Consider the following 114528-nt stretch of genomic DNA (forward strand, 5'->3'; position numbering starts at 1 on the left):
CTTGTCCTTCTGCGTCGACTTAGCCTTCGAAGTCTTGGCGGACTTCGACGCGTCCTTCTTCGCCGAACCCTTCTCGGCGGCCTCCACGTCGGTCGACTCTTCGCCGTCCTCGGCCTCCACCGCGCGCACCCGGGACCGCTTTCCCGTGGGCCGCTGTGGCCGCGCCGCCGCCTTGGTCACCACGGCACCGCCGTCGCCTGCGGCGTCGTCGGCAACGTCGCCTTCGTCGCTCACCGCGTGCTCCTTCGTTCGCTAGCTATGTCGCGGGCCGTACCGCTCGAAGTGGCCACCCATCCCAGTGTCCACCATGGCACGCGAGTCAGATGGTCCGCCTCCTCATGCGGCTGACCCTCAGCAGGGGCGACAGGACTTGAACCTGCAACCTGCGGTTTTGGAGACCGCTGCTCTGCCAGTTGAGCTACGCCCCTATTTTCCGGGGCTTACATGACTCGCGCGCCCCCCGTTCGGCAATCGCGAACCGACGGACAGCGCGCTGGTAATGGGAAAACCCCGAGGTCCGAGTGTACATGGACGCGCGAGCCAGATACTAATTACCCGGTTCTGACGACCTGCCCGGATTCTTTGTCCCATTTGAGCTGGATGGAGTTGTCCCCCTCGTGGCCCATCAGGGTCGTGTAGGCCTCCAGGACCAACACGCCGTCCTGGTTGTGACAGAAGTTCTTCGTCATGACGATGTCGGCGCCGAAGCGCTCGTTCACCGACTCGATGCGCAGGCTGCCATAGAGCTTGTCGCCGACGTATATCGGCTCGTGGTACACGAACTTCTGGTCGACCTGCACGATCTGCATGGTCTCGAAGCCGACGTCCACATTGCGGAAGAAATCGTCTTGGATCAGTTTCGCCAGGATCGTCACGAAGGTGAGTGGGGCGACGATGCGGTCGTAGCCGAGTTCGGCGGCCCCGGCCTCGTCGTGGAAAGCCTTATCGTCGGCCTTGATCGACCGGGAAAACTGGCGAACCTGCTCGCGGCCCACCTCGAAGTAATCGGGGTACTGCCAGCTCATACCGCGGATATCTGTTTTGAGGGCCATCCGCTAGGCCAGCTTCGCCGAGGCGACGGCCCGGCCGAAGATCTTCTTGCCGCCGGTGGTCGCCGTCAGCGCAATGGTCACGGACTTCGTCTCCGGGTCCACGGACTTCACCCGACCGCTGAACACCAACTCGGCACCTTTGCCGTCATTGGGCACCGGGACCACCGCGGTGAACCGCACGTTGTACTCGGTGACGGCACCCGGGTCGCCCACCCACGACGTGACGTAGCCGCCGCCGATGCCCATCGTCAGCATGCCGTGGGCGATTGCGGTGTCCAGGCCGACCATCTTGGCGATCTCGTCGTCCCAGTGGATCGGGTTCAGGTCACCCGAGACTCCCGCGTAGTTGACCAGGTCCTGGCGGGTCAAGGGGTAGACCCGCTCCGGCAGCTGATCACCCACCTTGACCGAACTGAACTCACGCAGAGGCATCCGCAAATCCTACTTCCCCGTCGTCACCGGCACGGCCCGCCAGTGTCGTGTATGTCTCTTGGACAATCTCACCGGCATCGTTGGTGATGATGTTCTTGGTCACGATGATCTGGGTGCCGTGCGCTTCCCGCACCGCATCCACGTGGACGTCACAGTAGAGCTTGTCGCCCGCCACGATCGGCTTGAGGAACTTCAGCACCTGGTCGACCTGGACGATCTGCTGGTCGGTGACAGCGATGTTGGCGTCTCTGAAGAATGCCGACTGGGCCTTGTAACCGAATACCGAAATGAAGCACAGCGGGGCCGCCAGGCCGTCGTAACCCAGTTCCGCTGCCGCGTCCTCACCGTAGAAAGCCGGCTCGTCATTCTGGACGGCAGTGGCGTACTCGCGGATCTTTTCCCGTTCCACTACGTAATGGTCGGGGTAGCGATAATGCATCCCGAGGATCTTTTCGGACAGGGCCACAGTTCTCGAACCTACCTAGTCGACGCTCTGTAATTGGGGTGCGCGCATTCAGCGCGTTTCGCGGTGCCCCTGGTGCTTGCCGCAGTTCGGGCAGAACTTTTTCAGCTCAAGGCGGTCCGGGTCGTTGCGGCGGTTCTTCTTGGTGATGTAGTTGCGGTGCTTGCACACCTCGCACGCCAAGGTGATCTTCGGCCGCACGTCGGTACTGGAAGCCATGACGGTTCTCTCTCAAATCTCTCGAAGTCTCAGTATTCGGTTGTCGTACTTGTGGTGTCTCGTCGTACTTGTGGTGTCTCGTCGTACTTGTGGTGTCTGGTAGCGATGGCCGGACTCGAACCGGCGACCTAACGATTATGAGTCGTTCGCTCTAACCAACTGAGCTACACCGCCTCTGGGGCCGCGCACCTGCTCGGCGTCCGCCGAGCCCCCTAACGGAATCGAACCGTTGACCTTTTCCTTACCATGGAAACGCTCTACCGACTGAGCTAAGGGGGCCGTGCACCCGCAACGAGCAGACCTGCCGCGGGCCAAAAAGAGGGTACAGCCTGGCGCACAACGTCTCCAAACCACGTGCGCCTGACCCAGGTCCACCGGGTCAGCCCGTATCGCCCTCACGGTGCAGCGACCAGGCGCTGAGGTCACTGAACTCGTCGAAGTCGTCGTCATGGGATTCGGGGTCGGCGTTATCTGCCTCGTCGAGCATTGCCCGCATTGCCAGATTGACGGCCTCCCGCGCATCGGCCACGTGGTAACGACGAATGATCTCGTCCACCAGGTCGAGGTCAAGCAGGATTTCGACCCTCTTCAACATGGACCGATATTACGACTCCGGCGCAGGTAGGGACAGGTAAGAAGGCCAAGTTGGGCGTTTTTCGGCCTACCCATAGTCTGGTGGCGTGTCGAATTCGGACCGGTTGTATTTCCGGCAGCTGCTTTCTGGCCGCGACTTCGCGGCCAACGACGTGATTGCGGCGCAGATGCGCAATTTCGCCTACCTGATCGGCGACCGGGAAACCGGCGACTGCGTGGTCGTCGATCCCGCCTATGCGGCCGGGGATCTGGTCGACGCGCTCGAGTCCGACGACATGCACCTGTCCGGGGTGCTCGTCACGCATCACCACCCCGACCACGTCGGCGGCTCGATGATGGGATTCGAGCTCAAGGGGCTCGCCGAACTGATGGAACGGGTGAGCGTGCCGGTGCACGTCAACACTCACGAGGCGCTGTGGGTGTCCCGGATCACCGGGATCCCGATGAGCGACCTGACCAGCCATGAGCACCGGGACAAAATCAGTGTCGGCGACATCGAGATCGAACTTCTGCACACGCCCGGTCACACGCCGGGCAGTCAGTGCTTCCTGCTCGACGGACGGCTGGTCGCGGGCGACACCCTGTTCCTGGACGGATGCGGGCGCACCGATTTCCCGGGCGGCGATTCCGACGAGATGTACCGCAGCCTTCAGCAACTCGCGGCACTGCCCGGCGACCCGACGGTGTTCCCCGGTCACTGGTATTCGGCCGACCCGAGCGCCGCACTGTCGGAAGTCAGACGCTCGAATTATGTGTACCGGCCGGCCAATCTCGACCAGTGGCGAATGATGATGGGCGGCTGACGCCCGGCGAACACGGCCGGTCGTCATGTGCTCGCCCGATGACCCATTCAGCAATACACAGGAAGCCCCTTTACGATCAGTGCAGCTAAGTTCCAGGTCCGAGGATTAAGCGGAGGGTGGAATCCATGGGGTGGGTCCGGGGAAGCTGGCCGCAGGGCCGGCCCGAAAGCTGGCCTGAAAGCTGGAGAGGCATCGACACCATCGAGTCCAGCACCTGGTTGGCATGGGCAGCGTGGGCAGCGATCGCCCTCGGCGTCGTCGCCCTGATCTTCACCCATCGCCAGCTGCAGCGAAATCGGGCGCTGGCAGCGGAGAAGACGCGTCCTCACGTCGCGATGCTGATGGAGCCCCACGTCGCGGACTGGCATGTCATCGAGCTGGTGGTGCGCAACTTCGGTCGCACCGCCGCCTACGACATCCGTTTCAATTTCCCCAACCCGCCGACCGTCGCCGAATACGAGAATGCCTCCGACGGCTACGCGGACGTGGTCGAACTGCAACTGCCCCGCGAATTGCCGACGCTGGCTCCCGGTCAGGAATGGCGAATGGTCTGGGACTCCGCACTCGACCGCGCCGAAATAGGGCACGGCGTCGAATCGCGTTTCGAGGGCACCGTCACCTATTACGACCGCCCCGAGCAGCCGCGCGGATGGAAATTCTGGCAACGCGCCCGACGGCCGCTGGAGACCAAGGTGGTGCTGGACTGGGATGCCCTGCCACCCGTCCAGCGCATCGAGCTGATGACGACGCACGACTTGGCGAAACGGGAGAAGCAGAAGCTCGAACTGCTGCGCAACCTCCTGACCTACTTCCACTACGCCAGCAAGGAGACCCGCCCGGAGGTGTTCCGCAGCGAGATCGACCGCATCAACCGCGCTGTGCAGGAAACTCAGGACAGGTGGCGCACCCGGCAGCTCGACGAGCCCACCGACGTGAGCCTGCGCTGGGGTGACGCCGAGAACGAGCTGGGAAAGCATCGCAGCCAGCGGGTGTAAGCCGGGGAGTCGCAATCTGGTTCAATCGACTCGCCGAGCGAAGGAGTAACCCATGAGCGGTCCGGTCGTCTACACCCACGACGAAACCATCGGGGTCATCCGGATGGACGACGGCAAGGTCAACGCACTGGGGCCGACCATGCAGCAGGCTCTCAACGACGCGCTGGACCAGGCCGACGCCGATAACGTCGGGGCGCTGGTGATCACCGGGAACCAGCGGGTGTTCAGCGGCGGCTTCGATCTGAAGATTCTGACCTCGGGCGAGGTACAGCCCGCCATCGACATGCTGCGCGGCGGATTCGAGCTGTCCTACCGGCTGCTGTCCTACCCCAAGCCGGTGGTGATCGCCTGCACCGGGCCCGCGATCGCGATGGGCTCATTCCTGCTGTGCTCGGGTGATCACCGAATCGCGGCCCATGCGTACAACATTCAGGCCAACGAGGTTGCGATCGGGATGGTGATTCCGTGGGCGGCTCTGGAGGTCCTGAAACTCCGGCTGACCCAGTCGGCCTATCAACAGGCCACCGGCCTGGCCAAGACCTTCTTCGGCGAGACGGCTCTCGCCGCCGGCTTCATCGACGAGATGGCGCTGCCCGACCGGGTGGTCGCCCGCGCCGAGGAGGCAGCTCACGAGTTCGCCGGGTTGAACCAGTCGGCCCACGCCGCCACCAAGTTGCGGGCTCGTGCCGATGCACTCAAGGCGATTCGCGCCGGGATCGACAACATCGAGAAGGAGTTCGGCCTGCAGGGAGCTGTCGCCTCAGGTTCTGATCAATTGATGAGCCAGGTGGTGCGGCCGCCCGAACAACCGCTGCAACACCGGCGCCTCCTCCGTGTTCAAGTCTGACACTGAATGCACCGCCGCGTCATTGGAACTGGCGGAACCGCTCGAGATAGTCCACCCAGTTCCACGTCGAGAGAAACCTCTGCGCCGATTCGTAGCCCTTGTTGTAGAGCGCTTCCGCGTCCTTGCGCGAGATGCTGAAATCCAGGAAATTCACCGCGGTCGAGTCGACCCGGATGGCGCGGGCGCTCACCCATGGCTGGTTGAGGTAGGTCTGGTCATGCCCGACGAACATGGTCGTGATCAGCTGCTCGAGCAGCACCGACGGCGGACCGAGCAGTCGCAACGCACCGACCCCGGGAATCAGCTGCTCGTTCCCCTGGGGTAACTCCGGCACCACCGTGATGCCGAAGGTGGGCCAGCGCGGCGATTTGCAGTCCGGCCGGTCGAAGGAGTCGATAGGAAAATTGGACAGGACACCGCCGTCCACCAGGGTGGAGGTGCGCCCGGCCGCACTGGTCAACGTGACCGGCCGGAAGAAGAACGGGATCGACATCGATGCGCGCACCGCGTCGGCCACCGATTGTTCGTCGGGATCGAGTCCGTACAGCCGGCGGTAATCCCACGGCAGCCGCACCAGCTGACCGGTCGTCAGGTCGGCGACGGTGACCACCAGCCGGTAGCGCCGCTCGGCGGGCATCTGCCGGTCGCTCAATGCCAGATCGCCGAACGTCTGCACGCCCAGGTTCTTCAGCTCGCCACGGATCCATTCGTGTGCGAAATCGCCTCTGTACATGCCATTTTCGCGCAGCAGGCCCCACGCTGGGCCGACGACGGGCAGGTGCCCGACCGGGCCGGTATCGCGAAACTTCTCGTACGGCAGCGTCAGGGCGAGCTCTCTGATCTGACCGGCGCTCAGCTGGTCACCGTTGGACGCGGCTGCCAGGATCGATCCGACCAGCGACCCCGCTGAGACGCCGGAGACACGTTTGAGTGCGTACCCGGCCTCCATGACGGCGACCACGGCGCCGACCAATCCGACACCCTTGACGCCGCCGCCCGAGAGAACCATGTCGACGGGTTTGCGCCGTGCGGTGCCGCTCCGCTGCTGCGCCATCAGCGTCCTTTCACTCCTGCGCCGAAGTCCATTGGTAGGGAAGGAATTTCCCGTCGAAGGTCACCACCACCCGGTCGCCCGACTCATGCGACTTCTTCTGCAGGTCGAGGCTGAAGTTGATGGCGCTCATGATGCCGTCGCCGAACTGCTCGTGGATCACTTCCTTGAGCGCACCGCCGTAGACCTGGAGTGCCTCGTAGAACCGGTAGATGGTGGGATCGGTGGGCACCGCAGTGGGCAGGCCGCCCCGCATCGGCGGTGCCGCCAGGACGGGAATAACGGACTCTGCCAACCCGAGCATTTCGGCCAGGACTTTGCCCTCGTCCACAGGGATCGGGTGCTGGCCCAGTAGCGCCGACGTCGTCCACAGCAGCGGCCTGCCGATGGCGTCGGCCAGTTGCTGCCAACTGAGGCCCTTAGACAGCCGGGCGATGACGATCTGCTCGGTAATCTCGTTTCTGTTCATCAACCCAGCATGCACGCTTGAGGTGACAGCGCATGACTCGGCTCGTGCACGCATCACTCGACAAGTCGCCGAAGGTTTTTCAGGCTTTCAGCCAGTGAACGCCCCACCCAGCGCGATGCGACGCGGTCGGCGATCAGGCCGAGCAGGCCGCCTTCGGAGTTGTATGCCAGGCGGAACGTGACCGCGGTTCGCCCCGGCCCCGCATCGCGCAGCCGGAAGCGGCCGCGCTGGGTCACACCGGTGATGTTGATCCAGGCCAGATCGCGCGCGGTATCGAGCTCCACCACTTCGGCGATACCTCCCACCGGGATCGAGCCGATCTTCCACAACACCGTGTACCGGGCGCCGACCCGTACCGGGCCCTCGGTCAGCGTCTCCCAGCGCTCCAGATGAGCCAGGAAGGACGGATAGCGATCCGGATCGCTGAGCACCTTCCACACGGTGTCCCGATCGGCGTTGACGACGATCCGGCGTTCGACGCGCATCAGCCGATCACCGGAAATCGCCGCTCGGCGGCCAGCCGATCGACACCGGCCTGCAGGCTGGCGATCACTTCGTCGTACACGGCCTGGTCGTCATCGTGGACCTCGATCGGCCCTTGCACCTCGATGACGATCTTCGCGGGCAACGGGATGTGCCCCAGCAGGTCACTGACGTTCAGCCCCCAGGGGATCGCCAGCGAGACGGGCACACTCTTGAGCCGGATCAACTTGTCCAGCATCAGCAGTCTGGCCAGCCACTGCGCGCGTCCGAGGAACAACGCCGTCTCCTGGCCGCCCACGCTGGCCACCGGCACGATAGGCACGCCGGTTTCGCGGGCGAGCCGCACAAAACCCTTGCGGCCACCGAAGTCGACGACGTGCCGTTGCCACGACGGGCGAAAGACTTCGTAATCGCCACCGGGATACACCAATACGGCCGCGCCCGATTCCAGTGCCAGACGGGCATTTTCAGGGCTGGCGGCTACGGTGCCGAATTTGCGGAGCCAGCGCAACGGCGGATAGAGGGTGACCAGATTGTGCGCTAGTTGATAGAAGGGGCGCTCCACCCCGAAGTACGAGCAGAAGGCCAACGTGAAGACGAACGTGTCGGGCGGCACGTTGCCGCCGCTGTGATTGCCGACCAGCAGCACGGGCCCGGTCGCAGGTATGTGATCGAGACCGCGCACGTCGGCGCGGAAATACAACGAGGCCAGCAACCAGGTTCCGGGCAGCTGATCCCGGATGAAGTCCGGGTCGCGCTGGTCCAAATCCGCTTTGGGGACCCGGCCCATGATCTGCTTGCCGGCCCATTCAAGGGCATCACTGACGCCGCCCATCGCTCAAGCCTGGCACACGGTGAGCCGAGCAGCGTCACCAGCGGCCACGATGAATCACTTCGGCAAACGGCCGCCGGTTCGGTTTGCGGATCGGCGTCAACGGTCGGTCAGCGGGGTAGCCGACACCGAGCAGGTAGGCGACCAGGTGGTCGTCGGGAATACCGAGGATGGCGCGCGCCTTCTCCTGGTCTCCCACCGACGAATGACCGGTGCCGATGCCGAGGTCGGTGGCCGCGAGCATCATCGCCATCGTCGCTTGACCGACGTCATATTGATCGACGACTTTTCTGCGCTCATCCGGTGGAACGGGGATCACCAGAACGATCGCCGCCGCGGCGCCGGCGATATGGCCGGCACCCATCCACACAGTTGAGAGTTCTTGCAGCTGAGCGTGATCGGTGACGACTACGAAGTCCCAGGGCTGGCGGTTCTTCGCCGAGGGCGCCCGCCAGCCTGCCTCGACGATGCGCTCCAGGTCGGCGTCGGCGACCGGCTGCGCCGTGTACTGCCGCACGTTGCGCCGGGCGCAAATCGCATCCCAGGTCTCCATGACGTCCTCCCGTTTCCCACGATCAGCCCGCTCCCGCGCCCCCTTTGTACACCCGGAGCGCCGCCGGTGTCGGAGGGGCGGTCTAGGGTGGCCCGCAATGGCGCTTCATCTCCACCGTGCCGAACGGACCGATCTGCTTGCCGACGGTCTCGGCGCCCTCCTGGCCCGGCCGCTGCCCGACCCTTTTGCGCAAGAGCTTGTTCTGGTGCCGGCGCGCGGGGTGGAACGCTGGCTCAGCCAACGGCTGTCGCACCGGCTGGGCGTTACCCCGGATCGTGGTGACGGCGTCTGTGCGGGCGTGTCGTTCCGCAGCCCGGCCTCGCTGATCGCCGAGATATCCGGCACCGTCGAGGAAGACCCGTGGTCTCCGGATGCCATGACCTGGCCGCTATTGCAGGTGATCGACTCTTCGATGGCCGAGCCATGGTGCCACACCTTGGCAAAGCACTTGGGACACTTCGATATTGGCGACGAAGCCGACCTGCGCCGGGGACGGCGGTATGCGGTCGCGCGCCGGCTGGCCGGGCTTTTCGCCTCGTACGCCCGGCAACGGCCCGGACTGCTGATCGATTGGCTGGACGGCGACATCGACGACCTCGACGCCGACCTGCACTGGCAGCCGGAATTGTGGCGGGCGCTGGTCGCGGCCATCCCTGCAGATCCGCCGCACGTCCGGCACGGCAAGACACTTGCCCGGCTGCGCGAGGGGCCGGCCGCGCTACCGTCCCGCTTGTCTCTGTTCGGCCATACCCGGCTGGCGCACACCGATGTGGAGCTGCTGGAAGCGGTGGCCGTCCACCACGACTTGCATCTGTGGTTGCCGCACCCCAGCGACACGTTGTGGCAGGCGCTGAACGGGGTGCGCGGCACCGTGGCGCGGCGCGAGGACACCAGCCATCGGGAAGTCGGACATCCGCTGCTGGCGACGCTGGGACGGGATCTACGTGAGCTGCAGCGGAGCCTGCCGGCCGATCCCGCGACCGACGAGGCCCTCGGTGAGCCCGATCGCCGGGACACCTTGCTCGGCTGGCTCCAGGCCGACCTCGCCGCCAACGCTGCCCGGCCGCAGGGCCGCAGGCTGGCGGACGACGACCGGTCCGTACAGGTGCACAGCTGCCACGGGCCGGCCCGGCAGATCGACGTCCTACGGGAGGTACTGCTCGGCCTGCTCGCCGACGATCCGACGCTCGAGCCGCGCGACATCTTGGTGATGTGTCCCGACATCGAGACCTACGCACCGCTGATCGTCGCGGATTTCGGTCTGGGCGACGTGGTGGGCGGAGCACATCCCGGACACCGCCTGCGGGTTCGGCTCGCCGACCGCTCACTGCTACAGACCAATCCGTTACTGGGCGTGGCGTCGCAGGTGCTGGCCCTGGCCGGCGGCCGGGTCACCTCGAGTGAAGTGCTCAACCTCGCGCAGTCCGCCCCAGTGCGCGCCCGGTTCGGATTCAGCGACGACGATCTGGAGAACATCACCCGCTGGGTACGGCAGTCGAACATCCGGTGGGGCTTCGATCAGGAACACCGGATGCCGTTCGGGGTCGACTTCGTGCACAACACCTGGCGGTTCGGTCTCGACCGGGTGCTGGCCGGGGTCACCATGTCGGAAATGGCACACACCTGGATCGACTCGACGCTGCCCCTGGATGATGTCGGCAGCAACCGGGTCGAACTGGTCGGCCAGTTCGCCGAATACATCGACCGGCTGCAGCGGGTGGTCGACGCGCTGACCGGGGCGCGGCCCCTGCGCCAGTGGCTGACAGCCCTGGCCGACGGTATCGGGCTGCTGACCCACACCGGCGACGACGACGCCTGGCAGACCAACCAGCTGCAGCGCGAATTCGCCGACGTGCTGCGCACCGCCGGTGCCCGCGATCAGACACTGATGCGCCTGCCCGACATCCGCGCCCTGTTGCAGAGGCACCTTGCCGGTCGCCCCACCCGCGCCAATTTCCGCACCGGCACCCTGACGGTGTGCACGATGGTGCCGATGCGCTCCGTCCCGCACCGGGTGGTCTGCCTGGTGGGCCTCGACGACGGCGTCTTCCCGCGCCTCGGCGTCGTCGACGGCGACGACGCACTGGCCCGGCAACCGCGGACCGGTGAGCGCGACATCCGGTCGGAGGACCGCCAGTTGCTGCTCGACGCCATCGGGGCGGCAACCGGCAATCTGGTCATCACCTACACCGGCGCCAACGAATACTCGGGCCAGCGCCGGCCCCCGGCAGTCCCGCTGGCAGAGCTGCTCGACGCCCTGGACACGACCACCGTCGAGCCGGTGCGTTCCCGGATCCTGGTCGAACATCCGTTGCAGCCCTTCGATGTTCGCAATGTGGAACGCGGTGCGCTGGTGCCCGGCGCGCCCTTCAGCTTCGACCCGACAGTGCTGCGCGCGGCTCGCTCCGCAACCGGCGAACGATCCGAGCAGCCGAGACTGATCAGCGGTCTGCTGCCGGCGCCACCGCCGGACGATGTCGCCCTCGCCGATCTCGTCGCGTTCTTCCGAGATCCGGTGAAGGGCTTCTTCCGGGCCCTCGAATACACGCTGCCGTGGGACGTCGACGGCGTCGAGGACGCCATGCCGGTCGACATCAACGCGCTGCAAGAGTGGACGGTCGGCGACCGGATGCTCAGCGACATCCTGGGCGGGCTGGCACCGGACGCCGCGCGGCAGGCCGAGTGGCGGCGCGGGACGCTGCCACCGGGTCAGCTGGGCTGGCGGAAAGTGACCGAGATCCGGGAGCAGGCCGCACTCCTGGCATCGGCGGCGCTGCGCCACCGCCGAACCGACAGCGCGACCTACGATGTCGACATCGATCTGGGCGGACGGCGCGTGACCGGCACCGTCTCACACGTGTTCGATGACCGCCTGGTGTCGGTGACGTATTCCAAACTCGATGGCAAGCACCTACTCCAGTCGTGGATTCCGTTGTTGGCGTTGCACGCTCACCAACCCGACCGCGACTGGTCGGCTTTCTGCATCGGCCGGCCGAAGCGGGGCACGACACCGCGCGAGGAACGTCTGGGACGCCCGGAGCAGGCCGCCCTCGAGGTGCTGCGAGATCTGGTGTCGATCTACGATGCCGGACGCCGCGAGCCAATCCCGTTGCCCATCAAGACGTCCTACGCCTGGGCAGTGGCGCGGCACAGCGGCGACGACCCGGTCCGGCAAGCGGATTACCGGTGGCGCAGCGGTCTTTATCCTGGGGAGGATCAAGATCCCGCGCAGGTACGGGCCTGGGGCCGCCACGCGAGGCTCAGCGATCTGATGCAACCGCTGCGCCCCGGTGAGCAACCCGCCGGAGAAGAGCACCGCCTGGGCGCCTTCGCCGTCCGGCTGTGGCTGCCGCTGTTGCAGGCCGAGATGCGCGCCGGACGGGGGCCGTCGTGATTCCACCGTTCGACCTCCTGGGTCCGCTGCCCACCGACCGGTCCACCACCGTGCTGGAGGCCAGCGCGGGCACCGGCAAGACGTTTGCGTTGGCCGGTCTGGTGACCCGCTACCTCGCCGACGGCCACGCGACGCTCGACGAGATGCTGCTCATCACCTTCGGCCGTGCGGCAAGTCAGGAGCTTCGCGAGCGGGTGCGCTGCCAGATCGTCGACGCGGTAGCCGCTTTCGCCGACCCGGCGATCGCCGACGGCAACGGTCTGGTGCAGCATCTGATCGACGGCACGGAGGAGCAACGCGACGCACGCAAGCAACGCCTGCGTGACGCTTTGGCGGGCTTCGACGCGGCCACTATCGCCACCACCCACCAGTTCTGCCAACTGGTACTCAAATCCCTTGGTGCCGCCGGTGATACGGATACCGGAGTCACGTTGCTCGAGGACCTCAACGACCTCGTCACCGAAATCGTCGACGATCTGTACCTGGTCCACTTCGGGCGGGACCGCGACGATCCCGCCCTGACTTACAGCGAGGCGCTGCGCATCGCGCGCACCGTCGTCGCCAACCCGTCGACCCAGCTGCGCCCGCGCGACCCGGAACCGGGATCGCGGCCCGCGGCCTGTTTGCACTTCGCGAAAGACGTTCTCGCCGAACTGGAAAAGCGCAAGCGACGTCGCGGGGTGTTGGGATACGACGACCTGCTCATCCGGCTGGCCGCAGCACTGGACACCGACGACTCGCCGGCCCGGGCCCGGATGCACCAACGCTGGCCCATCGTCATGGTGGACGAGTTTCAGGACACCGATCCGGTCCAATGGCAGGTGATCGACCGGGCGTTCAGCGGGCGGTCCACGCTCATCCTCATCGGCGACCCGAAGCAGGCGATCTACGCGTTCCGCGGCGGCGACATCGTCACCTACCTCAATGCCGCCAAGACCGCCGGGGACAAGCGCACCCTGGTGACGAACTGGCGCAGCGACAGCGCGCTCGTCGAGCGGTTGCAGGCCGTACTGCGCGGAGCCGAACTCGGTGACCCCGAGATCGTGGTGCACGACGTCGCGGCCTCGCACCGCGGTCATCGCCTCGCCGGCGCTCCGCACAACGAGCCGTTCCGGCTTCGGGTAGTGCGCCGAGCGACGCTGGGCCGCAAAGGTACCCAGAACCTGCCGATCGACGAACTGCGCGAACACATCGGCCGCGATCTCGCCGCCGACATCGGCGGGCTGCTGGCGAGCGAGGCGACGTTCGCCGGCCAGCCGCTGGAAGCCCGCGACGTCGCCGTCATCGTCGAGAGCCACAAAGACGCCCGCGCCTGCCACCGCGCACTGTCGGAGGCCGGTATCGCCGCCGTCTACACCGGAGACTCCGACGTATTCAGCTCCGAAGCCGCCGACGACTGGCTGTCGCTGCTGGAGGCGTTCGATCAGCCGCACCGCCCGGGCGTGGTGCGGGCGGCCGCGACCACCATGTTCTTCGGCAAGACGGCCGAAGACCTGACGGCCGGCGGTGACGCGCTCACCGACGAGGTCGCCGATACCTTGCGGGAGTGGGCCGACCACGCTCGCGAACGGGGCGTCGCCGCCATTTTCGAAGCGGCGCAGATGAGCGGCATGGCGGACCGCGTGCTGTCGTGGCACGGCGGAGAGCGGCACATGACCGACCTGGCGCACGTGACCCAGCTACTGCAGGAGGTGGCGCACCGCGAGCGCTATTCTCTGCCGGCGCTGCGTGATTGGCTGCGCGGTCAACGGGAGGAGCGGGCCGGCGCCACCGAACGCAATCGCAGGATCGACAGCGACGCCGCGGCGGTCCAGATCATGACGGTCTGGGTGAGCAAGGGCCTGCAGTATCCGGTGGTGTACCTGCCGTTTGCGTTCAATCGCAACGTGGGCGACCGCGACCTGGTGCTGTTCCACGACCGGGGCGAGCGCTGTTTACACATCGGCGGCAAGGACAGTCCCGACTTCGCCGCCGTGGAGAACCTGGGCCGCAAGGAAACGGCCAACGACGACAGCCGGCTGACCTACGTCGCGCTGACCCGGGCCCAGTCCCAGGTGGTGGCCTGGTGGTCACCGGCGCACGGCGAACCCAACGGCGGACTCTCCCGGCTGTTGCGTGGCCGGCGCCCCGGGGAGTCGACGGTTCCCGATCGCTGTGAACCGTTGAAGATCACCGACGACGAGGCCTGGGAGCGACTGCGGCAGTGGCAGGACGCCGGCGGGCCGGTCGTGGAAGAGTCCGTGATCGCGGCGGCACCAGCCGTGTCCGGCCACCCCACGCCGTCCGACCTCGGCACCCGGCACTTCCACCGCCCCATCGACACGGCGTGGCGGCGCACCTCCTACTCGGGCCTGATCCGCGTCGCGGAGCAGACCGTCGGCGTGTCCAGCGAGCCGGAGCTCACCGAGCTCGACGACGAAGTCCACGACATCCCGCTGATCGCCGCGGCATCCGCAGCTGCTGTGCCTTCACCCATGGCCGAACTCCCCACCGGTGCGCAGTTCGGCACCCTGGTGCATGCGGTGCTGGAGACCAGCGATCCGTTCGCGGGCGACCTCGCCGCGGAACTCGAGGCACAGATCGGTGTTCACTCGACCTGGTGGCCGGTCGATGTGCCCACACCGCAACTCGCCGCCGCGCTGGTCCCGATGCACGACACTCCCCTGGGTCCACTGGCCGCCGGGCTGACGCTGCGGCAGATCGGCCTGCCGGACCGGTTGCGCGAGTTGGACTTCGAGTTTCCACTGGCCGGTGGGGACGTTCGCGGCGCTAAGGTGGAGGTGCGGCTCTCCGACGTCGGGCGGTTGCTGCGCTCCCATCTCCCGGTCGACGACCCGCTGGCGTCCTACCCGGACCGGTTGATCGGCGACGCGCTGGGCGCACAGTCGCTGCGCGGTTACCTCAGCGGTTCGGTCGACGCGGTGCTTCGGGTTCCGCACGGTTCGGGTCACCGCTTTCTGGTCGTCGACTACAAGACCAACTGGCTCGGTGAGCCGGACCGGCAACTGTCCGCCGCCGACTACACCCCACATCGGATGGCCGAGGCCATGCTGCATTCGGACTACCCGCTGCAGGCGCTGTTGTACAGCGTTGTCCTGCATCGCTTTCTGCGCTGGCGGCAACCAGGCTACGAGCCGGCCCGACATCTGGGCGGTGTGTTGTATCTGTTCCTGCGCGGAATGTGCGGACCCGATACCCCGGTGATCGACGGCCATCCGGCCGGGGTGTTCAGCTGGGCCCCACCCGCGGAGTTGGTGACCGAGCTGTCCGATCTACTCGACGCCCGCAGGGCGGCGGCATGACGGCCGAGACGATCGATCCCGCCGACCGCCGGCTGGCCGTCAGTGCCACCGGACTGTTGCGCACCTTCAACGAGGCGGGCGTGCTCGAGTCCGCCGATGTGCATGTCGCACAGCGCCTTACGGCGATGGCACGAGAGTCTGACCCGTCGGTCGCGCTGGCACTGGCGCTGGTGGTGCGGGCACTGCGCGCCGGATCGGTCTGTGTGGACCTGCGGTCGGTCCAGACGCAGGTCGGCATCGCAGACCTGCCCTGGCCGTCGGCGCCGGAATGGCTCGCGGCGGTGCAGGCAAGTCCGCTGGCCGGCCAACCGCCGGTACTGCGTGTGTACGACGGCAATCTGCTTTATCTGGACCGGTATTGGCGCGAGGAGCAGCAGGTTGCCGACGACTTCTCGGCGCTGCTGTCCACTGCCGGGCGGTCGAGGGTACCCGACATCGACCGGTTGTTCCCGGCGGGCTACGAGGAACAACGGGAGGCCGCCGGCATCGCCCTGCAGCAGGGCCTGACGGTACTGACCGGCGGGCCGGGCACGGGCAAGACCACCACGGTGGCGCGGCTGTTGGCGCTGTTCGCCGAGCAGGCGGAGCTGGACGGCAAGCCACCGCTGCGCATCGCACTGGCGGCGCCGACCGGCAAGGCGGCCGCACGGTTGCACGAGGCGGTCCAGCTACAGGTGAACGAGCTGGACCCGGTTGACCGACAACGGATCTCGGGGCTTAGAGCGACGACACTGCACCGGCTGTTGGGCCCGCGTCCGGATACAGCGACGCGGTTTCGTCATCACCGGGGCAATAGATTGCCGCACGATGTGATCGTCGTCGACGAGACGTCGATGGTGTCGTTGACGATGATGGCGCGGTTGCTGGAGTCGGTGCGGACGCAGACCCGGCTGCTGCTCGTCGGCGACCCCGATCAGCTGGCGTCCGTGGAGGCGGGGGCGGTGCTCGCTGACCTGGTGGACGGGCTGGGGTCGCGGGCCGGCGCGCGGGTCGCGGCGTTGCTGACATCGCATCGATTCGGGGAGTCGATCGGTCAGTTGGCATCGGCGATCCGCGCCGGCGATGCTGATCTCGCGATCGACCTGCTGCGGGCGGGCGGCGACCACATCGAGTGGATCGACACCGAAGACCCGACCGACCAGCTCCGGAAAGTGCTTGTGCCACATGCCCTGGCACTGCGGCAGGCGGCATTGCTCGGTGACGCGAACGCCGCTCTGTCGACGCTCGATGAGCACCGGTTGCTGTGTGCGCATCGCCGTGGGCGCTTCGGCATCGGACATTGGAACCGACAGGTGGAGCGGTGGCTGGTCGAAGCGACCGGCGACCCGATCTGGTCTTCCTGGTACGCCGGAAGACCGGTGCTCGTAACCAACAACGACTACGGATTAGGTGTCTACAACGGTGACACCGGGGTCGCCTTTGTCGCTGGCGCGGGTCAGCAGGGCGCGCTTCGAGCGGTGATCGCCGGGGCTGACGAACTCCTCGAATTCGCGACCAGCCGGCTGTCCGATGTCGAAACGATGCACGCGATGACCATTCACAAGAGCCAGGGCAGTCAGATCGACGAGGTGACTGTGCTGATGCCGCCGGAAGATTCGCGGTTGCTGACGCGGGAGTTGTTCTACACCGCTGTCACGCGGGCGAAACGGAAGGTGCGGGTGATCGGTCCGGAGGACGCCGTGCGGGCTGCGATCCTGCGGCGGGCGGTGCGCGCCAGCGGTCTGGCGCGCCGTCTCCGCACCGCCGGAGTGGATTGAATCGAGCGACGGGCCACCTATCCGGCGCGTGGGACGAGCGAGACGCGAGCGATCGCGGCGAATACGCCGCAGGCCAGCGTTCCCAGGGCGACGATCAGGGTCGCGGCGCGGAACGACAGTTCTTGGACGAGGGCGCCGGCAAGCGGTGCGCCCGCCATCGCGCCCGCGCTGAAGCTCAGGTTGTAGGCAGCTGCGCTCATCCCTGGTTGCTGGAAACCTTGCGCCTCGAAAGCATCTGCCAGGGCCGGCAGGATTGTGGCTACCATCGCGCCGAGACCTGCCCCGAGTAGCAACAGTGCAAGCGCTTGGCCCATCAGCTGGGCCGATTGACCCAGGAGCACCAAACCGACGCAGACGCCACCCCAGCCCGCCGCCAGCGTCCGCGCGCGGCGCCGGCAATCCGACACTCGTCCCGCGCCCTGCGAACTTGCGACGAAGCCCGCCGTCGTGAGCGCGAACAGCAGGCCGATGGTGGTGCCCGGCAGACGAAGCCGAGAGCTGAGGTCGATCGGCAGTGTCGCTTCCACACCGCCCAGCGCAAGCCCGGCCGCGAGGCTGGCCACCAGCCACGGCACGGCGAGCAGCGGTAGCCCGCGCAGACCGAACCGAATGCGGCAGTCAGTCGGTGGCAGGCGGTGCGCCGTGGACGGCAGCACCAGGATCAGCAACCCCCCCGCCGCGCCGGCCAGCAATGCGCCGAGAACGAATGGCGCACGGGGACCGTGCATCTCGAGCAGCAGCCCGCCAACCACGGGACCGATCAACAGGCCGAGCGCTGTCCCGATGCTCGCGGTCGCGACCGCGCGGCCGCGCTGCTCGCGTGCGAACGTCTCGACGAGCGTGGCGTAACCGGCCACCCAGATTGCTGCCGCCCCTGCGCCCTGCAGCATCCGGCACATCACCAGGGCGGCCAGGTCGCCGGCCAATCCGAACAGGAATGTCGCCAGAGTCAGGACAACAGCGCCGGTGAGGAACACCCCACGCGTGCCACGCCGGTCGACGAGCCGGCCCGCGATCGGCGTCGCGATGAAGTAGGCCAGCCCGTAGCAAGCGAAGACCGTCCCCACCTCAAAGGATTTCAGCCCGGCGGGCGCAGCCAGAGTCGGCAGCACGGGCACGACGATGCCGTAGATCAACATGTCGACGAAGAACATGCTCGCGACCACGCCGAGCAGCAATCGCGAATTCACCCGGCGGCGGTGCCGGTTGCGTCCGCCGGGACCTTGATGAGGAATCCACGCCCTCACCCGGGCTTCCCGCAGGCTCATGAGCGGCCCGCGGTGGCTGCTACCAGCGCGGCGGCTTCGTGTCCGCTAGCCACCGCCAGCATGTCGCGCACAGCTCTGTCGACGGCGTCGCGAAACCGCTGTGCGGACGTGTCCGGGCAGGCCGCCGATGCACTCACCAGCAAGTAAGTCCGCTCGTCTCCGACGAAGGCGTAGGACACTCCGTAGCCGGTTTGCGACAGCGGCAGGAATCCCACCCCCCGCGACGATGTCTCAGGCCGCCAGGCTGCTGTTTGACGCACCGGCGACTGCGATGTCGAGAGCTCGAAAGGCAGGTTCCATGCCGTGGTGCGGAACAGCTCGACGTCCGCACCGCTCAGCATCGCCTCCACGAGAAGCCCGAAAAGGTGGCGGTCGCAGCCGCGGCCCCGCATCGCAGACATCCGGTACGCGCGGTGGGCGTCCAGCGCTGCACGCAACAGTCGTCGACGCCGCTCGCCGCAAGCTTCCGGATCCGCCATGGACTCGACGAATGCAATGCTTTCCGCGGAGGCCGAACGAAGGCACTCGGTCCTGCCCGCCGCGAACAGCCGCGTGGTGGCCGTCTGGTAGGCGAGGCATGGCTTTCGTTCAGGATGCAAACGCGCGTAAGCGAGCTGAAAAGCCAGCTGCAGAAAAGAGTCGGGCGAGCAATGCTGCGCCTTGATGGCCCCCGCACCGATAGCAAGCTCGCCCGCAGATACTTCGACGTCGGCGATAAGCCTTTTCGCCGTCGCCGCCGCCGACTGCAGGGCAGCACCGAGCGGTGACCCGGGAGCCACCTCGAAATCGAGATGGCGCAGCGGAACTGCCGCGGGAAGTGGCGATTCCGCAAACAGGCTCACGTGACTTCCCTCGTGCAGCAACATCTCCTCGAGCAAGAGTGTGACCGCCTCGCCGTCCCCCCGGCTGTGCTCCATCAGCCCGCCCATGCGCCCGTTACGGAACACGACCACCTCCATGCCCTTGTCGAGCCAGCGGTTCGCTCCGTTGCCACACAGCATCGCGCGCCCCAACGCACTCATGCCCTCGGGCGCCTCGTCGTCAAGCACAAGAATGAACAACGCCCTCTCAATGCGGTCGAGATTGTCCGCGTTGCGCCCGCCGCCCTCGACAATTTCCGCCCTCACCCGCGCCCAGACGTCGCGTTGTTGCAGGGTGAGCGCGGCGATCGGCGGGGCAGGTTCTCGTGCGGCTGCCAGCCGGCGGATCTCGGTCAGGACCGCGAGCAGTTCTGCGTACGAGATGTCGCGCGTGCCGTCGTCGAACAGCACCTCGACCTCGAAAAGGTGCCCGTCAACCAGCACGATGATGCAACGCTGATCATCGAAGCGCCGGATCGTGTCGACGTCATCGCCCGGCAGGCGGACGGTTGCGAAACAGCTGCGGAGCTGCTTCATGCACAACGGGACGACGCCGCGCACACGCTGCGGACGGATGCCACCATCGGCGATCCTGCGGCGCAACGCCAGCAACGCAGTGCCCATCATGGCGGCGCGCTGCAACTGGGAAACACCGGTTCGGGGCAACGTCGCCGCATCGAGCGCGTAGCCGACGCTATGAATCAGTGAACGGCGGTCGATGAGGTAGGCATAGCGTTCCCAATAGTCCGCCAGCCAATTCTCCTGTGTGGCATGGCGTTCCTGGAGCCGAGCCTGCAACCGTGCGACCACATCGCTGGCCCGAAAGTTGTCAACGGCCGCCCGGAGTTCGGCGCGGCCGGCGGCATCGAGGAGCGGATCCACGGAGGCCGTGAAGATGCGAAGCGTGTCATCGATCTTCGGAACCGGAAGGCGTGGCAACACCGGCTGAAACTGCTCGACCGAACCGGGTCCGTGCCGCTCGGCGCTCAGCGCGGTCACGGCAGCACCCCACATCCGTGCCCGGCGCGATTCGGGCGCGTCCATCCACCCCTGCCAGGTAAGCAGTTTGCCTAGCAACCATCGGCGCGTGCTGCCGTTCATGAGGCCAGCTCCGCTCTGGGCATATCACGTTGCGCGAGCCGACGTTTCAAGTAACTGTATTGATTCGAGACGTCGTCGGCGGTGAGGTAACAACCCTCCAAGACTCGTCGTGCAACACCGTCGTGCTGCCCGTAGGCCCGGCGCGCGTGCAACACGCGACGGTTGTTGAAGATGACGATCTCACCGGGGCTCAGCCGCAGCGCCAACCGTGGGCAGTCGTCAACGGCCGCCGCAAAGGTCCGGTAGGCCTGCCGGTAGCGCAGCTCGTCCTCGGGAGCGCCAGCGAAAGGCCCTTCGAATGGCGGCGCCCAGTTCAGGGCGACCAGATTGGCGTGATCGTCCAGCGCGAGATGGGTTTTCCGGACCACCATGAGTTGGTCGCGGTTGATCGTCGCGAATGTCGCCCACACACTGCAGAGGGTGGCGAAGTCCTCGGGCGCCTCGGCCCGCACGCGTTCGGCGGCCGCCAGCCCATCGCAGAACAGCGTCTCCCCGCCGTGGACCTCGGCGGCGAACTCGACGCAGTGCAGAAGTTGCAGCCCAGGCGGGGTCTCGTACGCACACAAGTCCTGATGGAAGGGAAGAACGTCCGAGGTGTACGCGATGTTGGTCGGCCTGTCCTCAACACGCACCAGCCAGGTGTCGCCATAGATCGTCGGCATCACCGGCGCGATCTGTGCGGCGGTCGGCCCGACGACGCCGATCCGGGCAGGAGCACCTTCGAGCACCAGAATCCGGTTGTCCGCCAAGGCGGCAAGCCATTCGAAGACTTCAGCGGGCTCGGGGTTCGGGCGCCACCGTCTGCGTTCGACCGAAAGCGTTGCCCGGCTGCCGAATCCGAAAGGGAGGGGTCGACTCCGCCATCTCACGAACTCCACCAGATCGTCCTCGGTGAAGACACTGCGATGCCCGTCCTCGAAGAGGATCTCCACGACACCGTCCCGGTCACGCCGGCGGATGTCGAACTGCTCGCAGTCACTCACCGGCATACCGGTGCGCTGCCCGCTCTCCGTTCGACAGAGCGCGCACGGGCAGTGATTCCGCAGCCACCATGAGCTCACCTCGGCCGATATCCCGTTGACACTCAACTGAACGGAACCCACGGAAGTACCTGCCAGGTAGACCTCACTGCCCATCACTATGGCCCTTCAATGCTCAGCGGCTCGGTATCGAGCAAGAGATCAGGCTGGATCGGGACATCGCCGTGCACGCTTCGTACTCGGTAGCTGAGACCGTCCTCCTGTTGCTGAAGGATCTGCTCGAACAACGCTTGGGGATGATTGTCCGCATCGGCGAGCAGCACGCGCGCCACATGCGGCCCGCGGCGAAGTTCAGCGCCCGCGATCAGGGCGTAGCTGAAAATGATCAGGCGATCGCGGGGCTCGCACAGCATTGCCCCGCCCCCGTTGGGGCACACCCGCAGTGACCCGCGGGCCGCGGGGAGGACGTACGTCGACCACCGGTTGCCGTTCTCCAGGTTTACGACGTCAACTTCTTCCAGCGGCAGCATCCCGACCTGCTCCATCAGATCCATGTCTACCGCGATGCTCCCGACATAGTCGCGCTCGCAATGCGTTACGCGAACCTGGTGCAGCTTCGCGCGCAACAGCCTGACGCTGCCCATCAGACGACGTCCCACGTATCGCCGGGCTTTTGGTAGGCAATGACGTTCATCGGCTCGTCACCGAAGATCTCGTAGGAGTCGCGCGCAACGGCCTGATATCCGAGTTCGGCGAGTGTGTCGCCAAGCGCCAGATTCGCGAGCAGGTAATCGACGCGGACGGCGATGACGATCAGACCCCCCGGTTGAAGTACCCGGTCCAGTGCTGCCAGGTCGGCCGGGTCGGCGTGGGCGAAGGTGAATACCCCGACTGCCACGATCGCGGCGAAATGCCGCTCGGGAAAAAGTCGCGGCGCCTCGTCCAGTGTCCCGTGCACCAGCCACCGGTACACCCGCTTGGCCTGTGCCAGGGCGAGCATCCCGCGCGAACGGTCGAGTGCCGTGAGGTCGAGGTATCCGAGCCTGCGCAGTTCCTCGCCCACCAGACCGGTGCCGGCGCCCGCATCGAGCACTGGGCCCGAGCCGGCGGGCAGACATGCGGCCAGCAAAGCCGCGGCGCGGCGCGGATTCTCCGGATATCCGTCGCGGAGGTCGGCGTCATAGCTTGGGGCCCACGCATCGTATTTCTGCTCGAGGGTCACCCGTCGGTCCGGCTGGTAGATCCACGCCAGTTTGTCGACGACCTTCTCGCAGAGAAAGAAACCCCAACCGACGTGCGCGCTGTCCACCACCTCCGGAACTCTGCGATAGACCCTCGACAGGCTCGGGCAGGACGCCTGCGCAAGGTCCGCAAGCAACTCGTAGCTCCGGGCGAGATGCGGGCTCAGATCCCGGGTTTCGTACACGACGAAGCCGTGGCGGGTGAGGGCGTCAACATAGTCGTCGGCCGAGAAGGTGGGCTCGAACAACAACCGGTCGTAAATCACCTCGCGCGCAAGTTCGCTTACCGGCGTTCGCGGTGTCACCAGATCGTCGAATGCGAATATGCCGCCGGGCTCGAGTACTCGCATCACCTCGGCGAGCGCCGTCTCCCGCGCATGCACGTGGTACAGCACGGCCTGGCTGAAGACGTGAGTGAACGCGCCGTCGTCGAATGGCAGCGCCGAGGCCGAGCCGACAGTGAACTCGAGCCGCAAATCGGGATTCGCCGCCGCCAGGCTGCGGGCGCCGGCGATCCGGACCGCACTCAGGTCGATGCCGGTGACGGTCGCACCGGTCTGCCGTGCAAGCCAGGTGGCGACGGCCCCGTTGCCACAACCCAGGTCAAGGACACGCGATGTGGAGCAGATTCCGGCGGCCTTCAGCATCTCCTCGTTCCACCGCTGGCAGCCGGTCAGGAAGTCGGTGCGGTCGTCCTGAAAAATGCCCCAGTGCAGGCTGCCGCCTGGATCCCAGAATCCGCGGTACTTCGCGTCCTCCGAATCGTAGAAGTCCCGCGTCATGCCCTCCGTGAAGCCGCATGCCAATCCCGCAGGCGTGCGATCAGTGACCAGACGCGCAGTTGTCGATTTCACAAGTCAGACCTACTTTCAGCCACCACGATCCCTGCTCGACAGGTTCGGTTTTAGGCGGTCATATTCAGGGCACGGCAATAACGAGCGTCAGGCTTCACATGAGGCGAAGTATTCGGAACAAAGAATCGCCTATCACTCCTCCGAGCCGAGCTGCATCTCCGGCCTATCCATTACCCCCAGCGCTTCACATAGCGATATCGACGGCACCAACACTCCACGTGATCCAGCCGGATATCGGAATAGCGAGGAATTGCTATGTCGAAGTCGATGCCACTGCCGCAAAACAACGCGGAGCGCACCGTAACGCAGCGCCACTGAACCGAGTAGTCCCGGATCGAAAAAGCAGCGCATGAACTCACCTATCGCGGTCCCGGAAGGCGAATCTGACGGCATCCCGGCACCTTGTCTGTTCTGGCAGGTTGCAATATCGATACCACCAACATTCACCAGGTACAACGGTTTTCGACGCCCTGCATGCGACCCGTCTTAACGGAGCGACAAACGTCGACCATGCGACATAAGCGTCTTGGGGGCGTCATAGGCGTCTCAATCGGTGGCGCATCATGGACGTTTAACTCGTCTTGCTTTATCCAAATAGGAGCTCATCGAAAATTCTGATAAATAAGGTGCCCATGTGTATAGCTATCCGACCATCGAATGTGGTTTTCTGGACACCGGTTTGCACCCTGCGGCTATAGCGCTCAGCGAGCGCCCAGAGCTTCATGCGAGGCTGCCTGGAAGCAGGACATGAGAAGTTGATCGAGACCAGGTCGAATTTCGGGTGAGTGCAGTGGTCGATTTTGCGTTGTTACCGCCGGAGATCAACTCCCTGCGCATTTACACCGGTGCGGGGTCCGCGCCGCTGCTGGCGGCTGCCGCAGCGTGGGACGCGGTGGCGGCAGAACTCAATTCCACGGCATCGGCCTATCGTTCGGTGCTTTCCACCCTGACTGGCGGACCCTGGTTAGGCCCCTCGGCAAGTTCGATGATGGCGGCCACGGCACCGTACGTGTCGTGGCTGGACGTCACTGCCGCGCAGGTCGAGCAGACCGCCGGCCAGCTGTACGCGGCGGCGGCAGCCTATGACGCGGCCTTTTCGGCGACGGTGCCGCCGGTGGCGATCGAGGTCAACCGAGTCTTGATGGCGGCGTTGGTGGCGACCAACGTCTTTGGGCAGAACACTCCGGCGATCGCGGCCACCGAGGCGCAATACGCCGAAATGTGGGCTCAGGATGCGTCGGCGATGTACGGATATGCCGAGGCGTCCGCCGCCGCGACAAGGCTGACACCGTTCGGCTCGCCACCGCAGATCACCCAGGCGTCGACAGGTCTCACGGTCACCGAAGCGACCGCTGCCGCGACCGGCTCGAGCACTTACCCGGCGCTGTCGGAGCTGCTTGCCGCCGTTCCAGGTGCCCTGCAGAATCTCGCGACGGCGGGAGCGTTCAATCCCGTCACATGGCTGGAAAGCGTGCTGGGCAGCCCCACCGGGACGGCGCTCAACGTACTCGCCGCGAATGCCGGAAACCTCAATCTCGTGTTCAGCGGATTCCTCTATTCATTCTCTGCCGGCTTGACCCTCGCGGGTACCTTGGGCGGGCTGGCAGCTTCGGCGGACGCGACCGCTGCAGTGCCGCTCGATGCCGGGTCAACGTCCGTCCCAGCCACCTACACATCAACCGTCGGCGAATCAGTCGCGCTCGGGCGCAACGAGATTGGGGCTTCGGCGAGCTTCGGGAACTCAGCGACGGTCGGAACGTTGTCGGTGCCGCCGTCCTGGGTTTCCGCTCCCGCGATTCGGCTGGCCGCCACGGCATTGCCGAGCACTGCCTTGACACCAACCGGTGCCGCCGGACCGGAGTGGCTTGCCGGCGGCATTCCCCCGGTTGGCAGCGTGGTCAACGCTCCGCGTGGCGAGCAGTCTCGTCTGCGATCCACGCCCGCCGCCAAAGTGGTCGCCGCGATGCCCGGGGAGCGCACCGCCGACGCGCGGAACGCGGTTCCGGCGGCACAGTCACAGCGCAGCATCGGCCATGCCGTCAGCACGCTCAGTGAGCACGAACGAGCAGAGCTGGCCAGGTTGCGTGAACAGATCACCGAAGTAGCGACCGAGCGAGACGCGGCTGCCCGCTTGATCAAAGAGGCGATGTTGTGAACGCGCTTCTGGACTTTGCGGCACTACCGCCGGAGATCAATTCCGCCCGGATGTATGCGGGCCCGGGCGCCGGACCGTTGGTGACGGCCGCGGCGGCATGGGCTGCACTGGGGGCGGAAATGGGTTCGACCGCCACCTCCTACCGCGCGGTGCTGGCTACGTTGACAAGCGGTCTATGGGCGGGCCCGTCGTCGACTTCGATGGCCGCAGCGGCGATTCCATACGTGTCCTGGCTGACAGCCACTGCCGCACAGGCACTGCAGACCGCGGGTCAGCTTGAATCGGCAGTGGCGGCGTACGAAGCGGCTTTCGCGGCGACCGTACCCCCGGTGGCCATCGAGGTGAACCGAGCATTACTGACATCACTGGTTGCGACAAACCTATTGGGACAGAACAGCGCAGCGATCGCGGCAACCGAGGCGCGGTACACCGAAATGTGGGCCCAGGATGCGACGGCAATGTACAGCTACGCCAGAGCATCGGCGGCCGCGACGAACTTGGCGCCGTTCGGTGCACCACCTCAGATCGCCGATCCTGCCGGAACAACCCGTCAGGGCGCCGCGATCTCCAAGGCCACTGCGGCCGCGACCGGCTCAAGCGCTCAGTCGGCAATGTCGAGCGTGCCCGAGTTGCTGAATAGCCTGTCCTCGGGATCGGTCGGCGCATCGAACTGGCTGTTGGCTTTGTTGAACAGCTACCCGATCCAGTCGTTCAACTCGCTGAGCGAGTTGACGCTGGGCTATCAGCTCCTCTCAGAGGGCATCAATTTCAACGCTTCTGGGGTCATCTTCACCCTTACACCGGCGTTGGCCCTGGGCGCGAGTCCGTTGATGTCCGCTCTGACGGCGCCGGCGGCCGCCGAGTCCGACGGGTTGGCGATGCACGACGAAATTGCCGAATTCGGAATCGGTTTGACCGGGGACGCGCCGGAGTCGGCGGGCACCGGCATAGCCCCTGTATCGGCCGGCCTGGGCGAAGCCGCGTCGGTCGGCAGGATGTCGGTACCACCGTCGTGGGGTGAATCCCCGGCGGTCCGACTGGCAGCGTCCGCTTTGCCGCTCGTCAGCGCTGACGGGTTGCCGCAGCTCGGCGATACCGGGGCCGCCTATTCCGGTGCGGCGGCCCCGTTGGGACCGGTTGTCAGCGCCGTCAACGCACCACGAGGTGATCAGACCCGCTTCCGCTCCGGGGTTCGCCACAAGGTGATACCGGCGTTAGGCGTCGAGCCCACCATGCGCGAGGACCCGGCCGCCCCATGGGTACAACCGACACCTCGCGGCGGCGACGACGACGACAGAATGAGCGAACGGGATGAACTGAACCAGTTGCGCAAAGCGTTTGCCGAAGTAACGAGGCAGCGGGATGTGCTCAAGCGCACGGCGGCAACAATTATTGCGGACGCGACGCAAAAATAGCTAATGGTGGGAGGCCTTCATGAGTGACATCAACCCGGATCTCCTGCTCGATAACCTCTGCATTTCAGCCAAACACCCGTGGAGCATTATCGAGTTATCGACGACAAACGCACAACTTGCCGGTCTCTTTGCGGGATTCATGATCATCGCCCTGACTACGATAATCAGCAAGGAATGGGGCGCACCCGCGCCGGTTGAGAATGACGCGGGCACATCGCCGCCGAGGCCCCAGGGAACCCAGCAGCACGTGACACACATACTTGTTTTCTTGTCGATGGGCGTCATCATCCTGGTGCTTGACGCATACCTTTTCGGCTCCGTCCGTGCCACGAAACCACCTGCTGCCGAACGATTCCGGCCGATGGCGGCCACGGCGTCGAATTACGGGGGGAACCTTGACGGCGCACAGTCGGCGCAGCAGGTCTGCGCGTACTCCTGGGTGAAGTTCATGCCGGCGGCCGGGTTGCTGGCGTTGGGTGCGGCCATTCTCGGCGCCGGCCTGGCCTGGATGCTGGCTCGATATGCCGCGGATAGCGATGCCGAAGCGCAGAAATGGCTGACCGCACTGGGGAATATCATCGTGGGCATGATCCTCGGCGGCACCACGGCGCTACTGGTCTATGATTCCACGGTGTTCACCGAGGAAATGTATTATGAATTTTCTCAGATCGACCATGAAACAATGGTCACCGCGCTGGTATTCATATGGATTTTCGGCACCGTATTACTGATCGCTACAGTGTGCGCGGTTACCGCTCGAATAGTCGACCTGACACGCGAACGCGCCGATTGGCACGCTGTGCTGAATTTTCAGCTCAGATCCCTGCGAGTTCCCGCGGGGCTGACGGCCGCATACCTGTTCAGCGCGGTCGGCATCTCCGGCCTGTCGTCCATGTCTTCGACGCTCGCGGTCAATGCATGGACATCGCCCCACGCCAGGCTGTGGATTTCGATCATTCTCTGCCTGGTATTTCCAGGGGCGATCTATTTCTTCATCATGCGACTGATGCCCGGCGCACAGCGGCGTCGGCAGGCCCCGAGCCTGATTGCACCACCAACGCCCGTAGCAGGGAGCGTCCGCGACGACGCATGACGGCATCGGCCCACCGGATTCTCCGGTGGGCCCTCTCGCGTCTCCGGGTCGGTTCCCGACCGCGTTAAGCGACACTGAATCCGATGACTACCGCCAGCTCCGCAATTCGCGCGTCCACCACTTCGGGCACGGGCCGACCGGGCACGCTTCGGGCTCGGGCCGGCGACCATGGTTGACGACGACGGCACCGCAGGCACCTCCCGCCGACGCCACATCATCCGGCTCGTCGTCTTCGTAGCTTTCCTGCTCACCATGTTCTATCTGGTGGCTGTCGCGCGAGTCGTCGACATCGACGCGGTGCGGCGTACCGTTGCCGCGAGCGGACCGATGGCGCCGCTTGTCTACGTCGTCATGTCGGCCTTCCTCGGCGCCATCTTCCTGCCCGGTTCGATCCTCGCCGCGGGCAGCGGCCTGCTGTTCGGCCCGGGTTTGGGAATCGTCGTGACGCTCGGTGCGGCGATGGGCACGGCGATCGTCGCGAGCAGTGTCGGTCGTCGGGCCGGCCGGGACAGCGCACGAGTGCTCATCGGGCCCAAGCGGGCCGAACGCGTCGACTCGATCATCGAACGAGGCGGGTTGTGGGCGGTCGTGGGGCAGCGCTTCGTCCCCGGAATCTCGGACGCGCTTGCTTCCTACACATTCGGCGCCTTCGGAATTCCCCTGTGGCAGATCGCGATCGGATCGTTCATCGGTTCGGCGCCGCGAGCGTTCGTCTACACCGCGCTGGGCGCTTCGATTCGCGATCGCTCGTCGCCGCTGGCGTACGCGGCGATAGCGGTGTGGTGCGCCACCGCGATAATCGGCGTGTTCGCCGCGCGACACCTATACCGGCACTGGCGCAGCCACCCCGGCCCCGACGACGAAGATCGGGTGGCCGAGGATGCCGAAGACGAGTAGCGCCCGCACACCTACCGCCCCGGCCCGCAGATTCGCACTAGGCGACACTGAACGGGATGACTATCGACGAGCTCCGCATTTCCAACGTCAACATCTTCGACAGCGTCCAGGGCCGGGTCACCGGTCCGCACGACGTCACGGTTCGCGGCAGGCTCATCGCCTCGATCACGGCACCCACCGCCGCGCCTCCGGACGGCGACCCGGGCCCGACGATCGACGGCACCGGCAAGACCCTGATGCCGGGACTGATCGATGCGCACTGGCACGCGATGTTCACCACCATCTCCGCGTTGATGGCTCAGGTCAGCGAACTCGGTTACGTCTTCGCCCGGGCGGTCGTCAGCGCCGAAGAGACCCTGTTGCGCGGCTTCACCACCGTTCGTGATCTCGGTGGCCCGGTCTTCGGCATCAAGCAGGCGATCGACGACGGCACGATTCCCGGTCCGCGCATCTACCCTGCCGGTGGCTTCATCTCTCAGACCGGTGGCCACGGCGATTTCCGGATGCCGCATGAGGTGCCCCGCGGTGTCTGCGGCCACCTCAGCTACATCGAGATCATCGGCGCCGCCGTCATCGCCGACGGCGAAGCCGAGGTGCTGCGCGGCGCGCGGGAAATGCTGCGCCGCGGCGCCTCGCAACTGAAGCTGATGGCCGGCGGCGGCGTTGCCTCGGCTTACGATCCGCTCGATGTCTCCCAGTTCACCGAGGCGGAGATGCACGCCGCGGTGGAAGCCGCCGAGAACTGGGGCACGTACGTCACGGTGCACGCCTACACGCCCCGGGCGATCCGCACCGCGGTCGCCGCGGGTGTCCGTTGCGTCGAACACGGCCATCTCATCGATGACGAGACGGCCGCGCTGCTGGCAGAGAAGGACGTCTGGTGGTGTCTGCAGCCGTTTCTCGACGACGAAGACGCCGTCACGGTTCCACCCGCGAACGTGCCCAAATTTCAGCAGATGGTCAGCGGCACCGACACCGCCTACGAACTGGCGATCAAACACAACGTCAAGATCGCCTTCGGCACCGACACGCTGTTCGATGCGGGGCTCGCCAAACGCCAAGGCGCCCAACTGGCTAAGCTCACCCGCTGGTTCACTCCCGCAGAAGTGTTGCAGCAGGCCACTATTCGCAACGCCGAACTGCTCGCCATGTCCGGGCCCCGCAATCCCTACCCGGGGCGCCTCGGTGTCGTGGCCGAGGGCGCCCTGGCCGACCTCATCCTCGTCGACGGCGACCCGGTGGCCGACATCTCGCTGATCGCCCGGCCCGGCGAGGCATTCACCGCGATCATCAAGGACGGCCGGCTGGTCAAAGGGGCAGTCAGGTAGCCGAACGCACCGCTGACACGAACTGGGTGCGCGGCGAAGTGTCCTCGACCCCCTCAGGCACACCGCGCCCGTAGTCGGCCATCAGCTGCGGGGACTGCGTCACCGTCGCGTCCCAGCCGTGCCTGCGCAACCATTCGCCCACGTCCTCGCGCTCCTCGAAGTACCACAGCTCGTCGGTCCGGGGCATCTCGCGTCCGGGATCGAGCTTCGCCATCACCGCGCGCATCCGGTCGATCCGCTCACGCCGCTTCGCGCGCACGTCCTCATCCAGCCAATCCGGCCCGGGCGCCTCGACCGCGATCCTGCTGCCGGGCGCGGCGAGCCCCTGAATCCGCTCGAACAGCAACTCGTGGGCGGCAGCCGGCAGGTAGGGCAACAACCCCTCGACAGACCAGGCACTGGGCGCGGACGGGTCGAACCCGGCCTGTTGCAACACCGCCGGCCAGTCGTGGCGCAGATCCACCGCAACCGGGACGCGGTGGCACGTCGGCTGCGCCCCGTGCTCCGCCAACGTCGACGCTTTGAACTCCAGCACCTTGGTCTGGTCGAGTTCGTACACCGTCGTGCCATCCGGCCACGGCAACCGCCAGGCCCGCGCATCCAGGCCCGCCGCCAGAATCACCACCTGGGTGACGCCGGCCCGCGTCGCATCCAGGAAGAAGCTGTCGAAGAAGGCCGTGCGAGACGCCATGTAGTTCACCATCGACTGCATCTGGTCGGGCAGTTGCGGTTCCGCTTCCACCAACTCGTCCGGCAGGTCCGGTGCGGCGAACCAATTCCAGATCCCGTCGCCGACCACATTCAGGAAGACCCTCGCGAAAGGGTCTCTGATCAGCGGGTTTTGACTCTCGGTCTCCGCTGCGCGAGCCGCAGCCACGCCCAGCGCCGTCGCTCCCACGCTTTCGGTGATCTCCCAGGTGTCGTTCTCGGTGCGCACCACGCCCAGTCCTCCTACTCCCAACACACGCCAGTGCCGAGAGTACGTGAGCAGGATGTGAACCTGCTGGCACGTTAAGTTGTCGTAGAACAGCCGACAGAGGTAACCCGGAAGACGGATCCAAGGATCTCGAAGGACCCCGCACATGCGAGTTGACGGCCGCGACATCACCGTGTCCGGCAGCTTGCTGCAACCACTGACCCGACGCACCAACGACATCATCCGGCTGGCATTGGCCGCACTCTTCCTGGTTGCGGTGGTCACCAGCTCCCTGATCACCCGCCCTCGATGGGTGGCACTGGAGAAGTCGATCTCCGAAATCGTCGGAGTCCTGACTCCCACCCAGTCCGACCTGGTGTACCTGGTGTACGGCATCGCGATCCTGGCGCTGCCGTTCGTGATCCTGATCGGCCTGATTCTGTCCCGGCAATGGAAGCTGCTGGGCGCCTACGGCGCTGCCGCGCTGATGGCCGTCCTCCCTTTGTCGATCAGCAGCAACCGCATCGCCGCGCCACGCTGGCACTTCGACCTGAACGACAAGCTCACCACGGTGCCGGCCCAGTTCCTCGACGACCCGCGCTGGATCGCCATGCTGGCCGCGGTACTGACGGTTTCGGGTCCCTGGCTGCCGGCCCGCTGGCGGCACTGGTGGTGGGCGTTGCTGCTCGCCTTCGTACCCATCCACCTGGTGGTGAGCGCCATCGTGCCGGCCCGCGCGGTGGTGGGTCTCTCGGTGGGCTGGTTCGTCGGGGCGTTCGTGGTTCTGGTCGTCGGCACTCCCGCTCTCGAGGTGCCGTTGGAGGGTGCCGTGCGCGCGATGGCCCGGCGCGGATTCCTGGTATCGCGGCTCGTGGTGGTCCGCCCGGGCGGGCCCGGGCCGCTGGTGTTGTCGGCCGAGTCCACCGAACCGTCCTCGCGCGCGGCGGTCGAGTTGTACGGCCCGCATCAGCGCAGCGGCGGCGCGCTACGCCAGCTGTGGTGGAAACTGCGGCTGCGCGGGTCGGAAACCGCGCCCCTGCAAACCTCCCTGCGGCGCGCGGTCGAGCACCGCGCGCTGATGGCCATCGCCATCGCGGACACCGGTGTCGCCAACACCTCGACGATCGCGCTTGCCGCCCTGGACCGCGGCTGGACGATGTATGCCCACCAGCCCGTGCAGGGAGTGCCGATCGACGAATGCGCCGGCGAGACACCGGTCGCCAGCGTCTGGGAATCCCTGCACGTCCTCTACGACCATCAGATCTCGCACGGCGACCTGCGCTGCAACGAGATCACGGTTGCCGACGGCAAGGTCCTCTTCGGCGGGTTCGGCGCCGCCGAGTACGGCGCCACCGATGCCCAGTTGCAATCCGACATCGCCCAGCTGCTGGTCACGACGTCGGCGCTGTACGACGCGGAGTCCGCGGTGAGCGCCGCGATCGCGGCCTTCGGCAAGGACAGCATCCTGACTGCATCGCGCCGCCTCACCAAATCCGCTGTGCCCAAACGAATTCGGCAATCGGTAGCCAACCCGAAGGCCGTGATGGCCGACGCGCGAGCGGAGGTGAAGCGCCAGACCGGGGCCGACCAGATTGAAACCGAGACGATCACCCGGTTCAGCCGCAGCCAGTTCATCCAGCTGGTGCTGATCGGCGCCCTGGTCTATGTCGCGTACCCCTTCATCAGCACCGTCCCCACGTTCTTCCACGAACTGCGGACCGCGAACTGGTGGTGGGCGTTGCTGGGCCTGTCGGTGTCGGCGCTGACCTACGTCGGTGCGGCGGGAGCGCTGTGGGCCTGCGCCGACGGTGCGGTGAGCTTCTGGAAACTGTCGATCATGCAGGTGGCCAACACCTTTGCCGCAACGACCACCCCGGCCGGGGTCGGCGGCCTGGCGCTGAGCACCCGGTTTCTGCAAAAGGGCGGCCTGACCGCACTGCGGGCCACCGCGGCCGTGGCCCTGCAGCAATCGGTACAGGTGATCGTGCACCTGACGCTGCTGATCTTGTTCAGCGCGGTGGCCGGAACGTCGACCGACCTGTCCCACTTCGTACCCAACGCCACGGTGCTGTACCTGATCGCCGGTGTGGCTCTGGGCATCATCGGCACCTTTCTGCTGGTGCCCAACCTGAGACGCTGGCTGGCAACCGAACTGCGCCCCAAGGTCGGGGAGGTCACCCGCGACCTCGCCGATCTGGCGCGCGAACCCAAACGTCTCGGCCTCATCGTATTGGGAGCTGCCGGAACCACTTTGGGCGCGGCGCTGGCGCTGTGGGCGAGCGTCGAGGCGTTCGGCGGTGGGACGACGTTCGTCACCGTCACGGTGGTGACGATGGTCGGCGGGACACTGGCTTCCGCAGCGCCCACCCCGGGCGGCGTCGGGGCCGTGGAAGCCGCACTGATCGGTGGGCTCGCCGCGTTCGGCGTGCCGGCGGCCATCGGCGTGCCGTCGGTGCTGCTCTACCGGGTACTCACCTGCTGGCTGCCGGTTTTCGTGGGCTGGCCGGTCATGCGCTGGCTCACCAAGAACGAGATGGTCTGAGCCTGAATACTATTCGCCTGAATCCGCTGTCGCGGCGTCGACCATGACGGTCAGATATCTGCTGCTTCCTCCCGCCGTCGCGGTCAGGAAGACCTGGTAATAGCCCTGGGGCACCGTCTTCGCCACGGTGATCGCAACATCCACCTTCGCGGCCCCGTCGCGCCCGAATCGTCCATTCGCCGGGGCAACTGTGATTCCCGGCGCGTAAGAAATACCGGTAACGGTGTATTCGTCGACTCCGTCGATCATCCGCTGCGCGTCGAGCTGCAGCGTGCCCGTCGTCCCCGGCGCGATCGTGGCGACCGGACTTGGCGCGTTGACCGCGAAAGTCGAACTGCCGGCACCGAAGGACGGTGGCGCCGACGATTCGGCGGTGCCCCAGCTGTCGGGTCGGGCAGCGAGCGAGAACGCTACGTCACCCCCCGTGGTGATCAAAGATTCAGGGAGATAGGTCCGATCGCTCGGTTCACCGTTGAGGCGCAGACCTCTGATGTACTTCAGGCGGTTGAGACCCGATGCGCCCGGCGCGGTGATGCGGATGGATTGCCCTGTGGGCAGAGCGATTACAGCGCGATCGAACAATGGCGTGTTGACGGCGAGGACCGGGGTGCCCGGGATGATCGGATACATGCCCAGGGCGGCCCAGACGTACCAACTGGACATCGCGCCGAGATCGTCGTTGCCGGGTGCGCCGTCGGGCGTCGGGCCGAACAGCCCACGGACCCGGTCGACGGTGCGTTGCGTCTGCCAAGGCTCGCCGACGTAGTTGTATAACCACGGGACACCGAAACACGGCTCGTTACCGGCCCACAGGTAGGGCTCGTTCGGACCTTCGTTGAGGCGCTTGGTGAATCGATCGAGGCGCGCGGCGAACGCCTTTCGGCCACCCAGCGCGGTGACCAGGCCGCCGATATTCTGTGGCACCAGCCACAGGTACTGCTCTGCGTTGCCCTCGTCATAACCGGGCTGGCCGAACGCCGACCCGGACTCCCGAAAACCCGGACCCTCGCGGAAGAGCCCGCTCGGGCTGCGCGGCGAAATGTATCCGGTCGTCGGATTGAACAGGTTCTGCCAGTACTGTGCCCGGTCCTGGAACGCGGCGGCGGTCCGGTCGTCCCCCAGTGCGGCGGCGAATCGGGCGATGGCGAAATCATCGATCGACCACTCCAGAGTGATCGAGGCGCCGGGGCCGAACGCGGTGAGCTGTGGGAGGTAGCCAAGCTGCAGGTAGGCGCCGATCCCCGGACGCTCGACGTACCCGTCTACACCGGCACCACCGAGGGTCGCGCCACTGACCATGAAACGCAGGGCGGCCGCCGTGTCAAAGTCTCTGGCCCCGAACATGTACAGGTTCACGATCAGCGGGACCACGCTGTCGCCGGTCATCTGGCTTGTCGCGGCATTGGCCAGGGCCCACCGGGGCAGGGCGCCGCTCTGCTCGGCATCGGTCACCAGCGACTGGGCCATGTCACTGGCCTCCTTCGGGAACAACAGACCTTGCAGCGCGGCCAGGCTGCGGTAGGTGTCCCAGTCGGAGAAATTGGCGTACTGCGTACGGCCCGGCGCGACGGTGTGGATCGCGTTGTCGAACCCGATGTATCGGCCGTCGACGTCGTTGAAGGTGTTGGGATGCAGCAACGACCGGTACAGACAGCTGTAGAAGGTCGTCACGTCGGCGGGGCTGCGACTCGACACCGTGATCCGCGACAGCGCACCGTTCCAGGCACTGGTCGCGGCCGCGCGAACGCCGTCGAAGGTGCCGCGCTCGGCAGCCAGGTTCGCGCGGGCGCCCTCGATGCTCACATAGGAGATGGCGGTCCGAACCTCGAGCACGGCACCGGCCGGAAACAGCACGTAGCCTCCGCTGTACGGCGAATTAGCCTGACGGGCACCGTCATACACCGAATAACCGTCCCAGGTTCCGTAGGACAGGAACGGCTGGTTGAACTCCATCGCGAAGTACACCGTGTAGGTGTTCTGCTTGTCGCAGAACGAGCCGCTGGTCGCCCACCCGGTGATCGTGGTGTTGTCCTCGCCGAGCTGAATTGCCGCGCGCGAGTTGCCCGCCAGCGACGCACCCGAACGCACGTGCAGCAGCGCGGGCCGGTTGTCGCGCGGGAAGCTGAACCGTCCGAGGCCGGTCCGGGTGGTCGCGGTGAGTTCTGCCTTGACTCCGGTATCTGGAAAGCGGACCGTGTAGTAGCCCGGCACACCGGACTCCGTGTCGTCGTGGGCGATTCGATCCCACGCCGCCCACGGCCGGGAACCGACGGAGCTGGTGGTCGGCAGCATGGAGATGTCGCCGAAGGCGGGGCAGCCCACCGAGGCGTGGGTCATGCTGAATCCGGTGGCGCGGTCGTTGGCATGGTCATAACCGGCGTAGTTGTCGACGGTGTCAGGCGAGTACTGCACCATGCCGAAAGGCACAGTGGCGCCAGGAAAGTTGTTGATTTCCCCGACGATGTCGCCGCCGGTACCGGTGCCGACAAGAGTGTCGACGTGCTGCACCAGATTCGTCACCGCTGCGGGCTCGCCGTCGTAGGCAGTCGGTGCCAGCAGGAAAAACGGCACGAAGAGAGCCAGCACCGCGAGGGTGGCGGCGGTGGCCCTGAGGCCCGTTCGCGACCTTGAAGACCGCATAAATGTCTCTTACTGCACGCCGGCGGTTCCAGTGGCATTTTCGGCGAACGACTCACCCAGCGTATTCGGCAGATAATGACGACGAACTGCGCGCTTCGGCTACTCTCTTCTCCTACGTCACCGGCACAGATGCCGGTGCCACAACTTTGGAGATGCGAGAGATGAAGGACCTGACGGCAGTAGTCGCAACGGTGGCACTGAGCCTGACGCTGGTGGGGTGCCACTCCGAAACCAAGACCGAAGTCAAGACATCGACTTCGACGAGCACGTCCACCTCGACGTCGACGTCCACCTCCACGACGACGACCAGCGCAACGTCGGGCGCGCAGGCCAATAAGACCATTGCCGACTACATCCGGGAAGCCAACCTCAAAGAGGTGCCGGTGCACCACGGCGATCCCGGCTCCCCCACCATCAACCTTCCGGTGCCCAACGGCTGGCACACGGTTCCCGAAGGACAGGGCGCGCCCTACGGCGGCATCGTCTTCGACGCGCCGGCTGACCCCAATGACGCACCGACGATCGTGGCGATCGTGTCCAAACTGGAAGGCAACGCCGACCCCAAGAAGATCCTCGAATACGCGCCCGGTGAGTTGAAGAACCTGCCCGAATTCGAGGCTGGCAGCCCGAACGGGAAAGAGTCCACTCTCGGCGGCTTCCCGGCGTGGCAGTTCGGCGGGTCCTACACCAAGAACGGCAAGAAGCGCGCTGTCGCGCAGAAGACCGTCGTGATCACCGGCCCCAACGGCTTGTTCGTGCTCCAGCTCGACGCCGACGCGCTGGACTCCGAGGCCGGCCCGTTGATGGACGCCACCGCGGTGATCGACGACCAGACCACCATCACTCCCTAGTTCGAGAACGCAACGCGCCGCGGAGCCCGCACGCTCCGCGGCGTTTTGCTGGGCGGCCGCCGGGCCGCGTCGCCGAGCGTGAGCTGACGGCGAGATCCGGGCCCGATCGCCATCCTGTCTTCACGCTCGGCGACGTCGAGGCGTCTCCCGCAGCACCGCGCGATTGTCTACGGTGAAACGCATGACAGAACAGTCGTATGCGGTTGACGTCGGCCACCCCCCCTCAGCGTTGCTCAAAGCCGTCAACCCGGCGCTGGGCTTCCTGTTGGGGACCCCGCTCGGCGGGTCGCTGCGCACACAGTTCATGGTGCTGAATTTCTCCGGTCGCAAGTCGGGCAAGCAGTTCAAGCTCCCGGTGAGCGCGCACGTCATCGACGGCGACCTCTACGCGCTGGCCAGTGCCGCCTGGAAGTTCAACTTCCGCGGCGGCGGCCCCGCGCAGGTGGTCTACAACGGCACGACGACCGCAATGCGCGGCGAGCTCGTCGAGGACCGTGCCGTCACCCGCGATCTCTACGTGCGCGCCGCGCACTCCTACGACGTCAAGCGCGCGCAGCGTCAGATGGGGCTGAAGTTCCGCGATAACCGGATGCCGACGCCGGAGGAGTTCGGCGAGGCGATCGAACGGCTCAAGCTGTCCGCCATCAAGTTCATCCCGGCCGGCTGAGCAGCGACCTTTGCCCTTCTCACTACGTGCCGGGTGCCGGGCACCGGCTTACCTGGCAGCCGTGGTCCTTATCGCAGGTGTGCTCGGATGCTCCCACGGGTCAACCAGCCGAATCTCGTATGCGCCCGCGCCCTGCCCCCAACCGAACTTCCCGGGAGTGGCCCAGGCCGACCTGGGCGCCAACTACAGCTGCGGTTACCTCAGCGTGCCGGAGAACCGGGACGAGCCGCAGAGTCGAACGATCCGGATTCTCGTCGCGCGGGTGAAAGCCGCCAACAACGCACCCAAGGCCGACCCCATCGTGTTCTTGGCCGGCGGCCCCGGCGGGGCGGGGACGTTGAGCGCGCCGGCCGTGGTGGCCGGCGGGATGAACGCCGACCGAGACGTCATTTTCGTCAACCAACGCGGCACGTTACACAGCGACCCGCACCTGAGTTGCCCGGAAATGGACGACTTCACCACCCGCGCAGTGCAATTGGTGTTCCAGGCACCAGCGACCGCGGATCTGGACGCCGCCGCCGTTGCCGACTGCCGCAAGCGGCTGGCGTCTTCCGGTGCCGACTTCGCGGCGTATGACACGCGGGAGAACGCCGCCGATATCGCCGACCTGCGGGAGCAACTGGGCATCGAGCAGTGGAACGTCTACGGCGTCTCCTACGGCACCGACCTGGCTCAGCAGCTCCTGCGCGACCACCCCAAGGGCATCCGGTCGATGGTCCTGGATTCGGTGGTGGCACCGCAGGTGAACATCGTCGACCACTGGTGGGATGCGCCCGCCAGTGGCCTGGCCGCGATCTTCGTGGCATGTGCCAACCAGCCCGCCTGTGCGGCCGCGTACCCGAACCTGCCGACGGTGTTCCTCGACACCGTGAATGCGTTGAGCCGCAACCCGATCGAGGTGACCACCACGAACCCGGCGGGCCAGGCGACGCGGGTCACCATCGACGGGTCCAAGGTCGTGCCCCTGGTACTGGACTGGAGTGCCGATCCCGCCAAGGTCGTCGATATCCCACGGATGATCTACCAACTGTCCCGCGGCGACGGAGCCCTGGCCGGCACCGGGATAGCCGCCGCCGCGCCGTCGGGACCCGACCGCGGCCTCCTGGGCGCGGGGCTGGCGCTGGGCACCTACTGCCAGGAGATGGCCGCGTGGACCAACCCGGATCAGGCCCTGTCCCAGGCGCGACTGGCGATGCCCGGGCTGCCTGACTCGGTATTGCGGATCACGCCCACCGGCAGCTGGATCTTTCGCGAGTGCCAGGCGTGGGGCCTGGGCCGGTCCGACACGGCGGACACTATTCCCGCCCTGAGCAAGATACCGACCCTGATCCTGTCGGGTTCCTTCGATTCCAGCACCGCGCCGCAATGGGTGAAGGAGGTGACGCCCGGCCTGCCCAACTCCGTCGCATTGCGTTTTCCGGGCGTCGGCCACGGCGTCATCCCGAAATCGCCGTGCGCCCAACAGATCATGACGGCATTCCTGGACAACCCGCGCACCGATGTCGAGCAGTCCTGCATCGGCCAGATCACCATCCCGACATTCAGCCTGCCGCAGGGATGAAGACCGCCATCCTTCCCGCGTCGATGACCGAGCGCTACCAGTGGGCACGGACGTGGACCATCGGCTCCGACCCGGGCCTGTTGCGGCTACGACTGGCCACCCGCACCACAATCGCGCTGGCCTGCTCCCTGCTGGTGATGTCGGTGCTGACCCGCGCGGCCCACCAGCCGTTGACCGTCGCCCTGCTGGGCGCCGTGATCACCATGATCGCGGCACGATCGGTCAACGAGCCCGACCCGCGCCAACAGCGGATCACGATGGCGTTGTTACCGGTGCCGGCGGCGCTGTCCATCACTGCCGCGGCCCTGCTGACCCCCTATCAATGGGTCAGCGACGTCGTCTTCGTGATCGTCGTGTTCGTCGCGGTGTACGTCCGGCGATTCGGGGCCCGCGGCCGGGCTCTCGGAATGGTCGCGTTCATGGCCTACTTTTTCAATCTCTTCCTGCGGGCGGGTGTGCACGAGTTGCCGTGGATGATCCTGGCCGTTCTGGTGGGTACCCTGTGCACCTTCGTCATGACCACCTACGTACTGCCCGACCGTCCAGAACGCGTGCTGCGGGCCACTATTCGCTCGCTACGGGCACGGATGGCGATCGTGGTCGACACCACGGCCGACGTCGTGCGTAACGGGCGCCTCGAGGAGCGGCGCCACCGGCGACTGCGCGTGCGCATCGCCCGACTCAACGAGACGGCCCTGATGGTGCAGGACCAGATCGAGGACAAGGCCAACCCTGCCGCGTTATGGCTCGGACACAACGGTGATCAGTTGGCTCCGTGGCTGTATGACGCCGAACTCGCTGTCGAATAGGTCGCGATCGCCGGTATCCGCGCGGCGTCGGAGGAAGCGGCAATCCCGGCAGCGATCCGAGGCGAACTGGCCGTCGCACTCAACCAGCTCGCCCTGGCCATCGGGGCATCCGATCCCACCGGCCTGGCCCGGGCGGCGAACCAGGCGCAAGACATCCTGGATCGCCAGCCCGAACCACCCTGCGACTTCCCGCACGCCGCGGTACGCCGCCTTGCCCTGGCGATTGTCTCCGCGGCGACAGCGACCGCCGAGGTGCGGGATCAGATGGCGCACGCGGGTGCCGACGACGACACGACGCGGGAACCCGAGGAGGCCGCTGCCGAAACCGAGACCGACCCCGATTCCGAAGAGTCCCCGCATGAATTGCTTCCGACGACCAGGCAGGCCATCCAGGCCTCCGTCGCGGCGGCGCTGGCAATCATCACCGGCGACCTGGTGTCACCGGCGCGTTGGTACTGGGCGGTGATCGCCGCGTTCGTGGTGTTCGCCGGGACCACTACCTGGGGAGATACCCTCACCAAAGGCTGGCAGCGACTGCTGGGCACCGTGTTGGGCGTGCCGTGCGGCATCCTGGTGGCCACGCTCGTCTCCGGTGACCGCACCGCCTCGCTGGTCATGATCTTTGTCTGTTTGTTCTGTGCCTTCTATTTCACGCAGCTGACTCAGAGCCTGATGGCCTTCTGGATCACCACGATGCTCGCGCTGTTGTACGGGCTGCTCGGCCAGTTCAGCTTCGGCGTGCTGCTGGTGCGGATCGAGGAGACCGCCATCGGCGCCGTGATCGGTTGTGCTGTCGCAATTCTGGTGTTGCCCACCAACATCGGGACGGTGCTGCGCAAGGACACCCGCGACTTCCTGGCCGAACTGTCCGCTTTGATCGCGACCTCCATTGCGACCATGTTCGATCACGACCTACCGGAAAGTCCGACCGAGCAGGCGCGCCAACTCGACCGTAAGCTGCAACAGGTCCGGGCCACTGCCAAGCCGTTGCTGGCCGGCGTCGCGGGGTTCGCCGGCCGGCGCAGCATCCAGCGCCGGCTCCGGTTGTTCCGCGCTTGCGACCGCTACGCCCGCATTCTGGCCCGGCGCAGCGAGCAGTACCGCAACCCGGACTGTCCGCAGGAACTGGCCGGCGCGGTCACGGCGGCCGCCGATCAGATCAGGCACAACATCGACTCGCTGGTCGCGACGCTGGACGGCGCACACGCCGAGTCCGTCGTCTCAGCGGCCGACGCCCTGGACGCCGCCGAGGCGCTGGCCCGCCAACATGACAGCACCTTCAACCCGGCGGCGCCCGCGCCCGACACGCAACGACACCCCTCGGTGCTTCATCCGCTGCGTCAAATCGATCGCGCCATCGTCGCCGCCGCAACCCACCTCGACAACGATGCGGGGCTCAAGATGCCTGCGCCACAACGTAACTGATCTCAGTACGGCCACACCTTGCGCAGGATGTCGGCCAGCTCAAAGGTCACCTGTGTGAGCCTGGCCTGTATCTCGGGCCGTTGCTCCGGGGGCAGATTGTCCACCTCGCCCTGCACGATGGTCGCCTGCCGCTGCAGCTGCGCCAACTGCTGACTGCGCTGCGCCTGGGACAGGTTGTCCCAGTTCGCGTGCAGTTCAGAGGTCTGCCGTTGCAGCTCCTGCACGTCGGACTGCGCGTCCGCCTGCGCGGGACTCGCCGTCAGCAACGCACAGGCGGCCAGCCCCGCAATCACTATCGCCGGAATCTTCATGCCGCTCAGACTGCCGCGGCCGGCTTGTCCGATGTTCGCGGATTTCTTGCGAAACTCTTGCGCCGGGCGACGACAGCGTCGATACCATCGCAGTACCCCTCCTCCGAGGAGCTGTGAAGGAGCCACGCGATGGCCGCCCCAAACCTGCCGCCGGGATTCGATTTCACCGACCCCGACATCTACGCGCACCGATTGCCGGTTGAGGAATTCGCGGAGCTGCGCGCCACAGCACCGATCTGGTGGAATGAGCAGCCGATCGATCAGGGCGGCTTCGGCGACGGCGGCTACTGGGTGGTGAGCAAGCACCGCGACGTTCGCGAAGTCTCGCTGCGCAGCGATATCTTCTCGTCGGCCGAGAAGTCCGTGGTGCCGCGCTACCCGCCAGAGGTGGCGCAAGCGCAGATCGAACTCGGCCGGACATCGATGATCATGATGGACGACCCCGAGCACAGCCGGCTGCGCAAGATCATCGCGCGCGGGTTCACGCCGCGCGCTGTCGAACGGTTGCGGGCCGACCTGGCCGAGCGTGCCCGTCAGATCGCGACTCGGGCCGCCGCCGAGCGATCGGGTGATTTCGTGCGGCAGGTGGCCTGCGAGCTGCCGCTGCAGGCGATCGCCGGATTACTCGGGGTGCCGGCCGAGGACCGCGACAAGCTCTTCGACTGGTCGAATCAGATGATCGGCGCCGACGATCCGGAGTTCGCCGACCATGATTCACTGACCTCGGCAGCCGAAATGATGTGGTACGCCATGCAATTGGCCGAACGCAGGGCGTCAGAGCCCGCTGACGACATCGTCACGACGCTGATCCGGGCCGACGCCGACGGCCACCGGCTCACCGAGGCCGAATTCGGAATGTTCGTGGTCACCCTCGCCATCGCCGGAAACGAGACGACGCGAAATTCGATCACCCAGGGCATGATGGCGTTCACCGACTTCCCGGAGCAGTGGGAGCTGTTCAAAGCCCAACGCCCCGCCACCACCGCCGACGAGATCATCCGCTGGGCCACTCCCATCACCGCGTTTCAGCGAACTGCCCTGGCGGACACCGAACTTGGTGGAGTCGCCATCAAGAAGGGCCAGCGACTGGTGATGTTCTACCGGTCAGCCAACTTCGACGAAGACGTCTTCGACGACCCCTTCACGTTCAACATCCTGCGCAGCCCGAACCCACACGTCGGTTTCGGTGGCACCGGAGCGCACTACTGCATCGGCGCCAACCTCGCACGCATGACGATCGACCTGATGTTCAACGCGATCGCCGATACGATGCCCGACCTGGCCCCCGCCGGAGATCCCGAGCGCCTGCGCTCACCGTTCATCACCGGCATCAAGCATTGGCCGGTCGACTATCAGGGCGGGGACGGCGGGCGGCCGAAATGCGAAAAGTGAGCCGCAGGCAGAAATCCTCTCCGCGAAAAGCGTCCGGGGACCGGCTGACCGGCCTCGTGCACGAAAAGCTCGGTGTGACAACGTTTCCGTGCTGATCCGGGGTCTCGCATGGCGTCACCCGCAGGGGGCACGCGGCTTGTCGGGCCGATTGGTGGGCTGGGATAGTCAACCCGGATGCAGCCACCGAGCTCTGGAGGGGATCGTGAGGGGCCACGACGTCGGCTCGCGGTTATCGGAACAACCTGAACAGACTCTGTCGACCGAACGTCAGAGCATCTACGCGGTGCTCCGGAAAGTCGACGAGTTGCAGCGCAGCCGCGAGGTGGATTTCGGGAGGGTGCTGCGCGACATCATCGCGATCACGGTCGCGGCGGTGCCGGGTGCTCGGTACCTCGGGGTCACTGCCTTCGACGGCTGCGGGGCGGTTCGCACGTTGATCGCCAGTCATCGCGATGCCGCGTTGTCGGACACCGTGCAGCGTGAGGTCGGCGAGGGTCCGTGCCTGTCGGCGGCTTGGGGGCGCCGCACCATCTGCATCGACGACCTGGCCGCTGATCAGCGCTGGCCGCGCTATCGCGACGTGGCACTGGAACGCACCGGTATCCGCTCGATGATCTCGTTCCCGCTGTTCACCGAGGAAGCCGCACCGGCCGCGTTCAGCGTGTACGCCGAATCTCGCTACGCCTTCACCGAGGAATCCGTCCAGCTGGGACTGATCTATGGGGCGCACACCAGCGTGGCGTGGAACGCGATCCGCAGTCAGCAGCACTTTCGCGCGGCGCTGGCCAGCCGGGACGTGATCGGTCAGGCCAAGGGCATCCTCATGGAGCGCTTCGATATCAACGCCGTGGGCGCCTTCGCGATGCTGCGCCGGTTGTCTCAGGAGTCCAACACCAAACTCGTGCACATCGCCGAGAAACTGATTCGGCTCGGGCGCGCCGGTGACGGGCCGGGTGACCGTCAGTGGCGCAACGTGTCGTGTGGCGAGCGTCCGTAGATCTCCCGGTAGTAGGCGGCGAACCGGCCGATGTGGGCGAAACCCCACCGATTGGCGATCTGCGTCACGGTGGTCGACTCGCGGGTGGCGCGCAGCAAGTCGTGGTGAGCACGGTGCAACCGCACCTTGCGCAGGTAGTCCATGGGCGTGCAGTCCAGGCGTTGCCGGAACATGTATTGCAGGGTCCGCGGCGTCACGTAGACATGTTCGGCGATATCGCTCAGCATGATCTCCCTGTGCGCGTTCTCCTCCATGAACGCGATGGCCCGTCGCAGCAGCACCGTGTCCAGCGGGTCAGCGTCGTAGCGCATGTCATAACTGAACGACAGCTCGTCGAAGGTGACCGGGCCCGACCATCGCCGCTGAATGCGGGCGCGGCGGTTGTCGCCGGTGGCCCCGATGCGCATTTCGGTGTAGTTGCGCACCAGGAAGTCTTCCGTTTCGCCCAGGTCGCAGCTGTCAAAGTCAAGAGAATCCATTACCTACGCCACCTTCACGGGTCACCCCCATCTTGCCCAGTACCAGCAAGTACCTCAACCTGCCGCCGGTTCACCGGCCCGGGTCACTCGGGTGCAACGCGATAATCCCGCCCTCTGTCCGCCCGCGCCCACAGCACACCATCCCCTGCCCGGGGGCCCTCGGCGATGAGTTCCCGCTTGAGGACCTTGTTGGTGGCGGTCCGCGGAAGTGCCGCGGTGATCCGCACGTACCTGGGCCATGCTTTCGGCGACAAGTCGGCCTGCGACGCGAGGAAATCGCGGAACTGCCCTGGGGTCACCGTCGCCCCGTCGTTCAGCACGACCGCCGCCATCACCTGGTCGCCGACACGCTCGTCCGGCACCGCATACACGGCGACGTGGTTGATCTCCGGCAACCGTTGCAGCACCCGCTCGATGGGGCCCGCCGCCATGTTCTCGCCGTCGACCCGCATCCAGTCCGCAGTGCGCCCCGCCAGATAGATCCAGCCATCGGCATCGCGGTAGGCCAGATCGCCCGACCAGTACATGCCGTGGCGCATCCGCTCATCGGTGGCTTCGGGATCGTTGTAGTAGCCGGTGAATCCACCGGCACCGAAGGTGTTCACGAGTTCACCAACGGCCTCGTCAAAGTTGACGAGCGCACCGTGCCGATCGAAAACGGCTGGCGCGCATTCGGTCACGGTGTCCGAGTGGTACACGCTGACCCCGGGATATCCCCTGCCGATCGAGCCCGCAGGCGTGCCGTCCTCGCGCATCACGACGACGGCGAACTCGCTGGAGCCGAAGCTGTCCACCACCCGGCAGCCGAAACGTCGGGCGAACCTGTCCAGATCGTGTTCGGTGGCCTCGTTCCCGAACGCCGCGCGCAAGGGGTTGTCGGCATCGTCGGGCTGCTCGGGGGTGGCCAGTATCAAGGCCAACGGTTTGCCGACGTAATTCATGTACGTCACTCCGTGTCGGCGGATGTCAGCGAGAAACCGTGACGGCGAGAATTTGGCCGGCACCATCGTCGCGCCGCAGGAGATGGCCACCGCCCACCCCGCCGCGACCCCGTTGGAGTGGAACAGCGGCATCGCCAGGTAGCACACATCTGCCGCGGAAAGCTCGAACCGCTCGACCAGGCTCGCACCGCACATGACCCCCATGGCGTGCGCGAACCGGACGGCCTTGGGATCACCGCTGGTGCCGGAGGTGAAGATGATCACCACCGGATCGGCACCGCTCACCTCAACGGGCGTCAGAGGGTGCGCCGCTGCCACACCATCCGCATAACTGGCGCTGTCGACATCGATCACTGGCAGTCCGGTGAGCTTGAGACCGTCGAGCAGACCGCGGTGTTCGGAGTCGACGAGCAGAAGTTGGCAGTCGGCCCTGCCGACGTCGGTGGCCAGGCCCGCTCCGCGCCGGGTGGTGTTGACGCCGCACAACACATAGCCGCCCAGTGCCGCCGCCGCCATGGACCGCAGCATCGCCGGAGAGTTGCCGAGCAGCGCACCGACATGCAGGGGACGGTCGGTTGCCATCACGCCGAGCAGAAAGGACGCCTCCGCGGATGCCTCGGCAAGGTGCTCACGCCAGGTCCAGCGCCGGTCGCCATACGCGACCGCGACGCTGTCATCGTCGGTGCGGGAACGCAGCAGTTGCTGGATGGTTTCGAACGGCATTACCTGTCAGCCTCTTTGGTGTAGTACAGCAACGTCACCGGCTGACCGGGTACATCGTGGAACACCGGCGCCACCCGCATCCCGACCCGGATCTGCCCGGGCTCGACATCGACCAGCTCGGTACTGACGCGCGGTCCGGCATCCCACTGCACCACCGCGAGCAACTGCGGCAGACGATCCGCCCACGGCGGGCCGGTCGGCCGGCGCGCCACGGTGTAGGTGTACAGCGTTCCGGCGCCGTCGATGTCGCGCCACTCCAGATCGTCGGCGAGGGTACCGGGCGCCAGCGTGCGCGGGTAGAAGACGTATCTGTCCGACGACGGTGAATATTGGATGCGAATACGGTGTTCGCGCAATGCATCCCAGAACGGCTGGGAAACCGGTGTCGCCTCGGGCAGCGGGCGCGGCTCGGTCATGTCAGTCACCCCCCAGCACCAGCGCCACCTGTTCACTCATGATCCCGCCATTGCCGGTCACGAAGGCGGCGTTGCAGTCGTGCACTTGCGCCGCAGCGGCCCTGCCCATGATCTGGCGGGCCCCGTCGACCACATGGTGCATACCGCCGGCCATGCCGGCCTGACCGTAGGACAGTTGCCCGCCGGCGGTATTGAGCGGGAAGTCGCCGCCGAAGGTGAGGTCATGCTCGGTCAACCACCTCATGCCCTCCCCTTTGCCGCAGAATCCGGCGTCCTCGAGTGTCATCAGCACGGTGATCGTGTAACAGTCGTAGATCGATGCGACGTCGACGTCGCCGCGTCCGAGACCGGCCATCGCAAAGGCCTTTTCGGCCGCGCGGGCGATCGGTGTGCGCAGTAGGTCGTCGGCGTAGGTGGGCGTTTTGAATCGGATGTGCTCCCCGAAACCCTTGATCCAGACGGGCCGGTGGCGGGCCGTGCGGGCGATGTCGGCATTGGCGATGAGCACCCCGGCGCCGCCCTGAACCCGCATCACGGTTTCCAGCATGTGGATCGGATCGGCGATCACCGGACTGTTCAGCACGTCGTCGACGGTGATCGGTTTACCGTGGAACACCGCCGACGGATGGGCACAGGCGTTGGTCCGCTGATCGACCGCAATTTTCGCCAACGCGGATGCGCCGTAACCGTATTCGGCGGCGTAACGCTGCGCGATCTGCGCATACGGTGCGTTCTGGCCGACGTTGCCGTAGGGGATCTCGAACTCGGCCTGCGGTGAGCCGTAGTTGTTGCTGGACGCCCCGTACCAGCCCAGGGTGCGGGCAGCCCGGGTGTGGGACCGCGGAATCTCCTGTGACCCCGGTACCACCGCCAGAACCGCGTCACAGATGCCGATTTCGACCGCTGCAGCGGAGCGCCACACCATGCCTGCGGCGGTGGCGCCGCCCAGATCGACGCGATCGCCGAAATCCAGTGGAATGCCGAGATATTCCGACAGCGTGGCCGGTGCGAACATGTCGGACTCCGCAATCCCGTGGCACGACAAACCATTCACCACGTCGGGTTTCACACCGGCGTCCTCGATCACCAGCTTTGCCAGTCGTGCGTACTGATCGAGGGTGAACGAGGGCGGTCCGCTCTGCCGCTTCTCGGCCGGCAGCTCGGCGATGCCGATGATGGCGGCCTCGCCGCGCAGTCCGGTCACGGGGTGGGCCTGTACGGCAGCGACACCGTCGCGGTGCCCGGCATCAACACGTCGTCGCCGCGCCGGCAGAAGATGTCCAGATCCACCAGCTGATCCCGCTTCCCGGTGACCACACCGCCGAAACGCAGTTCCTGGCCGGGATAGGCGATCGCGCGATTCTGCACCGAGAACGACACCAGCCGCCCTGCTCCGCCGATCCAGTCGGTGAGTGCCCGTGACAACAGCGCCGCCTGCAAGGGACCTTGCACAAGCACATTGTCGTAGCCTTCAACGTCGCGGGCCCAATCCTTGTCGTAGTGGATGCGATGTCCGTTGTATGTCGCGGCGCTGAAGAAGAACATCTGCGTCTCGGTGACGGTGACGGCCAGCACCGGTATTGCAAAACCGGTTTCGACATCGTCGACGTACACCTGCCCGGTCATGCGGGCCTGGCGATCATCGACATGGTGGACTCGGCGATGAGTTCCCGGTGCTGGTTGTGGTATTCGCCGCGCCAGGTCACCAACACGAATCTCCCTGAGCGCCCCTCCTTCTCCACCATCGAATCGATGGTGCGGACCATCTCGATCTCGTCGCGGTGGTAGGCCGGCCCGTGGAAGGTGGTGCTTTCGCCGCCTGCCATCCGCCGGGGTGCCCGCGGAAACGCCAGGCTGCCGGTCACCGCGCCGGACGACCCGTCCGGGCGCAATTCACCGAGCGCGCTCACGCCAAGGATGGCGTATTGCAGAAACAACGGCGGACAGACTATGTCGCGGTACCCGTGCGCGCGCGCGTAGTCGGTGTCGAACCACAGGGGGTTGTGATCGTCAACCGCGGCGGCCCAGCGTTGCCAGTCCCGCCTGTTCACCTCGCCGGTCGCGGTCGCCACTACGGCGCCGACTCGCGCGGCGGACTCCGGGTCAATCAGACTGTCCATCGTCCCCTTCCCGATTCATTTCACCCTCAAGCCATTTGGCGGCCACGTCGGCCCCACCACCCCAGGTCGACAGGACCCTGGCCCGCTCGGAGAACAGGTGCAGGTCGGTGTCGACGACATATCCCATCCCACCGTGCAGCTGATGCGCGTCGAGGGTGATCTGCCTGACCGCGGCGGCGTGCATTCTGGCGATCGCGGTTTCCCGGGTGCCGGTGCGACCGCGACCGATCCAGAACACCGCAGACTGCGCACTCAGCCTGGCCGCCGAGAGCGCGATGCGCATATCGGCCACCAGGTGTTGCGCCGCCTGGAACGACGCAATCGGCCGGCAGAATTGCTCGCGCATCGTGGTGTAGTCGACGGTGCGCTGCACCACCGCCTCACCCACCCCGACTAGATCCAGGGATAGCAGTGCCACAGCGGCATTGGCGACCCGACGCAATGCGGTGCGGCAGATATCGACGCCCAGAACACGGTTGTCGTCGTCGACCGGCACCTCGTCGAACGTGACCGTCCCGGCTCGGTGGCCTCCTGCCATCGGCAGCGCTTCGACAGCGACCCCGGTCGTCGTCAGGTCCATCACGAAAACACCGGTCGCGGAATCGGTTTCCGCCGCAACGATGATCAGGTCGGCCTGGTCGGCGGCGGCGACGAAGTCGGCCATCCCGGACAACCGCCACCGGCCGGCCGCATCGGCGGCGGCGCGCAACGGCGAACCCAGTATGGACGCGTCGCGCGGGTTCCACAGCGCGGTCGTGGCGCGCGAGCTTCCTCGGGTCAGGCGCGGCAGCCAGGCCGCCCGCGCACCCGGCCCACCCAGCCAGTCGATGGCCAACGCGGCTCGCAACGTGCTGTGAATAACGTCAGGGCACAACGCACGGCCCGCCTCGAGGCAGAAGATGCCCAGATCGCTCAGCGTCCCGCCCGAGCCGCCGTACTGCTCGCCGATCGCCAGCCCGAGCAGCCCGGCCCGGGCAAGATCGTCCCACAGCTTCGGCGGAACATGCCCGCCGTCGAGTTTCTGTGCGGCCAACAGGCTCCGGCACATCGCGGCCAGATCGCGTTCATCCTGATCGGGGAGTAGTCGCACCTGATCACCGCCCGTAGGACGGCATGCCGTAACCGCGCTGGGCGATCACATCCCGCAATACCTCGTTGGTGCCGCCGCCGAAGCGCATCAATGGCGATACCCGATAGAGACGCTCGAAGAATCCGCCGAGCGGCGCCTGGACACTACGGTGTGCCAGCAGCCCGTCCGGGCCCAGCAGATCAAGCGCCAGATCCGCGATGCGCTGCCGCAATTCGCTGGTGAAGATCTTCTCCACGCTCACCTCGACCGAGGGGATGCGTCCGCTGTCGAGCAGGGACGCCGCCTCGTATCCCATCAGCTTGGCGGCTTCGACATCTGCCTCCGCCTGCGCCAGGCGGCGACGGATACCGGCTTGGCGCGCCGGCACCGAGCCGTCGCGACACGGCTGGTGTGCCAGCTTCACCAGGTCGTCCAGGGCTCGGCGCAGATCACCCGCGTTGGTCAAGGCGCCCCATTCGAGATCCAGCGCCCCGGTGATGTAGGTCCAGCCCTTGTTCACCTCTCCGATCAGGTTGCCGAGGGGGACCCGCACGTCGCGGAAGAACGTCTCGTTGGTGCGGTAGCCCGACCAGGCGTACAGCGGTCGGACATCGACACCCGGGCTGTCGATCGGAACCATGATCACCGAGATCCCGCGGTGCCGCTTTGCGTCGGGATCGGTTCGTACGCATAGCCATTCGTGGGTACAGCGCTGCGCTCCGCTGTTCCATATCTTGGAACCCGTGATAACCCATTCGTCACCGTCGCGAACGGCCCGGGTGCGCAGGCTGGCCAGGTCGGTGCCGGCGTTCGGCTCGGAATAGCCGACGGCGCAGACCAATTCGCCCCGGGCGATGGGCGGCAGGAACTCCTGCTTGTTCTGCTCGGTGCCGTGCCGCATGATCATCGGCGCTACCGAGGTGACCGTGAGATCAGGTCCCGGCACACCCCAGTACTCGAACTCGCTCATCAACAGGTGCTGGTGCATCGCGGTCAGGCCCAGCCCGCCGTACTCGCGCGGCCAGCTCAGTCCGAACCAGCCGCGCTCGCCGATCTTGCGGCGGAATGCCGTCAGCTCGCCACCCTGAAATTCGAGGTCATGCTCAGCCATCTCGGCACGCAGCGCCGGGGTGACGTTGTCCTGCAGGAACTGCCGCACGTCGGCCAGCCACGCCCGCTGCTCGTCGTCGAGCTCGAACTCCACCATCGCGACATTAGTCCGCCTGCGCTATTTCGCTACCCCCGGTTGCGGAAAGCGCGGATTTCGCGCCCGCGACCTGGGCGCGCGACGATTTCGAGCTGCCCGACTACGAGATGGGCCGGACCTGCCGAGGATCGGTTCCGCGCAATTGCGCCCGTGGACCGTTCGTGTGCAGATAAAGCGCCGGCCCATCGGGTAGTCGACCGCAGGCACGCAAGTCCAGCAGGGCCGCCATCGCTTTCGCGGTATAGACGGGGTCGAGGTCAAGGTGTTCTGCGTCGTGCGCAAGCCGCAGTGCCCGGGCGCCCTCGGCCGTCGGGTGGCCATAGCCCCGGCCGAGCCAGTCGCGCAGCAGCAGAAGGCGATCTCCCGGAGTATCAGCAACGTGCGCCCCGCGGCGCCGCAGCAGGCGTGCGGCGCGACCAGCGAGCGAGGTGATCGATCGGCGGTCCAGGCGCAGCGTGTCGTTGACGACGACGCCGATCACCGTCGTGCCAAGACCGGCCAGCGCCAATCCGAGATGCAGACCGGCGACCGTGCCGCCGGATCCCACGGCCACCACGACGGACGCCGGCTCCGGCAACGCGCCCGCGTCGACCTGCGCGGCGATTTCCAGTGCGGTCTCGACGTATCCGAGGACACCCAGTGGGGAAGATCCGCCGGCGGGCAGCAAATAGGGCCGGCGGTGGCGCAGATACAGGTAGGGCACCGCCGCCGCTGTCCGGAGCTTGTTGTGCGTGAGGTAGATGTCCGCGCCGCAGGCACGCAAGCGTTTCAGCTGAGCCGTGACATGCTCGTCGACCGGCTGATCGATCAGCGCAAGCGCGGTGCGCAGGCCGAACTCGCGGCCGTATAGTGCGGTCGCCAGGCCCCAGTTGGTACCGAGTCCACCGAAGGTCAGAATCGTTTTGCGCCCAAGCCTTTTCGCTTCAGGTAGCAGCCACTCCAGTTTGCGCACTTTGTTGCCGCCCCAGCCTCCGTTACCGTAGGCGCCGTCATCCTTGATCCAGAGCGGCGAACCGGCGCCGCCCAGGCCGGACAGCATGCGCACCGGCGTGGGGCCGTCGCCGAGGTGGGCGCGGTGCAGGGTGTCGCGCAGTCCGGGGAAGCGCTCGTACAGGTAGGTAGTCACGGGAAAATTGTGCGGACCGAGGGAATCGGTGAGTCGACCGGCCCGACGCCGCACTATCGCGGTGACCGATCAGGCGCTTCGGCGCCGACGGCGCTCTCGTGGATTCTTGCCGCAGCAAGACTGGCCTAACTTTCACGATGCCAGGCGGCGCAGAAGTAGCGTGGCGTGACTCCAAAAAGTGGCGAATTGCATTTCCTTGCAATGCTATTCGGCACAAAAGCGGATCCTGATGTACCGAGATCTTCGAGGAGACGATCAAAACTGCACGAAGGGCAATGTCACCCAGTCAGCCGTGCTAGTGTCATACGGGATGTTTTTCGGCATCCATCCAGAATGAGAGAGTAGAAAAAGTATGGCACAGGGGACTGTGAAATGGTTCAACAGCGATAAAGGTTTCGGATTCATCGCTCCCGACGGCGACACCGGAGATGTGTTCGTTCACTACTCCGAGATCAACGGGAATGGCTACCGATCGCTCGAAGAGAACCAGCGAGTCCAATTCGACATCGGGCAAGGCGCCAAGGGGCCGCAGGCCACGGGAGTGACCGTCATATAACCCGACATTCTTCAAGTAAGGGCCGGCAGGCGACGTCCTGCCGGCCCTTACTCTATTCCGGGCGGATTTCGACCATACGCGATCCACCAGCCCGTATGGCGGAGCTGCTTTCACTCGGGTAAAGCGAGTCGATAAACCCGGTACATCGGGTCAAATTCGTTGACAAGCGTCATACTGCGGCCATACATTATCTGACAGTTGTCCGGGCGGCCTGTGGACCCTGGGCTGCACTTCAGTGGCAGGTGGCGAGCGATGAAAAATTCCGCACCAGATCCGGGTCGCGCCAACTCGCCGGGCACACCGCCGGGGCGATCATGACTGTCGGGACCACTCCCCCAAGCGTTTTCGAGGCAGATCTGCCGACGCTGTCGTATAAACCCACCGAGACTCCGGCGGCCGTCTACCCGCGAATCCGGGAAGCGCAACGGCAGGCCCCCATCGCTCTGGGGCCGTTCGGACCCGAGGTGCTGTCATATCACCTGGTTCGTTCCGTGCTGCGCGACGGTCGTTTTCAGATCCCGCCGGGCCTGAACCTTGTTGTGCAAGGCATCACGTCTGGACCGCTGTGGGACAAGGTGATGAACAGCCTGCTGTGCCTGGAAGGTGACGCCCATCATCGGCTGCGCAGCCTGACGTCGAAGGCGTTCACACCCCGCGCCACCCTGCGCCTGCACGACACCATGGTGGCCGTGATGAACGATCTGATCGATCAGGTCGCGGACACGCGGCACTGCGACGTGGTCAACGACCTGGCCCGGCCCTACCCGGTGCCGATCATCTGCGCCCTGCTCGGCGCACCCCGCGAAGACTGGCAACGGTTTTCGCTGTGGGCCGACCAGATATTCAAGGCCTTCAGCTTCATCGCAGGCGTCAGTGAAATCGAGCCCGATGTCATGCGCGCCTGGGGCGAACTCGACGACTACGTCGACGAGATGGTCGCCCGGCGCCGGCACAGCCTCACCGAGGACCTGCTGTCGGAGCTTATCCGCGCCGAGGATGACGGTGACCGGCTCAATCCCGCCGAGTTGCGGATGCTCGCGGGAGGACTGCTGCTGGCGGGTACCGACACCACCAGGAATCAGCTGGCGGCGTCGGTGCACGTGCTGTGCGAGCACCCGGATCAGTGGGATTTGCTCGCGGAACGCCCCGAATTGGCGATGCGCGCCGTGGAGGAGACGATGCGCCACTCCCCCATCGCGTGCGGAACCCTTCGTCTGGTGACCGAGGATGCCGAGATCGACGGCTACCTCTTCCCGGCGGGCACCATGGTTCTGGTCAATACCGCTGCGGCCAACCGGGATCCGTCCGTCTACGACGACCCCGAACACGTCGACATCACCCGCGAAGGGGCGCCGGCGATACTGACATTCGGTGGCGGCATTCATTACTGCCTCGGCGCCAACCTCGCCAGGCGCGAACTCGCCGAGGCGCTGACGGTGCTCACCGGCCGGATCCAGAACCCCCGCATCGTCGGCCCCGCTCCGTGGAAGCCGATGGTGAGCTTGAGCGGGCCGCTGAGCCTGCCTATCGCGTTCGATCCCTAGTCGCGGCCGCCAGCACCTCGTCGAGCTCAGCCAGCGGCCGCGCTTCTCCGCCGTCGACCGACGCGGTGAGTTGCCCGCAGTCCACAGTGACCTCATAACTCGCCAGGCCATCCGGGAAATGCCGCAGCCGCAAGGTCACCACCGCTGCGCTGCGCCAGTCCGCAGAGTCTAGGTGCCAGCACGGATCGGTCAGCTCCAGCACCGTCAAATCTGTTGCACGATCCACCAATTGAGGAGTATCGACCCAATGAAAGGCACGCACCTCAAGCTGTTCCACCCGGACGATGTAGCGACCGTCGGGCGAGGCGCTCCGGTCTTCGCGCGTCACGGAACCGCCGGGCGGTGAGACGACCACGGGTGAGCCGACTCCAGTTGGGAGGCAATCCGGATCAGCACGTCCTCACGTCCGTACGCGGCAGCGAGCTGAACACCGACCGGCAGTCCATCGGCGTTGCGGTACAACGGCAGGCTGATCGCCGGCTGGCCGCTCATGTTGAATGGCGGTGTGAATGCGGCGAACTCGCCGCCGCGGCGCATCGGCGCCGTCGGATGGTCCGGACTGTTCTCGAATTCGGCGAGCGGCAACGGCGGCTCGGCCACCGTCGGGGTCAGCAGCAGGTCCCAGCCGTCGGCCCACCATTGCTGCAGTGCACGGCGGAACGCATACACCGCGTTCTCTGCCGCGGCGTAATCCACCGCAGTCACGTGCTTTGCCCGTTCGATCAGCACCCAGTTGACCGGCTCGATGTCCTCGGCTGTGACCTCGCGGCCGAGGGTTTCGCTGAACCCGCGCGCGGCCATCGCCATCTGGGTGGCCCACAGCGCCATGAACTTCTGCTGCAAACTCGGATCCGCCAGCGCCGACGGCCATGCGGGTTCGACGATGTGGCCGAGGCCCTCGAGCATCGATCCTGCAGCGCGCACCGCGGAGACGCAATCTTCGTGCACGAATCCGCCGCGCGGGTGGATATCGAGCAGCCCGATGCGCAACCTCCCAGGGTCGGCACCCAACTCCTGCAGATACGGACGTTCCGGTGCCGGCGCGATCACCGTGTCGCCGACTCCGGGCCCCCGCACCGCGTCGAGCAAGCCCGCGGTATCCCGGACGGTGCGGCTGACGCACAACTCGACACCGAGCCCCGCTTCGGCCCGCTTCGGGCCCACGGTGATGCGGCCCTGGCTCGGCTTGAGGCCCACCAGCCCGCAGCACGACGCCGGGATGCGGATGCTGCCGCCACCGTCTGAGGCGTTGGCGAATGGCACCATCCCGACCGCGACCGCCGCGGCCGCCCCGCCACTCGAGCCGCCCGAGGTCCGGTCCAGCGCCCAGGGGTTACGCGTCGGCCCCCAGGCCAGCGGCTGGGTGGTCGGCAGGCTGCCCATTTCGGGACTGTTCGTCCGGCCGGCGATGACGAGCCCGGCCGCCTTGAACCGGGACACCAGAGTGGTGTCCGCGGCGTCGACCTTGCCGGCCTCTTTGAGCGCCACGTTGCCGTTGGACAGGGTCTGTCCGGCGAAGCTGGTGTAGAGGTCCTTGAGCAGAAACGGCACACCGCGGAACGGGCCGTCTGGAAGACCGGGGTCGGCAGCCACCGAGCGGGCGTGCTCGAACCACTCGATGACCACGGCATTCAGGGCCGCATTGGACTGCTCGATGCGTGTGATTGCCGCGTCCAGCAGCTCCCCCGGACTCACTTCTCCCCGGGCGACCAGCGCCGCCTGGTCCGTGGCGTCCATCCAGCGTGTTTCTTCGGCAAGAGCACTCATGATGTCGGGTCTATCACGGCGGGCGATTTCTTCCGCAAAGCGCTCGATTCGCCGTGCACAAAAAACGCCTTTAGGCTCACAGCACACATGACTTAGCGGGGGGAACGCTGATGAGGGTGCTGAACAGCCTGTTCGCGTCCGGCTACATACGTGCGCTGGTCGCGTTGCCGGCATGCCTCGGGATCGCCGCCTGCTCCACGTCAGCGACCGTCACACCGCCCGCAGCACAGACCACGCACACCACGGTCAAGCCGCCGCCCAACACCGTCGCGCCGCAGCCGCCGCACGTCAGCCCACTGGCGAAAGATTGGAAAACCTACGGCGACACGGTGTACTTCGGCTGCCCCACGGAATTCTCGACCAGCAAATCCGCTCTGGAAGATATCCGGCCCAAAGTCCTCGACCCGAAAACTGCCGACCTGATCATGCCGGCGGTGCCGATGGTTGCTGCCGGCGAGACTGTCACCGGCGCGATGTGCGCGCTGTCGAACAACGTCGGCGACATGAAGGTCGTCTACGTCGTCGCGACCGCCGTGCCCGGCCAGAAACCGGAGGCGGTCAAGGCCACCGCCTACCTGTTCGATCTCAAATCGAGTCAGCCGCTGGCAACCCGCGAGGTGCTCCCGCCCGGACCCGGGCTGAAGCTCACCGCGGCCAAGGATTGGCGGCTGGCCCCGACCACCACCGGAGTGGCGTGGATCAACGCCTTCGACGATGCGCGGGGGACGCCGTCGCCTCCGAAAACCACGATCCTGTCCAATACCGATCTGGCCACCCGCTGGGAGGACCCCGAGCAGGCCCGGGTGTGGCAGGACGTGCTGTCATTCCAGCGCACTCCGGTGCCCGGTGGCCCGCTCGGCGCTGAATTGCGTTTGCCCACAGGGGAACCCGTCTACCAGGACAATGACGTGGCCACCGTGGACACCGAATTATCGGACGGGCCGGACAGACTCGTGCAAACCACGCACTGGGACTCGCACAATCCGCCGGTCATGTCGACCACCTTCTACGACCTGACCGCCCGGGCTCTTGTGAAATTCGGTGATGCCGAGCGCATTTCGGGGGGTGGGCTGGCCGCCACCCTGTCGGACGGCAAACTCTTCGTCGACGGGCGCGGCTCGGCCGGTTCCCAGTTCGGCTACGGCGTCTGGAATCTGCGCACCCAGCACTGGGACCTGCTCACCGCACGCGACGAGGCCAAGAAGCAACCGATTTCGAAATTGGCGTTCTTCGGCGACCATCTGTACGTCACCAACACCGGCGGCACCTATTCCGTGCTCGCGCTGCCGGCGACCAACCCGGTCGCTACCAACTGGACCGAGCGACCGTTCGGACGCATTTCCGGCTGGACCCTGGTGTGCAGCGGCGAGACCGCACCCCAGCAGAAGGGGGACTGCCGGGAGATCTTGTTGGTGCGCGACACCGACGGCCACTACCCGGGCCCCTGGTTCTGAGTCAGGAAAGCGTCCACTGCCGCGAGGTCGTAGGACCCCGCATCGGTGCCGACGCCGCGCGCGACCTGCGCCGCGGTGGCGCATCCCAGACGGGCCGACTGCGCCAGGTCACGCCCCAGCGCGCGCCCGAGAATGAACCCCGCCGAGAACGCGTCGCCGCACCCGGTGGTGTCCACGACGTCGACCGGATGCGCGGGCACCGCAATCGTCTCCCCGGGTGTAACGACCAGCGCGCCCTGGGCGCCCCGGGTCACCGCGACACAGCCGGCACCGGCTTCCAGCAGGGCCCTGGCACCTGTCTCGAGATCGGTAGCGCCGGTAAAGCCGAGCACCTGCTCGTCGTTGGGTAGCAGGTAATCGGTGTGCGGCAGCGCCTCGACTATCCACGCCAGCAGGCCCGGGTTGCCACCGGCCAGGATGTCGACCGACGTCGACAGCCCGTTGCCCTTGGCGCGTGTGAGCAGTGTTGCGGCGGCGGCTCCGCCCAGGAACTCCGGTCCGCCGAGATGCAGGTGCGCGCCGCGGGCGATGTCGTCGAGATCGAGAGCGTCCAGGGTGAGCGTGGCGTTGGCACCCGGACAGTGCCAGGCGGGCCGGTCGCCGTTGGGACGTACCGGGATGACCGAGGCCGAGGTCTGGGTGGACGTGGTGCGCGCGATGCCGGCGGTGTCGACTCCGTTGGCCGCGAGCAGCCCGAGCAGGGTGTCACCGAGCGCGTCGGTGCCGACGGCTCCGTAGGAGCGGACCCGGGCTCCCAGCCGGCTCAGCACCACGGCCGTGCCGCCCGCGGTGCCCGCCGGGGAGATCTTGATGGCCTCGACCAGCTGGCCCTCGGAGCCGTCCGGAATGGCGGTGACCCCCAGGACGTGAGTATCGAGAACGTGGACGCCGACGACGGCGATGTCGATCTGAGGCATCGCGCGATTGTCCTCCTTTGCGCTCACCCCTCGCGCGCCCGGCGCGCTCGGGCGCGTCGCTTCCCTTCGTGCATCGCGGCGACCCGCGCGACCGGGATGGAACGGCCTTGCTCGATGAGGTCGCTGGGCAGCCGTTGCGCCGCCGGCATCGACGCGCGCCACGGGTCGCGCCCGGCAAGGGCTGCGATCGCCGTGTGCACCGTGAACTCGGCGGGGTTCACCCGGTCGAGGTCCGACCAGTCCAGCGGAAACGACACCGGTGTACCGGCGCGCAACCGGGGACTGTAGGCGGCGGCGACCGTGGCGCCCCCGGCGCGCGTCGCATCGACGAAGACCTTGCCCGCGCGGTCCTCCATGATGAAAGCCGTTGTCGCCGAATCAGGATCGAGCGCTTCGGTGCGAGCGGCCAGCGCGCGGGTGGCCGCCGCGACGTCGGCGACGGGCGCCTGGTCGTCGACCGGCACGAACACGTGTACGCCTTTGGCGCCACTGGTTTTGACCGCGCCGGCCAGGCCGCAGTCCCGCAGCGCCCGACGCACCAGGTGAGCCACCCTGACCACTGCGGCGAAGTCGCCCTCGGCGGGCGGGTCGAGATCGAGCACCAGGTGCGTCGGCCGATAAATGTTGTCGGCCAAGCCCAGCGCGGGGTGGTATTCCACCGCACGCTGATTGGCGAGCCACAGCAGGGTTCGACGGTCGTCGCACACCGGGTAGTGCACCTGGCGGTGCGATGCCTCGGCCCAGATGGCAACCGTGCGCACCCAGTCCGGTGTGTATTTCGGCACGTTCTTCTGCATGAACGGCGCCCGCCCACGCAGCACCCGCAGGACGGTGAGCGGCCGCCCGGCCAGCCCGGGCACCATTCGGTCGGCTACCGCGTCCAGGTAGTCGACCAGGTCGCGCTTGCTTGCGCCGGCATCGGGACTCAGCGGCTGGTCGAGGTTGGTGAGATCGATCCCCGCGCGCTGCTCCCCGGCGCTCATATGCAAAGCCTATGCGCTCGTTGCCGACCGGGTCCGAACCGCCTGACGCGCGTTATCGTTGACCTTGCATGCAGTTCGTTCGAGGACAGAGTCAGATGATCGCAGCCAAGATGTTGATTGCAGCAGCGCTGACCGCGGGTTCGTTGATGGCCGCACCGTTGGCCCAGGCGAACTCTGGCCCCGGCGATCCGCCCTGTCCCCCCGCTGGATGCCAGTCGCCGCCGAAAGCCACCCCGCCACCAGTGCGGGGCGTGCTGGGATGCGTGCGCGGCGTCTGCATTCCGAACCCCCATCCGCCCTGGCAACGCCACTGATCTGAAGAGCGCCCGCCGCAATCGCTTTCGCGCGCAGGGGATAACGTCTGGGCCATGGGTGCTTTGGATGGCCGGGTCGCGCTGATCACCGGAGGGGCCCGCGGGCAGGGCCGCGCACATGCGGTGGCGCTGGCGGCCGAAGGCGCGGACATCGCCGCCGCCGACGCGCCGGGGCCGATGGCCGGTCTCACCTATCCGCTGGGTACCGAGGAGGATCTGCGCGAGACCGCCAGGTTGGTCGAGAACCTCGGACGCCGTTGTCTGCCGCTGGCCGTGGACGTCCGTGACTCCGCGCAGGTCGCCGCGGCCGTCGACCAGACGCTGCACGAGCTGGGCAGCCTGGACATCGCCGTGGCCAATGCCGGCATCGTCAGCACCGGACCGCTGGACGAGGTCAGCGACCAGGTGTGGCAACAGCTCGTCGACACCAACCTGACCGGCGTTTTCCATACCCTGCGAGCCGTCATTCCCGTGATGCGCCGGCAGCGCTTCGGCAGGATCGTGGTGACTTCATCGATGGGTGGCCGGATGGGGATCCCGGATCTCGCCGCGTACAACGCCACCAAGTGGGGCATCATCGGACTCGCCAAATCCGTCGCCCTCGAGGTCGCCAAAGAGGGCATCACCGTCAACGTCATCTGCCCGACCACCACCCAGACGCCGATGGTGCAGCCTGCCGGCGGCGACGATGTTCCCGACGATCTGGTGCGGCGCATGATGCGGGCCAACCCCATACCTCAACCGTGGCTGCAGCCCGAAGACGTCAGCCGCGGCGTCGTGTATCTGGTCACCGACCCGGGGGTCATCACGGGCAGCGTCCTGGAGGTCGGACTGGGCGGCAGCGCCCGCATACACTGATGTGCCTCCGCAAAGGGATGATGTGCTTACCAGTAGGCACCGGACGTGGAAGGCTCTTGACATGCCTGACCTAGCAGACCCCCGTTTTCTGGATGACCGCCTCGCGCACTGGGCCGCCACCAAGCCCGACGACGAGGCGATCGACTACCTGGACCGCAACTGGACCTGGGCGCAGTGGAACGACCGCGTGCGCCGTCTGGCCGGCGCGCTGAAGGCCTTCGGGATCAAGCGCGGCGATGTGGTGGCCTTCCTGGACAAGAACCATCCGGCGTGTGTCGAGTTGACCTTTGCCGCCGCATCATTGGGCGCGGCCAACGCGATCATCAACTTCCGGCTCGCGGCCGACGAACTCGACTACGTGCTCAACGACTCCGGGGCCAAGGTATTGATCGTCGGGGCGGAGTTGAAGCCGAGCATCGACAAGATCCGCGGCGACCTCACCCACGTCGAGCACGTCATCACGGTGACACCCGAAGGCGGCGACGCCGACGAGTATGAGGCACTGCTGGCCGGGGCGGCGCCGGCCAACCGCGCCGACGATGTCGAACCCGACGACGTGAGCATCATCATGTACTCCTCGGGTACCACCGGGCGCCCCAAGGGGGTGCAGCTGACGCAGGCCAACATGATCGCGCACACGGTCAACGCCCACGAAGGTTTCGAATTCGACCCCGGCGACAAGAGCATGGTGTCGATGCCGCTGTTCCACGTCGGCGGCTCGTCCTACGTGCAGTTCGGCATTCACGACGGGGTGCCGAGCGTGATGACGCGCGATGTCGACGGGATGACGCTGGCCGGGGCAATCCTCAAGGGCGCCAACCGAACATTCCTGGTGCCCGCGGTGCTGGCGAAGGTTCTGGAGTCCGGTGAGGACGCGGTGAAGCTGTTCGGCGCGCTCAAGACCTACTCGTACGGCGCCTCACCGATGCCGCTGCCGTTGTTGCGTGCGGCGCTGGAAGCCTGGCCCAACACCGACTTCATCCAGGCCTACGGGCTGACCGAATTGTGCGGTGTGATCAGCCATCTACTGCCCGACGCCCACCGCGCCACCGACCACCCGGAGCGGCTCAGCAGTGCGGGAACGCTGGTGCCGGGCGCGGAGGTGCGTGTCGTGGACCCCTACACGCTCAAGGACGTGGCGGCCGGCGAGCAGGGCGAATTGTGGTTCCGCTCAGCGCAGTTGATGAAGGGCTACCACAACAAACCGGAGGCGACGGCCGAGGCCATCACCGAGGACGGCTGGTTCCGCACCGGAGACATCGGCCGGGTCGACGACGGTGGCTACGTCTTCGTCGAGGACCGGCTCAAGGACATGATCATCTCGGGCGGCGAGAACATCTATTCGATCGAGGTCGAGCAGGTGCTGGCCGAACATCCGGCGGTGACGGAGGTCGCGGTGATCGGAGTGCCCGACGAGAAGTGGGGCGAGGTGGTCAAAGCCGTTGTCGCAGTGGAGGGTGAAGCCACCGAGGAAGAGATCATCGCGTTCGCCCGGGAACGGCTGGCCGCCTACAAATGCCCGAAAACGATCGACTTCGCCGATGAACTGCCGCGCAACCCGACCGGCAAGATCCTCAAGAAGGAGCTGCGCAAGCCGTACTGGGAGGGCCGCGACCGCGCGACCGTGTGAGGTCAGCGCGCCGGCGCGACCTCGGATGCCATCACGTCGACCGCCCGCTCCCACACCCGGTGCAGCCCAACCGCTTTGGTCAACACCGCGGTGAACTTGCGGTCGAGCTTGTCGGTAACCAGCACGCCGGGACCGTCCAGCGGGATGCCCGCGGCCGTCAGCGCCGCCGTCCCGTCGCCCCATGCTCCGATCGGCTTGCAGTGCCGGTATGCCTCCTGCAGCAACAGAACCAGCTTCAGGTCGTTGGCCGGCTTCGTTCCGGCGGCCACCACCACCGCGTCGAACTCGATGGACCTCGCGGTCAGCAATGTCCGCTCGACGATCACACTGCGCCGACCGGCTTTCAGGACACCGCCGATCGGTGCGGTCACCAGTGGCGTGGCGTTGAGGCCCAGGACCGCGTCGACGAGTTTCGACACGCCACCGAGGTCGGAGTCGGCGCCGGCGATGATGCCGATCTTGCGGCCATCGATCGGGCCGGGGGTTTCCACCACCTGAGACAGGGCGGGCGAGAGCACAACATCCTTGGGCGGGTTGCCTTTCGGCACCGGCAGTCCCAGCCCGACGGCCACCTGTTTGCACAGGTCCGCGTCGACATTGGCCAGGACTTGCAGCTGCCGTTCCTTGATCGCCTGCTCGTAGCACTTGCCGAGTTCGAAGGTGAACGCCTCGACGATGTGCGCCTGCTCGACGGTGGACAGGCTGCGGTAGAACATCGCCGGCTGGGTGAAGTGATCCTCGAACGACGACGGGTTCTCCCGCACCGTCGGCCCCTGCACCTGGCGCGGCGTCTGCACGTATCCGCCCTCGTCGGCACCGGCGACCAGCGGCTCGCCGTCGTCGATGCTGTTGGGACGGTACGGTGCCTGCCCCGTGTGAATCGCCGTCTGGTGCATGCCGTCTCGCAGCATGTCGTTCACCGGGCAGTGTGGCCGGTTGATCGGTAGCTGGGTGAAGTTCGGGCCGCCGAGGCGGGTCAGTTGGGTGTCCAGATAGGAGAACAACCGGGCCTGCAGCAGCGGGTCGTTGGTCGGCTCGATGCCGGGTACCAGGTTGCCCAGGTGGAAGGCCACCTGCTCGGTCTCGGCGAAATAGTTGGCCGGATTGCCGTTGAGGGTCAGCTTGCCGATCAGCTGCACCGGCACCGTCTCCTCGGGCACGATCTTCGTCGGGTCCAGCAGATCGATGCCGTCGAAACTGTCGGTGCCGTCGTCCGGCATGACCTGGATGCCGAGCTCGTATTCGAGCGGGGCACCCGCCTCGATGCCGTCGGCCATGTCGCGGCGGTGGAAGTCGGGATCGACACCGGCCGCGATCTGTGCCTCTTCCCAGACCTGGGAATGCACACCGGCCACCGGCTTCCAGTGGAATTTGACCAGGCTGGTTTTGCCCTTCTTGTTCACCAGCCGGAAGGTGTGGACACCGAATCCCTCCATGGTGCGATACGACCGCGGAATGCCCCGGTCGCTCATGTTCCAGAGCACGTGGTGGGTGGCCTCGGTGTGTAGCGAGACGAAATCCCAGAACGTGTCGTGCGCCGACTGAGCCTGCGGGATCTCCCGGTCGGGATGAGGCTTGGCGGCGTGCACCACGTCGGGGAACTTGATGCCGTCCTGGATGAAGAACACCGGAATGTTGTTGCCCACCAGGTCGAAATTGCCTTCGTCGGTGTAGAACTTGACCGCGAATCCTCTCGTATCGCGGACGGTGTCGGCCGACCCGCGTGAGCCCAGCACCGTCGAGAAGCGGCAGAACACCGGCGTCTTCTTGCCTTTGCGCGCCAGGAAGCCGGCCCTGGTCACCGACGCGGCGGTGCCGTAGGACTCGAACACGCCGTGCGCCGCGGCGCCGCGGGCGTGCACGACCCGTTCCGGGATGCGTTCGTGGTCGAAGTGGGTGATCTTCTCGCGAAGGTGGAAGTCCTCGAGCAGGCTCGGGCCGCGGTTACCGGCTTTCAGGGAGTGGTCGGTGTCGGGAAGACGCAGTCCCTGCGCGGTAGTCAGGTACCTGCCGCCCTGGGCCCGTGCGTCGTGGTCACCGACCTCTCCGTTGGTGTTGCCCGTGGCGCTGGTTCGCTTGGGGGCGGTCTGGTCGGGCTGGCGGCGCGGTGGCATGGCTGCTCCAAAGCTGGATCGTCGATTACGGGCGCTCGGGTACCCCGAACTTTCCGCCTTAAGCGGGAACGATTGACCGTTTGCGCGTGCGGGTACTTCCAGCGGCAGCCCTTGTTCCGGGCCCTGGCAGATTGAAGTGAGCGGCGATGGTCGGCTGGCTGGACAGATTGCAGCAGCGCAATCGCACCGTGGGCGTTGCCATCGCGGTGGTCTACAAGTACCTCGACGATCAGGGCGGCTATCTGGCCGCGCTGATCACCTACTACACCTTTGTGTCGCTGTTTCCGCTGCTGTTGTTGCTGACCACCGGCCTTGGGGTGCTGCTGGCCGGCAGACCCGACCTGCAGTCGCAGGTGCTGCAGAGCACGTTGAGCCAGTTCCCCGTCATCGGCAGTCAGCTGCACCAGCCTGAAGGTCTCAGCGGGGGCGCCGGCGCGGTCGCGGTGGGTATTGTCGGCGCCCTCTACGGCGGTTTGGGTGTCGGGCAGGCGCTGCAGAACGCCATGGATTCGGTGTGGGCGGTGCCGCGCCACGAGCGTCCCGATCCGATCCGGTCCCGCGTCCGCAGTTTCATTCTGCTGCTGGTGCTCGGTTCGGCGGCCCTCGTGACCACCTTGCTGTCCGCGATCGCGCACGTAACGGACGCACTCGGGCCATTCGGAAGAATCGGGGTCGCGCTGGCGGCGGTGGGCATCAACGCCGTGATCTGTCTGGTGGCCTTCCGGGTGACCACCGCACGGGAGCTGACCTACCGGCAGGTGCTCCCGGGAGCGCTTGCGGCGGCCGTCGTGTGGCAGATCCTGCAGTGGTTCGGCGCCGGTTACATCGGCCACGTGGTGAAAACCTCGAGTGCAACCAACAGCGTGTTCGCACTGGTCCTGGGAATGTTGGCGTTCCTGTTCCTGGTGTCTTCGACTCTGGTGCTATGTGCCGAGATCAACATGGTGCTGGTCGAAGGATTGCACCCCCGTTCCCTGCTCACTCCGTTCACCGACGACGCGGACCTCACCCCCGCGGACCGCAAGACCTACACCAGGAAAGCCAAAGCCGAACGGGTCAAAGGCTTTCAGCGCGTCAGTGTCCGGTTCAACGATTCCAACCGTAAACCCACTGGCGTATCCTGAACCGACCGTGCCGCTATCACGTTGCGGTGCAAGCAGATACCGAAGGAACTCATGGACTTCCGCGCTTTCGTCGAGCCGCAGCAGGGTGCCACCTACGCCGACCAGCTGGCCGTTGCCCGGTCCGCCGAGGATCTCGGCTTCGACGCGTTCTTCCGCTCCGATCATTACCTGGCCATGAGCGGTGACGGCGGGCCGGGACCCACCGACTCGTGGGTGACGCTCGGTGCGATCGCCCGGGAGACGTCGCGCATCCGGTTGGGCACGCTGGTGACGTCGGCAACCTTCCGCTATCCGGGGCCGCTGGCCATCGCGGTGGCGCAGGTGGACGAAATGAGCGGTGGTCGTGTGGAATTCGGACTCGGCAGCGGCTGGTTCGAAGCAGAGCATCAGGCGTACGGGATACCGTTTCCGTCGGTAGGGGAACGGTTCGACCGGCTCACCGAACAGCTCGCCGTCATCACCGGGTTGTGGACGACACCGAAGGGAGAGACCTTCGGTTACGCGGGCGAGCACTACACGATCGCCGACTCGCCGGCACTGCCCAAGCCGGTGCAGGACCCGCATCCGCCGATCGTGATCGGCGGTACCGGCGCCAAACGGACCCCAGCGCTGGCCGCCCGGTACGCGGCCGAGTTCAACGTGCCGTTCGCGACGATCGACGTGGTCGGCAAACAGTTCCAGCGAGTAGCGGACGCCGTCGCGGCGGCAGGCCGCGCGCCCGATTCCATCGTCTACTCGAGCGCTTTCGTCTTGTGTGCCGGCCGCGACGAGGCTGAGGTGGCGCGGCGCGCTGCGGTGATCGGCCGGGAGGTCGACGAGATGCGCTCCAACAGCCCGCTGGTTGGCACGCCGTCCGAGATCGTCGACAAGCTGGGACCGTGGAGCGAACTGGGCGTGCAACGTGTGTATGCGCAGGTGCTCGACATGTCGGATCTGGCGCATCTGGAGCTGTTGGCCAGTGACGTGATGCCGCAGGTGCGGTAGCCGCCGGCGCCGCTCTCAGGCGTTTCGGCCGAGTCTTCGCAGCGCGGCCCGGGCGGCGAGGTGGCCGCACATGCCGTGCACGCCGCCACCCGGTGGCGTCGACGCCGAGCAGAGATAGTAGGAGTCGACGCCGAGCCAATAGGGGTCGACCGCCAGTCGTGGCCGCGCAAAGAAGGCCCTGATATCCATGGACCCACCGTTGATGTCGCCGCCCACATTGTTCGGGTTCACCCGTTGCAGGTCGCGGGGCTGGTGTTCGGCGACGGCCGCGATGCGGTCCCGGAAACCGGGCGCGAATCGCTCGACCTGCCGCAGTATCGCCGGGGTGGCATCGCCGGTGAAACCGTGTGGCACGTGCGCATAGGCGTAGATGGGTACCAGCCCGCCGGTGGCCCTGCCCGGGTCCATCAGCGCCTGCTGCGCGACGATGACAAAGGGGCGCTCCGGCAGCTGCCCTCTGGCGGTGGCACGTTCGGCAGCGACGACGTCCCGCTCGCTGCCACACACGTGCACGGTGCCGGCCCGGCGGGCTTCGGGGTTGGCCCATGGAACCCCTTCGTGCACAGCCAAATCCAGCTTGTAAGCCGCCGGCCCGTAGCGTTGCCTGCCCAACGCCCGACGCACCCGCACCGGCAGACGTGCACCAAGTAGCTTCGACGGGAGGCCGGGACCGGTGTCGAAAAACACCATGTCGTATCCCGTCAGCTGGCTCAATTCGCAAACGTCGACGCCGATTTCGATCCGGCCGCCGAGTGAACGCAGGATTCCGGCGAGCCCGTCCGCGAGTCGGGCGGTTCCACCGACGACACAAGGCCAGCCGTACCGGTGGGCAATCGCGCCGAACATCATCGCGAAGGCCGCGGTCGGCGGTCGGCTCAGCGGTACCCAGGCGTGCGCCGCGTTGCCGGCGAACAGGGCCCGCGCCTGCCGGGTACGAAACCAGCGGGCCATCGCCGTTGCCGGCATCATCGCTGGTAAACCGAACATTGCCAGGCGAACTGGTCGGTGCGGGACCTTGAGCACGGGCGACAACAGATCGTTGGCGAGTTCGTCATAGTTGCGGGCCAACGGACCGAACAGAGCCGACCAACGCCGGCCGTCAGCGCCGAGCCCCTCAGCCGTCTGCGGCAGGGAGCGGTACAGAACGCCGGCCGCGCCCCCATCGAGCGGATGCGCCAGATCGATGTCCGGCCACGCCCACCGCACACCATGCGATTCCAGGTCCAGCGATTTCATGAATGGCGATGACACCGCCGTCGGAACAATGGCCGCGCAGTGATCGTGCAGCAGACCCGGCAGCGTCTGCTCGCCGGATCGCAGACCACCGCCAACTGTCGTCGCCGATTCGACGACAGTGACGGTGATCCCTGCCCTGGCGAGGGTGATCGCCGCGGACAATCCATTAGGGCCTGAACCCACCACCAGGGCCGTGGTCATCGCGGACCCACCGACCGGTGGGCTTTCTTGGCGGCGACACCGTCGTGTTCATCGACAGCCAGCGGTACGCACACTGTCGGCATGGTCCACCCCCGGGCGCCGGATGTTGAACAGCGTACCGCTCACCACCCCGGCCGGCGTCGGTGAGCGATGCTCAGTGCGAAGTCAGTTGTCGTTGTTCACTTTTCATGCATACCGAGATTAGTGATTGCCAACCACTAACCCATCTGAGCGGAGGACGACCCGATCGCTTCTTGGTCACGCAGCAATTGCTGGCAGAGCGCGTGGTGCTCGCGAGCTGGCGGCAGGCATGCCGACTGTTCTTGGGGGCTTGAGTATCTGAAGTGACATGCCAATTCTGCCCGGTAGGCTTGGGCGACTTTCACTGAGTTCGTCGCGAGGAAATTGATGTGACGGGACAAGTCCTGCGAGCAGATCTGGAGGCGTTGGCGCGGTTGAAGCCGGACATCGACCGGTTGGCCGCCGAGGTAAGCCAGGGCGTGCCCGGGCTGATCATGATGGACGGAGTGGTCGACGCTGGAGCGGTGCCGTCTTTGGCTGCGGCCCAACAGATGTCGACGCGAACCTTGCCGGTGATCAGGGCTGCGGTGGCCGGTCGATTCACGAGGATCGCGGAGTTGATCGATCTGGCACGCCAAGGTTTCATTGCCAGCGAGGATGAGCTCCTGAACGTGGTTCATACGATGCCTACCCTGCTGCGGACGGCAGCAGGGTAGCGCTTTGCGTCATGTCGACCAAATCGCAGATCCTGCAGACCGACCCGCAGCGGGTACTCGACCTGATCGACGGTTGGATAACCAGCGTCGCGATGTTGGAGCAGCACGCGGAAGACTACCTTGGCCACGTGCAGCGTCCAGGGGGTTCCTACTGGGAAGGCGCAACCGCCGAAGCGGCCAAAGAGCTTTCCCGACAAGACTTTCAAGCTGTGGCGAAGCTCCGCGACACCATAGATCTTGCCGCCCGACAGATCAGCAACACGGTCAGTTCGTCATTAATGCCACCGCTGGCCAACGCCAAACAGATCATCGCCAACGCCGAGTCCAATCGCGGGGTTCACGTCAACGACGATCGGACCATCACCTACGACCCGCCGGAGGGCACCAACACGGTAGCTGCCGAGGCGAATGCCAGGATCGTGGCCGAAGCGGAGGCCGAGCTAAAGTCTGAAGCCGCAAAATGGTGGGCTGCGGAGAACGCCGTCGCAGACCAGATCGGGAAGGCAGAAACCGCTGCCGGCGACATCATCAACCTCGCCGCGGCGCTGCCCCGCAAATCACCCTCAACCGCCGCGACGGGCAAGCCTCGCATACAGCTCGTCGATCGGCACACTCCCCTGCCCGAGGATCCAGCGCCCATGCCGCCGACCGATCCGCGGATGACGACTGAGCAGGCCCGGGCTGCCTATGGCCAGCTGCAGGGAGAAATCAGTCACCACAATTCGAATCCGCCCCCGGCAAGCGACGCCGGCGCGGTGAATACCTACAACAACAATGCTGATGCGCTGAACGCCCGAAAGGCTGCGCTCGAAGCCGAACTGGGCAAATCGGAGACTGTGCCGGCGCAGAGATCGCACTTCGTGCCCGACTGGGCACACCCGGCACCTGAACACTTGCCGGTGCCAGCTAGCCATCGGTTCGACCTGAGCACCCCTCACGCGCAAGAGCTGGGGACCGATCCTGGCATCGGAGGAAGGTTCCGCCCTGGTGAAGCCGAGACGGGATTACGTGTGGAGGCCGAGCGCGGTATACAGCTGGTACGGAGTCCGCATGAGGGCGTCGACTGGATTGACCCTACGACTGGGAAAACTTACGATGCAATGGGCAATTTTGATCAGAGACATCTCAAAATGAACATATTCCTTCCTGAAATCGAGCGCCACGCCGCCAAGTCCGATTATGTTCCCGTGGATGTTTCTCAATTCAGCGCCGAGCAACGATCTATTATCAGACGATTCATTGTCGAACTTCGCAATCCGAAGGGTTTTCATAGTGGGAGACTACGGCAGTGTCGGGTGACATCTTCTTTCTTCAACATAACTGGTCGGGCTCAGGCGCGTCGGTCGAGTTTGTAATGGAGTTTTTGGCCAGCCGGGTGCGCGATCCCTCGGTAAGCGAAGAACTATCCGACATGATCCGGGACAACGTAGTCTTGCTGGACCTCAGCGATCCAGCATCTTCAGAACTGGTCGACCTTATCATCGACGAGTTACCAAACCATATCGCCACCTTGGAAGACACCCGGTTGCGAGATCATCTAACAAAAATATTCGCGAATCTACTTTGCTATGCCAGGGAGCAACGCAGCTATAACCGCGATCCAAGCCAAGACACATGTTTCACGATGGGCCCATACCCGGCGCGGTATTTTCGTTTGGACAATCTGATGTCATCAGCGCTGCGCCAGTTGACTAAGACGGACTTTGTCCGCATCGACGTGTCGGACTACACGACCGAGCAACGCGCTCTGGTGCGAGATTACGTCGACAAACTTGGCAATCCGCGGGTACTTGTCGTCGGGGATGATCGACCGACAACGCAGTAGCGACTCAAGTGGCAAAGATGAGGCGGATCTTTGAGTTCTGTTCGCAGCAAAACGCAACAGGTCCGACAGTTGTCAACAGCCGCGCGGTCGAGTCGCAACCTCTGCCACAGGTGACAAGCACTTTGGGCGGCACATGCAGGGAGTTTTGACCTGAGTGAAGCTGAGACAGGTTTGCGGGTGGAAGCCGAGCGAGGAGTCCAGCTTGCGCGAAGCCCGCACGAAGGTATGGACTGGATCGACATAAGGACCGGCAAAGCCTACGACGCGATCGGTAACTTCGACGGAAAATATTTGGATACGGATCAATTCCTCTCCAAATTAACCAACCATCTCGACAAAGCCGATTATGTACCTGTGGATGTGTCGCAATTCAGCGCTGAGCAGCGTTCGGACATCAGAAGGTTTATCGACACGCTCGGCAACCCGAACGTATTAATAGTGGGAGATTACGGCAGTCGCAGGTGACATATTATTTCTGCAACACCATTGGTCGAGTTCACGGGGTGCAGTCCTGTTCGTAATGGAATTTTTGGCCAGTCGTGTGCGTGACCCCTCGATAGGCAGGCACCTTGCCGACATGGCTCGAGCCAACGTCGACCTTCTAGACCTCAGCGATCCGTCGTCTGTCGAACTTGTCGACCTGATTGTCGAAGAATTGCCTGGCTATGTGGCACGTTTGCACAACGCCGAGCAACGTGAATACCTTTCGAGGGTTTTCGCTGACCGGTATAAATACGCCCGAGAGCAGCAGAATTACAACCAAGACCCATTACAAGATACTTACTTCACGATCGGGCCAAACCCAGCCAGGTATTTCCGCCTAGATAACCTCGAGCGGCGCATTGTCTCGCAATTGAGTAAAACGGACTACGTCCGTATCGACGTGTCGGAATACACTCCGGAACAACGCGCGCTGGTGCGCGAATACGTAAAGCACCTGGGAAACCAACGGGTGCTTGTCGTGGGCGATGACGACGCAAGACCAATTGATTGGTAACGGATCGATACCCGCGGCTTTTCACACGTAGAACCCGTCGATAACCTGCTTGTTGTTCTGCTCGACCACCGCCCGCTTCAACTTGAGCGACGGCGTGAGTTCCCCTGTGTCGACTGACAATTCGTGATCGATCAGTTCCCACTTCTTGATGGTCTCCCATCGGTTGAGTTCGCTGTTGAGCTGTTGCACGTAGCCGTCGACCATCTCGCGCACCTTGGCGTTGCGGGTCAGCTCGGCGAACGACATCTCCGAAAGCCCTTGCTCCTGAGCCCATTTGGTCAGCGCGTCACCATCCAGGGCGATCAGCGCGACACAGTAATTGCGCGCTTCCCCGAACACGATGAACTGGCTGGCATACGGGCAGAGCGCCATGAACTTCGCTTCGATGGCCGGCGGTGCGACGTACTTGCCGCCGGATGTTTTGAACAGCTCCTTGATGCGGCCGGTAATGGTGAGGAACCCGTCGGAATCGAGGCTGCCGCGGTCGCCGGTGCGAAGCCATCCGTCCTTCGTCATCGCCTCTTCGGTCTTGTCGGGCAAATGGTGATAGCCGGTCATCACCAACGGACCGTGCAGCTGTATTTCCCCGTTGTCGCCGATGCGCACGTCCGTGCCGTCGAAGGGCAGGCCAACCGTGCCGAGCTTGTAGTTGTCGGGCCGGTTGATGAAGCCGGCGCCGGCGGATTCGGTGAGCCCGTAGCCTTCCAGGACGAGCACTCCGGCGGCGAGGAACCACTCGGCGATCTCCCGGTTGAGGGGCGCGGACCCGGAGACGAAGAATCGCAGCCGGCCACCGAAGACGTCGCGGACCTTGCTGAACACCAGACGGTCGAACAGCTGAACCTGAAGCTTGAGTGGCAGCGGCACCGACCTGCCGTCACGGCGCCGACGCGATACCTCAAGACCGACGCGGAACGCCTGGTCGAACAGCCGGGCCTTGATGCCACCGGCGCCCTGGCTCGTCATGACGATCCGGGCGTGCGCCTTTTCGAAGATGCGCGGCACCGCGGCCATGAACGTCGGTTTCACTGCGCCCATGTTCTCGACGATCTTGTCGACGCGACCGTCGACCGCGCTGACGAATCCGCAGGCGAGCTGGCTGGCGAGCAGCACCTTCCCGAACGAGTGGGCGAGCGGCAGCCACAGGACGTGCAGGTCGTCTTCGCCGAGGAGTCCCTCGTTGTGAATGAATTCCGCCGCCGACGTCCACGACCGGTGCGCCAGGCGCACTCCCTTCGGACGTCCGGTGGTTCCCGAGGTGTAAATGAGGGTGGCCAGCGACTCGCTGGTCACCGTGGCCGCGGCGTCAACGACCGACGTCGGATGTTCGTGGAGGTACGCGGCGCCGCGGCGGGCGAATTCGTCGAAGGTGATGACCCAGTCGCCGTCGCCCTCGCCGTCCATGACGACGACGAGGCGAACGTCCGGCAGGTCGCCGCGGTTCTCGGCGAGCTTGGCCACCTGCGAGGCGTCCTCGGCGAAGACGATCCGCGACTCCGAGTCGGCCACGATGTACGTGGCGTCGGCCGCATGCGTGCTGGGGTACACGGTCGTCGTCGCCGCACCGGCGCACATGACGGCAAGGTCGGCCAGGATCCACTCGTAGCGGGTGCTCGCCATGATCGCGACGCGCTGTTCGAATTCGATGCCCGAGGCGAGCAGCCCTGCCGCGAGTTGCTGCACGCGATCGGCGGTCTCCCGCCAGGTCACCGACACCCACCGGTCGTCGCGCAAGTGCCGAAAAGCCTCCTTGCCGGCTGAAGCGCCGACTCGATCCAGGAACATCGAAGCCAGATTTGCCTTGGGTGCGGCGCTTACCGACGACACGGTCATCCCTTCGTGTTGGCCATCTCACTAGGAAGTATGAGAGCTGCCGACAATGCCAGCTACATCGCACCGGGGCAATGGTCAGTTGCATGGGTTTCGGCAGGCTTCCTTTGTTCAACCAGCCGAAGCATCGGGCTGGATCATCTGCAACGCGGCGACCCGGCCCTGCCGGAGAAACTCGATGACCTCAGCCGCGGTAACCCCGATCTGTTTCTTGTTGGCACGTTCAGGACCGAGCAGAGCGGTCACCGCGGCGCGCAGGACACCGAGAGCATCATCGACGACGACTGGAGCGGCGCCGACCAGCGACATCGCAACCCCGGTAATGAGTCCGTACAGCGCGAACGTCTGATCGGCAATGTCCCAATCGTTGCGCGCCAACGCATTTCGGCGCCAGATCGGAAGTACGGCCTTGAGCACCGCACCGGGTCCCAGCGCGTCGCGAAACGCCACGGAGCGCGGGTCGCGGGCAAGGACGCCGAGCAAGTCTTCATCCTGACTCTGCAGGGCGGCCACCAGTGGCTTGCCGGTCGCGATCTCCAGCATCAGCGGACAGAACTGCGACGGGCGGGCGAGATCGGGTTGCGCGGTGAGTGTCTGGATCAAATCGTCGAGAAGACCGAGGAAGCCGCGGCCGATCAGACCGACCAAGAGGTCTTCCTTGGTCGGCCAGTACAGGTAGACGGTGCCTTTCCCCACGTGTGCCCGCTGCGCGACATCGGCGACGGTGAATCCTTTTGCGCCCCGGCCGAGCAGAAGATCGTTGGCCGCCTCGAGCAGCCTGGCCGCCTTGGCCGAGTGCTGTTCGGGGAGCTCACTCGCGGATCCGCTCACGGGAGTGAATATATCCGCCCGCCCGCCTCCCCGACTAGCCATACTGACCATATTGGTCATTTGGTCAGTATAGGGCTAGCATCTGATGCGGTATCCCCCGTGAGATGGGATGGAAGATGAGCGATTTGGTCGATCAGTCCGACCGCGTGAAAGCGATGCAGCAGGCGATCTTCGGCGTGGCCGATCGATTGAACCCGGTTGTGGATCTGTGCAAGCCCTACGTCGACGGGATGGACAACCTTCCGCGCGACGGCCGCTTCCTGCTGGTCGGCAACCACACTTCGTGGGGCCTGGGCGAGATTGTCCTGATCCCCTATTTCGTGCGCCGCGAACTCGGCGTTCGGGTTCGCGGCCTCGCCTCCCGCACCCTGGCGCAACAGCGCGGCTTCACCGCCGATCTACTTGCCGCGGCCGGTGCAGTGGTCGGCAACCCGGAGAACGGCGCGGAATTGATGAGACACGGCGAAGCGCTCTTGGTGTTCCCGGGAGGCGGTCGCGAGATGCCGAAGTTCAAAGGCGAGGACTACCAGCTGTTCTGGGAGGGCCGCAGCGGATTCGCTCGTCTGGCCATCGCCCATGACTATCCGATCATTCCGGTCGGACTGGTCGGCGGCGACGACATCTATCACAGCCTCGTCGAACGGAATTCCCTATGGGGACGGGCCGGCCGCCTGTTCACCAAACATGTTCTGCGCCAACCCGAAGTCAACATCCCCCTCGTCAGAGGTCTCGGGCCGACGCTCGTCCCGCGGCCGCAACGGATGTACATACGATTCGGCGCTCCGATCGACACGCGCAGACCGTCCCGCGTGCCGGCCGCCCAGTGGGAAGCCACCGTCAAACAGCGCAGCCAAACCGCACTCGAAACCCTGCTCGCCGATCTTCAGCTGCTCCGCGAAACGGACCCGTTCCGGAATCTGAGCCCATTGGCGTGGCGAAGCGCCGTATCCGGAGCGAGGCCGCGCGAGGACGCGCAGGCCGGTTGACGTCGTCGCCGGCACCGTATAGAACGTGATTCATGTTCATGTTTTTTGGTCTGGTCGTCGGAGATGCGCGATGAGCACCGGCCCCGACCCCAACCGCATCGGCGGCATCGAGTGGACTCGGCGCACCAAAGGCCGCCTCACTCGCCGCGAACAGCTGCAACTGCTCGGCGCGATCATCAACAGCCAGCGTGACTACTTCCTCAACCGGTTGCGCGGCACCCGTCCCGACACCAGGGCCCGCGCGATCGATCGCGAGATCCGGCCGCCCGACAGCCGCTTCGCACGCGAGGCAGAGGCCGCCGCGGCGGAACAGAGTCCGGTGATCATCGGCCACAGCTACCGGTCGTGGATATTCGGGCGTGCGCTGGCCGACGTCGATGGCGTCCCCGTAGACGACGAATTGTTATACGCCGGTTGCCTTTTGCACGATCACGGCATCGCGCCCGTCGTGCCGGGTGAGGACTTCACCGTGCGCAGCGCCCGCCGTGCCATCGAGTGCGCCACGTCGGCGCAGCTCGATGATCAAAGGGCAACACAATTGGCCGACGCCATCACCGTGCACACCACCCCCGGCGTCAGTGTCGAGCGCGACGGGCCGCTCGGCTACTACATCCAGACCGGGGCCATGGTGGACATCGTGGGCAACCGCGTATGGGACCTGTCCGCGCGCCTGGTCGACGACACCCTGGCCCGCTACGACAGGAGCGGTTTCACCCGAGAACTGGCAGCGCACTTCACCGCCGAAGCGAAAGCCGTGGGTCGCGGACGTTTCGCGCTGGTGCGCCGCTGCGGTTTCATTCCCCTCATGCATATGGCGCCGTTCGACCAGAAGTGAACATGTCCGGTCAAGCTCACCTGCGCCGCTCGCCAACCCAGCAACGCAGCCGCGCACGCGTCGAACGCATCCTCGACGCGGCCGCGGCGATCGTCGTCGAGCAAGGCCCGGACAGCCTCAAGGTCAGCGACATCGCCACGCGCGCCGGCGTTCCGCTGGGGACGCTGTATCAGTTCTTCGCGCGCAAGGACGACATCGTCTACGCGCTCGCGCAACGCTTCGCCGACCGCTTCGGCGACGTCCTTGAAACAACACTGGCCGATGCCGGCGTCGAGGCCGACTGGCGGGTGCTGCTCGACCGCCTGCTGGATGCCTACGCCGGCTTCTACCGCAGCGAACCGGCGCTTCGGGAGCTCTGGGTCGGCGCGCGCCTGAATCCGGACTTCATCCGCGCCGACCACGAACACAACAACACCCGATTCGCCGCAACGCTCGCCGACCTGCTGGGCCCTCGCGCACACGTGCCGCACGACGAACTTGCGCTGATGATCTACGTCAGCTGGGAGGCCAGCCAGGCTCTCCTCGAAACGGCTTTCCGTGTCGATCCCACCGGAGACCCGGCGATCATCGAGCAGGCCAAAGTCATGGCCGCTCGATATCTGTCCCCGGCGTTCGAAGAGCGTTAACAAACGGGATCCGGTTGCACGACCTGAGACACTGTTGCGCCAGTTTGGCCATCAACGAAGGCGCCAATGTCACAGTGGTCCAACGGCTTCTGGGCCATGAATCGACGGCGCAGGCGTTAGACCGGTATGGCGACTTCGCTGATGACCTGGATGCAATCGCCACCGCTTTCGATTCCGCCGCGGACGCGCTGTGGACAGTTCCGGAGCGCGATCACATCGCTCGCGCCCGAAACCGGCCCTGAACTGCTGGTGGCAGGTACTGGATTCGAACCAGTGTAGCTTTCGCGACGGATTTACAGTCCGCTCCCATTGGCCGCTCGGGCAACCTGCCGCCTAGCAGGGTACAACGACCGGGTAGACAGTTCACAAACGGGCAGCACTGAAGAAGGGACGCAGCGCATGGCGGACTCATCGTTCGACATCGTCAGCAAGATCGACCGGCAGGAAGTCGACAACGCACTCAACCAGGCCGCCAAGGAACTGTCCACGCGCTTCGACTTCCGCGGGACGGACACCAAAATCGCGTGGAAAGGCGAAGAAGGTATCGAGCTGACCTCGTCCACCGAGGAGCGGGTCAAGGCCGCGCTCGACGTCTTCAAGGAGAAGCTGATCCGCCGCGACATCTCGCTGAAGTCCTTCGAGGCCGGCGAACCGCAGGCCTCCGGCAAGACCTATAAGTTGACCGGCACCCTCAAGCAGGGCATCAGCAGTGAGAATGCCAAGAAGATCACCAAGCTCATCCGCGACGAAGGGCCCAAGACGGTCAAGACCCAGATCCAGGGCGACGAGGTCCGGGTGACCAGCAAGAAGCGCGACGACCTGCAGGCCGTCATTTCGATGCTCAAGCAGGCCGACCTCGATGTCGCGCTGCAGTTCGTCAATTACCGGTAGCCGAGCCCGCGTCAGCGGCATCGAGCCTGCGTCAGCGGCGCGATTCTTCGACGAACTGCAGCCCTGAGCGCAGGCTCGACGCGAAACCCAAGAGCCGAAGGTCCCTGGCCCGACCAACCGGTGGGTGCCTACTCTGGTGACGGCATCCCCAGGAGACAAGCGAGGTTCACGATGACCGTGACTCCCCACCAGGCCGAGCACAAGCCATCTGAGACCGACTACGTCGACGTCCTCATCGTCGGCGCCGGCATCTCCGGCCTCGGTGCGGCCTACCGCATCCTGCAGCGCAACCCGGGGCTCAGCTACGCGATCCTGGAGCGGCGCGACCGGATCGGCGGCACCTGGGACCTGTTCCGGTATCCCGGCGTTCGCTCGGACAGCAGCATCTTCACGCTCAGCTTCCCGTACGAGCCGTGGACCCGCGAGGAAGGCGTCGCCGACGGCGACCACATCCGTGAGTACCTGTCGAACATGGCCCACAAATACGGCATCGACGAACACATCCGTTTCCACAGCCACGTCCGGGGCGCGGACTGGGATTCCGCCACCGACACCTGGACCGTCACCTTCGAGCAGGACGGCGTCAGCAAGGAGTGCCGCAGCCGGTTCGTGTTCTTCGGCAGCGGCTACTACGACTACGACGCGGGCTACACCCCCGACTTCCCCGGCATCGAGCAGTTCGCGGGCACTGTCGTGCATCCGCAGCACTGGCCGGAAGACTTGGACTACACCGGCAAGACGGTCGTGGTGATCGGCAGCGGAGCGACCGCGGTGACGCTGATCCCGTCGATGGCCGAAAAGGCCGGCAAGGTGATCATGCTGCAACGTTCGCCGACGTATCTGATTTCGGCGTCGAAGTACAGCAAGTTCGCCTGGCTCAGCCGAAAGCTGCTGCCCCGCAGAGCAGCTCACCTGACCATCCGCTTCTACAACGCACTGATGGAAGGGGTGCTGTGGTTCCTGTCGCGCAAGACCCCACCGCTGATCAAGTGGATGCTGCGCCGCAAGGCAATTCAGAACCTGCCGGAAGGTTATGACGTCGACACCCACTTCAGGCCCAAGTACAACCCCTGGGACCAACGGCTGTGCCTGATCCCGGACGCCGACCTGTACCAGGTTGTCGCCGACGGCCGCGCCGAGGTGGTCACCGATCACATCGACCGGTTCGACGCCACCGGCATCGTGCTGAAATCCGGGCGGCATCTCGACGCCGACGTCATCGTCACTGCCACCGGCCTGCAGTTGCTGGCCCTCGGCGGCGCCACAATCAGCATCGACGGCGTCGAGATCAACCCCAGGGACCGCTTCGTCTACAAGGCCCACATGCTCGAGGACGTGCCCAACCTGTTCTGGTGCGTGGGCTACACGAACGCGTCGTGGACGTTGCGGGCGGACATGACCGCGCGGGCTACCGCCAAGCTGTTGGCGTACATGGCCGAGCATGGCTACACGCACGCCAGCCCCCACCTTGGCGATGAGTCGATGACCGAGAAACCGGCGTGGGACATTCAGGCCGGTTACGTCAAGCGGGCGCTGCACGCGCTGCCGAAGTCGGGCACCAAGCGGCCGTGGAACGTGCGGCAGAACTACTTTGCCGATGCGATCGACTACCGCTTCGACCGTATCGACGAGGCCATGGTGTTCGGCCGGGCTGCCGACCGTGCCGCGCTGGCCGGTTAAGCGGACGCCCCGAGCGAAATTTTCTTGCCGCAGTTCGGGCAGAACTTCTCGGCGTGGTGATGCTGCGCGCCGCAGTTGGCGCAGAAGTGCGGCTCGTCATCCCCCGCCGGAGGAACCAGTCCCAGCGATCGCACCGTGCCGGCTGCGTCGTCGTCATCGGGCGGTGCGACCGCTTCGGTCTCGGCTTCCGCGCGTCGTTGCCGCCGGTTCCTGATCACCAGCACCGTCAACCAGCTGCCGACGATGAGCACGAGCAATCCGCCACTGGCGATGTACCACAACAGGTTTGACCGCTCGAATATCGATGTGTCGCCGTATTGCTGGCGCAGATTGGCCGCGCTGGTCTTGAGGTCGGCAGCACCGGGGTAGTCGGGCGAAAGCGTGAGGGCGAGGTCGAAGTCTTTGATGGCGTCGCTGTAGCGGCCCTCGTAGTAGTGGGTGAGTCCCTGGCGGTACGACTGGTCAGCGGGACCGAGCGTGCCCTTGACGGCCTTGGCCGCCATCATCGTTGCGAGCGTGTCCGCAGGCGCGATGAAGTTGAACGGCTGCGGTTCGCCGGCCGGGCCGAAGCTGTTGACGCCGATCACCTTTCCGCTGAGGTCGACGGTCGGGCCGCCGCTCATGCCCTCGGCGACGGCGGCGTCGATCTCATACACCGGGCTGGTTTTCACCTTCGACTTCTTGCTCACCTTGCCGCTCTTGTTGGTGGGGTCGAGCGACCGGCCGGTCAGCCGGGCGGTGGGTTCGGCGTATCCGACGGCCAGTACCGGTGTGCCGATGCCGACCGCGGCATCGGTGGTGAGTTCCGACGACGGCAGATTGTGTTTGTCCACCTTGAGCAGCGCAACATCGCCCTTGCCGATCGGCCGGAAATCGACGACGGTGGCGGGCATCTTCTCGGCGATCTTGGTGCCGGTGCCGTAGATCAGCGTGAGGTTCACCTGCGGGCCCTGACCAGCCAGTGTGCCTTCCACCCGCGCGTTCTTCGCCAGATAGTCCAGGGTCGCAAGCGGGTCCTGGCTCACTGGCGAGTCCGGATATTGGGCCTGATATTCGCCGACGGCCTTCTTGAGTATCTGCTCTTTCGCCGTATCGGGGTCGGCGCAGTGGCCCGCGGTGGCCACCCAGCCGTCGGGGTTGACGACGAATCCGGTGCAGTTCCACGTCACGACGAACGGCGCGTTCGAACCTGCGCCGAAGAACGACAGCGCCTTGCCGTCGGGCAGCCGCACCATGCCGTACGCCTCGGCGGCCAGGAACATGACGGCCGGCCGTATCCGCGCCGCCGCAATCTGTTCGGCGTTGGCCTGCGGCCGACCGTCGTCGGCGACTGCACTCGCGGGCCACGCCACCGAAACGACGAGCGCGACAGCGGCGAGCAATGCTCGGCATGACATCACTCCTTTACCTTTCCGGTGTCCGCACCTCAGCGGAAAGGGCCCGAAGTCCTCTGCCCGTGGGTCGTTGGTATTCGAGGTTCACAGCAATAGGGTGAAGTTCATGGCAGCTGAGAAGCGCGAACCCAATGTCGTTGTCCTCGGTGGCGGTTCCTGGGGCACCACCGTGGCCTCAATCTGCGCGCGCCGCGGGCCGACCCTGCAATGGGTTCGGTCTGAGGAGACAGCCAAGGACATCAACGAAAACCACCGCAACAGCCGCTACCTCGGCAACGAGGTGGCGCTGAGCAGCTCGCTGCGCGCCACCACCGACTTCGCCGAAGCCGCCAATTGCGCCGACGTTCTGGTCATGGGTGTGCCTTCGCACGGATTCCGCGGCGTGCTGACCGAGCTGGCCAAGGAACTGCGGCCCTGGGTGCCGGTGGTCTCCTTGGTGAAGGGCCTCGAGCAGGGCACCAACATGCGGATGTCGCAGATCATCGAGGAGATCCTGCCCGGGCATCCGGCGGGCATTCTGGCCGGACCGAACATCGCCCGCGAGGTGGCCGAGGGTTACGCCGCCGCCGCGGTGCTGGCCATGCCGGACCAGCACCTGGCCACCCGGCTGTCGACGATGTTCCGCACCCGGCGGTTCCGCGTTTACACCACCGACGACGTGATCGGCGTCGAGATGGCGGGAGCGCTCAAGAATGTCTTCGCCATCGCGGTCGGAATGGGCTACTCGCTGGGCATCGGCGAGAACACCCGGGCCCTGGTGATCGCCCGGGCACTGCGCGAGATGACCAAGCTGGGAGTGGCGATGGGCGGCAACGCCGAGACTTTTCCCGGCCTGGCCGGCCTCGGTGACCTGATCGTCACCTGTACCAGCCAGCGCAGCCGCAACCGTCACGTCGGCGAACAGTTGGGTGCGGGCAAACCGATCGACGAGATCATCGCGTCGATGAACCAGGTCGCCGAGGGCGTCAAGGCCGCGAGCGTCATCATGGAGTTCGCTGACGAGTTCGGGTTGAACATGCCGATTGCGCGCGAGGTCGACGCGGTGATCAACCACGGCTCCACCGTCGAGCAAGCTTACAGTGGCCTGGCCGCCGAGGAGCCCGGACACGAGGTGCACGGCTCGGGCTTCTGACCCCAAGCGCCATCAGGCGCTGATCAAGTGCGGCGCATAGAAAATTTGCGTTCGCTATGCACCCCGCGCGTCCGGTTGCCGGTGCCAGCGGCCCACCCTACCGTCAATCAGAGTCGGCAGACGAGCTGCCCGGAACATCGCCGTTTCGAGTGGAATCGTATTCGCTTGCGCCTCAGGGTGTTACGGCTACGGGATAGATCGCGATACGGGGCGGACGGCGCAAGATCCCCCGCTAGATCAGACGAGGGAGCCTCCGATGCGACAGACCGACGAGTCACGAAGCGAGCGATGGCGATCAGTCATCCGGCACGACCTGCCGGCCTCACTGGTGGTTTTCCTGGTGGCACTGCCTTTGTCGCTGGGCATCGCCATCGCCTCCGACGCTCCGGTGCTCGCCGGCCTGATCGCCGCGATCGTCGGTGGCGTCGTAGGCGGCGCCCTGGGCGGATCACCGTTACAGGTGAGCGGTCCGGCCGCCGGCCTGACCGTGATCGTCGCCGACCTGATAGCCGAATTCGGCTGGGGCATAACTTGTTTCATCACAGCAGTCGCGGGCCTTATGCAGGTTCTGCTGGGGCTTAGCCGGGTAGCCCGTGCGGCGCTGGCGATTTCGCCCGTGGTGGTGCATGCGATGCTGGCCGGCATCGGAATCACCATCGCGCTGCAGCAAACCCATGTGCTGCTCGGTGGTGAGTCGCACAGTTCGGCATGGGCCAACGTGGTCGAGCTGCCGGCTCAGATCCTCGGAGCTCACCGCCCGGGGCTCTTCCTCGGGCTGCTGGTGATCGCGATCATGGTCGCGTGGCGCCGGGCCCCGGCGAAGCTGGCCGCCGTTCCGGGTCCGCTGGTCGCGATCGTGGTGGTGACCGTCATCTCGGTGGTGTTTCCGTTCACCGTTTCTCGGATCACCCTGGAAGGCTCGGTGATCGAGGCATTGCAGTTGCCCGCCATTCCGCACGGCAACTGGGGGGCGGTGGTGATCGGCATCATCACCGTCACGCTCATCACGAGCGTGCAGAGTCTGCTGACCGCCGTCGCCACCGACCGGATGCACAGCGGACCGCGCACCAATCTCGACCGTGAATTGATCGGACAGGGCGCCTCGAACATCGTCTCGGGCGCCATCGGTGGCCTGCCGATCGCCGGTGTGATCGTGCGCAGCTCAGCGAACATCAAGGCCGGGGCCAAAACGAGTGCCTCGACGATCCTGCACGGCTTCTGGATCCTGCTGTTCGCCCTGCCCTTCGCCGGGCTGATCGAAGAGATCCCCAGCGCCGCACTGGCCGGGCTGCTGATCGTCATCGGAATTCAGCTACTACAGCCCGCGCACATCGAAACCGCGGTGAAGACCGGCGATTTCGCTATCTACCTGGTGACCATCGTCGCCGTCGTCTTCCTCAACCTGCTGCACGGCGTCCTGATCGGCCTGGTCCTGGCCATCGCGATCACCGGATGGCGGGTGGTCCGTGCCAAGGTGGAGGCCATCCCGGATGCTGATCAGTGGCGCGTGACGATCGAGGGCGCCTGCACCTTCCTGAGCCTGCCGCGCCTGACTCGCGTACTGACCGAGGTGCCCCGCGGCAGCACGGTGACCCTGCACATCGCCGTCAGTTACCTCGATCACGCTGCGCACCAATCGATTACCGACTGGCAGCAGCAGCATCAGTCCACCGGGGGAACGGTTCACATCGACGGACTACTCGAGCGCGGGCATCCGCCGCGCACAGCCCTGGTGTCGCTGGTCGGACGCGAAGCGCCCGAAGCGGCGGCTTGATCAGCCGCGTGCCATCTGCTCCAGCCGCCGGATGCGGTCCTCGATCGGCGGGTGCGTCGAGAACAACGACCCGATGCGCTCGCCGGCCCGGAAGGGGTTGGCGATCATCAGGTGAGCCTGGTTGGCCAGCTGCGGCTCCGGTGGCAACGGGGCCATCTGCACGCCGCCGGAGATCTTGCGCAGCGCAGACGCCAGGGCGAGCGGGTCGCCGGTCAGCATCGCCCCCGACTCGTCGGCCTGATATTCCCGGGAGCGCGACACCGCCAGCCGCACGACCGTCGCGGCGATCGGGCCGAGCAACGAAACCAACAGCATCGCAAAGGGATTGACGCCACCTTCACGGTTACCGCCGAAGGCGCCGAACCACATGGCCATGTTGGCCAGGGCGGTGACCACCGACGCGAGCGCACCTGCCACGCACGAGATCAGGATGTCGCGGTTGTAGACGTGCGACAGCTCATGACCCAGAACGGCACGCAACTCGCGCTCGTCGAGAATCCGCAGGATGCCGGTGGTGCAACAGACGGCTGCATTGCGCGGATTGCGGCCGGTGGCGAATGCGTTGGGCGCGTTGGTGTCGCTGATGTACAACCGCGGCATGGGCTGATGGGCGGCGGTGGCCAGCTCGCGCACGATCCGGTACATCGCGGGGTACTGCAATTCCGACACCGGTACGGCGTGCATGGCGCGCAACGCCAGCTTGTCGCTGTTGTAGTAGGTGTAGACGTTGATCCCGACGGCGAACAGGGTCGCGATGATGAGGGCCGTCCTGCCGAACAACGCGCCGACGAACACGATCATCGCGGACATACCGACCAACAGCAGGAAGGTCTTCAGCCTGTTGGCATGCGGATGCCAGGTCATGAGTGGGTGTCCTCCTACGAGTTGATTACAGCCGAATAACGCGTGGGAGGACGGTTCAGGTTCCGATCCGTGCGGATCGGTTCAGCCGTGCCGGCTGACGGTGTAGTCGACCAACGCCTGCAGCGCGTCGCGGCCGGGCGATTCGGGCAGCAGGCTCAACTCGTGGTGGGCCCGGTCGGCGTACCCCGCCAGCGTCTGCTTGGCCTGGGCCATGCCGGGCGATTGGCGCAGCAGGGCCAGCGCCTCCAGCACCTCGTCGTCGTTGTGGATGGGTCCGGCAAGCAGTTCGCGCAGTCGCGCGCCGTCGGGCTCCGTCTGCTGCAGCGCGTAGAGCATCGGCAGCGTTCGCACACCTTCGCGCAGGTCGGTGCCGGGCACCTTGCCGGACTCGTCGGACTCGCTGTCGATGTCGATGATGTCGTCGGCGATCTGGAATGCGGTGCCGACGATGCCACCCAGTCGGCTCAGCCGTTCGATCTGGTCGTCGTCGGCGCCGGAGAACATGCCGCCGAACCGGCCCGCGGCGCCGATCAGGCTGCCCGTCTTCTCGTGGACCACCCGCAGGTACTGCTCGATGCGGTCCACCCCTTCGGGGGTGCCGCGGGTCTCCCGCATCTGACCCGTCACCAGCTCGGCAAATGTGTCGGCGACGATCCGCACGGCCTCTGGCCCCAACCGCGACACCAATCGCGACGCCGTCGCCAGCAGGTAGTCGCCGGCCAGGATGGCGACGTTGTTGCCCCAGCGCGCGTTGGCACTGGGCGCTCCACGACGGACCTCCGCCTCGTCCATCACGTCGTCGTGATACAGCGTCGCCAGGTGAATCAGCTCCACCACGGCCCCGGCCAGGGTCACGTCCGCGTTGTCCGGATCCGGGCCGGTTTGTGCGGACAGGACCGTGAACAGGGGGCGGAACCGCTTGCCGCCGGCCTGGAACAGATGCAGCAGCGATTCGGTCATCACCTCGTCGGAACCGCGCAGCTCAGCGTCCATGAGTTGCTCGACCCGCGCGACACCGTCTCGCACAGTCGCGGCGAATCCGGCGTCGCCGAAGTCAACGCCCGCCACCACCGTCGCCGGAGTTCTCATTCGACCAACATACTGGTGGGCGTGGAGAACGCAGTCCCCAGAGCCCTGCGCGCGCAGGTGGTGGTGGTAGGCGCCGGACCGGCCGGGTCGGCGGCGGCTGCCTGGGCCGCCCGGGCGGGCCGGGATGTCCTTGTCATCGATTCGGCCAGCTTCCCCCGCGACAAAGCCTGCGGCGACGGGCTGACACCGAGGGCCATCCTCGAGCTGGAGCGGCTGGGCTTGGGCGACTGGCTGTCCAGCCGCATCCGGCACCACGGCCTGCGCATGAGCGGTTTCGGCGGCGAGGTGGAAGTGCGCTGGCCGGGCCCGTCGTTCCCGCCACACAGCAGCGCGGTGGCCCGCCTGGAGCTCGACGACCGGATCCGCAAGGTCGCCGAGGAATCCGGGGCGCGCATGCTGCTGGGAACCAAAGCGGTTGGGGTGCATCATGACTCGTCTCGGCGGGTGACATCGGTGACATTGGCCGACCGCACCGAGGTGGTGTGCGATCAGCTGATCGTGGCCGACGGTGCGCGCTCGTCGCTGGGCCGCAAACTGGGCCGGCGCTGGCATCAGGAGACGGTGTACGGCGTCGCCGCCCGCGGGTATCTGGCCACGCCACGCAGCGACGACCCGTGGCTGACCTCACATCTGGAGCTGCGCTCCCCCGACGGCGCCGTGCTGCCCGGCTACGGCTGGATCTTCCCGTTGGGCAATGGCGAAGTGAACATCGGCGTGGGGGCGTTGTCGACGACCAAGCGGCCGGCCGATCTGGCGCTGCGGCCGCTGATCTCCTACTACACCGACCTGCGGCGCGACGAATGGGGATTCGAGGGCCCGCCGCGGGCGGTGGCGTCGGCGTTGCTGCCGATGGGGGGCGCGGTGTCGGGGGTGGCCGGACCGAACTGGATGCTGATCGGCGATGCCGCGGCATGCGTGAACCCGCTGAACGGCGAGGGCATCGACTACGGGCTGGAGACGGGGCGGCTGGCCGCCGAAATGCTGGAATCGCCCGACTTTTCCCACTTGTGGCCGGCACTGCTGACCGACCACTACGCACGCGGTTTCTCGGTGGCGCGCCGGCTGGCGTTGCTGCTGACCTTCCAGCGGTTCCTGCCGGCGACCGGGCCGATCGCGATGCGCTCCACGACGTTGATGCGCATCGCCGTGCGGACGATGGCCAACCTGGTCACCGACGAGGACGCCGACTGGGTGGCACGGGCGTGGCGCGGCGGTGGGCGGGCTTCGCGGCTCATCGACCGCCGCCCGCCGTTCAGTTAAGGGCCCCCAGTCGCGCCGAGCAGACACAAAATCGCACGATTTGGCGCCGCGCCGTGCGATTTCGCGTCTGCTCGCGCCATGTGGGTGACCTTCGTTCACATATCAAGCTGATTGACATATATCAGGCAGGTTGATATCTTTGTGGGTATGACTTCACCAATGGATCTCCAGTTCGAACAGGCCTACCGAGGCGAATCCAGCGAGCTCGGCGAGGGCGCCCGCCCGCCGTGGAGCATCGGGGAACCTCAGCCAGAGCTGGCCGCCCTGATCGAGCAGGGCCGCTTCCGCGGCGACGTCCTCGACGCGGGCTGCGGGGAGGGCGCCATCTCACTGGCGCTGGCCGAGCGCGGACACACCACCGTCGGCCTGGACGCCTCCCCCACCGCCATTAAGCTGGCCACCGCCGAAGCGCAGCGGCGCGGACTGGCGAGCGCCAGCTTCGCGGTCGCCGACATCAGCGACTTCAGCAGCTATCCCGCCGGGTTGACCGGCCGGTTCCAGACGATCGTCGACTCAACTCTTTTCCACTCGATGCCCGTCGAGTTGCGCGAGGGCTACCAGCAGTCGATCGTGCGCGCCGCGGCGCCGGGCGCGTCGTATTTCGTGCTGGTCTTCGACAAGGCCGCGGTAGCCGAGGGGCCGATCAACGCGGTCACGTCCGACGAGCTGCGGGAGGTCGTCTCCAAGTACTGGGTGATCGACGGCATCCGGCCCGCGCGCATTCACGCGCAGTTGCCCGCGGATGTGCCGGCGATGTCCGGCTTCGAGGCCCGTGACGAATCCAGTGGCCGCAAATCGGTCGGCGCCTGGCTGCTATCGGCCCATCTGGGCTGATAGCGGACCTGATCGCAAACCTCGTTCCAGGTGTATAGTCCGCCTAATGAAGGCATTTAAGCTGGGTGCTTTCGCGGCCATGGCGGTCGCCGCCATCGGAGTGGCGGCACCCGCCCAGGCCGACGACTACGACGCCCCGTTCAACGCTCAATTGCACACCTACGGCATCTACGGCCCGCAGGACTACAACGCCTGGCTGGGCAAGATCAGCTGCCAGCGCATCGAGCGCGGCGTGGATGGGGATCCCTACAAGTCGGCCACGTTCCTGCAGCGCAATCTGCCGCGGGGCACCACCCAGGGACAGGCTTTCCAGTTCCTCGGCGCGGCGCTCGACCACTACTGCCCCGAGCAGGTCGGCTTTTTACAGCGGGCGGGTACTTAACGCGCTCGGATTACCGAGGCTGTAGATCTGCAGAGGAAGTGCGAGTGGATCCCTGCAAGAACGCAGGCTCGGCGCACGCGGTGCGTCGCCCGTCCTGCTAACGGAAGCTCACCCTCCCGAGTCAGAGCGGCTTGTACGCGGCGTGCAACGCCACAATCCCACCGGTGAGATTGCGCCACCGCACCGCCGACCACCCCGCGCGCACGATCTCCTGTGCGAGGGCCTCCTGGTCGGGCCAGGCCCTGATCGACTCCGCCAGGTAGACGTACGCGTCGGGATTGCTGGACACCGCGCGCGCCACCCGCGGCAGCGCCTGCATCAGATACTCCTTGTACGCTGTCGCGAACAAAGGGCTTGTGGGAGTGGAGAATTCGCATACCACCAACCGGCCGCCGGGCCGGGTGACGCGGGCCATCTCGCGCAGGCCGGCCGGGAAGTCGGCCACGTTGCGCAAGCCGAAGCTGATCGTCACCGCGTCGAACACGTCGTCGGCGAACGGCAACCGGGTTGCGTCGCCGGCGACCTTGGGCACAGCACGGGCGCTGCCCGCCCCGAGCATGCCGACCGAGAAATCCGCCGCCACGCACCACGCCCCGGACTTCGCCAACTCGACCGTCGACACCGCGGTGCCTGCGGCCAGATCCAGCACCTTCTGCCCCGGCCCGATCTTCAGGGCCGCGCGGGTGGCACGCCGCCAGAAGCGGTCCTGGCCCAGCGAGAGCACGGTGTTGGTGATGTCGTATCGGCGGGCGACCCCGTCGAACATCGACGCGACGTCCCGGGGATCCTTGTCGAGGTCGGCGCGGCTCACGCCTGAAACGCTACCCGTCCGCCGAATGGGGGAATTCGTCGCCGGTCGATGCGTTGCAAGACTGCGTGAGCGAAAAAGTTTGGTTTATCACCGGTACATCGCGAGGTTTCGGACGAGAGTGGGCCACCGCCGCCCTGAAACGTGGCGACAAGGTGGCCGCCACGGCGCGCAACACGGCATCCCTGGACGACCTGGTCGGCCAATACGGCGACGCGCTGTTGCCGATTCAGCTCGACGTCACCGACCGGGATGCGGACTTCGCGGCCGTCAAGCAGGCCCATGACCACTTCGGGCGCCTGGACATCGTGGTGAACAACGCCGGTTACGGTCAGTTCGGGTTCATCGAGGAAGTGTCCGAACAGGACGCGCGCGACCAGCTCGAAACCAACGTGTTCGGCGCCCTGTGGATCACCCAGGCCGCTTTGCCCTACCTGCGGGCGCAGCGCAGCGGGCACATCATTCAGGTGTCGTCGATCGGCGGCATCACCGCGTTCCCCGACGTCGGCATCTACCACGCCTCCAAATGGGCGCTGGAAGGTTTCTCGCAGGCGCTGGCGCAGGAGATCGCACCGTTCGGCGTGCACGTCACGCTGATCGAACCCGGCGGCTTCGACACCGACTGGGCCGGATCGTCGTCCCGGCGGGCCGAGCGCCTGCCGGACTATGCCGACGTCCACGCCAAGCAGGACGAGTGGCGCAGCAAGCGGTGGGCCAGCCCCGGTAATCCGTCGGCATCGGCGGAGGCGTTGCTGAAGGTGGTGGACGCCGACGAGCCGCCGCTGCGGGTGTTCTTCGGGGCCACCCCGTTGGCGACGGCGAAAGCCGACTACGAAAACCGGCTGCGCACCTGGGAGCAGTGGCAATCGGTGGCCGAGTTGGCGCAGGGCTAGCGGGATTCAGGCCCGACGACGCGGGAAGGCCCGCACCCCGGCCGCCGGCGACAACACCGCCTCGTAGTGACCGAGCAACTCGTCGCAGATCACCGGCCAGCTGCGCCCCAGCACACTGCGCCGGGCGGCCTGCGAATAGCGCTGCCGTTCGGCAAGCAGATGCGCGACGGCACCGGGTAGCCGCGCCTCGAACTCGGCCACCGGCAGCAGCAGGCCGGTGCGGCAGGGTGCGACGAGGTCGCGCGGGCCGCCGGCGTCGGGGGCGATGACCGGCAACCCCGACGCCAGCGCTTCCTGCACGACCTGACAGAACGTCTCGTGCTCGCCGGGATGCACGAAGACGTCCATGCTCGCGTACGCTGCGGCGAGTTCGTCGCCGTACAGCGCACCGGTGAAAACCGCTGCGGGCATTGACTTCTCGAGTTTGGTCCGATCAACACCGTCACCGACGATCACCAGCTGCACGTTGCCGGCGCCCGCGAGCGTAGCGAGCCGTTCCACGTGCTTCTCCGGGGCGAGCCGACCGACAAAGCCGACGACCGGCCGGCCGTTGGGAGACCAATGCCGGCGCAGCCTCTCGTCGCGGGCCGACGGCGCGAACCGGATCAGGTCAACACCGCGCGCCCACCGGTGTACGCGCGGGAAGCCCTGCGCGGCAAGACTTTCCATGGTTGGTGTGGACGGCGCCAGAGTACGGTCGGCGCGGCTGTGCAGGTGCCGGAACCAGGCCCAGGCGGCGCGGGTGGCCATCGGGATGCCGTAGCTCGCCGCGAAACCCGGCACGTCGGTCTGGTAAACGGCCACCGTCGGGACACCGAGCCGGCGCGCGGCCAGCATCCCTCCGTAACCGAGCAGCGCCGGTGAGGCCAGGTGCACGACGTCAGGATCGAATCCCCGCAGCACCCGCAGCAGGCGCGGGGTGGGGACGCCCAGCGGAAGCGTGGTCACTTTGGGGAACATCCGCGACGGTGTCCGGTGGATCCGGACGCCGTCGTAGACGCGGTCGGCGCGGGATTCACCGGGCGGGTTGTCCGGGGCGATGACTAGGGCTTCGTGACCGGTACGACGCAGATGCTCGAGAACCCGGACGACCGAGTTACTCACACCGTTGACCTGAGGCAGGAACGATTCGGCGACGATTGCAACGCGCACGCCACCACACTGGCAGCAGCGACTGTCGACCAGGTTGCCGCGGGGAATACGCGACGCGAAATCTGATCGCGCTATGACTCGGCTTGGTTCAGCCGCTTGTCCAGCACAGCCAGCAGGATCAACGCCCCCGCACCGATCAGCCAGGCCACCACGGCGATCGATCCCGCCGGGATGATCGCCAGGCCCGCGTTGCGGTGCTGCACCCGAACCAGATTCGGGTCCTTCTTGTTGTATTCGACATAGATCCGCATGCCGGTGGCCAATTCGGACGGGTACAACACGCCGAGTTCCGGCCGATAGGTGACGCGGTCCGGGGTGACGAACTCGATAGTCGAACGTCGTGGCCCGGCGCTGAGCACCTCCGCCTGGGCGACGCCCATATTGCGTTTGATCGCCAGGTCGTTACGCCACGCGCCCGCCACCAGCAGGATCGACTGCAACGTGACGAGCAGGATGACGATCAGCACGGCGATTCGCGCCCACCGCACCACCATTCGGGGCCGGGTGTCCGGCAGTTCCTCCGTGGTGCCGTGAATCAGGATGCGCAGCACCTGTTTCGGCGCGACAGTGAGTCTTCTCACAGAGCGGCCTTGATGGCTGCGTGCAGCCGCCGCAGCGACGACCGGTCGGCCTTGACCTCCAATACCCGCATACCGCCACCGGGCTCGTCGAGAGCGGCCGCCAGCTGGTCGAGTTCTATCTGTCGGCTCTCTACGTGGTACGCGCGGCACAGCGCGCCGACGTCCACGTCGTGCGGGGTGCCGAAGATCCGGGCCGACACGTCCGAGAACCTCGGGTCGCCCTGCTCGAGCAGTTCGAAGATGCCGCCGCCGTTGTCGTTGGACACCACGATGGTCAGGTTTCGCGGGGTCGGTTCAGTAGGCCCGATCAGCAACCCCGAACTGTCGTGCACGAACGTCAGGTCACCGATGAGCGCGACGGTGCGCGGCGGGTCCTCGGGGTTGCCGATCCGCTCATACGCGAGCGCGGCTCCGATGATGGTGGATACGGTGCCGTCGATGCCGGCCACGCCACGGTTGGACCGCACCTGGATCCCACGATTGTCCAGCCCGGCCAGTGCGGCGTCACGAACCGGGTTCGACGCACCGAGTACGAGCTGATCCCCGAGGTGCAACGCATCGGCGACCGCGGCGGCCACGTGCAGGCCGGTGGTGAGCGGGTGCTCGGCAAGTTGGCCCCGCACTGCAGCGACGGCGTGCCGGTTGAGTTCGGCGCAGCGGCGCAGCCACGCCGGGTCGGGAGCTCCGGTGGTGATTGCCCGGGTGCCGTTGGCCTGCGAGTTGCCTGACACGTCGGGCCAGCGCGGCCCCGTCGTCAGCGCGAACACCGGCACTGCCGAATCGGCAAGCAGCGCCGACACCGGGCGGTGCAGCGTGGGGCGGCCCAGCATAATCACCTGTTGCGGGTGCAGCAGCGGCAACGCCAGGGGATGCAGCGGGTTGGCGACAGGTGGCGCCGTGGGCTCCGCGACGGTCGGCAGCGCGGCCAGGTTGGGGTGCACACCCGCGCCGTGGCCGGCGACGACGACCGTATCGGGCGTGAGGTCGATCTCCAGCGGTTGATCGAAGGTGACCGGTGGCGTGTAGGTCCACGGCCTGCCGTCGGGGCGCCCGGCCGGAGTGGGCGCATTCACGTGCTCGGCGTCCGGTACCAGAGGTTCGCGCAGCGGGATGTCGAATTGCACGGGCCCGGCATTGGCCGTGCGAGAACCCTTGGCGGCCACCAACACTCGGCAGGTCGCCGAGCGCCAGGCGGCGTTGAGAGCGGGCAACCGCTCGGCCGAGCCCTCGGCCAGGCCCAGGCTGATGGTGGCCCGCACCTGAGAGCCGAAATAGCCGAGTTGTTCCATGGTCTGGTTGGCGCCGGTGCCCAGCAGCTCATACGGCCGGTTGGCGGACAGCACGATCAGCGGCACCCGGGCGTAGTTGGCCTCGACCACCGCCGGTCCGAGATTGGCGACCGCGGTGCCCGACGTCATGGCGATGCAGACCGGCGCGTTCGCACCGATAGCCAGGCCGATGGCCAGGAAACCGGCGGTGCGCTCGTCGATACGCACGTGCAGCCGGAGCCGGCCCGCCCGGTCGGCGTCCTGCAGTGCGAAGGCCAGCGGCGCGTTGCGTGAGCCGGGACACAGCACCACGTCGCGCACGCCGCCGCGAATCAGTTCGTCGACGACGACGCGCGCCTGGGTCGTCGAGGGGTTCACCTCTACAGGGTGTCACAGCCGGCGACCGGTTACGGAGCGAGCCGATCAGTTGGATCTGCGGTTATGCCGCTGGCCGATGGCGACGTCTTTGCAGGTTTCACCATCGCGCGACAGCTCGGCTCCGGGGGATGGGCGAGGTATACCGGATCGAGCGCTTTGACCCGGTTTAGGACCTTCGGCAATCAGGCCGTCGTGCCGGCGAAGAACTTCAGCATGGCCGCATTAACCGCCTCCGGCCGCTCCAAAAAACCCAGGTGCCCAGTGTCGGGGACCTGCAGGTAGCGGCCATTGGGAAGCGCGTCGGCGACCTCGCGTCCCAAATAGGGCGGCGTGATGACGTCGTCGGAGAAGCCGATGACCAGCACCGGAGCCGCGATATTGCGGTACGCGGGCAACCGGTTGGTCTGCGGGGCGATGTCGAGCTGGCAGCGGTAGCCCGGGGTGAGCTTGGTCGGCCACATGCTGAACATCGCGATCCAGTCGGCGATGGCCGCGTCGTCGTTCAGGGTTTTGCGGGAGAAGTTCTCCACCAAGCGGGTTTTCGCGTCATAGGTGGCGGGCAGCCCGACGCCGGCGGCGTCGAGGTCCGCCTCGGCCTGGTGGAAGAACTGGCGGGTACGGTCCAGGCGCCCGCGGGTGGCCATTAACACCGCCGAGCTCACCAGTTCGGAGCGGACCACCATCAGTTCCTGGGCGATGTAGGAGCCCATCGACACCGCGACGATCCGTACCGGACCGACCCCCAGCGATTCGATCAGCGCCGCGGTGTCAGCGACCACGGTCTGGGTGGTGAAGCCTTCGGCGTTTTCGGTGGCGCCGATTCCGCGGTTGTCGAAGGTGACACACCGGTAGCCGGCCGCCAGAAACGCCGGCACCTGGTGCAGATGCCAGGTGCGTCCCGCACCGCCGCGACCGGAGATGAAGACAACCGGCTCACCGGTCCCCTTGTCGTCGTAAGCCAGGTTGATCACCCGATCGACGGTACAAGCAACGGGTAGCAGGCCTTGACCCGGTCGATCCACCACTGTCGCCGATGCACCGGCGCGCTCAATGCAGCGAGCCGGGCAGGATCTGGCGTCACCGGGCCCACCGGAAGGAACCCGTCGACGGGCACGACCGGATCGGTGACGTCATCGACGAACAGCCTGCCGGTGCCCAGTCCGCAGGCGTGACGTAACTCCGGCAGCGCCGCCGCGGCCGCCAGACCGCGGCTGATCCCGACCGCCGAGTCCAGGGCGCTGGACACCACGATCGGGATGTCGATCTGCGCGGCGACTGCCAGCATCGGCGAAATGCCGCCGAGCGGAGCAACTTTGAGCACCGCGACGTCGGCGGCGCCGGCCCGCACCACGGCCAGCGGATCGTCGGCCTTGCGGATGCTCTCGTCGGCGGCGATGGGGACGTCGACCCGCGCACGCAGTTCGGCGAGTTCGGCGACAGTGGCGCAGGGCTGTTCGACGTACTCCAGCGGGCCGTCGGCGGTCAGCGCCGAGATGGCCCGCACCGCCTCCTCGACACTCCACCCGCCGTTGGCGTCCACCCGAACTGTCAGCATCAGCCCCCGGACGGCATTGACCCGGGCGACGTCGTCGTCAAGGCTCTGCCCCGGCTCGGCCACCTTCACCTTGGCGGTGTGGGCACCGGGAAATCGGGCCAGCACGTCGGGCACCTCGGCGGCCTCGATGGCCGGCACCGTCGCGTTGACCGGGATGCGGTCGCGTCGTACCGGCGGCGGCTCGCCGTAGGCAGCCTCGATCGCCGATGCGAGCCAGTGCGCGGCCTCGGGTGGTTCGTATTCGACGAACGCCCCGAATTCGCCCCACCCGGCCGGGCCCTCGATCAGCGCCAGTTCGCGGGTGGTGATGCCGCGGAACCGCACCCGCATCGGCAGCGCCACCACGTGCAGGCGATCCAGCAGCTCCTGCAGATCGGGCATCACTGCCCGTAGACCTGCCTACCGGCCAGGAACGTCGCACGCACCTCGAGGTCGGCGATCTGCTCGGGAGGCACCGCCCGCGGGTCGGCCGACAGCACCACCAGATCCGCGTACTTGCCGACCTCCAGCGAGCCGGTCACGTCGTCGGCGAACAACTGCCAGGCGGCGTCGATGGTCTGGGCCCGGATCGCCTGGTCGACGGTGAGCCGCTCCTCGGGCGCGAGCACCCGGCCGCTCGGCGCCACCCGGGTGGTGGCCACGCTGATGTTGCGCAGCGGTTCCTCGGGGGTGACGGGCGGGTCGTTGTGCAGCGAAATGCGCATGCCGGTGGCCACGGCCGAGCCGGCCGGCATCCAGCGGGATCCGCGCTCCGGCCCGAACAGCCCGTCGACGATGACGTCGCCCCAGTAGTGGATCTGGTCGACGAAGATGCTGCACGTGACGCCGAGCGCGGCGGCGCGCTGCAGTTGCTCGGGCCGGATGGCGCCGACGTGCTCAAGGCGCAGCCGGTGGTCGTCGCGGGGATGGTGCCGCAGGACTTCTTCATAGACGTCGAGGATGGTGTCGACACCTGCGTCGCCCTGCACGTGGCACGCCATCTGCCAGCCCTTGGGGAAGTACGCCCCGACGATTTCGCGCAGCTGCTCTTTGGTGTAGTTGGCGCAGCCGCAGGAACCGGGCGTGATGCCGGCCGAGCGGGTTGCGTCGGTGTCCAGATAGGGAAACGACAGGGCGATGTTGCCGATCCAGGGTGAGCCGTCGACCCAGATCTTGATGCCGACCTGTCGCATCAGGTCGTCGCCCTCACCCGGCGTGGCGTCGGTGGACATCTGGGCGTTGGAGACCTCGTAGGTGCGCAGCCGCACGGTCAGGTCGTTGCGCAGCTGCTCGATCAGCGGGTTGAACTTGGGGTCGAAGGCCATCTCCGAGCAGGTGGTCAGGCCGGCGCGGTTCAGGCGCGCACATTCGGCGCGCAGCATGTCCGGGTAGTTGCCCGCCTGGATCGCCCCGCCCAGCAGCGGGAACACGGCGCCGATCTCTTCGGCGGTGCCGTCGAGGTCGCCGTTCGCGTCATGGCCGTACTTGGCGCCCTTGGGATCGGGTGTGTCCCGGGTGAGGCCGTTGAGTTCGGCGGCGCGCGAGTTGAAGTACGCCTTGTGGCCGGAGTTGTGGATGATGACCAGCGGACCGTCCGGGGCGATGTCGTTCAGCCAGCTCAGCGTCGGGTCGGGAAGGCCGGGCTGCAGCAGGGCGTCCCAACCGTTGAGGTAGGCGCCGTCGGCTCCCCGGCGCGCGGCCTCGTTCCGGATCGTCTCGACGACGTCCTGCGGGTCGCGGATGGTGACCGGGCGGATGTCGATGATCCGGTCGGACAGCGCGATCGCCTCCATCAGGGGATGCCCGTGGGCCTCGATGAATCCCGGCATGACGCAGCCGTCGCCGATGTCGATCGTGCGGGTGTCCGGCCCGATGTACCGGGCGACGTCCGCGCGGTCCCCCACCGCGATGATGCGGCCGTCGGCGATGGCGAGCGCCTCGGCGGTGGGGCGATTTTCGTCGACGGTCAGTACGGTTCCGGTGATGACCGTGTCAGCGGCGTTCATGTGGGCAAATCCTACTGACCGAGGGCGCGAAAAAGCGGAATTGCAACACGTTCTAGTCTTGGGATATGAGTGTCGATTTGTTGCGCAACCCGACTCACAACGGCCATCTGCTCGCGGGCGCACTCAAGCGCCACAAGAACCGTCCGGTGCTCTTCCTCGGCGACACCACGCTCACCGGTGGTCAGCTCGCCGAACGAATCAGCCAATACGTGCAGGCATTCGAGGCCCTCGGCGCCGGTTCCGGCGTCATGGTCGGGCTGCTGTCGCTCAACCGGCCCGAAGTTTTGATGATCCTCGGTGCCAGTCAGACGCAGGGATACCGGCGTACCGCCCTGCATCCGCTCGGCTCACTGGATGACCACGCCTATGTGCTCTCCGATTCCGGCGCCAGCGCGCTGATCATCGACCCCAACCCGATGTTCGTCGAACGCGCGCTCGGCCTGCTGGAGAAGGTCGACTCGCTCAAGCAAATCCTGACCATCGGACCCGTCCCTGAAGCGTTGCGGGGGGTGGCGGTTGACCTTTCCGCCGAGGCGGCCAAGTTCGAGCCCAAGCCCCTGGTGGTCGCCGACCTGCCACCGGACAACATCGGCGGCATGGCCTACACCGGCGGCACCACCGGCAAGCCCAAGGGCGTGATCGGCACCACCGGAAACATCGCCGCCATGACCCAGATCCAACTGGCCGAATGGGAATGGCCCGAGCACCCGCGGTTTCTGATGTGCACCCCGCTGTCGCACGCGGGCGCCGCCTTCTTCACTCCCACCGTGGTCAAGGGCGGCGAGATGGTGGTGCTGGCCAAGTTCGACCCGGCCGAAGTGTTGAGAGTCATTGAAGAACAACGCATTACGGCCACCATGCTGGTGCCGTCGATGCTGTACGCGCTGATGGACCACCCGGATTCGCACACCCGGGACTTGTCCTCGCTGGAGACGGTCTACTACGGCGCCTCGGCGATCAACCCGGTGCGGCTGGCGGAGGCGATCCGCCGCTTCGGGCCGATCTTCGCGCAGTATTACGGCCAGTCGGAGGCGCCGATGGTGATCACCTACCTGGCCAAGGCCGACCACGACGAGAAGCGGCTGACCTCCTGTGGACGTCCGACGCTGTTTGCGCGGGTGGCGCTGCTGGGCGAGGACGGCAAGCCGGTGCCGCAGGGTGAGCCGGGCGAAATCTGCGTCAGCGGGCCACTTTTGGCGGCCGGCTACTGGAACAAGCCCGAAGCGACGGCCGAAGCGTTCAAGGACGGCTGGCTGCACACCGGCGATATGGCCCGCGAGGACGAGGACGGGTTCTACTTCATCGTCGACCGGGTCAAGGACATGATCGTGACCGGTGGGTTCAACGTCTTCCCGCGCGAAGTCGAGGATGTGATCGCCGAGCACCCGGCCGTCGCGCAGACCTGCGTGGTCGGTACGCCCGACGAGAAGTGGGGTGAGGCCGTCACTGCGGTGGTGGTGCTGCGCGCCGACGCGGCCACCGACGAGGCGTCGATCGAGACGATGACCGCGGAGATTCAGGCGGCGGTCAAGGAGCGCAAGGGCTCGGTGCAGTCACCCAAACGGGTGGTGGTCGTCGACGCGCTGCCGTTGACCGGGCTGGGCAAGCCCGACAAGAAGGCGGTGCGGGCGCAGTTCTGGGAGGGCGCCGGCCGCGCGGTGGGCTAATTCTCTGTGCCGAGCGTGAAGCTGGCCGCACATTCGCTGCCGAGTGTGAAGCTGGCCGCACATTCGGCGACGCCACGGTGGCTACGCTGGCGAACATGAGCGAGCACATCAAGCCACCCTGGTGGCTCAAGCCGCTGAACAAGGTGTTCATCCAGATGTCGAAGCTGGGCATGAACTTCGGCGGAGAGAGTCCGGTGGTGTTGACCGTGCCGGGCCGAAAGTCCGGCAAGCCGCGCTCGACACCCATTACGCCGATGACCTTGGACGGCAAGCAGTACGTGGTGGCCGGGTTCCCGGGCGCCGACTGGGTCCAAAACGTCAGGGCCGCAGGCGAAGTCACGCTCACCCGCGGGCGCCAGAGCGAACGTGTCCGACTGGTCGAACTCTCCGCCGCCGACGCCAGACCGGTGCTGCGGGCGTTCCCCACCGAGGTGCCGACCGGCGTGGGATTCATGAAGCGTTCCGGCCTCGTCCAGGACGGCCGTCCTGACGAGTTCGAGGCACTCGCCGGGCGCTGCGCCGTATTCCGCTTCGACACATGACGCTGCGTGTACTGGTCACCGCTACGCTCGCCGCGGCCTTCTGCATGGCCGGGGTGCCGCGCGCGACGGCCGCACCGGGGTGCCCGGCCGGCGGCACCCCTCCCCCGCCCGGCGCCGCTACCCGACAGATCGGCGACGTCGACGGGGACGGCCTGCCCGACACCCTGTGGGTCGGCAAGTGGCAAGGACCGGAGGGCGCCATGACGCGCGCCGTCGGGATCGCCACCGCCAGCGGGGCCGACAGCGATGTCCCGATTGTTTCCGCCAGCCCGATACCGTTGCGCGCGTTAGCGATTGACGTGCAGAACGGGCATCAGGTGATCGCCAGCCTGGGCCGCAGCGCCCCGCTGTACACCTTCGCCGAGTGCCGCTTGCAAACCGTCGTCGATAGTCACTATGGCAGGCCGTTCGTGTTCGACCTGGAGAATCTGGCGGGCAACGGCACCGGCGTGGGCTGCGGCGACTTCGGCGGTGAACGTCACCTCGTGGCACTGCAGGCGCTGGACAGCGGCGGTCGGTGGACCGTGCGACGCACCGAGATCGACCTCAACGGGCTGTGGGCCGCCACGGGTGCATCCGATACCCTGACGGCCGCGTCAGCGCACGACCCCGTGGTGACGACCGCCCAGACGATCAGTTGCGGCGAGCGGACCATCGACCAGGATGGAGTTCAAGAGCCTTGAGTGACAACCCTTTTGACGCCGCACAGTGGCGACTCGTCGATGGCTTCGACGATCTGACCGACATCACCTATCACCGCCATGTGCGCGACGCGACGGTGCGGGTGGCGTTCGACCGTCCCGAGGTGCGCAACGCATTCCGGCCGCACACGGTCGACGAGCTCTACCGGGTGCTCGACCACGCGCGGATGTCATCGGACGTCGGCGTGGTGTTGCTGACCGGCAACGGGCCCTCACCCAAGGACGGCGGCTGGGCGTTCTGCTCCGGCGGGGACCAGCGCATCCGCGGGCGCAGCGGCTACCAGTACGCCAGCGGCGAGACCGCCGACACGGTCGACGCCGCGCGGGCCGGCAGGCTGCACATCCTCGAGGTGCAGCGGCTCATCCGGTTCATGCCGAAGGTGGTGATCTGCCTGGTCAACGGCTGGGCCGCCGGTGGCGGTCACAGTCTGCACGTGGTCTGCGACCTCACCCTGGCCAGCCGCGAGCACGCCCGCTTCAAGCAGACCGACGCCGATGTCGGGAGCTTCGACGGTGGCTACGGCAGCGCGTACCTGGCCCGTCAGGTGGGCCAGAAGTTCGCCCGCGAGATCTTCTTCCTGGGCCGGACGTACACCGCCGAGCAGATGCACCACATGGGGGCGGTCAACGACGTGGTCGACCACGGCGAGCTGGAAGCGGTTGCGGTGCAGTGGGCGGCCGAGATCAACGCCAAATCGCCTCAGGCACAACGCATGTTGAAGTTCGCGTTCAACCTGCTCGACGACGGGCTGGTGGGTCAGCAGCTGTTCGCCGGGGAGGCCACCCGGCTGGCCTACATGACCGACGAGGCCGTCGAGGGCCGCGACGCGTTCCTGGAGAAGCGCCCGCCGGACTGGAGCCCGTTCCCGCGCTACTTCTGAGCAACTTCTGAGCCGAAGCCCGCGCTACGGCACATCGTCATCCCCGTCGGGTGTGAGGGGCCGTTCCGGGTGGTGCATGCAGTTGGTGCGGGGCCGCCCAAAGTCTAGGTGTTTGGGTGGGATCCATTCGGCGATGCCGTGGATGTTGCGGCGGGTGGTGTATTTGTGGAGTTCGACGAGGCGGTTGTCTGGTGGGCAGGCGAGTGCTAGTTCGTCGATGTGGGTGCGGCGGGTGTTGATCCAGCCTTCGAGGTGGTGGACCTGGGTCCAGTAGCCGGGCACGGTGCAGCCGGGGCGGGTGCAGCCGCGGTCTCTGGCCAGCAGGGTCAGGCGTTGTTCGGGGGAGGCCAGGCGTTTGCCGTGGTAGAGGGCCAGGGTCTTGTCTTTGTCGAAGATGGCCAAGTAGTGATGGGCTGGCGAGGCCAGCCGGATGACGTCGGACATGGGCAGCAGGGTGCCTCCGGCGGTCAGGGCTCGTCCGGCGCCGGCTTCGAGTTCGGCCAGGGTGGTGGTGACGACGATGGTGGTGGGTAGCCCGTGGTGGCGGCCCAAGGTTGTGGATTCCAGCAGCGTGCGCAGTCCGGTGTGCAGGGCGTCGTGGGTGCGTTGGGCGTGGGTGCGGGTGTCGCGGTCGACCGCGTCGGCGGGCGCTTTGCCGTCGGTGACGGGGTGTTCGTCGTCGGGGTTGCACATGCCGGGGGCGCCGAGTTTGGCGACGACGGGTTCCAGGGTGGCGCGCAGTTCGGGGGTGATCAGCCCGCGGATCTGCGACATGCCGTCGGGTTGCTGGCGGCCGATGGTGATGCCGCGCGTGCGGGCTCGCTCGGGTTGCTCGGGCAGGAAGTCGCCGTCGGGTTTGAGGCAGTCTTTGAGCACGCGGGCGTACTCGGCCAGTTCGTCGGGGCGAAAGCCGCTGGCGGCCAGGGCCAATTGGCGTTCGGCGTAGTCGCGGGTGGCGGCGTCCACGGCATCGGGCAGTGTGGCGAAGAATTTGCGGATAGCGGCGATGTTGGCGTCGCTGAGGTGGCCGCGGCGTTGCGCGGCGGCGGTTGCGGGCAGCACCGGGGCTAACGGCTCGCCGGTCAGGGCGCGGCGCGGGCCCAGGTCGGCGGCCTCGGCGATCAGCCGGTTCGCGTCGGCTTTGGAGATCCGCAGCCGGTCGGCCAATGCCTGCCCCAGGTTGCCGCCCAACTCCTCGTTGGTGGCCTCTGTCGTGAGTTGGTTGATGACCCGGTGGCCCGGGACGCGCAGCTTACGGATCACCCGGTGCACGCCCTCGATGATGCCCAACAGCCCCGCGGTATCGGGGGCCTCAAAAGTCAGCTCGCACAAGCGCTCCGCACATGCCTCGAGCCCGCCGAGGACCTCGGCGATCTCCGCTGGCGAACTCGATGGCATGCCCCAATCCTACGAAGGGGCACCGACAACCTTCGGAACTGAAAATGGTTGATGCGCAAGCAGAAACGCCATCACGCCGCACTGTTAGTCCACGCTCTGCTACTCCGGCAGGCGCCCGGCGCGGCCGTCGAAGGCCCGCCTAGACTCCCACCGTGAGTAAAAGTCCGCTGCGCCGCTTGACCGATCAGATCGTGCTGGCCAGCATGCGCCCGCCGGTGACGCCCCAGGTGCTGCTCAACCGGCCGGCGATCAAACCCATCGACCTGCAGGGCAAGCGCATTCTGCTCACCGGCGCGTCGTCGGGCATCGGGGAGGCGGCGGCCGAACAGTTCGCCGAGCGCGGCGCCACCGTCGTCGTCGTCGCCCGGCGCCGTGATCTGCTGGACGATCTCGCCGACCGGATCACCACCGCGGGCGGCACGGCGTTGTCCATTCCCTGTGACTGCTCCGACATGGACGCCATCGACAACCTGGTTGCCGAGGTCGAACAGCGCATCGGTGGCATCGACATCCTGATCAACAACGCCGGCCGGTCCATCCGCCGGCCGCTGGCCGAATCGCTGGAACGCTGGCACGACGTCGAGCGCACCATGGTGCTCAACTACTACGCTCCGCTGCGCCTGATGCGCGGGCTGGCGCCCGGCATGATCGAGCGCGGCGACGGCCACATCATCAACGTCTCCACGTGGGGTGTGCTCAACGAGGCTGCACCATTGTTCTCGGTGTACAACGCGTCCAAGGCGGCGTTGACCTCGGTCACCCGCATCGCCGAAACCGAGTGGGGCCCCAAGGGGGTGCACTCCACGGCGCTCTACTACCCGCTGGTGGCCACCCCGATGATCGCGCCGACCAAGGCCTACGAAGGCATGCCGGCACTGACATCGGAAGAGGCGGGCCAGTGGATGATCACCGCGGCACGCACCCGCCCGGTGCAGATAGCGCCCCGGATGGCCATCGCAGCCAAGGCCCTGAACACCGTCGGGCCGCGCTGGGTCAACACGTTGATGCAGGCCCGCAACAACCAACACGCCTGAGCCGAGGAGGGTGCCGTGACAGACATCTGGACCACCATCGCCGCCGAGCGAGGCGCCCTCGCCGATGACCTGACCGTGCTGACCCCCGCGCAATGGGACACGCCCTCCCTGTGCGCCAAGTGGACGATCCGCGATGTCGTCGCCCACCTGTCCGCCACGGCATCGATGACCGCGGTGAAGTTCTTCGCCGGCATGGCCAAGGCAGGCTTCAGCTTCTCCAAGTTCTCCAGTAAGCAGCTCGAGGAGCACCGCGGCCCCGACCCGGCCGCCACGCTCGCCGACTTCCGTGGCCTGGTTCACTCCACCTCGGCGCCGCCCGGTCCCAAGGTTTCCTGGCTGGGCGAGATCGTGATTCACGGTGCGGACATCCGGCGCCCGCTCGGCATCGCGCATGCTTACCCGCCGGACGCGGTCCGCCAGGTAATCGACTTCTACAAGGGCTCAAACATGCTCAGCGGCGCCAAGAACCGCATCTCCGGTCTCGCGCTCCGCGCCACCGACCAGGACTGGCGGCACGGACGGGGCGAGGCGGTCGAAGGGCCGCTGCTATCGCTGCTGCTGGCCATGACCGGGCGCGCTGCGGCCTGCGCCGACCTGACCGGCCCGGGCGTGGCGACCCTGCGCGACCGGTGCTAGACACGATGCATGGAGATCCTGGCAAGCCGCATGCTGCTCCGACCGGCGGACTATCAACGCTCGCTGGCCTTTTACCGCGACGAGATCGGGCTGGCGATCGCCCGTGAATACGGCGCCGGCACAGTGTTTTTCGCCGGCCAGTCGTTGCTGGAACTGGCCGGCTTCGGCGAACCGGACCATTCCAACGGTCCGTTCCCCGGGGCGCTGTGGCTGCAGGTGCGCGACCTGGCGGCAACCCAGGACGAGCTGCGGGGCCGGGGCGTGCCGATCGCCCGCGAGGCCCGTCGCGAACCGTGGGGCCTGCATGAGATGCACGTGACCGATCCCGACGGCGTCACCCTGATTTTCATCGAGGTTCCGCAAGGTCATCCGCTGCGCGCGGACACCCGGCAGTGAGCGGGAACGAACCGATGGTGAACTGATAGGTAACATCTGGCGACGACTCGCGATATTCCTGCATTTCCCCTAGTCATTCGTTCGACAAGGGATACTCCGACCACAAGAATCAGGGCCTGTGAACATTCAGCTGTTCCTCTTGATCATCGTCGTGATCACCGCACTCGCATTCGACTTCACCAACGGGTTCCACGACACCGGCAACGCCATGGCGACCTCCATCGCCAGCGGCGCACTGGCGCCGAAGGTGGCGGTGGCACTCTCCGCCGTGCTGAACCTGATCGGCGCCTTCCTGTCCACGGCCGTCGCGGCGACGATCGCCAAGGGACTGATCGACGCGAACCTGGTCACGCTGGAGTTGGTGTTCGCCGGCCTGGTGGGCGGGATCGTCTGGAATTTGCTCACCTGGCTGCTCGGCATTCCGTCGAGTTCCTCGCACGCACTGATCGGCGGCATCGTCGGTGCGACGATCGCGGCGGTCGGCGGGCACGGGGTGATCTGGAAGGGCGTGATCTCCAAGGTCCTCATCCCGGCGGTCATCGCCGCGCTGCTGGCGATCGTCGTGGGCGCCGCCGCCACCTGGCTGGTTTACCGCATCACCCGCGGCACGTCCGACGCGCGCACCGAGGCGGGCTTCCGACGGGGTCAGATCGGATCGGCGTCGCTGGTCTCGCTCGCACACGGCACCAACGACGCGCAGAAGACGATGGGTGTGATCTTCCTGGCCCTGATGTCCTACGGGTCGGTCAGCAAAACATCGTCCATGCCGCCGCTGTGGGTCATCGTGTGCTGTGCGCTGGCGATGGCCGGCGGTACCTACCTGGGCGGCTGGCGGATCATCCGCACGCTGGGCAAGGGACTGGTCGAGATCAAGTCGCCGCAAGGGATGGCAGCTGAATCATCATCGGCCGCAGTCATTCTGCTGTCGGCCCACTTCGGGTACGCGCTTTCCACCACTCAGGTCTGCACCGGCTCGGTGCTGGGCAGCGGGGTGGGCAAGCCGGGCGCCGAGGTCCGCTGGGGGGTCGCGGGCCGAATGGCGACCGCATGGCTGGTCACGCTGCCGCTGGCAGGTCTGGTCGGGGCGGTCACCTACTGGATCGTGCACTTCATCGGCGGCTACCCCGGCGCGATCGTCGGCTTCTCGCTGTTGATCGCGGTCGCGGCCACCATCTACCTGCGGTCGCGGCGGGTGAAGGTCGACCACAAGAACGTCAATGCCGACTGGGAGGGCCACCTGACGGCCGGTCTGGACGGCGCCGACGAACACGAGCTGCCGCCCCCACCGCCGCCACCCGGTCCGATGCCGCCGACACCGCCAACACCGCCGGCACGTCAGTACGGCTCCGACGGCCAGATCCCCGCCCGGAACGCCTCATGAACGCCTGGTTCAACTACGGAGCGACGGTGAAGATCCTCGTCTTCAGCCTGCTGGCGGGCGCCGCGCTACCGGGGCTGTTCGCCTTGGGCGTCCGATTGCAGGCCGTCGGCAGCGGCAGCCTGAGCGCCGACGGGATCGCCGGCAAGCAGCGGCCGTTGCTGACTGCCGCCGCCTGGCTGATCTACGCGGTAGTTCTCGTGGTGGTCATCCTCGGTGTGCTCTACATCGCCAGAGACTTCATCGCCCACCACACCCACTACCCGTTCCTGGGCGCCAAACCGTAACGCGGAGTTCCTCATCGACCACGTTTTTGTGCTGGTGCGGGGGGGGTAAGTTGATCGCACAATGAACCGTTTTCTCAGTTCGATCGTCTCGTGGCTGCGAGCGGGGTATCCGGACGGCATTCCGCCGACGGATTCCTTTGCCGTGCTGGCGTTGCTGGCCCGCCGCTTGACCAACGACGAGATCGTCACGGTGGCCAACGAGCTGATGCGGCGCGGTGAATTCAACATCGACAAGATCGACATCGGCGTCGCGATCACTCAGCTCACCGACGAACTGCCCGCACCGGACGACGTCGAGCGCGTCCGGAAGCGGCTGGCCGCCCAGGGCTGGCCCCTCGACGACATGCGCGACAACGGAGACCACGCATAGCCACCCTGCGGGCACTGAGTGTCTCACCGGGTTCGGCGACCCGGCAGCTGCTACCCGCGCTGCAGCGGGTGCTCGACGGCACGGATTCCGCACTGGTCGCCGCGCCGGAGCACGGCTTCGAGTCCGCGGTGCGCGGCCTGCGGGTCGGTGAGGAGATCGACGACGACGTCGCCCTGGTGGTGACGACGTCGGGGACCACCGGCGCACCCAAGGGGGCGTTGTTGACGGCGGCCGCGCTGCGCGCGAGCGCGTCGGCGACCTACCGTCGACTCGGCGGACCGGGGCGCTGGCTGCTGGCCATACCGCCGTACCACATCGCGGGGCTGCAGGTGCTGATCCGCAGTCTGCTCGGAGGCTCGGAACCGGTCGAGCTGGATGTCTCGGCCGGCTTCGATGTAAACGAATTACCCAGCGCGGTAAAACGTTTGGGCTCGGGGCGGCGGTACACGTCGCTGGTTGCGGCCCAGCTGGCGAAGGCGCTGGCCGACCCGGCCGCCACAGTTGCGCTGGCGGAATTGGACGCGATCCTGTTGGGCGGTGGGCCCGCTCCCAAACCGGTGCTCGAGGCCGCCACCGCGGCCGGCATCACGGTGGTACGCACCTACGGAATGAGCGAGACCGCGGGCGGCTGCGTCTATGACGGCGTCCCGCTGGACGGGGTGAAACTGCAAATCCGCGACAAGGGCCGCATCGCGCTGGGCGGCGTCACGCTGGCCAAGGGCTATCGCAACCCGGTCGATCCGGACCCGTTCGACGCGGGCTGGTTCGTCACCGACGACCTTGGATCCCTGGATGATTCGGGTGTCCTGACGGTGCTGGGCCGGGTGGACGATGCGATCAGCACCGGCGGACTGACCGTCCTGCCGGGACCGGTCGAGGCGGCGCTGTTCACCCATCCCGCAGTAGCCGACTGCGCCGTCTTCGGGCTCGACGATCCCCGGCTGGGCCAGCGGGTCGCCGCGGCGGTCGTGCTCCGCGCCGGATTCTGCGCGCCGACGCTGCAGGAGCTGCGCGACCACGTCGGGCTGACGCTGGACGCCACGGCCGCACCCCGGGAGTTGCAGGTGGTCTCCGAGCTGCCGCGCCGCGGCATCGGCAAGGTCGACCGCCGGGCGCTGGCGCGGCGCTTCGGTCAATAGGCTGCTTTCTTTCAATAGGCTGCTGGTGTGAAGATCGCGCGCCGGGAAACACTGGCGGTCGCGACCGCGGCCGTGCTGGTGGCTGCCGCGTTCGTGCTGCCCCGGATGAACGTGGGCGTCAAGCCACGGTCGGATATCGGGCTGGAGCGGTTCGCGATGCGCGCCGGCGCCGCGCCGATCTTCGGCTACTGGGACATCCATTTCGGATGGGGCACCGCGGCGGCGATCGTCATCGCGGCCGCCACGGTGTTGTGGGGTCCCGTTGCGGCACAACGTCTTTCCTGGCGTGTCCTGCTGGCCGGCAGCTGGGCAACCGCGGCCGCGTGGGCGTTTTCGCTGGCGATGATCGACGGCTGGCAACGCGGCTTCGCGGGCCGCCTGACGACCCGGGACGAATACCTCTATGAGGTGCCGGGGATCACCGACATCCCGGCGACACTGCGGACCTTCGCGAGCCGGATCGTCGACTTCCAGCCGCATTCCTGGACCACGCACGTCTCCGGTCACCCGCCGGGCGCGCTGCTGACTTTCGTGTGGCTGGACCGGATCGGCCTGCACGGCGGAGCCTGGGCCGGGCTGTGGTGCCTGCTGGTGGGTTCCAGCGCCGCGGCGGCCGTGCTGGTCGCCGTCCGCGCACTGGCCGGTGAGCGGACCGCACGCCGCGCAGCCCCGTTCGTCGCGGTGGCCCCGACAGCAATCTGGATCGCGGTGTCGGCCGACGGCTACTTCGCCGGTGTCGCGTCCTGGGGCATCGCGCTGCTGGCGCTGGCAGTGCACGGCGGCGTCCGGTTTCCGGCGCTGGTTGGCTCGGCCGCCGGGCTGGTCCTGGGCTGGGGGATCTTCCTCAGCTACGGCCTGGTGCTGATCGGGTTGCCGGCCCTTGCGGTGCTGCTTTCGGCGGCCGACTGGCGGGCGGCGCTCCGCGCGCTGGGGCCGGCCGTGCTGGCCGCGGTGGCCGTGGCGGCCACCTTCGCCGTCGCAGGGTTCTACTGGTTCGACGGCTACACCCTGGTGCAGCAGCGCTACTGGCAGGGCATCGCCAAGGACCGGCCGTTCCAGTACTGGAGTTGGGCCAACCTGGCGTGCGTGGTGTGCTCGATCGGGTTCGGGTCGGTGGCAGGCATCACCAGGGTGTTCGACGCCGCCGCCGTCCGGCGACGCTCCGGCCTGCACCTGCTGCTGCTGGCGACGCTGGCGGCGGTCATCTGCGCCGACCTGAGCATGCTGAGCAAGGCCGAGACCGAGCGGATCTGGCTGCCGTTCACCGTGTGGCTCACCGCCGCACCGGCGCTGCTACCGGTGCGCTCCCACCGGGCCTGGCTGGCCGTCAACGCCGCCGGGGCGCTGGTGCTGAACAGCATCATCTTCACGAACTGGTAGCCACGCCCTCGGTGATGCGGGCGAAGCGGCTGCCCGGCTCACACGCCTGACGCATCGCGGCGAGGTCCTCGATCACGTCGATGTCGGCCAGCGGCTGCACCATAGCCACATCAATCCCATTGTCCCGCAGGGCTTTACACGTCAGGTCACCAGTGTCGGACTGCGACATCGGGATACCCCGCAGACACTGAGCGGCAGCCGGATCCTGCACCCCGAGCACCCACCAGCCACCGTCGAGCGCCATTCCCAGCACCGCCATCGACTCGGTCAGCGTGCGGGCGCACTCGGACAGCAGTTGCGCGCTCACCTGCGGCGTGTCCATCCCGATCTGCAGCACCGGGTAGCCGGCGGTGCCGGCGTCGGCGTGCGCGTTGGCCAGACGGTCGGCGAAATCGTCGCCGCGCTGTCCGATGACGGTGAACGCGCCGAGCCGCTCCCGGATCTCGGCCGATGCGGCAGCGTTGTCCAGGTCACCGGTCAGGGCCACCACCCGGGCGGCCACCGGCGCCGCGACCACCGCGTCCAGCGTGTCGAGCAGCGCGGCGGCGGCGATCTCGGCGGCCATATGATCGCCGACCGTCGCGGCCAGCCGGGTCTTGGCGCGTCCGGGCTCGGGGGCTTTGGCGACCACCAGGACAGTGACCGGCACAGTCACGAAATCACCTTCCAGAAGTCCAGGATCGCGGTGATGCTGCCCCGCAGGGATCCGCTGACCTTGGATTTGCCGCCGGTGCGCGGGCCGTAGCTGACGTCGAGTTCGACCACCCGCCAGCCCGCGGCCGCGGCGCGAACCAGAAGTTCCAGCGGGTAGCCCGATCGCCGGTCCTCGACGCCCAGATCCAGCAGCGCCTGACGCCGGGCCACCCGCATCGGCGCGATGTCGTGCACCGGCAACCGGTGGCGGGTGCGCAGCCGCCAGCTCATCACCACGGTGCCCACCCGGGCTACCCACGGCCAGTGCAGGCCGGGCACCGGGCGGCGTCGCCCGGTCACCATGTCGGCTCCACGGTCCAGCTCGGCGACCAGCCGGGGCAGGTCACCGGGATCCATCGAGCCGTCGGCGTCGATCACCGCGACGATCGGTGTGGTCGCGGCGACCACACCCGCATGAACGGCAGCGCCGTACCCGGGCCTCGACTCGGCGACCACCCGGGCGCCGTGGCGGGTAGCCACCGCCGCGGTGCCGTCGGTGCTGTTGTTGTCCACCACCAGCGCCTGGTACCCGGGCGGGATGGCGTCGAGTACCGCCGGCAAAGACTCTTCTTCGTTGAGGCAGGGCAGTACGACAGTCACATCGGACATGAGAAATCCTGACGTCGCGGGGTCAGCTCACCGGGGACCGCTGCCGCCGCTGCCGCCGCTGCCGCCTGATGGCGGCTTGGGCGCCTGCTGCGTCGGCGGCTTCGGGGCCACGGTCTGCGGTGCCTGGGTCTGCGGCGCCTGGGTTCTCGGCTGCGGCGCCTGCGTGGGCTGCGGCGCATACGTCGGCTGCGGCGCCTGCGTCGGCTGCGGCGCATACGTCGGCTGCGGGGCTGCGGTGGTGGGCTGCGGCGCGTAGGTCGTAGGCGCGGGGGCTGCGGTGGTGGGCTGCGGCGCGTACGTCGTGGGCGGAGTAGTCACCACCGCCGTGGTCGGCGGCGTCGTCGCCGCCGTCGTGGGCGGCGTGGTTGGAGGTGTCGTCGGCGGCGTGGTCGGCGGAGTCGTGGGTGGCGTCGTCGGAGGTGTCGTCGGCGGCGTGGTCGGCGGAGTCGTGGGAGGCGTCGTCGGAGGTGTCGTCGGCGGCGTCGTGTACTGCGTCGTCGGCGGCGTGGTCGGCGGCGTCACGATGGGCCAGGTCGGCATGCCCGGCTGCCAGCCCGGGTACGGCGGAATGAAGATCGGCACCGGCAGCGGCGCCGGAACCGGGACCGGGGCGGCCGGCTCGGGCACCGGTGCGGGAGCGGCGGGCGCCGGACGCGGAACGTTCTGCACGGCGGGAATGCTGCCGCCCTGGAAACCTGCGGTGGGCAGATCGGGCGGCGGCGGGGGCACCGGCGCCTGCTGCTCGGTCGGCAACAGCGGCATGAACTTGCCCGGCTGGGCGTTCTGGTGTCCTTCGACGGGCAGCGTGGAGGCGGTCGGGCGGACGGTGACCGCCACCGCGACGGCCAGCGAAGCGAACCCGAGCACGGCGAACCCCATCACCGCGTTGCTGATCAGCAGTCGCCTGAGGTTGTGCGGCTTCCCGCCGGCCGCCTCGGGGTCGTCCTCGTCGAACCCGTCGTCGTACTCGTCGTAGCCGTCCCCGTAATCGCCGAAGCCATCGGTGTCGACCGGAAGAATGTCGTACTCGCTGGCCTGCGAATAGGCCAACTGTTCGTCACCGCCGCCAGGTTGGCCGGCGTCGGGCGAAGACACTCCGGGATCCAGGAAGGCGGTGGCATCGCCCGGGACCTGCGCCGCCATGGTGGCATCCGGAGAGGCGGTCGGAGCGGCCATGGTCGCATCGCCGGCAAACCCCTGGTGCCCATGTGCCTGATTGGCCAGGCCAGGGTGCGCCATCGTCGCGCCCAGTCCCGACGCATCCGGCGAGGACGTGGGACCGCCACCGGGTCCGCCGGCCGACAGACCAGGCGCATCCGGGGACGACGTGGGCCCGCCACCGCCGGACAGCGACGGTTGCGCCATCGTCGCGGCCCACCCGGAGGCGTCCGGGGACGACGTGGGACCACCACCCGGTCCACCGGCGGACAATCCCGACGCGTCCGGGGACGACGTGGGCGCGCCACCGGGGCCACCGGCCGACAATCCCGACGCGTCCGGGGACGACGTGGGCGCGCCACCGGGCCCGCCGCCGGCAAATCCCTGCTGACCCATCGGAGCGTTGAGCGACGAACCCGCGACGCCGGCCGGCCCGTCGGCCGGTATCACCGGAGCAGCCATCGTCGCATCGGCCGCCGCACCCTGGGCCAGCGCGAAGGTGGAATCGGGCGGGATCTGCACGCCCATCGTCGAAGCGGATTGCAGGTGGTCGGCGAACATCGCGGTCTGCTCGGGCGAGCTGCCCACCACCAGCACATCGTTGGGGCTGCCGGCCTGCCCGGGAATCTGGGCCATCAGCGTGTCGAACGTCGCACCCGGGTCATTCTCGACCGGCGTCGACGCCAACACGGTCGGCGGCGAGTCCGGATCCCCCGAGACCGCGAAGCTTGCCGTCTCATTACCGATCAGCAGCACCGCGGCAGCGGCCCGTCCCGGCCCCAGCAACGCGCCGGCCGCCTTCGACTCCGAAACCACCTCGACGTTGGGAACGCGCGCATAGTCCAGCGCCTGACGCAGTTGGTCGGCCCGGAACTGGTCCGACCACACCAGGCGGGTGGCCACCAGCCGGTGCCCTTCGTCAGCCAGCAACCGATTGGTGCCGACCACGGTTTCGGTCAGGTCCGCGACAGGGTCAGCCGAGAGCTCCACCGTCGACTGGTCGAGCACCTGGCTACCGCGGGCGGCCGCCTCTACCAGAGCCAGGCGTGCGACCTGGCCGGTGACGGCCACCCCCAACACGACATCCATTTACGGCTCCCCTTCGGCCGGCTACCCCAGAACCAGCAATGTCCCGGCTTCACTACACTTTGTACCGTCGGCAATATCCATTATTCGGGCGTTAAGGCAACCCCCATGAGCGCAGCGTAATCGGATTCCCACCCCCTAGGGATGCTCACCAACGATCCCGTACACGTTCATAACCTGTTCACAGCCACTGCCGTACATCCGAATGGAGAATATGTTCGCAAGGGAACAACGCAGCGGGCCCGGCAGGGGGTTCCCTTGTGCCACCACTGAACCTGCCCCAGCAGTACCCGACCTCGATCCCTGGGGGGCATCGTGAGCCTGAACACCGACGACACGCCGACCGGCCCCATCGTGGGTGCACGACCGGCGGCCCCCGGCCCGCCGGGTAACAACCGGCCAGGTCAGGGCCCACAACCTGGCAATTCGCTCGCACAGCGGCGCAACGCTTTCCGCGATATGGCCGCCCTTCTGCTCCTGCTGCTCGCCCTGGTGTTCCCCTGGAATCTGTACTTCGGCCTGGGGGTCCCCGACAGCAGCCTGCTGTGGTGGGGGCTGCTCGCGTCGGTGACACTGCTGTCGCTGCTCTCGCTGGTGGTGACACGCGGTCAGAAGGACACGGGCGCGAGCGCGCGGCTGCGACTCATCCTCAACGTTCCCTACCTGCTGCTGGTCGTGGGTTTCGTGGGTTACGACGTCGTCGAATCGATCATGTCGGGTGGCACCGTGCACGTGCCGGGCGGCGTCGGACCGGGCGGCTGGCTGGGCGCTGCTGGCGCACTGCTGGCAGCGCAACCGGCCCTGACCACCCCCACCATCGAAGAGACGCGCTACGAACGCTGGCTGCGCGGCGCCCGGTTACTGGGCTACGTCTCGATGTTCGGCGCGTCGTTGAGCGCCGGCTTCAACCTGTGCTGGCGGATCCGCTATGCGCTGCAGAACGCAGGCGGCTCGGAGGCGTTCGGCACCCGTAATACGACGGTCATTCTCAGCGCGGTGGTTTACGGCGTGGTCGCCCTGGCAGCGGTGTTGGTGGCCTCACGCTGGATCCTGCGCAACACCCCGGCATCCCGGTTCGCGATCTTCGCCCTGGGCGTCTCGTCGCTGCTCGCCGGCATGCTGGTGTGGGCCATGCCGGCCGGCCGCGAGATCGACGCGTTCCACGGCATCGCGCAGAACACCTCGACGGCGGGTGTGGGCTACGAGGGGTACCTCGCCTGGGCGGCGGCAGCGGCCCTGTTTATGCCGCTGACACTCTTCAGCGGCCCGGAGGTGTACCGGGACCGGGAGGTGTGGCGCAACGCGATCCGCAAAGGCCTGACGCTGATCGTCGTCTGGTGCTTCGGTTCGGCGCTGATGCGAATCACCGATCTGCTGGTCGCAGTCATGCTGAACTACCCCACCTTCCCGTACAACTCCCTGACGCTGGCCACCTTCGATGTGATGACCGGGGTGCTGGCGCTGTGGCTACGCGTCAGACTGGCCTCCGGGGCACTGCGGTCGCGGTTGATCACGTGGCTCGGCGGGCTGGTGTTCACCCTGGCGGTGTCCCGGGTGATCCTGGGCGTCGTGCTGGCACCGCGCTTCGAGCAGGCGGCGTCGGTCAGCCCGGTCTACGGCAACGATCTGGCCCAGCAGATCACCAGCACCTTCGACGTGACGCTGTGCGGCCTGTCCCTGTTCATCCTCGGGGCGATCATCGTCGCGGCACAGATCCGCAAACCGCGGCGCCGGCGGCGGCCGATTCAGCGTCCGGTCGCCGGCAACCGTCCCCCGGCCCCCATCCCGACCCGCCCGGGTGCTCCGCCGCCGCCGTCGGAGGCCAGGACGACACAGTTCGGGGCTCCCCGGACCCAGCACGAAGCACCCACCACGGTGCTGTCGGCGCCCGGCCCCGCGCCGCGGATCTTCCGTTCCAGCGAGACCACCGGACCGGTGCGCCCGAAGATCTTCCGGCCCCCGAACAACCCCTCGTAGTCGGCTACCGCAGCGGAGCGAACGCGAACTCGCGCAATCCCCGCTCCGGTTCGACGGCCGCCCGGAAACCCAGCACGTCGGCCGCCCGGGCGGGGTCGGCGACGATGTGTCGCACGTCCCCACTTCGGTACTGCCCGGTGACCACGGGTGACAGGTCGCCACCCCGCGCCCGGCACAACGCCTCAGCCACCTCCCGGATCGAGATGGGGCGCCCGGAGCAGACATTGGCCGCGGTGAATCCGCCCGGGCTTGCGGTCATCGCGGCGAGGTTGGCCGCTGCGATGTCATCGACGTGCA

105 protein-coding genes, 4 tRNA genes and 2 pseudogenes (2 of these 111 only partly in view) are annotated in these 114528 nt (G+C 66.6%); 55 read left to right on the forward strand and 56 right to left on the reverse strand.

The window, feature by feature from the left end; translation table 11 throughout:
* The 9 genes from secE to QXK92_RS14650 form a co-directional block, all read right to left on the reverse strand.
* Positions 1-234, reverse strand: the 5' portion of a protein-coding gene (secE, locus tag QXK92_RS14610; protein WP_306242301.1) for a preprotein translocase subunit SecE. The gene continues 228 nt to the left of window position 1, outside the view; 234 of the gene's 462 nt are visible here — the first part of the coding sequence; the start codon lies at positions 232-234; the stop codon falls past the left edge of the window.
* Between the two features lie 121 nt (positions 235-355).
* Positions 356-428: transfer RNA gene (locus tag QXK92_RS14615), tRNA-Trp, on the reverse strand.
* Positions 429-551: 123 nt separating this feature from the next.
* On the reverse strand, positions 552-1052 hold the full coding sequence (gene hadC, locus QXK92_RS14620; RefSeq protein WP_306242303.1) for a (3R)-hydroxyacyl-ACP dehydratase subunit HadC: 501 nt from the start codon (positions 1050-1052) through the stop codon (positions 552-554).
* 3 nt (positions 1053-1055) lie between these two features.
* Positions 1056-1484 carry a (3R)-hydroxyacyl-ACP dehydratase subunit HadB gene (gene hadB / locus QXK92_RS14625; protein ID WP_306242305.1) on the reverse strand — a complete coding sequence of 143 codons (429 nt, stop codon included), beginning with the start codon at positions 1482-1484 and terminating at the stop codon, positions 1056-1058.
* Positions 1471-1950, reverse strand: a complete 480-nt coding sequence (gene hadA, locus QXK92_RS14630; RefSeq protein WP_306242307.1) for a (3R)-hydroxyacyl-ACP dehydratase subunit HadA — start codon at positions 1948-1950, stop codon at positions 1471-1473. The genes hadB and hadA overlap by 14 nt, the downstream gene beginning before the upstream one ends.
* Before the next feature lie 48 nt (positions 1951-1998).
* A complete protein-coding gene (gene rpmG, locus QXK92_RS14635; RefSeq protein ID WP_036352522.1) occupies positions 1999-2166 on the reverse strand; it encodes a 50S ribosomal protein L33 in 168 nt (55 codons plus the stop codon).
* Positions 2167-2263: 97 nt separating this feature from the next.
* Positions 2264-2340, reverse strand: a tRNA-Met gene (locus QXK92_RS14640).
* A gap of 32 nt (positions 2341-2372) precedes the next feature.
* Positions 2373-2445: transfer RNA gene (locus QXK92_RS14645), tRNA-Thr, on the reverse strand.
* A gap of 100 nt (positions 2446-2545) precedes the next feature.
* Positions 2546-2761, reverse strand: coding sequence for a type II toxin-antitoxin system VapB family antitoxin (locus tag QXK92_RS14650; protein ID WP_306242309.1), 216 nt, complete (start codon positions 2759-2761; stop codon positions 2546-2548).
* 85 nt (positions 2762-2846) lie between these two features.
* Here QXK92_RS14650 and QXK92_RS14655 point away from each other — a divergent pair, with 85 nt between their 5' ends.
* From QXK92_RS14655 to QXK92_RS14665, 3 genes and pseudogenes are all read left to right on the forward strand, one after another.
* Positions 2847-3563 (forward strand): MBL fold metallo-hydrolase, encoded by a 717-nt coding sequence (locus tag QXK92_RS14655; protein ID WP_306242311.1) that lies wholly within the window; start codon positions 2847-2849, stop codon positions 3561-3563.
* Positions 3564-3688: 125 nt separating this feature from the next.
* A complete protein-coding gene (locus tag QXK92_RS14660) occupies positions 3689-4558 on the forward strand; it encodes a hypothetical protein (protein ID WP_306242312.1) in 870 nt (289 codons plus the stop codon).
* 52 nt (positions 4559-4610) lie between these two features.
* Positions 4611-5303, forward strand: a pseudogene (locus tag QXK92_RS14665) (crotonase/enoyl-CoA hydratase family protein); the annotation flags it as partial.
* Positions 5304-5424: 121 nt separating this feature from the next.
* On the opposite strand, the gene QXK92_RS14670 reads toward QXK92_RS14665, so the two are convergent.
* The 5 genes from QXK92_RS14670 to QXK92_RS14690 are packed head-to-tail and all read right to left on the reverse strand — an operon-like array spanning position 5425 to position 8793.
* A complete protein-coding gene (locus QXK92_RS14670; RefSeq protein WP_306242314.1) occupies positions 5425-6459 on the reverse strand; it encodes a patatin-like phospholipase family protein in 1035 nt (344 codons plus the stop codon).
* Between the two features lie 10 nt (positions 6460-6469).
* On the reverse strand, positions 6470-6925 hold the full coding sequence (gene cynS / locus QXK92_RS14675; protein ID WP_306242315.1) for a cyanase: 456 nt from the start codon (positions 6923-6925) through the stop codon (positions 6470-6472).
* Positions 6926-6978: 53 nt separating this feature from the next.
* Positions 6979-7410, reverse strand: coding sequence for an SRPBCC family protein (locus QXK92_RS14680; protein ID WP_306242317.1), 432 nt, complete (start codon positions 7408-7410; stop codon positions 6979-6981).
* The gene (locus QXK92_RS14685; protein ID WP_306242318.1) at positions 7410-8243 is read right to left on the reverse strand and encodes a lysophospholipid acyltransferase family protein; all 834 of its coding nucleotides are present in this window, start codon (positions 8241-8243) and stop codon (positions 7410-7412) included. The genes QXK92_RS14680 and QXK92_RS14685 overlap by 1 nt, the downstream gene beginning before the upstream one ends.
* Before the next feature lie 34 nt (positions 8244-8277).
* Positions 8278-8793 (reverse strand): nitroreductase family protein, encoded by a 516-nt coding sequence (locus QXK92_RS14690; RefSeq protein WP_306242321.1) that lies wholly within the window; start codon positions 8791-8793, stop codon positions 8278-8280.
* A 97-nt stretch (positions 8794-8890) separates the two neighbouring features.
* Here QXK92_RS14690 and recC point away from each other — a divergent pair, with 97 nt between their 5' ends.
* Genes recC through recD form a run of 3 tightly spaced genes read left to right on the forward strand, consistent with a single transcriptional unit; the run spans position 8891 to position 17246 of the window.
* Complete coding sequence (gene recC, locus QXK92_RS14695) at positions 8891-12187, forward strand: exodeoxyribonuclease V subunit gamma (RefSeq protein WP_306242323.1); 3297 nt, start codon at positions 8891-8893, stop codon at positions 12185-12187.
* Entirely contained in the window at positions 12187-15489 is a 3303-nt protein-coding gene (recB, locus tag QXK92_RS14700) for an exodeoxyribonuclease V subunit beta (RefSeq protein WP_306244436.1), read from the forward strand. Before recC ends, recB begins: the two co-directional genes overlap by 1 nt.
* Positions 15486-17246, forward strand: coding sequence for an exodeoxyribonuclease V subunit alpha (gene recD, locus QXK92_RS14705; protein ID WP_306242325.1), 1761 nt, complete (start codon positions 15486-15488; stop codon positions 17244-17246). Before recB ends, recD begins: the two co-directional genes overlap by 4 nt.
* Before the next feature lie 17 nt (positions 17247-17263).
* Here recD and QXK92_RS14710 read toward each other — a convergent pair whose 3' ends face one another.
* From QXK92_RS14710 to QXK92_RS14730, 5 genes are all read right to left on the reverse strand, one after another.
* The gene (locus tag QXK92_RS14710) at positions 17264-18424 is read right to left on the reverse strand and encodes an MFS transporter (protein WP_306242327.1); all 1161 of its coding nucleotides are present in this window, start codon (positions 18422-18424) and stop codon (positions 17264-17266) included.
* Between the two features lie 86 nt (positions 18425-18510).
* On the reverse strand, positions 18511-20475 hold the full coding sequence (locus tag QXK92_RS14715) for a choline/carnitine O-acyltransferase (protein ID WP_306242329.1): 1965 nt from the start codon (positions 20473-20475) through the stop codon (positions 18511-18513).
* On the reverse strand, positions 20472-21611 hold the full coding sequence (locus tag QXK92_RS14720; protein ID WP_306242331.1) for a TauD/TfdA family dioxygenase: 1140 nt from the start codon (positions 21609-21611) through the stop codon (positions 20472-20474). Before QXK92_RS14720 ends, QXK92_RS14715 begins: the two co-directional genes overlap by 4 nt.
* 2 nt (positions 21612-21613) lie before the next feature.
* Entirely contained in the window at positions 21614-22081 is a 468-nt protein-coding gene (locus QXK92_RS14725) for an aspartate 1-decarboxylase (protein ID WP_306242333.1), read from the reverse strand.
* 17 nt (positions 22082-22098) lie between these two features.
* Positions 22099-23478: a methyltransferase domain-containing protein gene (locus QXK92_RS14730; RefSeq protein WP_306242335.1), complete on the reverse strand. Its 1380-nt coding sequence runs from the start codon at positions 23476-23478 to the stop codon at positions 22099-22101.
* Between the two features lie 862 nt (positions 23479-24340).
* Here QXK92_RS14730 and QXK92_RS14735 point away from each other — a divergent pair.
* The 5 genes from QXK92_RS14735 (at position 24341) to QXK92_RS14755 (ending at position 30438) form a co-directional block, all read left to right on the forward strand.
* The gene (locus QXK92_RS14735; protein WP_306242337.1) at positions 24341-25705 is read left to right on the forward strand and encodes a PPE family protein; all 1365 of its coding nucleotides are present in this window, start codon (positions 24341-24343) and stop codon (positions 25703-25705) included.
* Complete coding sequence (locus QXK92_RS14740; RefSeq protein ID WP_306242338.1) at positions 25702-27120, forward strand: PPE family protein; 1419 nt, start codon at positions 25702-25704, stop codon at positions 27118-27120. Before QXK92_RS14735 ends, QXK92_RS14740 begins: the two co-directional genes overlap by 4 nt.
* Positions 27121-27139: 19 nt before the next feature.
* Positions 27140-28213, forward strand: a complete 1074-nt coding sequence (locus QXK92_RS14745) for a hypothetical protein (protein WP_306242340.1) — start codon at positions 27140-27142, stop codon at positions 28211-28213.
* A 168-nt stretch (positions 28214-28381) separates the two neighbouring features.
* On the forward strand, positions 28382-29110 hold the full coding sequence (locus tag QXK92_RS14750) for a TVP38/TMEM64 family protein (protein ID WP_306242342.1): 729 nt from the start codon (positions 28382-28384) through the stop codon (positions 29108-29110).
* Positions 29111-29166: 56 nt separating this feature from the next.
* Entirely contained in the window at positions 29167-30438 is a 1272-nt protein-coding gene (locus tag QXK92_RS14755; RefSeq protein ID WP_306242344.1) for an amidohydrolase family protein, read from the forward strand.
* On the opposite strand, the gene QXK92_RS14760 is transcribed toward QXK92_RS14755, so the two are convergent.
* Complete coding sequence (locus tag QXK92_RS14760; RefSeq protein WP_306242346.1) at positions 30431-31378, reverse strand: class I SAM-dependent methyltransferase; 948 nt, start codon at positions 31376-31378, stop codon at positions 30431-30433. The two genes, QXK92_RS14755 and QXK92_RS14760, sit on opposite strands and share 8 nt — an antisense overlap.
* Positions 31379-31520: 142 nt before the next feature.
* Here QXK92_RS14760 and QXK92_RS14765 point away from each other — a divergent pair, with 142 nt between their 5' ends.
* A complete protein-coding gene (locus QXK92_RS14765; protein WP_306242347.1) occupies positions 31521-33896 on the forward strand; it encodes a lysylphosphatidylglycerol synthase transmembrane domain-containing protein in 2376 nt (791 codons plus the stop codon).
* A 9-nt stretch (positions 33897-33905) separates the two neighbouring features.
* On the opposite strand, the gene QXK92_RS14770 is transcribed toward QXK92_RS14765, so the two are convergent.
* Positions 33906-36536: a GH92 family glycosyl hydrolase gene (locus tag QXK92_RS14770; protein ID WP_306242350.1), complete on the reverse strand. Its 2631-nt coding sequence runs from the start codon at positions 36534-36536 to the stop codon at positions 33906-33908.
* Between the two features lie 161 nt (positions 36537-36697).
* Here QXK92_RS14770 and QXK92_RS14775 point away from each other — a divergent pair, with 161 nt between their 5' ends.
* From QXK92_RS14775 to QXK92_RS14790, 4 genes and pseudogenes are all read left to right on the forward strand, one after another.
* Entirely contained in the window at positions 36698-37387 is a 690-nt protein-coding gene (locus QXK92_RS14775; protein ID WP_306242352.1) for an LpqN/LpqT family lipoprotein, read from the forward strand.
* Between the two features lie 181 nt (positions 37388-37568).
* Complete coding sequence (locus QXK92_RS14780; RefSeq protein ID WP_306242354.1) at positions 37569-38054, forward strand: hypothetical protein; 486 nt, start codon at positions 37569-37571, stop codon at positions 38052-38054.
* A 157-nt stretch (positions 38055-38211) separates the two neighbouring features.
* A complete protein-coding gene (locus tag QXK92_RS14785; RefSeq protein WP_306242355.1) occupies positions 38212-39615 on the forward strand; it encodes an alpha/beta fold hydrolase in 1404 nt (467 codons plus the stop codon).
* A gap of 23 nt (positions 39616-39638) precedes the next feature.
* A pseudogene (locus tag QXK92_RS14790) lies at positions 39639-41849 on the forward strand (FUSC family protein).
* A 2-nt stretch (positions 41850-41851) separates the two neighbouring features.
* On the opposite strand, the gene QXK92_RS14795 reads toward QXK92_RS14790, so the two are convergent.
* Positions 41852-42160 (reverse strand): hypothetical protein, encoded by a 309-nt coding sequence (locus QXK92_RS14795; protein ID WP_306242357.1) that lies wholly within the window; start codon positions 42158-42160, stop codon positions 41852-41854.
* A 129-nt stretch (positions 42161-42289) separates the two neighbouring features.
* Between QXK92_RS14795 and QXK92_RS14800 the strand changes: the two genes are divergently transcribed.
* Together QXK92_RS14800 and QXK92_RS14805 are read left to right on the forward strand one after the other, a co-directional pair.
* Positions 42290-43552: a cytochrome P450 gene (locus tag QXK92_RS14800; RefSeq protein WP_306242359.1), complete on the forward strand. Its 1263-nt coding sequence runs from the start codon at positions 42290-42292 to the stop codon at positions 43550-43552.
* A gap of 202 nt (positions 43553-43754) precedes the next feature.
* A complete protein-coding gene (locus QXK92_RS14805; RefSeq protein WP_306242361.1) occupies positions 43755-44549 on the forward strand; it encodes a GAF and ANTAR domain-containing protein in 795 nt (264 codons plus the stop codon).
* Here QXK92_RS14805 and QXK92_RS14810 read toward each other — a convergent pair.
* The 9 genes from QXK92_RS14810 to QXK92_RS14850 all read right to left on the reverse strand — a co-directional run bounded on the left by QXK92_RS14810 (position 44513) and on the right by QXK92_RS14850 (position 52630).
* Positions 44513-45028: a helix-turn-helix domain-containing protein gene (locus QXK92_RS14810; RefSeq protein ID WP_306242363.1), complete on the reverse strand. Its 516-nt coding sequence runs from the start codon at positions 45026-45028 to the stop codon at positions 44513-44515. The two genes, QXK92_RS14805 and QXK92_RS14810, sit on opposite strands and share 37 nt — an antisense overlap.
* 83 nt (positions 45029-45111) lie before the next feature.
* A complete protein-coding gene (gene fadD1 / locus QXK92_RS14815; RefSeq protein WP_306242364.1) occupies positions 45112-46692 on the reverse strand; it encodes a fatty-acid--CoA ligase FadD1 in 1581 nt (526 codons plus the stop codon).
* Positions 46692-47108, reverse strand: a complete 417-nt coding sequence (locus QXK92_RS14820; protein ID WP_306242366.1) for a Zn-ribbon domain-containing OB-fold protein — start codon at positions 47106-47108, stop codon at positions 46692-46694. The genes fadD1 and QXK92_RS14820 overlap by 1 nt, the downstream gene beginning before the upstream one ends.
* A 1-nt stretch (position 47109) precedes the next feature.
* Positions 47110-48312 (reverse strand): thiolase family protein, encoded by a 1203-nt coding sequence (locus QXK92_RS14825; RefSeq protein WP_306242367.1) that lies wholly within the window; start codon positions 48310-48312, stop codon positions 47110-47112.
* Positions 48309-48734 carry a MaoC/PaaZ C-terminal domain-containing protein gene (locus tag QXK92_RS14830; protein ID WP_306242368.1) on the reverse strand — a complete coding sequence of 142 codons (426 nt, stop codon included), beginning with the start codon at positions 48732-48734 and terminating at the stop codon, positions 48309-48311. Before QXK92_RS14830 ends, QXK92_RS14825 begins: the two co-directional genes overlap by 4 nt.
* Positions 48731-49228, reverse strand: coding sequence for a MaoC family dehydratase N-terminal domain-containing protein (locus QXK92_RS14835; RefSeq protein WP_306242370.1), 498 nt, complete (start codon positions 49226-49228; stop codon positions 48731-48733). The genes QXK92_RS14830 and QXK92_RS14835 overlap by 4 nt, the downstream gene beginning before the upstream one ends.
* Positions 49212-50318: an acyl-CoA dehydrogenase family protein gene (locus QXK92_RS14840; RefSeq protein ID WP_306242373.1), complete on the reverse strand. Its 1107-nt coding sequence runs from the start codon at positions 50316-50318 to the stop codon at positions 49212-49214. The genes QXK92_RS14835 and QXK92_RS14840 overlap by 17 nt, the downstream gene beginning before the upstream one ends.
* 4 nt (positions 50319-50322) lie before the next feature.
* A complete protein-coding gene (locus QXK92_RS14845; RefSeq protein WP_306242375.1) occupies positions 50323-51501 on the reverse strand; it encodes an acyl-CoA dehydrogenase family protein in 1179 nt (392 codons plus the stop codon).
* Positions 51502-51604: 103 nt separating this feature from the next.
* Positions 51605-52630 carry a 1-aminocyclopropane-1-carboxylate deaminase/D-cysteine desulfhydrase gene (locus tag QXK92_RS14850; protein ID WP_306242377.1) on the reverse strand — a complete coding sequence of 342 codons (1026 nt, stop codon included), beginning with the start codon at positions 52628-52630 and terminating at the stop codon, positions 51605-51607.
* A gap of 352 nt (positions 52631-52982) precedes the next feature.
* Here QXK92_RS14850 and QXK92_RS14855 point away from each other — a divergent pair, with 352 nt between their 5' ends.
* Together QXK92_RS14855 and QXK92_RS14860 are read left to right on the forward strand one after the other, a co-directional pair.
* Positions 52983-53186 carry a cold-shock protein gene (locus QXK92_RS14855; RefSeq protein ID WP_055578804.1) on the forward strand — a complete coding sequence of 68 codons (204 nt, stop codon included), beginning with the start codon at positions 52983-52985 and terminating at the stop codon, positions 53184-53186.
* Positions 53187-53500: 314 nt separating this feature from the next.
* Positions 53501-54730, forward strand: a complete 1230-nt coding sequence (locus QXK92_RS14860) for a cytochrome P450 (RefSeq protein ID WP_306244437.1) — start codon at positions 53501-53503, stop codon at positions 54728-54730.
* Here the strand turns inward: QXK92_RS14860 and QXK92_RS14865 are convergent.
* Together QXK92_RS14865 and QXK92_RS14870 are read right to left on the reverse strand one after the other, a co-directional pair.
* Positions 54711-55058 (reverse strand): hypothetical protein, encoded by a 348-nt coding sequence (locus QXK92_RS14865; protein WP_306242379.1) that lies wholly within the window; start codon positions 55056-55058, stop codon positions 54711-54713. The two genes, QXK92_RS14860 and QXK92_RS14865, sit on opposite strands and share 20 nt — an antisense overlap.
* Entirely contained in the window at positions 55055-56467 is a 1413-nt protein-coding gene (locus QXK92_RS14870) for an amidase (RefSeq protein WP_306242381.1), read from the reverse strand. The genes QXK92_RS14865 and QXK92_RS14870 overlap by 4 nt, the downstream gene beginning before the upstream one ends.
* A gap of 140 nt (positions 56468-56607) precedes the next feature.
* Between QXK92_RS14870 and QXK92_RS14875 the strand changes: the two genes are divergently transcribed.
* Positions 56608-57951 (forward strand): hypothetical protein, encoded by a 1344-nt coding sequence (locus QXK92_RS14875; RefSeq protein ID WP_306242383.1) that lies wholly within the window; start codon positions 56608-56610, stop codon positions 57949-57951.
* Here QXK92_RS14875 and QXK92_RS14880 read toward each other — a convergent pair.
* The 3 genes from QXK92_RS14880 to QXK92_RS14890 form a co-directional block, all read right to left on the reverse strand.
* Positions 57930-58868 (reverse strand): carbohydrate kinase family protein, encoded by a 939-nt coding sequence (locus QXK92_RS14880; RefSeq protein ID WP_306242385.1) that lies wholly within the window; start codon positions 58866-58868, stop codon positions 57930-57932. The genes QXK92_RS14875 and QXK92_RS14880 overlap by 22 nt on opposite strands.
* 23 nt (positions 58869-58891) lie before the next feature.
* Complete coding sequence (locus QXK92_RS14885) at positions 58892-59851, reverse strand: DNA polymerase domain-containing protein (protein WP_306242387.1); 960 nt, start codon at positions 59849-59851, stop codon at positions 58892-58894.
* A 91-nt stretch (positions 59852-59942) separates the two neighbouring features.
* Positions 59943-60131, reverse strand: coding sequence for a hypothetical protein (locus QXK92_RS14890; RefSeq protein ID WP_306242389.1), 189 nt, complete (start codon positions 60129-60131; stop codon positions 59943-59945).
* Between the two features lie 88 nt (positions 60132-60219).
* Here QXK92_RS14890 and QXK92_RS14895 point away from each other — a divergent pair, with 88 nt between their 5' ends.
* Both QXK92_RS14895 and QXK92_RS14900 read left to right on the forward strand, forming a co-directional pair.
* Positions 60220-61023, forward strand: coding sequence for a mycofactocin-coupled SDR family oxidoreductase (locus QXK92_RS14895; protein ID WP_306242391.1), 804 nt, complete (start codon positions 60220-60222; stop codon positions 61021-61023).
* A 61-nt stretch (positions 61024-61084) separates the two neighbouring features.
* Positions 61085-62653, forward strand: coding sequence for a long-chain-fatty-acid--CoA ligase (locus QXK92_RS14900; protein WP_306242393.1), 1569 nt, complete (start codon positions 61085-61087; stop codon positions 62651-62653).
* Between the two features lie 2 nt (positions 62654-62655).
* Here the strand turns inward: QXK92_RS14900 and QXK92_RS14905 are convergent, their stop codons facing one another.
* A complete protein-coding gene (locus tag QXK92_RS14905) occupies positions 62656-64767 on the reverse strand; it encodes a catalase (protein ID WP_306242395.1) in 2112 nt (703 codons plus the stop codon).
* Positions 64768-64913: 146 nt separating this feature from the next.
* On the opposite strand from QXK92_RS14905, the gene QXK92_RS14910 reads away from it, so the two are divergent.
* Both QXK92_RS14910 and QXK92_RS14915 read left to right on the forward strand, forming a co-directional pair.
* Positions 64914-65891: a YihY/virulence factor BrkB family protein gene (locus QXK92_RS14910; protein ID WP_306242398.1), complete on the forward strand. Its 978-nt coding sequence runs from the start codon at positions 64914-64916 to the stop codon at positions 65889-65891.
* 51 nt (positions 65892-65942) lie between these two features.
* Complete coding sequence (locus QXK92_RS14915; RefSeq protein WP_306242400.1) at positions 65943-66875, forward strand: LLM class F420-dependent oxidoreductase; 933 nt, start codon at positions 65943-65945, stop codon at positions 66873-66875.
* Between the two features lie 15 nt (positions 66876-66890).
* Here the strand turns inward: QXK92_RS14915 and QXK92_RS14920 are convergent, their stop codons facing one another.
* Positions 66891-68312, reverse strand: a complete 1422-nt coding sequence (locus QXK92_RS14920) for an NAD(P)/FAD-dependent oxidoreductase (RefSeq protein WP_306242402.1) — start codon at positions 68310-68312, stop codon at positions 66891-66893.
* 410 nt (positions 68313-68722) lie between these two features.
* Here QXK92_RS14920 and QXK92_RS14925 point away from each other — a divergent pair, with 410 nt between their 5' ends.
* The 5 genes from QXK92_RS14925 to QXK92_RS14945 all read left to right on the forward strand — a co-directional run bounded on the left by QXK92_RS14925 (position 68723) and on the right by QXK92_RS14945 (position 71871).
* On the forward strand, positions 68723-69049 hold the full coding sequence (locus QXK92_RS14925) for a hypothetical protein (RefSeq protein WP_306242404.1): 327 nt from the start codon (positions 68723-68725) through the stop codon (positions 69047-69049).
* Between the two features lie 11 nt (positions 69050-69060).
* The gene (locus tag QXK92_RS14930) at positions 69061-70404 is read left to right on the forward strand and encodes a hypothetical protein (RefSeq protein ID WP_306242406.1); all 1344 of its coding nucleotides are present in this window, start codon (positions 69061-69063) and stop codon (positions 70402-70404) included.
* Positions 70404-70874, forward strand: a complete 471-nt coding sequence (locus tag QXK92_RS14935; protein ID WP_306242408.1) for a hypothetical protein — start codon at positions 70404-70406, stop codon at positions 70872-70874. Before QXK92_RS14930 ends, QXK92_RS14935 begins: the two co-directional genes overlap by 1 nt.
* A gap of 177 nt (positions 70875-71051) precedes the next feature.
* Positions 71052-71339, forward strand: a complete 288-nt coding sequence (locus QXK92_RS14940; RefSeq protein ID WP_371934174.1) for a hypothetical protein — start codon at positions 71052-71054, stop codon at positions 71337-71339.
* Between the two features lie 112 nt (positions 71340-71451).
* Complete coding sequence (locus QXK92_RS14945) at positions 71452-71871, forward strand: hypothetical protein (RefSeq protein WP_306242410.1); 420 nt, start codon at positions 71452-71454, stop codon at positions 71869-71871.
* Between the two features lie 21 nt (positions 71872-71892).
* On the opposite strand, the gene QXK92_RS14950 is transcribed toward QXK92_RS14945, so the two are convergent.
* Both QXK92_RS14950 and QXK92_RS14955 read right to left on the reverse strand, forming a co-directional pair.
* Positions 71893-73704 carry a long-chain fatty acid--CoA ligase gene (locus QXK92_RS14950; RefSeq protein ID WP_371934517.1) on the reverse strand — a complete coding sequence of 604 codons (1812 nt, stop codon included), beginning with the start codon at positions 73702-73704 and terminating at the stop codon, positions 71893-71895.
* A 108-nt stretch (positions 73705-73812) separates the two neighbouring features.
* The gene (locus tag QXK92_RS14955; protein WP_306242414.1) at positions 73813-74532 is read right to left on the reverse strand and encodes a TetR/AcrR family transcriptional regulator; all 720 of its coding nucleotides are present in this window, start codon (positions 74530-74532) and stop codon (positions 73813-73815) included.
* 116 nt (positions 74533-74648) lie between these two features.
* Between QXK92_RS14955 and QXK92_RS14960 the strand changes: the two genes are divergently transcribed.
* The 4 genes from QXK92_RS14960 (at position 74649) to QXK92_RS14975 (ending at position 77221) form a co-directional block, all read left to right on the forward strand.
* Positions 74649-75518 (forward strand): lysophospholipid acyltransferase family protein, encoded by an 870-nt coding sequence (locus tag QXK92_RS14960; RefSeq protein ID WP_306242416.1) that lies wholly within the window; start codon positions 74649-74651, stop codon positions 75516-75518.
* Positions 75519-75588: 70 nt separating this feature from the next.
* A complete protein-coding gene (locus tag QXK92_RS14965) occupies positions 75589-76353 on the forward strand; it encodes a hypothetical protein (protein ID WP_306242418.1) in 765 nt (254 codons plus the stop codon).
* A 2-nt stretch (positions 76354-76355) separates the two neighbouring features.
* A complete protein-coding gene (locus tag QXK92_RS14970; protein ID WP_306242419.1) occupies positions 76356-76979 on the forward strand; it encodes a TetR/AcrR family transcriptional regulator in 624 nt (207 codons plus the stop codon).
* A gap of 14 nt (positions 76980-76993) precedes the next feature.
* Complete coding sequence (locus tag QXK92_RS14975) at positions 76994-77221, forward strand: tyrosine-type recombinase/integrase (RefSeq protein ID WP_371934518.1); 228 nt, start codon at positions 76994-76996, stop codon at positions 77219-77221.
* A gap of 5 nt (positions 77222-77226) precedes the next feature.
* Here the strand turns inward: QXK92_RS14975 and QXK92_RS14980 are convergent.
* A tRNA-Tyr gene (locus QXK92_RS14980) sits at positions 77227-77310 on the reverse strand.
* A 68-nt stretch (positions 77311-77378) separates the two neighbouring features.
* On the opposite strand from QXK92_RS14980, the gene QXK92_RS14985 reads away from it, so the two are divergent.
* Entirely contained in the window at positions 77379-77870 is a 492-nt protein-coding gene (locus QXK92_RS14985) for a YajQ family cyclic di-GMP-binding protein (RefSeq protein WP_065131784.1), read from the forward strand.
* Positions 77871-78041: 171 nt separating this feature from the next.
* Positions 78042-79550: an NAD(P)/FAD-dependent oxidoreductase gene (locus QXK92_RS14990; protein WP_306242423.1), complete on the forward strand. Its 1509-nt coding sequence runs from the start codon at positions 78042-78044 to the stop codon at positions 79548-79550.
* Here QXK92_RS14990 and QXK92_RS14995 read toward each other — a convergent pair.
* The gene (locus QXK92_RS14995) at positions 79547-80947 is read right to left on the reverse strand and encodes a trypsin-like peptidase domain-containing protein (protein WP_306242425.1); all 1401 of its coding nucleotides are present in this window, start codon (positions 80945-80947) and stop codon (positions 79547-79549) included. The genes QXK92_RS14990 and QXK92_RS14995 overlap by 4 nt on opposite strands.
* Positions 80948-81050: 103 nt before the next feature.
* Here QXK92_RS14995 and QXK92_RS15000 point away from each other — a divergent pair, with 103 nt between their 5' ends.
* Both QXK92_RS15000 and QXK92_RS15005 read left to right on the forward strand, forming a co-directional pair.
* Positions 81051-82076, forward strand: a complete 1026-nt coding sequence (locus QXK92_RS15000; protein ID WP_306242427.1) for an NAD(P)H-dependent glycerol-3-phosphate dehydrogenase — start codon at positions 81051-81053, stop codon at positions 82074-82076.
* Between the two features lie 256 nt (positions 82077-82332).
* Positions 82333-83850: a SulP family inorganic anion transporter gene (locus QXK92_RS15005; RefSeq protein WP_306242429.1), complete on the forward strand. Its 1518-nt coding sequence runs from the start codon at positions 82333-82335 to the stop codon at positions 83848-83850.
* Here the strand turns inward: QXK92_RS15005 and htpX are convergent, their stop codons facing one another.
* Both htpX and grcC1 read right to left on the reverse strand, forming a co-directional pair.
* Positions 83851-84714: a zinc metalloprotease HtpX gene (htpX, locus tag QXK92_RS15010; protein ID WP_306242430.1), complete on the reverse strand. Its 864-nt coding sequence runs from the start codon at positions 84712-84714 to the stop codon at positions 83851-83853.
* An 81-nt stretch (positions 84715-84795) separates the two neighbouring features.
* Complete coding sequence (gene grcC1 / locus QXK92_RS15015; RefSeq protein ID WP_306242432.1) at positions 84796-85803, reverse strand: nonaprenyl/(2E,6E)-farnesyl/geranylgeranyl diphosphat synthase; 1008 nt, start codon at positions 85801-85803, stop codon at positions 84796-84798.
* A gap of 45 nt (positions 85804-85848) precedes the next feature.
* On the opposite strand from grcC1, the gene menJ reads away from it, so the two are divergent.
* From menJ to QXK92_RS15030, 3 genes are all read left to right on the forward strand, one after another.
* Positions 85849-87063: a menaquinone reductase gene (gene menJ / locus QXK92_RS15020; RefSeq protein WP_306244440.1), complete on the forward strand. Its 1215-nt coding sequence runs from the start codon at positions 85849-85851 to the stop codon at positions 87061-87063.
* A 147-nt stretch (positions 87064-87210) separates the two neighbouring features.
* Positions 87211-87897 (forward strand): class I SAM-dependent methyltransferase, encoded by a 687-nt coding sequence (locus tag QXK92_RS15025; protein WP_306242434.1) that lies wholly within the window; start codon positions 87211-87213, stop codon positions 87895-87897.
* Between the two features lie 46 nt (positions 87898-87943).
* On the forward strand, positions 87944-88279 hold the full coding sequence (locus tag QXK92_RS15030; RefSeq protein ID WP_065044621.1) for a DUF732 domain-containing protein: 336 nt from the start codon (positions 87944-87946) through the stop codon (positions 88277-88279).
* A gap of 121 nt (positions 88280-88400) precedes the next feature.
* Here QXK92_RS15030 and QXK92_RS15035 read toward each other — a convergent pair whose 3' ends face one another.
* The gene (locus QXK92_RS15035; protein WP_306242436.1) at positions 88401-89090 is read right to left on the reverse strand and encodes a demethylmenaquinone methyltransferase; all 690 of its coding nucleotides are present in this window, start codon (positions 89088-89090) and stop codon (positions 88401-88403) included.
* A 65-nt stretch (positions 89091-89155) separates the two neighbouring features.
* Between QXK92_RS15035 and QXK92_RS15040 the strand changes: the two genes are divergently transcribed.
* Positions 89156-89980 (forward strand): SDR family oxidoreductase, encoded by an 825-nt coding sequence (locus QXK92_RS15040; protein WP_306242439.1) that lies wholly within the window; start codon positions 89156-89158, stop codon positions 89978-89980.
* A 6-nt stretch (positions 89981-89986) separates the two neighbouring features.
* Here QXK92_RS15040 and QXK92_RS15045 read toward each other — a convergent pair whose 3' ends face one another.
* From QXK92_RS15045 to QXK92_RS15070, 6 genes are all read right to left on the reverse strand, one after another.
* Positions 89987-91132 (reverse strand): glycosyltransferase family 1 protein, encoded by a 1146-nt coding sequence (locus QXK92_RS15045; protein ID WP_306242441.1) that lies wholly within the window; start codon positions 91130-91132, stop codon positions 89987-89989.
* A 71-nt stretch (positions 91133-91203) separates the two neighbouring features.
* Positions 91204-91683, reverse strand: a complete 480-nt coding sequence (locus QXK92_RS15050; RefSeq protein ID WP_306244441.1) for a DUF3592 domain-containing protein — start codon at positions 91681-91683, stop codon at positions 91204-91206.
* Between the two features lie 26 nt (positions 91684-91709).
* Positions 91710-93359: a 2-succinyl-5-enolpyruvyl-6-hydroxy-3-cyclohexene-1-carboxylic-acid synthase gene (gene menD, locus QXK92_RS15055; RefSeq protein WP_306242443.1), complete on the reverse strand. Its 1650-nt coding sequence runs from the start codon at positions 93357-93359 to the stop codon at positions 91710-91712.
* A gap of 182 nt (positions 93360-93541) precedes the next feature.
* A complete protein-coding gene (locus QXK92_RS15060; RefSeq protein WP_306242445.1) occupies positions 93542-94330 on the reverse strand; it encodes an alpha/beta fold hydrolase in 789 nt (262 codons plus the stop codon).
* Positions 94327-95295 carry an o-succinylbenzoate synthase gene (locus QXK92_RS15065; protein ID WP_306242447.1) on the reverse strand — a complete coding sequence of 323 codons (969 nt, stop codon included), beginning with the start codon at positions 95293-95295 and terminating at the stop codon, positions 94327-94329. Before QXK92_RS15065 ends, QXK92_RS15060 begins: the two co-directional genes overlap by 4 nt.
* Positions 95295-96899, reverse strand: a complete 1605-nt coding sequence (locus QXK92_RS15070) for an amidohydrolase (RefSeq protein ID WP_306242449.1) — start codon at positions 96897-96899, stop codon at positions 95295-95297. Before QXK92_RS15070 ends, QXK92_RS15065 begins: the two co-directional genes overlap by 1 nt.
* A 65-nt stretch (positions 96900-96964) precedes the next feature.
* Here QXK92_RS15070 and fadD8 point away from each other — a divergent pair, with 65 nt between their 5' ends.
* The 4 genes from fadD8 (at position 96965) to QXK92_RS15090 (ending at position 100690) form a co-directional block, all read left to right on the forward strand.
* Positions 96965-98566: a fatty-acid--CoA ligase FadD8 gene (gene fadD8, locus QXK92_RS15075; protein ID WP_306242451.1), complete on the forward strand. Its 1602-nt coding sequence runs from the start codon at positions 96965-96967 to the stop codon at positions 98564-98566.
* A gap of 95 nt (positions 98567-98661) precedes the next feature.
* Complete coding sequence (locus QXK92_RS15080) at positions 98662-99108, forward strand: nitroreductase family deazaflavin-dependent oxidoreductase (protein WP_306242453.1); 447 nt, start codon at positions 98662-98664, stop codon at positions 99106-99108.
* On the forward strand, positions 99105-99791 hold the full coding sequence (locus QXK92_RS15085) for a hypothetical protein (protein WP_306242455.1): 687 nt from the start codon (positions 99105-99107) through the stop codon (positions 99789-99791). The genes QXK92_RS15080 and QXK92_RS15085 overlap by 4 nt, the downstream gene beginning before the upstream one ends.
* Entirely contained in the window at positions 99788-100690 is a 903-nt protein-coding gene (locus QXK92_RS15090) for a 1,4-dihydroxy-2-naphthoyl-CoA synthase (protein WP_306242457.1), read from the forward strand. Before QXK92_RS15085 ends, QXK92_RS15090 begins: the two co-directional genes overlap by 4 nt.
* 24 nt (positions 100691-100714) lie before the next feature.
* On the opposite strand, the gene QXK92_RS15095 is transcribed toward QXK92_RS15090, so the two are convergent.
* Entirely contained in the window at positions 100715-102088 is a 1374-nt protein-coding gene (locus QXK92_RS15095; RefSeq protein ID WP_306242459.1) for an HNH endonuclease signature motif containing protein, read from the reverse strand.
* 152 nt (positions 102089-102240) lie between these two features.
* Between QXK92_RS15095 and QXK92_RS15100 the strand changes: the two genes are divergently transcribed.
* From QXK92_RS15100 to QXK92_RS15135, 8 genes are all read left to right on the forward strand, one after another.
* A complete protein-coding gene (locus tag QXK92_RS15100; RefSeq protein WP_306242461.1) occupies positions 102241-103122 on the forward strand; it encodes an SDR family oxidoreductase in 882 nt (293 codons plus the stop codon).
* A gap of 15 nt (positions 103123-103137) precedes the next feature.
* Positions 103138-103758, forward strand: a complete 621-nt coding sequence (locus QXK92_RS15105; protein WP_306242463.1) for a maleylpyruvate isomerase family mycothiol-dependent enzyme — start codon at positions 103138-103140, stop codon at positions 103756-103758.
* Positions 103759-103767: 9 nt separating this feature from the next.
* Complete coding sequence (locus QXK92_RS15110; RefSeq protein WP_306242465.1) at positions 103768-104154, forward strand: VOC family protein; 387 nt, start codon at positions 103768-103770, stop codon at positions 104152-104154.
* 118 nt (positions 104155-104272) lie between these two features.
* Positions 104273-105535 carry an inorganic phosphate transporter gene (locus QXK92_RS15115; RefSeq protein WP_306242466.1) on the forward strand — a complete coding sequence of 421 codons (1263 nt, stop codon included), beginning with the start codon at positions 104273-104275 and terminating at the stop codon, positions 105533-105535.
* The gene (locus tag QXK92_RS15120; protein ID WP_306242468.1) at positions 105532-105819 is read left to right on the forward strand and encodes a hypothetical protein; all 288 of its coding nucleotides are present in this window, start codon (positions 105532-105534) and stop codon (positions 105817-105819) included. The genes QXK92_RS15115 and QXK92_RS15120 overlap by 4 nt, the downstream gene beginning before the upstream one ends.
* Before the next feature lie 61 nt (positions 105820-105880).
* A complete protein-coding gene (locus QXK92_RS15125) occupies positions 105881-106189 on the forward strand; it encodes a DUF3349 domain-containing protein (RefSeq protein ID WP_306242470.1) in 309 nt (102 codons plus the stop codon).
* Positions 106190-106257: 68 nt separating this feature from the next.
* Positions 106258-107328, forward strand: coding sequence for an o-succinylbenzoate--CoA ligase (gene menE / locus QXK92_RS15130; protein ID WP_306242472.1), 1071 nt, complete (start codon positions 106258-106260; stop codon positions 107326-107328).
* A gap of 27 nt (positions 107329-107355) precedes the next feature.
* Positions 107356-108708: a hypothetical protein gene (locus QXK92_RS15135; protein WP_306242474.1), complete on the forward strand. Its 1353-nt coding sequence runs from the start codon at positions 107356-107358 to the stop codon at positions 108706-108708.
* Here the strand turns inward: QXK92_RS15135 and QXK92_RS15140 are convergent.
* The 3 genes from QXK92_RS15140 to QXK92_RS15150 are packed head-to-tail and all read right to left on the reverse strand — an operon-like array spanning position 108695 to position 112257.
* Positions 108695-109363, reverse strand: a complete 669-nt coding sequence (locus QXK92_RS15140; protein WP_306242476.1) for a DUF2064 domain-containing protein — start codon at positions 109361-109363, stop codon at positions 108695-108697. The two genes, QXK92_RS15135 and QXK92_RS15140, sit on opposite strands and share 14 nt — an antisense overlap.
* Positions 109360-110010 carry a glycosyltransferase family 2 protein gene (locus QXK92_RS15145; RefSeq protein ID WP_306242478.1) on the reverse strand — a complete coding sequence of 217 codons (651 nt, stop codon included), beginning with the start codon at positions 110008-110010 and terminating at the stop codon, positions 109360-109362. The genes QXK92_RS15140 and QXK92_RS15145 overlap by 4 nt, the downstream gene beginning before the upstream one ends.
* Before the next feature lie 27 nt (positions 110011-110037).
* On the reverse strand, positions 110038-112257 hold the full coding sequence (locus QXK92_RS15150) for a hypothetical protein (RefSeq protein WP_306242480.1): 2220 nt from the start codon (positions 112255-112257) through the stop codon (positions 110038-110040).
* 456 nt (positions 112258-112713) lie between these two features.
* Between QXK92_RS15150 and QXK92_RS15155 the strand changes: the two genes are divergently transcribed.
* On the forward strand, positions 112714-114231 hold the full coding sequence (locus QXK92_RS15155; RefSeq protein WP_306244443.1) for a hypothetical protein: 1518 nt from the start codon (positions 112714-112716) through the stop codon (positions 114229-114231).
* Positions 114232-114235: 4 nt separating this feature from the next.
* Here QXK92_RS15155 and QXK92_RS15160 read toward each other — a convergent pair whose 3' ends face one another.
* Positions 114236-114528 carry the end of an NAD(P)-dependent oxidoreductase gene (locus QXK92_RS15160; protein ID WP_306242482.1) on the reverse strand. The gene runs 739 nt beyond the window's last position, so only the last 293 of its 1032 coding nucleotides appear in the window; the start codon falls outside the window, past its right edge; it ends in the stop codon at positions 114236-114238.

The sequence above is a fragment of the Mycobacterium sp. TY815 genome (genome assembly GCF_030755135.1).
Lineage (GTDB): Bacteria > Actinomycetota > Actinomycetes > Mycobacteriales > Mycobacteriaceae > Mycobacterium.

What these genes read in the sequence shown, in the direction of transcription:
- hadC (WP_306242303.1), bottom strand. Translation starts at nt 1,052, where the DNA reads ATGGCCCTCAAAACAGATATCCGCGGTATGAGCTGGCAGTACCCCGAT.
- hadB (WP_306242305.1), bottom strand. Translation starts at nt 1,484, where the DNA reads ATGCCTCTGCGTGAGTTCAGTTCGGTCAAGGTGGGTGATCAGCTGCCG.
- rpmG (WP_036352522.1), bottom strand. Translation starts at nt 2,166, where the DNA reads ATGGCTTCCAGTACCGACGTGCGGCCGAAGATCACCTTGGCGTGCGAG.
- QXK92_RS14650 (WP_306242309.1), bottom strand. Translation starts at nt 2,761, where the DNA reads ATGTTGAAGAGGGTCGAAATCCTGCTTGACCTCGACCTGGTGGACGAG.
- QXK92_RS14660 (WP_306242312.1), top strand. Translation starts at nt 3,689, where the DNA reads ATGGGGTGGGTCCGGGGAAGCTGGCCGCAGGGCCGGCCCGAAAGCTGG.
- QXK92_RS14670 (WP_306242314.1), bottom strand. Translation starts at nt 6,459, where the DNA reads ATGGCGCAGCAGCGGAGCGGCACCGCACGGCGCAAACCCGTCGACATG.
- cynS (WP_306242315.1), bottom strand. Translation starts at nt 6,925, where the DNA reads ATGAACAGAAACGAGATTACCGAGCAGATCGTCATCGCCCGGCTGTCT.
- QXK92_RS14680 (WP_306242317.1), bottom strand. Translation starts at nt 7,410, where the DNA reads ATGCGCGTCGAACGCCGGATCGTCGTCAACGCCGATCGGGACACCGTG.
- QXK92_RS14685 (WP_306242318.1), bottom strand. Translation starts at nt 8,243, where the DNA reads ATGGGCGGCGTCAGTGATGCCCTTGAATGGGCCGGCAAGCAGATCATG.
- QXK92_RS14690 (WP_306242321.1), bottom strand. Translation starts at nt 8,793, where the DNA reads ATGGAGACCTGGGATGCGATTTGCGCCCGGCGCAACGTGCGGCAGTAC.
- recC (WP_306242323.1), top strand. Translation starts at nt 8,891, where the DNA reads ATGGCGCTTCATCTCCACCGTGCCGAACGGACCGATCTGCTTGCCGAC.
- recD (WP_306242325.1), top strand. Translation starts at nt 15,486, where the DNA reads ATGACGGCCGAGACGATCGATCCCGCCGACCGCCGGCTGGCCGTCAGT.
- QXK92_RS14715 (WP_306242329.1), bottom strand. Translation starts at nt 20,475, where the DNA reads ATGAACGGCAGCACGCGCCGATGGTTGCTAGGCAAACTGCTTACCTGG.
- QXK92_RS14720 (WP_306242331.1), bottom strand. Translation starts at nt 21,611, where the DNA reads ATGGGCAGTGAGGTCTACCTGGCAGGTACTTCCGTGGGTTCCGTTCAG.
- QXK92_RS14730 (WP_306242335.1), bottom strand. Translation starts at nt 23,478, where the DNA reads ATGACGCGGGACTTCTACGATTCGGAGGACGCGAAGTACCGCGGATTC.
- QXK92_RS14745 (WP_306242340.1), top strand. Translation starts at nt 27,140, where the DNA reads ATGAGTGACATCAACCCGGATCTCCTGCTCGATAACCTCTGCATTTCA.
- QXK92_RS14750 (WP_306242342.1), top strand. Translation starts at nt 28,382, where the DNA reads ATGGTTGACGACGACGGCACCGCAGGCACCTCCCGCCGACGCCACATC.
- QXK92_RS14755 (WP_306242344.1), top strand. Translation starts at nt 29,167, where the DNA reads ATGACTATCGACGAGCTCCGCATTTCCAACGTCAACATCTTCGACAGC.
- QXK92_RS14765 (WP_306242347.1), top strand. Translation starts at nt 31,521, where the DNA reads ATGCGAGTTGACGGCCGCGACATCACCGTGTCCGGCAGCTTGCTGCAA.
- QXK92_RS14770 (WP_306242350.1), bottom strand. Translation starts at nt 36,536, where the DNA reads ATGCGGTCTTCAAGGTCGCGAACGGGCCTCAGGGCCACCGCCGCCACC.
- QXK92_RS14775 (WP_306242352.1), top strand. Translation starts at nt 36,698, where the DNA reads ATGAAGGACCTGACGGCAGTAGTCGCAACGGTGGCACTGAGCCTGACG.
- QXK92_RS14780 (WP_306242354.1), top strand. Translation starts at nt 37,569, where the DNA reads ATGACAGAACAGTCGTATGCGGTTGACGTCGGCCACCCCCCCTCAGCG.
- QXK92_RS14795 (WP_306242357.1), bottom strand. Translation starts at nt 42,160, where the DNA reads ATGAAGATTCCGGCGATAGTGATTGCGGGGCTGGCCGCCTGTGCGTTG.
- QXK92_RS14800 (WP_306242359.1), top strand. Translation starts at nt 42,290, where the DNA reads ATGGCCGCCCCAAACCTGCCGCCGGGATTCGATTTCACCGACCCCGAC.
- QXK92_RS14810 (WP_306242363.1), bottom strand. Translation starts at nt 45,028, where the DNA reads ATGGATTCTCTTGACTTTGACAGCTGCGACCTGGGCGAAACGGAAGAC.
- fadD1 (WP_306242364.1), bottom strand. Translation starts at nt 46,692, where the DNA reads ATGCCGTTCGAAACCATCCAGCAACTGCTGCGTTCCCGCACCGACGAT.
- QXK92_RS14820 (WP_306242366.1), bottom strand. Translation starts at nt 47,108, where the DNA reads ATGACCGAGCCGCGCCCGCTGCCCGAGGCGACACCGGTTTCCCAGCCG.
- QXK92_RS14830 (WP_306242368.1), bottom strand. Translation starts at nt 48,734, where the DNA reads ATGACCGGGCAGGTGTACGTCGACGATGTCGAAACCGGTTTTGCAATA.
- QXK92_RS14835 (WP_306242370.1), bottom strand. Translation starts at nt 49,228, where the DNA reads ATGGACAGTCTGATTGACCCGGAGTCCGCCGCGCGAGTCGGCGCCGTA.
- QXK92_RS14855 (WP_055578804.1), top strand. Translation starts at nt 52,983, where the DNA reads ATGGCACAGGGGACTGTGAAATGGTTCAACAGCGATAAAGGTTTCGGA.
- QXK92_RS14860 (WP_306244437.1), top strand. Translation starts at nt 53,501, where the DNA reads ATGACTGTCGGGACCACTCCCCCAAGCGTTTTCGAGGCAGATCTGCCG.
- QXK92_RS14870 (WP_306242381.1), bottom strand. Translation starts at nt 56,467, where the DNA reads ATGGACGCCACGGACCAGGCGGCGCTGGTCGCCCGGGGAGAAGTGAGT.
- QXK92_RS14875 (WP_306242383.1), top strand. Translation starts at nt 56,608, where the DNA reads ATGAGGGTGCTGAACAGCCTGTTCGCGTCCGGCTACATACGTGCGCTG.
- QXK92_RS14880 (WP_306242385.1), bottom strand. Translation starts at nt 58,868, where the DNA reads ATGCCTCAGATCGACATCGCCGTCGTCGGCGTCCACGTTCTCGATACT.
- QXK92_RS14885 (WP_306242387.1), bottom strand. Translation starts at nt 59,851, where the DNA reads ATGAGCGCCGGGGAGCAGCGCGCGGGGATCGATCTCACCAACCTCGAC.
- QXK92_RS14890 (WP_306242389.1), bottom strand. Translation starts at nt 60,131, where the DNA reads ATGCAGACGCCGCGCACGCATCCCAGCACGCCCCGCACTGGTGGCGGG.
- QXK92_RS14895 (WP_306242391.1), top strand. Translation starts at nt 60,220, where the DNA reads ATGGGTGCTTTGGATGGCCGGGTCGCGCTGATCACCGGAGGGGCCCGC.
- QXK92_RS14900 (WP_306242393.1), top strand. Translation starts at nt 61,085, where the DNA reads ATGCCTGACCTAGCAGACCCCCGTTTTCTGGATGACCGCCTCGCGCAC.
- QXK92_RS14905 (WP_306242395.1), bottom strand. Translation starts at nt 64,767, where the DNA reads ATGCCACCGCGCCGCCAGCCCGACCAGACCGCCCCCAAGCGAACCAGC.
- QXK92_RS14910 (WP_306242398.1), top strand. Translation starts at nt 64,914, where the DNA reads ATGGTCGGCTGGCTGGACAGATTGCAGCAGCGCAATCGCACCGTGGGC.
- QXK92_RS14915 (WP_306242400.1), top strand. Translation starts at nt 65,943, where the DNA reads ATGGACTTCCGCGCTTTCGTCGAGCCGCAGCAGGGTGCCACCTACGCC.
- QXK92_RS14920 (WP_306242402.1), bottom strand. Translation starts at nt 68,312, where the DNA reads ATGACCACGGCCCTGGTGGTGGGTTCAGGCCCTAATGGATTGTCCGCG.
- QXK92_RS14930 (WP_306242406.1), top strand. Translation starts at nt 69,061, where the DNA reads ATGTCGACCAAATCGCAGATCCTGCAGACCGACCCGCAGCGGGTACTC.
- QXK92_RS14935 (WP_306242408.1), top strand. Translation starts at nt 70,404, where the DNA reads ATGGAGTTTTTGGCCAGCCGGGTGCGCGATCCCTCGGTAAGCGAAGAA.
- QXK92_RS14945 (WP_306242410.1), top strand. Translation starts at nt 71,452, where the DNA reads ATGGCTCGAGCCAACGTCGACCTTCTAGACCTCAGCGATCCGTCGTCT.
- QXK92_RS14950 (WP_371934517.1), bottom strand. Translation starts at nt 73,704, where the DNA reads ATGACCGTGTCGTCGGTAAGCGCCGCACCCAAGGCAAATCTGGCTTCG.
- QXK92_RS14960 (WP_306242416.1), top strand. Translation starts at nt 74,649, where the DNA reads ATGAGCGATTTGGTCGATCAGTCCGACCGCGTGAAAGCGATGCAGCAG.
- QXK92_RS14965 (WP_306242418.1), top strand. Translation starts at nt 75,589, where the DNA reads ATGAGCACCGGCCCCGACCCCAACCGCATCGGCGGCATCGAGTGGACT.
- QXK92_RS14970 (WP_306242419.1), top strand. Translation starts at nt 76,356, where the DNA reads ATGTCCGGTCAAGCTCACCTGCGCCGCTCGCCAACCCAGCAACGCAGC.
- QXK92_RS14985 (WP_065131784.1), top strand. Translation starts at nt 77,379, where the DNA reads ATGGCGGACTCATCGTTCGACATCGTCAGCAAGATCGACCGGCAGGAA.
- QXK92_RS14990 (WP_306242423.1), top strand. Translation starts at nt 78,042, where the DNA reads ATGACCGTGACTCCCCACCAGGCCGAGCACAAGCCATCTGAGACCGAC.
- QXK92_RS14995 (WP_306242425.1), bottom strand. Translation starts at nt 80,947, where the DNA reads ATGTCATGCCGAGCATTGCTCGCCGCTGTCGCGCTCGTCGTTTCGGTG.
- QXK92_RS15000 (WP_306242427.1), top strand. Translation starts at nt 81,051, where the DNA reads ATGGCAGCTGAGAAGCGCGAACCCAATGTCGTTGTCCTCGGTGGCGGT.
- QXK92_RS15005 (WP_306242429.1), top strand. Translation starts at nt 82,333, where the DNA reads ATGCGACAGACCGACGAGTCACGAAGCGAGCGATGGCGATCAGTCATC.
- htpX (WP_306242430.1), bottom strand. Translation starts at nt 84,714, where the DNA reads ATGACCTGGCATCCGCATGCCAACAGGCTGAAGACCTTCCTGCTGTTG.
- grcC1 (WP_306242432.1), bottom strand. Translation starts at nt 85,803, where the DNA reads ATGAGAACTCCGGCGACGGTGGTGGCGGGCGTTGACTTCGGCGACGCC.
- QXK92_RS15025 (WP_306242434.1), top strand. Translation starts at nt 87,211, where the DNA reads ATGACTTCACCAATGGATCTCCAGTTCGAACAGGCCTACCGAGGCGAA.
- QXK92_RS15030 (WP_065044621.1), top strand. Translation starts at nt 87,944, where the DNA reads ATGAAGGCATTTAAGCTGGGTGCTTTCGCGGCCATGGCGGTCGCCGCC.
- QXK92_RS15065 (WP_306242447.1), bottom strand. Translation starts at nt 95,295, where the DNA reads ATGCCCGATCTGCAGGAGCTGCTGGATCGCCTGCACGTGGTGGCGCTG.
- QXK92_RS15070 (WP_306242449.1), bottom strand. Translation starts at nt 96,899, where the DNA reads ATGAACGCCGCTGACACGGTCATCACCGGAACCGTACTGACCGTCGAC.
- fadD8 (WP_306242451.1), top strand. Translation starts at nt 96,965, where the DNA reads ATGAGTGTCGATTTGTTGCGCAACCCGACTCACAACGGCCATCTGCTC.
- QXK92_RS15080 (WP_306242453.1), top strand. Translation starts at nt 98,662, where the DNA reads ATGAGCGAGCACATCAAGCCACCCTGGTGGCTCAAGCCGCTGAACAAG.
- QXK92_RS15085 (WP_306242455.1), top strand. Translation starts at nt 99,105, where the DNA reads ATGACGCTGCGTGTACTGGTCACCGCTACGCTCGCCGCGGCCTTCTGC.
- QXK92_RS15095 (WP_306242459.1), bottom strand. Translation starts at nt 102,088, where the DNA reads ATGCCATCGAGTTCGCCAGCGGAGATCGCCGAGGTCCTCGGCGGGCTC.
- QXK92_RS15110 (WP_306242465.1), top strand. Translation starts at nt 103,768, where the DNA reads ATGGAGATCCTGGCAAGCCGCATGCTGCTCCGACCGGCGGACTATCAA.
- QXK92_RS15120 (WP_306242468.1), top strand. Translation starts at nt 105,532, where the DNA reads ATGAACGCCTGGTTCAACTACGGAGCGACGGTGAAGATCCTCGTCTTC.
- QXK92_RS15125 (WP_306242470.1), top strand. Translation starts at nt 105,881, where the DNA reads ATGAACCGTTTTCTCAGTTCGATCGTCTCGTGGCTGCGAGCGGGGTAT.
- QXK92_RS15145 (WP_306242478.1), bottom strand. Translation starts at nt 110,010, where the DNA reads ATGTCCGATGTGACTGTCGTACTGCCCTGCCTCAACGAAGAAGAGTCT.
- QXK92_RS15150 (WP_306242480.1), bottom strand. Translation starts at nt 112,257, where the DNA reads ATGGATGTCGTGTTGGGGGTGGCCGTCACCGGCCAGGTCGCACGCCTG.
- QXK92_RS15155 (WP_306244443.1), top strand. Translation starts at nt 112,714, where the DNA reads ATGGCCGCCCTTCTGCTCCTGCTGCTCGCCCTGGTGTTCCCCTGGAAT.